This is a genomic window from Streptomyces sp. KMM 9044 (assembly GCF_024701375.2).
Taxonomy (GTDB): Bacteria; Actinomycetota; Actinomycetes; order Streptomycetales; family Streptomycetaceae; genus Streptomyces.
Window position 1 is genome coordinate 7,113,625 of record NZ_CP113910.1, and the last position, 114,185, is coordinate 7,227,809.

91 protein-coding genes and 19 pseudogenes (1 of these 110 running past the window's edge) are annotated in these 114,185 nt (G+C 71.5%); 63 read left to right on the forward strand and 47 right to left on the reverse strand.

Translation table 11 applies throughout. The features are described 5' to 3' along the window. From glgB to HUV60_RS32015, 5 genes and pseudogenes are all read right to left on the reverse strand, one after another. Positions 1-287, reverse strand: partial view of a 1,4-alpha-glucan branching enzyme gene (gene glgB, locus HUV60_RS31995; RefSeq protein WP_257853538.1) — the beginning only. 1,939 nt of this gene lie to the left of the window's left edge; only the first 287 of its 2,226 coding nucleotides appear in the window; the start codon lies at positions 285-287; its stop codon lies off the left edge, out of view. A 4-nt stretch (positions 288-291) separates the two neighbouring features. After that, positions 292-1,653: a maltokinase N-terminal cap-like domain-containing protein gene (locus HUV60_RS32000; RefSeq protein ID WP_257853540.1), complete on the reverse strand. Its 1,362-nt coding sequence runs from the start codon at positions 1,651-1,653 to the stop codon at positions 292-294. Positions 1,654-1,681: 28 nt separating this feature from the next. Then, the gene (gene treS / locus HUV60_RS32005; protein WP_257853541.1) at positions 1,682-3,400 is read right to left on the reverse strand and encodes a maltose alpha-D-glucosyltransferase; all 1,719 of its coding nucleotides are present in this window, start codon (positions 3,398-3,400) and stop codon (positions 1,682-1,684) included. After that, a pseudogene (locus HUV60_RS32010) lies at positions 3,397-5,393 on the reverse strand (alpha-1,4-glucan--maltose-1-phosphate maltosyltransferase). Before HUV60_RS32010 ends, treS begins: the two are co-directional and overlap by 4 nt. Before the next feature lie 73 nt (positions 5,394-5,466). Beyond that, entirely contained in the window at positions 5,467-5,790 is a 324-nt protein-coding gene (locus HUV60_RS32015) for a DUF5133 domain-containing protein (RefSeq protein ID WP_257853543.1), read from the reverse strand. Between the two features lie 369 nt (positions 5,791-6,159). Between HUV60_RS32015 and HUV60_RS32020 the strand changes: the two genes are divergently transcribed. Both HUV60_RS32020 and glgX read left to right on the forward strand, forming a co-directional pair. Further along, the gene (locus HUV60_RS32020) at positions 6,160-6,672 is read left to right on the forward strand and encodes a pep a2 (protein ID WP_257853545.1); all 513 of its coding nucleotides are present in this window, start codon (positions 6,160-6,162) and stop codon (positions 6,670-6,672) included. After that, the gene (gene glgX / locus HUV60_RS32025) at positions 6,669-8,813 is read left to right on the forward strand and encodes a glycogen debranching protein GlgX (RefSeq protein WP_257853546.1); all 2,145 of its coding nucleotides are present in this window, start codon (positions 6,669-6,671) and stop codon (positions 8,811-8,813) included. Before HUV60_RS32020 ends, glgX begins: the two co-directional genes overlap by 4 nt. Before the next feature lie 62 nt (positions 8,814-8,875). Here glgX and HUV60_RS32030 read toward each other — a convergent pair whose 3' ends face one another. Further along, positions 8,876-9,667 carry a VOC family protein gene (locus HUV60_RS32030; RefSeq protein WP_257853548.1) on the reverse strand — a complete coding sequence of 264 codons (792 nt, stop codon included), beginning with the start codon at positions 9,665-9,667 and terminating at the stop codon, positions 8,876-8,878. 267 nt (positions 9,668-9,934) lie between these two features. Between HUV60_RS32030 and HUV60_RS32035 the strand changes: the two genes are divergently transcribed. Then, positions 9,935-10,267: an ANTAR domain-containing protein gene (locus tag HUV60_RS32035; protein WP_443047472.1), complete on the forward strand. Its 333-nt coding sequence runs from the start codon at positions 9,935-9,937 to the stop codon at positions 10,265-10,267. Here the strand turns inward: HUV60_RS32035 and HUV60_RS32040 are convergent. Next, complete coding sequence (locus HUV60_RS32040; protein ID WP_257853551.1) at positions 10,215-11,009, reverse strand: SigB/SigF/SigG family RNA polymerase sigma factor; 795 nt, start codon at positions 11,007-11,009, stop codon at positions 10,215-10,217. The two genes, HUV60_RS32035 and HUV60_RS32040, sit on opposite strands and share 53 nt — an antisense overlap. 538 nt (positions 11,010-11,547) lie before the next feature. On the opposite strand from HUV60_RS32040, the gene HUV60_RS32045 reads away from it, so the two are divergent. Continuing rightward, positions 11,548-12,069, forward strand: coding sequence for a hypothetical protein (locus HUV60_RS32045; RefSeq protein WP_257853553.1), 522 nt, complete (start codon positions 11,548-11,550; stop codon positions 12,067-12,069). A gap of 7 nt (positions 12,070-12,076) precedes the next feature. On the opposite strand, the gene hemC is transcribed toward HUV60_RS32045, so the two are convergent. Both hemC and HUV60_RS32055 read right to left on the reverse strand, forming a co-directional pair. Next, positions 12,077-13,012, reverse strand: a complete 936-nt coding sequence (gene hemC, locus HUV60_RS32050; protein WP_257853555.1) for a hydroxymethylbilane synthase — start codon at positions 13,010-13,012, stop codon at positions 12,077-12,079. A gap of 143 nt (positions 13,013-13,155) precedes the next feature. Then, on the reverse strand, positions 13,156-13,932 hold the full coding sequence (locus tag HUV60_RS32055) for an NPP1 family protein (protein ID WP_257853556.1): 777 nt from the start codon (positions 13,930-13,932) through the stop codon (positions 13,156-13,158). Positions 13,933-14,234: 302 nt separating this feature from the next. On the opposite strand from HUV60_RS32055, the gene HUV60_RS32060 reads away from it, so the two are divergent. The 3 genes from HUV60_RS32060 (at position 14,235) to HUV60_RS32070 (ending at position 15,675) form a co-directional block, all read left to right on the forward strand. After that, entirely contained in the window at positions 14,235-14,756 is a 522-nt protein-coding gene (locus tag HUV60_RS32060) for a MarR family winged helix-turn-helix transcriptional regulator (RefSeq protein WP_257853557.1), read from the forward strand. A gap of 74 nt (positions 14,757-14,830) precedes the next feature. Next, on the forward strand, positions 14,831-15,211 hold the full coding sequence (locus tag HUV60_RS32065; RefSeq protein WP_257853558.1) for a DoxX family protein: 381 nt from the start codon (positions 14,831-14,833) through the stop codon (positions 15,209-15,211). Then, a complete protein-coding gene (locus HUV60_RS32070; RefSeq protein WP_257853560.1) occupies positions 15,208-15,675 on the forward strand; it encodes a peroxiredoxin in 468 nt (155 codons plus the stop codon). The genes HUV60_RS32065 and HUV60_RS32070 overlap by 4 nt, the downstream gene beginning before the upstream one ends. An 85-nt stretch (positions 15,676-15,760) precedes the next feature. Here HUV60_RS32070 and HUV60_RS32075 read toward each other — a convergent pair whose 3' ends face one another. Next, on the reverse strand, positions 15,761-16,591 hold the full coding sequence (locus tag HUV60_RS32075; RefSeq protein WP_257853562.1) for an aldo/keto reductase: 831 nt from the start codon (positions 16,589-16,591) through the stop codon (positions 15,761-15,763). Positions 16,592-16,738: 147 nt separating this feature from the next. Between HUV60_RS32075 and HUV60_RS32080 the strand changes: the two genes are divergently transcribed. Further along, positions 16,739-17,764 carry a TauD/TfdA dioxygenase family protein gene (locus HUV60_RS32080; RefSeq protein WP_257853565.1) on the forward strand — a complete coding sequence of 342 codons (1,026 nt, stop codon included), beginning with the start codon at positions 16,739-16,741 and terminating at the stop codon, positions 17,762-17,764. Between the two features lie 44 nt (positions 17,765-17,808). Here the strand turns inward: HUV60_RS32080 and HUV60_RS32085 are convergent, their stop codons facing one another. After that, positions 17,809-19,314 (reverse strand): metallophosphoesterase family protein, encoded by a 1,506-nt coding sequence (locus tag HUV60_RS32085; protein ID WP_257853567.1) that lies wholly within the window; start codon positions 19,312-19,314, stop codon positions 17,809-17,811. A 217-nt stretch (positions 19,315-19,531) separates the two neighbouring features. Then, entirely contained in the window at positions 19,532-20,152 is a 621-nt protein-coding gene (locus tag HUV60_RS32090; protein WP_257853569.1) for an L-threonylcarbamoyladenylate synthase, read from the reverse strand. A gap of 257 nt (positions 20,153-20,409) precedes the next feature. Here HUV60_RS32090 and HUV60_RS32095 point away from each other — a divergent pair. From HUV60_RS32095 to HUV60_RS32110, 4 genes and pseudogenes are all read left to right on the forward strand, one after another. Then, positions 20,410-22,027, forward strand: a pseudogene (locus HUV60_RS32095) (helix-turn-helix domain-containing protein). Positions 22,028-22,519: 492 nt separating this feature from the next. Next, positions 22,520-24,178: a catalase gene (locus HUV60_RS32100; protein WP_257853570.1), complete on the forward strand. Its 1,659-nt coding sequence runs from the start codon at positions 22,520-22,522 to the stop codon at positions 24,176-24,178. Positions 24,179-24,396: 218 nt separating this feature from the next. After that, positions 24,397-24,720 carry a hypothetical protein gene (locus HUV60_RS32105; RefSeq protein ID WP_257853571.1) on the forward strand — a complete coding sequence of 108 codons (324 nt, stop codon included), beginning with the start codon at positions 24,397-24,399 and terminating at the stop codon, positions 24,718-24,720. Between the two features lie 596 nt (positions 24,721-25,316). Beyond that, positions 25,317-25,922: an Rv1733c family protein gene (locus HUV60_RS32110; RefSeq protein WP_257853572.1), complete on the forward strand. Its 606-nt coding sequence runs from the start codon at positions 25,317-25,319 to the stop codon at positions 25,920-25,922. A 76-nt stretch (positions 25,923-25,998) separates the two neighbouring features. On the opposite strand, the gene HUV60_RS32115 is transcribed toward HUV60_RS32110, so the two are convergent. Continuing rightward, positions 25,999-26,658 carry a class I SAM-dependent methyltransferase gene (locus HUV60_RS32115; RefSeq protein WP_257853573.1) on the reverse strand — a complete coding sequence of 220 codons (660 nt, stop codon included), beginning with the start codon at positions 26,656-26,658 and terminating at the stop codon, positions 25,999-26,001. A 131-nt stretch (positions 26,659-26,789) separates the two neighbouring features. Between HUV60_RS32115 and HUV60_RS32120 the strand changes: the two genes are divergently transcribed. The 5 genes and pseudogenes from HUV60_RS32120 to HUV60_RS32140 all read left to right on the forward strand — a co-directional run bounded on the left by HUV60_RS32120 (position 26,790) and on the right by HUV60_RS32140 (position 31,544). Continuing rightward, positions 26,790-27,242 carry a flavodoxin family protein gene (locus tag HUV60_RS32120; RefSeq protein ID WP_257853574.1) on the forward strand — a complete coding sequence of 151 codons (453 nt, stop codon included), beginning with the start codon at positions 26,790-26,792 and terminating at the stop codon, positions 27,240-27,242. 106 nt (positions 27,243-27,348) lie between these two features. Next, positions 27,349-27,702: pseudogene (locus HUV60_RS32125) on the forward strand (GNAT family N-acetyltransferase); the annotation flags it as partial. Between the two features lie 273 nt (positions 27,703-27,975). Continuing rightward, positions 27,976-28,277: pseudogene (locus tag HUV60_RS32130) on the forward strand (GNAT family N-acetyltransferase); the annotation flags it as partial. Positions 28,278-28,527: 250 nt separating this feature from the next. Then, positions 28,528-29,205, forward strand: coding sequence for a lytic polysaccharide monooxygenase auxiliary activity family 9 protein (locus HUV60_RS32135; RefSeq protein ID WP_257853575.1), 678 nt, complete (start codon positions 28,528-28,530; stop codon positions 29,203-29,205). A 290-nt stretch (positions 29,206-29,495) separates the two neighbouring features. Next, positions 29,496-31,544 carry a DUF1996 domain-containing protein gene (locus HUV60_RS32140; protein ID WP_257853773.1) on the forward strand — a complete coding sequence of 683 codons (2,049 nt, stop codon included), beginning with the start codon at positions 29,496-29,498 and terminating at the stop codon, positions 31,542-31,544. A 497-nt stretch (positions 31,545-32,041) separates the two neighbouring features. Here HUV60_RS32140 and HUV60_RS32145 read toward each other — a convergent pair whose 3' ends face one another. Continuing rightward, positions 32,042-34,318 (reverse strand): MMPL family transporter, encoded by a 2,277-nt coding sequence (locus HUV60_RS32145; protein WP_257853576.1) that lies wholly within the window; start codon positions 34,316-34,318, stop codon positions 32,042-32,044. Positions 34,319-34,900: 582 nt separating this feature from the next. After that, positions 34,901-37,564: a SpoIIE family protein phosphatase gene (locus tag HUV60_RS32150; protein ID WP_257853577.1), complete on the reverse strand. Its 2,664-nt coding sequence runs from the start codon at positions 37,562-37,564 to the stop codon at positions 34,901-34,903. Positions 37,565-37,802: 238 nt separating this feature from the next. Between HUV60_RS32150 and HUV60_RS32155 the strand changes: the two genes are divergently transcribed. From HUV60_RS32155 to HUV60_RS33710, 4 genes and pseudogenes are all read left to right on the forward strand, one after another. Next, complete coding sequence (locus tag HUV60_RS32155) at positions 37,803-38,414, forward strand: AMIN-like domain-containing (lipo)protein (protein WP_443047562.1); 612 nt, start codon at positions 37,803-37,805, stop codon at positions 38,412-38,414. A 251-nt stretch (positions 38,415-38,665) separates the two neighbouring features. Beyond that, positions 38,666-38,932 carry a hypothetical protein gene (locus HUV60_RS32160; RefSeq protein WP_257853580.1) on the forward strand — a complete coding sequence of 89 codons (267 nt, stop codon included), beginning with the start codon at positions 38,666-38,668 and terminating at the stop codon, positions 38,930-38,932. Positions 38,933-39,108: 176 nt separating this feature from the next. Beyond that, positions 39,109-39,918 (forward strand): annotated as a pseudogene (locus tag HUV60_RS32165) (oxygenase MpaB family protein); the annotation flags it as partial. Between the two features lie 467 nt (positions 39,919-40,385). Beyond that, complete coding sequence (locus HUV60_RS33710; protein ID WP_331462060.1) at positions 40,386-40,589, forward strand: hypothetical protein; 204 nt, start codon at positions 40,386-40,388, stop codon at positions 40,587-40,589. A gap of 212 nt (positions 40,590-40,801) precedes the next feature. Here the strand turns inward: HUV60_RS33710 and HUV60_RS34145 are convergent. From HUV60_RS34145 to HUV60_RS32195, 6 genes and pseudogenes are all read right to left on the reverse strand, one after another. Next, a pseudogene (locus HUV60_RS34145) lies at positions 40,802-40,948 on the reverse strand (adenosylcobinamide amidohydrolase); the annotation flags it as partial. Then, positions 40,939-41,064: a hypothetical protein gene (locus HUV60_RS34150; protein WP_443047473.1), complete on the reverse strand. Its 126-nt coding sequence runs from the start codon at positions 41,062-41,064 to the stop codon at positions 40,939-40,941. The pseudogene HUV60_RS34145 and the gene HUV60_RS34150, both read right to left, overlap by 10 nt. Positions 41,065-41,141: 77 nt before the next feature. Further along, entirely contained in the window at positions 41,142-41,579 is a 438-nt protein-coding gene (locus HUV60_RS32180; protein ID WP_257853581.1) for an ATP-binding protein, read from the reverse strand. A gap of 75 nt (positions 41,580-41,654) precedes the next feature. Then, on the reverse strand, positions 41,655-41,804 hold the full coding sequence (locus tag HUV60_RS32185; protein ID WP_257853583.1) for a hypothetical protein: 150 nt from the start codon (positions 41,802-41,804) through the stop codon (positions 41,655-41,657). A gap of 156 nt (positions 41,805-41,960) precedes the next feature. After that, positions 41,961-43,046, reverse strand: coding sequence for a DUF6745 domain-containing protein (locus HUV60_RS32190; RefSeq protein ID WP_257853584.1), 1,086 nt, complete (start codon positions 43,044-43,046; stop codon positions 41,961-41,963). A gap of 90 nt (positions 43,047-43,136) precedes the next feature. Further along, the gene (locus HUV60_RS32195) at positions 43,137-43,463 is read right to left on the reverse strand and encodes a hypothetical protein (RefSeq protein ID WP_257853585.1); all 327 of its coding nucleotides are present in this window, start codon (positions 43,461-43,463) and stop codon (positions 43,137-43,139) included. 231 nt (positions 43,464-43,694) lie between these two features. Here HUV60_RS32195 and HUV60_RS32200 point away from each other — a divergent pair, with 231 nt between their 5' ends. From HUV60_RS32200 to pgm, 7 genes are all read left to right on the forward strand, one after another. Continuing rightward, positions 43,695-44,654, forward strand: a complete 960-nt coding sequence (locus tag HUV60_RS32200) for an STM4015 family protein (protein WP_257853586.1) — start codon at positions 43,695-43,697, stop codon at positions 44,652-44,654. A 10-nt stretch (positions 44,655-44,664) separates the two neighbouring features. Beyond that, positions 44,665-45,855 carry an STM4014 family protein gene (locus HUV60_RS32205; protein ID WP_257853587.1) on the forward strand — a complete coding sequence of 397 codons (1,191 nt, stop codon included), beginning with the start codon at positions 44,665-44,667 and terminating at the stop codon, positions 45,853-45,855. Positions 45,856-45,989: 134 nt separating this feature from the next. Continuing rightward, positions 45,990-46,811: an STM4013/SEN3800 family hydrolase gene (locus tag HUV60_RS32210; protein WP_257853774.1), complete on the forward strand. Its 822-nt coding sequence runs from the start codon at positions 45,990-45,992 to the stop codon at positions 46,809-46,811. Beyond that, positions 46,808-48,181 (forward strand): STM4012 family radical SAM protein, encoded by a 1,374-nt coding sequence (locus HUV60_RS32215; RefSeq protein ID WP_257853589.1) that lies wholly within the window; start codon positions 46,808-46,810, stop codon positions 48,179-48,181. Before HUV60_RS32210 ends, HUV60_RS32215 begins: the two co-directional genes overlap by 4 nt. A gap of 46 nt (positions 48,182-48,227) precedes the next feature. Then, positions 48,228-49,136 (forward strand): STM4011 family radical SAM protein, encoded by a 909-nt coding sequence (locus HUV60_RS32220; RefSeq protein WP_257853775.1) that lies wholly within the window; start codon positions 48,228-48,230, stop codon positions 49,134-49,136. Continuing rightward, a complete protein-coding gene (locus tag HUV60_RS32225; RefSeq protein ID WP_257853590.1) occupies positions 49,133-49,561 on the forward strand; it encodes a hypothetical protein in 429 nt (142 codons plus the stop codon). The genes HUV60_RS32220 and HUV60_RS32225 overlap by 4 nt, the downstream gene beginning before the upstream one ends. A 105-nt stretch (positions 49,562-49,666) precedes the next feature. Then, complete coding sequence (gene pgm / locus HUV60_RS32230) at positions 49,667-51,307, forward strand: phosphoglucomutase (alpha-D-glucose-1,6-bisphosphate-dependent) (protein ID WP_257853591.1); 1,641 nt, start codon at positions 49,667-49,669, stop codon at positions 51,305-51,307. 41 nt (positions 51,308-51,348) lie between these two features. Here the strand turns inward: pgm and HUV60_RS32235 are convergent, their stop codons facing one another. Continuing rightward, positions 51,349-51,858, reverse strand: coding sequence for a hypothetical protein (locus tag HUV60_RS32235; protein ID WP_257853592.1), 510 nt, complete (start codon positions 51,856-51,858; stop codon positions 51,349-51,351). 565 nt (positions 51,859-52,423) lie between these two features. On the opposite strand from HUV60_RS32235, the gene HUV60_RS32240 reads away from it, so the two are divergent. The 15 genes and pseudogenes from HUV60_RS32240 to HUV60_RS32310 all read left to right on the forward strand — a co-directional run bounded on the left by HUV60_RS32240 (position 52,424) and on the right by HUV60_RS32310 (position 69,853). Beyond that, a complete protein-coding gene (locus HUV60_RS32240; protein ID WP_257853593.1) occupies positions 52,424-52,987 on the forward strand; it encodes a MarR family winged helix-turn-helix transcriptional regulator in 564 nt (187 codons plus the stop codon). A gap of 124 nt (positions 52,988-53,111) precedes the next feature. Continuing rightward, the gene (locus tag HUV60_RS32245; protein WP_257853594.1) at positions 53,112-54,101 is read left to right on the forward strand and encodes an alpha/beta fold hydrolase; all 990 of its coding nucleotides are present in this window, start codon (positions 53,112-53,114) and stop codon (positions 54,099-54,101) included. Between the two features lie 95 nt (positions 54,102-54,196). Continuing rightward, a complete protein-coding gene (locus HUV60_RS32250) occupies positions 54,197-54,634 on the forward strand; it encodes a hypothetical protein (RefSeq protein WP_257853595.1) in 438 nt (145 codons plus the stop codon). A gap of 93 nt (positions 54,635-54,727) precedes the next feature. Further along, positions 54,728-55,993 (forward strand): glycosyltransferase family 4 protein, encoded by a 1,266-nt coding sequence (locus HUV60_RS32255; protein ID WP_257853596.1) that lies wholly within the window; start codon positions 54,728-54,730, stop codon positions 55,991-55,993. Beyond that, entirely contained in the window at positions 55,990-56,811 is an 822-nt protein-coding gene (locus HUV60_RS32260) for a transferase (RefSeq protein WP_257853597.1), read from the forward strand. Before HUV60_RS32255 ends, HUV60_RS32260 begins: the two co-directional genes overlap by 4 nt. A gap of 160 nt (positions 56,812-56,971) precedes the next feature. Further along, a complete protein-coding gene (locus tag HUV60_RS32265) occupies positions 56,972-58,105 on the forward strand; it encodes a substrate-binding domain-containing protein (protein ID WP_257853598.1) in 1,134 nt (377 codons plus the stop codon). A gap of 149 nt (positions 58,106-58,254) precedes the next feature. Further along, positions 58,255-59,587: pseudogene (locus HUV60_RS32270) on the forward strand (ABC transporter substrate-binding protein). Positions 59,588-59,616: 29 nt separating this feature from the next. Then, positions 59,617-60,576: a carbohydrate ABC transporter permease gene (locus tag HUV60_RS32275; RefSeq protein WP_257853599.1), complete on the forward strand. Its 960-nt coding sequence runs from the start codon at positions 59,617-59,619 to the stop codon at positions 60,574-60,576. Between the two features lie 36 nt (positions 60,577-60,612). Beyond that, positions 60,613-61,446, forward strand: a complete 834-nt coding sequence (locus HUV60_RS32280) for a carbohydrate ABC transporter permease (protein WP_257853601.1) — start codon at positions 60,613-60,615, stop codon at positions 61,444-61,446. A 29-nt stretch (positions 61,447-61,475) separates the two neighbouring features. After that, complete coding sequence (locus HUV60_RS32285) at positions 61,476-62,507, forward strand: hydroxyacid dehydrogenase (RefSeq protein WP_257853603.1); 1,032 nt, start codon at positions 61,476-61,478, stop codon at positions 62,505-62,507. Further along, positions 62,504-64,405: a DUF2264 domain-containing protein gene (locus HUV60_RS32290; RefSeq protein WP_257853604.1), complete on the forward strand. Its 1,902-nt coding sequence runs from the start codon at positions 62,504-62,506 to the stop codon at positions 64,403-64,405. The genes HUV60_RS32285 and HUV60_RS32290 overlap by 4 nt, the downstream gene beginning before the upstream one ends. A gap of 32 nt (positions 64,406-64,437) precedes the next feature. Then, a pseudogene (locus HUV60_RS32295) lies at positions 64,438-66,432 on the forward strand (CARDB domain-containing protein). A 234-nt stretch (positions 66,433-66,666) separates the two neighbouring features. Then, positions 66,667-68,391 (forward strand): aa3-type cytochrome oxidase subunit I, encoded by a 1,725-nt coding sequence (ctaD, locus tag HUV60_RS32300; protein ID WP_257853606.1) that lies wholly within the window; start codon positions 66,667-66,669, stop codon positions 68,389-68,391. 35 nt (positions 68,392-68,426) lie between these two features. Beyond that, the gene (locus HUV60_RS32305) at positions 68,427-68,768 is read left to right on the forward strand and encodes a hypothetical protein (protein ID WP_257853607.1); all 342 of its coding nucleotides are present in this window, start codon (positions 68,427-68,429) and stop codon (positions 68,766-68,768) included. 119 nt (positions 68,769-68,887) lie between these two features. After that, complete coding sequence (locus tag HUV60_RS32310) at positions 68,888-69,853, forward strand: hypothetical protein (protein WP_443047475.1); 966 nt, start codon at positions 68,888-68,890, stop codon at positions 69,851-69,853. On the opposite strand, the pseudogene HUV60_RS32315 reads toward HUV60_RS32310, so the two are convergent. Then, a pseudogene (locus tag HUV60_RS32315) lies at positions 69,839-70,547 on the reverse strand (PP2C family protein-serine/threonine phosphatase). The gene HUV60_RS32310 and the pseudogene HUV60_RS32315 sit on opposite strands and share 15 nt — an antisense overlap. Before the next feature lie 384 nt (positions 70,548-70,931). Here HUV60_RS32315 and HUV60_RS32320 point away from each other — a divergent pair. Both HUV60_RS32320 and HUV60_RS32325 read left to right on the forward strand, forming a co-directional pair. Continuing rightward, entirely contained in the window at positions 70,932-71,282 is a 351-nt protein-coding gene (locus HUV60_RS32320; protein ID WP_257853608.1) for a hypothetical protein, read from the forward strand. A 707-nt stretch (positions 71,283-71,989) separates the two neighbouring features. After that, positions 71,990-73,978 (forward strand): discoidin domain-containing protein, encoded by a 1,989-nt coding sequence (locus HUV60_RS32325; protein WP_257853777.1) that lies wholly within the window; start codon positions 71,990-71,992, stop codon positions 73,976-73,978. 42 nt (positions 73,979-74,020) lie between these two features. Here HUV60_RS32325 and HUV60_RS32330 read toward each other — a convergent pair whose 3' ends face one another. Next, positions 74,021-75,607: a glycerol-3-phosphate dehydrogenase/oxidase gene (locus HUV60_RS32330; RefSeq protein WP_257853610.1), complete on the reverse strand. Its 1,587-nt coding sequence runs from the start codon at positions 75,605-75,607 to the stop codon at positions 74,021-74,023. Next, on the reverse strand, positions 75,604-76,203 hold the full coding sequence (locus tag HUV60_RS32335; protein ID WP_257853612.1) for a TetR/AcrR family transcriptional regulator: 600 nt from the start codon (positions 76,201-76,203) through the stop codon (positions 75,604-75,606). Before HUV60_RS32335 ends, HUV60_RS32330 begins: the two co-directional genes overlap by 4 nt. Positions 76,204-76,274: 71 nt before the next feature. On the opposite strand from HUV60_RS32335, the gene HUV60_RS32340 reads away from it, so the two are divergent. From HUV60_RS32340 to HUV60_RS32365, 6 genes and pseudogenes are all read left to right on the forward strand, one after another. After that, positions 76,275-77,906: an FAD-binding oxidoreductase gene (locus HUV60_RS32340; RefSeq protein ID WP_257853613.1), complete on the forward strand. Its 1,632-nt coding sequence runs from the start codon at positions 76,275-76,277 to the stop codon at positions 77,904-77,906. Positions 77,907-78,007: 101 nt separating this feature from the next. Continuing rightward, positions 78,008-78,889, forward strand: coding sequence for a YegS/Rv2252/BmrU family lipid kinase (locus HUV60_RS32345; RefSeq protein WP_257853618.1), 882 nt, complete (start codon positions 78,008-78,010; stop codon positions 78,887-78,889). Positions 78,890-79,307: 418 nt separating this feature from the next. Further along, positions 79,308-79,640, forward strand: a pseudogene (locus HUV60_RS34155) (catalase/peroxidase HPI); the annotation flags it as partial. After that, complete coding sequence (locus HUV60_RS34160; RefSeq protein WP_443047564.1) at positions 79,641-79,907, forward strand: cytochrome P450; 267 nt, start codon at positions 79,641-79,643, stop codon at positions 79,905-79,907. A 184-nt stretch (positions 79,908-80,091) separates the two neighbouring features. Continuing rightward, positions 80,092-80,523 (forward strand): hypothetical protein, encoded by a 432-nt coding sequence (locus tag HUV60_RS32360; RefSeq protein WP_443047478.1) that lies wholly within the window; start codon positions 80,092-80,094, stop codon positions 80,521-80,523. Between the two features lie 790 nt (positions 80,524-81,313). Continuing rightward, positions 81,314-81,892 (forward strand): tellurite resistance TerB family protein, encoded by a 579-nt coding sequence (locus tag HUV60_RS32365; protein ID WP_257853619.1) that lies wholly within the window; start codon positions 81,314-81,316, stop codon positions 81,890-81,892. 92 nt (positions 81,893-81,984) lie between these two features. On the opposite strand, the gene HUV60_RS32370 is transcribed toward HUV60_RS32365, so the two are convergent. From HUV60_RS32370 to HUV60_RS32380, 3 genes are all read right to left on the reverse strand, one after another. Then, positions 81,985-82,200 (reverse strand): hypothetical protein, encoded by a 216-nt coding sequence (locus tag HUV60_RS32370; protein WP_257853621.1) that lies wholly within the window; start codon positions 82,198-82,200, stop codon positions 81,985-81,987. Next, a complete protein-coding gene (locus HUV60_RS32375; protein ID WP_257853622.1) occupies positions 82,167-82,988 on the reverse strand; it encodes a condensation domain-containing protein in 822 nt (273 codons plus the stop codon). Before HUV60_RS32375 ends, HUV60_RS32370 begins: the two co-directional genes overlap by 34 nt. A 117-nt stretch (positions 82,989-83,105) precedes the next feature. Next, positions 83,106-83,249: a hypothetical protein gene (locus tag HUV60_RS32380; RefSeq protein WP_257853624.1), complete on the reverse strand. Its 144-nt coding sequence runs from the start codon at positions 83,247-83,249 to the stop codon at positions 83,106-83,108. 125 nt (positions 83,250-83,374) lie between these two features. Here HUV60_RS32380 and HUV60_RS32385 point away from each other — a divergent pair, with 125 nt between their 5' ends. Further along, positions 83,375-84,673, forward strand: a complete 1,299-nt coding sequence (locus HUV60_RS32385) for an ISAs1 family transposase (RefSeq protein WP_269441097.1) — start codon at positions 83,375-83,377, stop codon at positions 84,671-84,673. Here the strand turns inward: HUV60_RS32385 and HUV60_RS32390 are convergent. The 5 genes and pseudogenes from HUV60_RS32390 to HUV60_RS34170 form a co-directional block, all read right to left on the reverse strand. After that, positions 84,661-86,235 carry an IS4 family transposase gene (locus HUV60_RS32390; protein WP_257853625.1) on the reverse strand — a complete coding sequence of 525 codons (1,575 nt, stop codon included), beginning with the start codon at positions 86,233-86,235 and terminating at the stop codon, positions 84,661-84,663. The genes HUV60_RS32385 and HUV60_RS32390 overlap by 13 nt on opposite strands. A gap of 66 nt (positions 86,236-86,301) precedes the next feature. After that, positions 86,302-86,907, reverse strand: a complete 606-nt coding sequence (locus tag HUV60_RS32395; RefSeq protein WP_257853627.1) for a phosphopantetheine-binding protein — start codon at positions 86,905-86,907, stop codon at positions 86,302-86,304. 98 nt (positions 86,908-87,005) lie between these two features. Continuing rightward, a complete protein-coding gene (locus tag HUV60_RS32400; RefSeq protein WP_257853628.1) occupies positions 87,006-87,263 on the reverse strand; it encodes a hypothetical protein in 258 nt (85 codons plus the stop codon). Positions 87,264-87,331: 68 nt separating this feature from the next. Then, positions 87,332-87,727 carry an acyl carrier protein gene (locus tag HUV60_RS34165; protein WP_443047565.1) on the reverse strand — a complete coding sequence of 132 codons (396 nt, stop codon included), beginning with the start codon at positions 87,725-87,727 and terminating at the stop codon, positions 87,332-87,334. A 42-nt stretch (positions 87,728-87,769) separates the two neighbouring features. Beyond that, positions 87,770-88,323: pseudogene (locus HUV60_RS34170) on the reverse strand (AMP-binding protein); the annotation flags it as partial. A 222-nt stretch (positions 88,324-88,545) separates the two neighbouring features. Here HUV60_RS34170 and HUV60_RS32410 point away from each other — a divergent pair. Together HUV60_RS32410 and HUV60_RS32415 are read left to right on the forward strand one after the other, a co-directional pair. Next, positions 88,546-89,995, forward strand: a pseudogene (locus tag HUV60_RS32410) (WGR domain-containing protein). A gap of 211 nt (positions 89,996-90,206) precedes the next feature. After that, the gene (locus tag HUV60_RS32415; protein WP_257853631.1) at positions 90,207-90,929 is read left to right on the forward strand and encodes an FAD binding domain-containing protein; all 723 of its coding nucleotides are present in this window, start codon (positions 90,207-90,209) and stop codon (positions 90,927-90,929) included. A 77-nt stretch (positions 90,930-91,006) separates the two neighbouring features. On the opposite strand, the gene HUV60_RS32420 is transcribed toward HUV60_RS32415, so the two are convergent. Next, the gene (locus HUV60_RS32420) at positions 91,007-91,465 is read right to left on the reverse strand and encodes a pyridoxamine 5'-phosphate oxidase family protein (RefSeq protein WP_331462034.1); all 459 of its coding nucleotides are present in this window, start codon (positions 91,463-91,465) and stop codon (positions 91,007-91,009) included. 303 nt (positions 91,466-91,768) lie between these two features. Further along, positions 91,769-93,247: a glutamate-cysteine ligase family protein gene (locus tag HUV60_RS32425; protein ID WP_257853634.1), complete on the reverse strand. Its 1,479-nt coding sequence runs from the start codon at positions 93,245-93,247 to the stop codon at positions 91,769-91,771. A gap of 551 nt (positions 93,248-93,798) precedes the next feature. Between HUV60_RS32425 and HUV60_RS32430 the strand changes: the two genes are divergently transcribed. After that, on the forward strand, positions 93,799-97,182 hold the full coding sequence (locus HUV60_RS32430) for a pyruvate carboxylase (protein ID WP_257853635.1): 3,384 nt from the start codon (positions 93,799-93,801) through the stop codon (positions 97,180-97,182). Positions 97,183-97,259: 77 nt separating this feature from the next. On the opposite strand, the pseudogene HUV60_RS32435 reads toward HUV60_RS32430, so the two are convergent. Then, positions 97,260-97,661, reverse strand: a pseudogene (locus HUV60_RS32435) (YceI family protein); the annotation flags it as partial. A gap of 237 nt (positions 97,662-97,898) precedes the next feature. On the opposite strand from HUV60_RS32435, the gene HUV60_RS32440 reads away from it, so the two are divergent. Next, positions 97,899-98,132 (forward strand): dihydrofolate reductase family protein, encoded by a 234-nt coding sequence (locus HUV60_RS32440; RefSeq protein WP_269441263.1) that lies wholly within the window; start codon positions 97,899-97,901, stop codon positions 98,130-98,132. Positions 98,133-98,382: 250 nt separating this feature from the next. On the opposite strand, the gene HUV60_RS32445 is transcribed toward HUV60_RS32440, so the two are convergent. Then, positions 98,383-98,637 carry an ASCH domain-containing protein gene (locus HUV60_RS32445; protein WP_331462035.1) on the reverse strand — a complete coding sequence of 85 codons (255 nt, stop codon included), beginning with the start codon at positions 98,635-98,637 and terminating at the stop codon, positions 98,383-98,385. Then, positions 98,621-98,782 carry a hypothetical protein gene (locus HUV60_RS33715; protein WP_331462036.1) on the reverse strand — a complete coding sequence of 54 codons (162 nt, stop codon included), beginning with the start codon at positions 98,780-98,782 and terminating at the stop codon, positions 98,621-98,623. The genes HUV60_RS32445 and HUV60_RS33715 overlap by 17 nt, the downstream gene beginning before the upstream one ends. A 145-nt stretch (positions 98,783-98,927) precedes the next feature. On the opposite strand from HUV60_RS33715, the gene HUV60_RS32450 reads away from it, so the two are divergent. The 3 genes from HUV60_RS32450 (at position 98,928) to HUV60_RS32460 (ending at position 100,984) form a co-directional block, all read left to right on the forward strand. After that, a complete protein-coding gene (locus tag HUV60_RS32450; protein ID WP_257853636.1) occupies positions 98,928-100,124 on the forward strand; it encodes a 4-hydroxybenzoate 3-monooxygenase in 1,197 nt (398 codons plus the stop codon). A 2-nt stretch (positions 100,125-100,126) separates the two neighbouring features. Beyond that, entirely contained in the window at positions 100,127-100,471 is a 345-nt protein-coding gene (locus HUV60_RS32455; protein WP_257853638.1) for a hypothetical protein, read from the forward strand. Positions 100,472-100,861: 390 nt separating this feature from the next. Next, positions 100,862-100,984 (forward strand): hypothetical protein, encoded by a 123-nt coding sequence (locus HUV60_RS32460; protein WP_257853640.1) that lies wholly within the window; start codon positions 100,862-100,864, stop codon positions 100,982-100,984. A 139-nt stretch (positions 100,985-101,123) separates the two neighbouring features. On the opposite strand, the gene HUV60_RS32465 is transcribed toward HUV60_RS32460, so the two are convergent. Then, on the reverse strand, positions 101,124-101,447 hold the full coding sequence (locus tag HUV60_RS32465) for a hypothetical protein (RefSeq protein WP_257853641.1): 324 nt from the start codon (positions 101,445-101,447) through the stop codon (positions 101,124-101,126). Between the two features lie 164 nt (positions 101,448-101,611). Beyond that, positions 101,612-102,211 (reverse strand): TetR/AcrR family transcriptional regulator, encoded by a 600-nt coding sequence (locus tag HUV60_RS32470; RefSeq protein ID WP_257853642.1) that lies wholly within the window; start codon positions 102,209-102,211, stop codon positions 101,612-101,614. Positions 102,212-103,084: 873 nt separating this feature from the next. Between HUV60_RS32470 and HUV60_RS32475 the strand changes: the two genes are divergently transcribed. After that, a complete protein-coding gene (locus tag HUV60_RS32475) occupies positions 103,085-103,813 on the forward strand; it encodes an AraC family transcriptional regulator (RefSeq protein WP_257853780.1) in 729 nt (242 codons plus the stop codon). A gap of 315 nt (positions 103,814-104,128) precedes the next feature. Beyond that, entirely contained in the window at positions 104,129-105,445 is a 1,317-nt protein-coding gene (locus tag HUV60_RS32480) for an MFS transporter (protein ID WP_257853643.1), read from the forward strand. Positions 105,446-105,492: 47 nt separating this feature from the next. Here HUV60_RS32480 and HUV60_RS32485 read toward each other — a convergent pair. From HUV60_RS32485 to HUV60_RS32510, 5 genes and pseudogenes are all read right to left on the reverse strand, one after another. Continuing rightward, a pseudogene (locus tag HUV60_RS32485) lies at positions 105,493-106,547 on the reverse strand (family 16 glycoside hydrolase); the annotation flags it as partial. Between the two features lie 311 nt (positions 106,548-106,858). Beyond that, entirely contained in the window at positions 106,859-108,070 is a 1,212-nt protein-coding gene (locus tag HUV60_RS32495; protein ID WP_257853644.1) for a cysteine desulfurase-like protein, read from the reverse strand. 44 nt (positions 108,071-108,114) lie between these two features. Then, positions 108,115-109,212 (reverse strand): AI-2E family transporter, encoded by a 1,098-nt coding sequence (locus HUV60_RS32500; RefSeq protein WP_257853646.1) that lies wholly within the window; start codon positions 109,210-109,212, stop codon positions 108,115-108,117. A gap of 126 nt (positions 109,213-109,338) precedes the next feature. Beyond that, positions 109,339-109,704: pseudogene (locus tag HUV60_RS32505) on the reverse strand (beta-1,3-glucanase family protein); the annotation flags it as partial. 146 nt (positions 109,705-109,850) lie between these two features. Further along, a pseudogene (locus tag HUV60_RS32510) lies at positions 109,851-110,234 on the reverse strand (beta-1,3-glucanase family protein); the annotation flags it as partial. A 30-nt stretch (positions 110,235-110,264) separates the two neighbouring features. Between HUV60_RS32510 and HUV60_RS34175 the strand changes: the two are divergent. Further along, positions 110,265-110,402: pseudogene (locus HUV60_RS34175) on the forward strand (hypothetical protein); the annotation flags it as partial. 247 nt (positions 110,403-110,649) lie between these two features. Here HUV60_RS34175 and HUV60_RS32520 read toward each other — a convergent pair. After that, positions 110,650-111,601 (reverse strand): annotated as a pseudogene (locus tag HUV60_RS32520) (DMT family transporter). A 61-nt stretch (positions 111,602-111,662) separates the two neighbouring features. After that, on the reverse strand, positions 111,663-112,853 hold the full coding sequence (locus HUV60_RS32525) for an MFS transporter (protein ID WP_257853647.1): 1,191 nt from the start codon (positions 112,851-112,853) through the stop codon (positions 111,663-111,665). A gap of 202 nt (positions 112,854-113,055) precedes the next feature. Here HUV60_RS32525 and HUV60_RS32530 point away from each other — a divergent pair. After that, positions 113,056-113,723: pseudogene (locus HUV60_RS32530) on the forward strand (lysophospholipid acyltransferase family protein). Positions 113,724-114,185: the final 462 nt, after the last annotated feature.

The window sequence follows — 114,185 nt, forward strand, 5'->3', positions numbered from 1 at the left end:
GCGTCCAGCGGCAGCACCCCGGAGAAGAGACCGTCTCCCTCCGAGGCGAGCGGGGTGTGCCGGCCGCCGGTGACCACACTCACCGTGCGCGCGAACGGCCGCAGTGCCCGGAAGGCGATGCCGCCCGGCACCGGGTGGGCACCGAGCAGCACGTGCGGATCGTGGTGGGCGCCCGCCAGCAGGCGCCCCCGGTCGTCGGGATCGAGGGCAGGGGCGGTTCCGAGTGTCCTCGGGGCGGACGGGACGGACCCGGCCGACTCGGGCAGCGGGGTGTCATGCAGGGCCACGGCTTCAGTCTCCTCTCACGGCGAGGCGCTCGATCGCCGCCATGGGTACGGGCAGCCAGTCGGGTCGGTGCCGGGCCTCGTACAGCACCTCGTACACGGCCCGGTCCGTCTCATAGGCGCGGAGCAGACCGTGCTTCTTGCGCGGGTCCCAGCCGGCGCGGGCCGCGTAGCCCGCGCAGTAGGCCTCGCGACAGCGGCGCGCCCACTCCGGGCGCCAGGGACGGCGCTGGCGGGCGGCGTAGTCGAACGAGCGCAGCATCCCGGCGATGTCCCGCAGGGGGGAGTGGGTGCTGCGCCGTTCGGAGAGCGGCCGGGACGGTTCGCCCTCGAAGTCGATGACGAACCAGTCGCGTCCGGCCCGCAGCACCTGCCCGAGGTGCAGGTCGCCGTGGATGCGCTGGGCGGGGGGCCCGGGATCACAGGTCGCGAACGCGGCGAACGCCGCCTTCAGACCGGGCACGTACGGCTGGAGCACGGGTACGGAGTGCACGGCGGCCGTCAGACGCTCGGTCATCCCCTCCGACGTCAGCCCGCTCTCCCCGGGTCTGCCGACGAGAAAAGCCGAGGCGAGCGCCAGGTGCACATCCGCCGTGGCCCGGCCGAGGGCGTGCGACTGCGCGGTGAAGTCGTCACCGGCGGCCAGCGCCTCCAGGGCCAGCGTCCAGCCGTCGGAGGCGTCGCGCAGGAACGGCTGGAGTACACCGAGCGTCGCCTTGAACGGATGCGTGGTGCGCAGCCAGGCCACCGGAGCGGGCACCCGGTGGCAGCCCTGCCGGGCCAGCGCGCCCGGCACCTCCAGATCCGGGTTGACCCCGGGCTGGATCCGCCGGAAGAGCTTCAGGATGAACTCGTCGCCGTACACCAGAGAGGAGTTGGACTGCTCGGCATCCAGCAGCCGCGGCACCAGCCCGGCCGGCACCCGCTGGGCCGCGTCGCCCTCGAACCGCAGCGGGCCCACCACTTGGGGGTGCCGCAGCCGTTCCAGCAGCAGCTGCGCCGACCGCGGGTCGTGGAGCGCGTCGTGGACCGTGCGCCCGGCCAGCGGTCCGCCCTCCCGCACCCTGCCGATGACCGCCCGGCCCAGGTGCGGCGACGGGTGCTCCCGTACGCCGAGGAGGAGCTGATAGCAGTCACCGGCCCAGGGCGTGTTCCCGGGGGAGGGCACGCCGCCGTGGCCGGCGTGGACCAGCAGATGGAGACAACCCGGGAACAGCTCCGTCATCGACAGCACATGGAGGTCGGTGACAGGTCGGTCCTTGCCGGCGAACCAGCGCTGCTCCGGCAGCCACTCGCGCAGCAGTCCGGCGAACGACTCCGTGGGTTTGACGGTCGCGCTTCGCGGGCGCAGGAATGCGGTCTTCGTCATGTGGACGCCTCCTCTCGTCGGCGCACGGTCACAGTCGGCGGCCGGTGCGGGATGCGGCTCGGATGAGCCGGAACCAGTAGAAGCCGTGCCCTCCGAGGGTGAGCAGATACGGCAGTGCTCCCACGGCCGGGAAGCGCACCCCGCCGGACAGTTCGACCGGATGGCGGCCCTCGAAGGCGCTCAGGTCGAGTTCGGTGGGCTGTGCGAAGCGGGAGAAGTTGTTGACGCAGAGGACCAGGTCGTCCTCGTACTCCCGGAGGAAGGCGAGGACGGCGGGGTTGGAGGAGGGGAGTTCGGTGTAGGTGCCGAGGCCGAAGGCGGGGTTCTGCTTGCGGATCTCGATCATCCGGCGGGTCCAGTGCAGCAGTGAGGACGGCGACGCCATGGATGCCTCGACGTTGGTGACCTGGTAGCCGTAGACCGGGTCCATGATGGTGGGCAGGAACAGGCGGCCGGGGTCGCAGGAGGAGAAGCCGGCGTTGCGGTCGGGGGTCCACTGCATGGGGGTGCGGACGGCGTCGCGGTCGCCGAGCCAGATGTTGTCGCCCATGCCGATCTCGTCGCCGTAGTAGAGGATCGGCGAGCCGGGCAGGGACAGCAGCAGGGCGTTGAAGAGTTCGATCTGGTTGCGGTCGTTGTCCAGGAGCGGGGCGAGGCGGCGGCGGATGCCGATGTTGGCGCGCATGCGGGGGTCCTTGGCGTACTCGGCCCACATGTAGTCGCGTTCCTCGTCGGTGACCATTTCCAGGGTCAGCTCGTCGTGGTTGCGCAGGAAGATGCCCCACTGGCAGCCGGAGGGGATGGCGGGGGTCTTGGCGAGGATCTCGGAGACGGGGTGGCGGGACTCGCGGCGTACGGCCATGAAGATGCGGGGCATGAGCGGGAAGTGGAAGGCCATGTGGCATTCGTCGCCGCCGACGGCGTAGTCGCCGAAGTAGTCGACCACGTCTTCCGGCCACTGGTTCGCCTCGGCGAGGACCACGGTGTCCGGATAGTGGGCGTCGATCTCCTTGCGTACCTGCCTGAGGAAGGTGTGTGTGGCCGGCAGGTTCTCGCAGTTGGTGCCTTCCTCCTGGTAGAGGTACGGCACCGCGTCCAGCCGGAAACCGTCGATGCCCAGGTCCAGCCAGAATTTCAGCGCGGAGATCATCTCTTCCTGCACGGCCGGGTTGTCGTAGTTGAGGTCCGGCTGGTGCGAGAAGAAGCGGTGCCAGTAGTACTGTCCGCGGACCTGGTCGTACGTCCAGTTGGAGGCCTCGGTGTCGACGAAGATGATCCGCGCGTCCTGGTACTGTCTGTCGTCTTCCGCCCACACGTAGTAGTCGCCGTAGGGGCCGTCCGGGTTCCGGCGGGACTCCTGGAACCACGGGTGCTGGTCGCTGGTGTGGTTCATGACGAAGTCGATGATCACGCGCATGCCCCGCTGGTGGGCGGCGTCCACGAACTCCACGAAGTCGGCGAGGTCGCCGAAGTCGGGCAGGACGGCGGTGTAGTCGGCGACGTCGTAACCGCCGTCGCGCAGCGGCGACTTGAAGAAGGGAGGCAGCCAGAGGCAGTCGACGCCGAGCCACTGCAGATAGTCGAGCTTGGCGGTCAGCCCCTTCAGGTCGCCGATGCCGTCGCCGTTGCTGTCCTGGAAGGAGCGGACGAGGACCTCGTAGAAGACGGCTCGTTTGAACCAGTCCGGGTCGCGGTCCTGCGCCGGGGTGTCCTCGAAGGTGTCCGGTACGGGTTCGTTGACAGTCATGACGCTCCTGACCCTCCGGTTCGCTGTGCGGCGGGCGGTCGCTGGACGTGCAGGACATGCGCGGGAGCCCGCCCCGGCTCCAGGCGTACGTAGTTGGCCCTGCCCCAGTGATGGGTCTCGCCGGTGAGCTCGTCGCGCACCGGTACCGACTCGTGCCAGTCCAGGCCGAGTTGCGGCATGTCCAACGAGACCGTGGCCTCCTGGGTGTGGTGGGGGTCGAGATTGACGACCACCAGCACGGCATCCGGTCCTCTGCGTTTGCTGTACGCGATGACCGCGTCGTTGTCGGTGTGGTGGAAGCGGAGGTTTCGCAGCGCCCGCAGTGAGGGGTGCTCCCGCCGGATGGTGTTGAGGCGGGTGATGAGGGGGTGATGGTGCGGCCCGTCTGTTCGGCGGTGTCCCAGTCGCGGGGGGTGAGCTGGTACTTCTCGGAGTGGAGGTATTCCTCGCTGCCGTCGTGCAGGGGGGTGTTCTCGCAGAGTTCGTAGCCGCTGTAGATGCCCCAGGCGGGGGAGAGGGTGGCGGCGAGGACGGCGCGGGCCTCGAAGGCGGGCCGGCCGCCGTGCTGGAGGTAGGCGTGCAGGATGTCGGGGGTGTTGGTGAAGAAGTTGGGCCGCATGTAGGAGGCGGCGTCCTGCGAGAGTTCGGTGAGGTAGTCGGTCAGTTCCTGTTTGGTGGTGCGCCAGGTGAAGTAGGTGTAGGACTGCTGGAAGCCGATGGCGGCGAGGGTGTGCATCATCGCGGGGCGGGTGAAGGCCTCGGCCAGGAAGATGACGTCGGGGTCGGTGCGGTTGACGTCGGCGATGACCCGTTCCCAGAACACCACCGGTTTGGTGTGCGGGTTGTCGACGCGGAAGATCCGCACCCCTGCTGCCATCCAGTGCCGCAGCACCCGGCAGGTTTCGGTGATCAGGCCGTCCATGTCCGCGTCGAAGGCGACCGGGTAGATGTCCTGGTACTTCTTCGGCGGGTTCTCCGCGTGGGCGATGGTGCCGTCGGGGCGGTGGTGGAACCACTGGGGGTGTTTGTGGACCCAGGGGTGGTCGGGGGAGCACTGGAGGGCGAAGTCCAGGGCGATCTCGAGTCCGTGGCGGGCCGCCTGTCCGACGAACCAGGTGAAGTCCTCGAGGGTGCCCAGCCGGGGGTGGACGCTGTCGTGGCCGCCCTCGGGGGAGCCGATGGCCCAGGGGACACCGACGTCCCCGGGGCCGGCGTCGAGGGTGTTGTCGGGGCCCTTGCGGAAGGTGGTGCCGATGGGATGGATCGGGGGGAGGTAGACGACGTCGAAGCCCATCGCGGCGATCGCGGGCAGCCGGCGGGCTGCGGTGCGGAAGGTGCCGTGCGGTTCGTCCGCGGTGCCCTCGGAGCGGGGGAAGAACTCGTACCAGGAGCCGAACAGGGCGCGCTCGCGCTCCACCAGCAGCGGCAGTGGCTCACTGCCGGTGACCAGCTCCCGCAGCGGGTGGCGGGCCAGCACCGCGTCCACCTCCGGCGTCAACCCCGCCGCCAGCCGGGACGACGCCGGACGCCGCTCGTCGCGCAGCGCGTCCACGGCGGCGAGGAGCACGGCACGGCGGTCCGGTTCCGGGACCCCGGCCGCCGCCTTCTCGTACAGCCGGGCGCCCTCCTCCAGCACCAGACCGGTGTCCATACCCGCCGGAATCTTGATCCGCGCGTGGTGCCGCCAGGTGGCGACCGGATCGCTCCACGCCTCCACGGTGTACGTCCAGTGCCCCGTCCCCCCTGCGGTGACGGTCGCCCCCCACCGGTCGGTGCCGGGTGCCAGCTCCCGCATCGGCGTGAACGGCCCCCGCCGGCCCCCGGGGTCGGTCAGGACGACACTGGCGGCCACCGCGTCGTGCCCCTCGCGGAACACGGTCGCCGACACCTCGAACGACTCCCCGACGACCGCCTTCGCCGGCCGTCTGCCGCATTCGACGGCCGGCCGGACATCCCGCACGGGGATGCGTCCGGTGGCCCTGGTCGCCTTCATGGGTCTGTACCTCCGCCGTGCTCGACGCCGGGCCGGGCCCGCTCGTGGGACGAAATGGAGGCGGGAAGGTCCTTTACCCTTCCGCCGGGGACCGCCGCTCGACCGTCGGCGGACCACGCCTGACCGCGGTGGCCGGGCGAGGCCGGTCGCCCGTCACCGGACGGGGCCGGTCGTTCCGTTCCTGCAGGTAAGTGGGGAGACCGGTGCGCAGGTACCGTTCGGCAGCGTCGGCCGCCTCCCGTGCGCAGCGCTTGCCCGTCAGCACACAGAGGGTGTAGCCCGAGTCCTCGAACGTCGCCCGTACCGTGCGGTCGGTGGGGGCGGCGAGCATCACGCGTTCCCAGGCCCGGTAGCGACGCAACCGCTGGGCGACTTCGGCTCTGGCGGGTAGCAGCATGACGCCGTTCACCTTTCCGTGGCTCGTTGGGGAGACGTTCCTTCCGGAGGCCGGGCGGCGGCCGTGCGCGCGGAGGGCGCGGTCCCGCGACGGCGGTCGAGGGGTCTTCACACATGGTGCATGATCAGTAACCGTGCGTCCTGTTGGGCCTTGGTCCGGTGGGCCGGGCCGGATGGTGTCCGCGGCCGGTGCGAACTGCGCCCATCCGGTACATCGGTCGCCCCGGTCATGCGCTCGTGTTGCACGGATGGACCAACCCGGTCACGCTGATGGTGACCCAGAAGCGCCAACCGCTCACATTTCGTGTTCGGGGCTCGTCCCGCAAGGGCGAGGGGAAATCGGGAGCTTCGCGGTGAGGAGCCAACGACGATGAAGACCGCAGTGCCCTGCTACTACCACCTCGACGTGGAAGTCGGCCCGGAGCGCGTGGAACAGGTCAGTCGCATTCTGGCCGCCCACCTCCGGCACTGGGACCTGGAGAACCTGATGGAACCCGTCTGCCGCGGCACGGAGATGCTGCTGCGCGCCATCGACGAGCACGCCACCGACAAGAGCACGTCGATCGAGATGTGGTGGAACGGCCAGCACCTCATCACCGCCGTTGGGGAGTACGACCGTGCTCTGCGCCCCGACCAGGAACTGCGCGGCTGCCTGGAGCACATCGCCGCCAGCAGCGACGGCTGGGGCTGCTGCGCCACCGCGACCGGCAGCAAGGTCATCTGGTTCTCGCAGCGGGCCCGCGCCGATGAACGCGTCCCGCTCGTGCCGACCGCGCCGGACCCGAGGGCGAGCGAGGGCCTGGACCTGCCCCGCGTGGTCACCGTCGCCCAGGTGGCCGGCCTGGTGCGTACTCCCGCAGGCCTCCTGGAGGCAGCCCGGTGACCCGGAGGAACAACAGGCAAGGGGCGCCCGCGTGGAGCGGGCGCCCCTATCCGCTGGGTGCGGTCCACGACGGCGAGGGCACCAACTTCGCGCTGTTCAGCGAGGTCGCCGAAGGCGTCGAACTCGTCCTGGTGGACGACTTCGGCCGCCACACCGCCGTCCCGCTGACCGAGGCCGACGGCTTCGTGTGGCACGGCTACCTGCCCGGCGTCGGCCCGGGCCAGCGCTACGGCTACCGGGTGCACGGGCCGTGGGCACCGGCCGCAGGGCACCGCTGCAACCCGGCGAAGCTGCTCCTCGACCCGTATGCCACGGCCGTCGACGGGCAGATCGACAACGACCCCTCGCTCTACGAGCGCCGGTCCGACGGCCCCGACCCGGCCGACAGCGCCGGACACACCATGCTGGGCGTGGTGACCGACCCGGCGTTCGACTGGGGCGACGACAACCGCCCCGGCCGTCCGTACGCCGACACGGTGATCTACGAGGCCCACGTCAAGGGCATGACCCGCACCCACCCGGACGTCCCGGCCGAACTGCGCGGCACCTACGCCGGACTGGCGCACCCGGCGGTGGTCGACCATCTGACCTCGCTGGGCGTCACCGCGGTGGAGCTGATGCCGGTGCACCAGTTCGTCCAGGACGGTGTGCTGCAGAGCCGGGGCCTGGCCAACTACTGGGGCTACAACACCATCGGCTACTTCGCCCCGCACAACGCCTACGCCGCACACGGCACCCGCGGACAGCAGGTCACCGAGTTCAGGACAATGGTCCGGAGCCTGCACGCGGCGGGGCTCGAGGTCATCCTGGACGTCGTCTACAACCACACCGCCGAGGGCAACGAGAAGGGCCCCACCCTCTCCTTCCGCGGCATCGACAACTCCGCGTACTACCGGCTGGTGGACGGCGACTGGTCGCACTACTACGACACCACCGGTACCGGCAACAGCCTGCTGATGCGCCACCCCTACGTACTCCAGCTGATCATGGACTCGCTGCGGTACTGGGTCACCGAGATGCATGTCGACGGCTTCCGCTTCGACCTCGCGGCCACACTGGCCCGGCAGTTCCACGAAGTGGACCGGCTCTCCGCGTTCTTCGACCTCATTCAGCAGGACCCCGTGATCAGCCGCGTCAAACTCATCGCCGAACCGTGGGACGTCGGCGAGGGCGGCTACCAGGTGGGCAACTTCCCGCAGCTGTGGTCGGAGTGGAACGGCAAGTACCGGGATGCGGTACGGGACTTCTGGCGCACCGAGCCGCACACGCTCGGTGAGTTCGCCTCCCGCCTCACCGGTTCCTCCGACCTGTACGCGCACAGCAGGCGACGGCCCCGTGCCAGCGTCAACTTCGTCACCGCGCACGACGGTTTCACCCTGCGCGACCTCGTCTCGTACAACGACAAGCACAACACGGCCAACGGCGAGGGCAACCGGGACGGTGAGAGCCACAACCGGTCCTGGAACAGCGGGGCGGAGGGCGACACCGACGACCCGTCCGTGCTCGAACTGCGGGCCCGCCGACAGCGGAACTTCCTTGCCACGCTGCTCCTTTCCCAGGGCATCCCGATGCTCTCGCACGGCGACGAAGTAGGCCGCAGCCAGCACGGCAACAACAACGCCTACTGCCAGGACAACGAGATCTCCTGGATAGACTGGAAGCTGACCGAGGAGCAGCGCGCCCTGCTGCACTTCACCCGGCGGGTCATCTCCCTGCGGATCGCCCACCCCGTGCTGCGGCGCCGTCGCTTCTTCCACGGCGAGCCGGCCTCCCGCGCGGGCCGAGGCCTGCCCGACCTGGTGTGGCTGCTGCCGGACGCCGAGGAGATGACCGACGCCGACTGGCGGCGCTCGGACGCGCACAGCGTCGGTGTCTTCCTCAACGGCGACGCCATCGCCGAACCGGACCCGCGGGGCCGGCGCCTGGTTGACGACTCCTTCCTGCTGCTACTCAACAGCCATTGGGAGCCGGTGGACTTCCGCCTTCCGGCCACTGCCTACGGCGAGCGCTGGACGGCGCTGATCGACACCGCCGACCCGGCCGGCGTCCCCGACGAATCGGAGTACAAGGCCGGTGCGGGGCTGACCGTGGGCTCGCGCAGCCTGGTGCTGCTGTCCCGGCCGTCGCGGACCGGTAAGTGAGGGACCCGCGGTCCTCCCGGGGAGGGGCACCCGGGAGGACCGCGGACGTCCGGCCGCGAGGGTCAGCGGCCGCGGCGGGCGGTCACCGTGAACAGGGCGCCCTCGTTGTCACACAGCACGGCCTCGTCGTCGCGCAGGGCCACCACACTGCCCCCGTGCCGTTCGGCGGCGTCGGCACAGACGTCGACGTCCGTCACGGTGAAGTGCACCTGCCAGTGCGGCCGGATCGTGGGATCGGGCGCCGATCCCAGCGCTCCCGACCGGATGCAGGCGAGTACCTGCTCGTCCCCGCGCAGCACCACCTCGTCGCCCTCGTAGACGACCTCCGTGCGGCTCTCCCCCGTCGCACCCCAGTCGAAGACCTCGCCGTAGAAGATGGCGGCGTCCAGGGCGTCCCGGGTGTGCAGCCTGATGAAGGAGGGCTGGGAGCGCTGCCAGCTGAGCCAGCCGGTGGACAGCTCGCCCTCCCACACCCCGAAGGTCGCACCGTCCCGGTCGGCCAGCAGCGCCGCGCGCCCGGGGGGCAGCGAGATCGGGCCGACCGCCAGCGTGCCGCCGCGTTCCTGCACCCGCGACACCGCCTCGTCCGCACTGCGCGCGGCGAAGTACGGGGTCCAGGCCACGGCCATCCGCCACATGTCGGCGACCGCGGCGACGCCCGCCACCGGCGTGCCGTCCTTCAGGGCGAGCCGGAACCGCTCGCCCAGCCGGGCCGGGCGCCACCGCCAGCCGAGGACGGCTCCGTAGAACTCCTCGGTCGTGCCGAGGTCGCGGCTGGTCAGACTCACCCAGCAGGGCGTCCCGTACACGGAGCGCGTCGAGAAGACGTCCGTCGCACCGGAGGGGGAGGGCATGTCGTGGTTCGTCACAGTCGCGTCCCGATCGCTGATCTCGTCGGCCTGGCAGGCACCCGTGGACTCCAGTGTCCGGCCTGTAGTGCTCCGGGCGCCTGCCGAGTACCCCGGCGGTGGTACCCGGACCCACGTGGAGGCGGCCCGCGGACACCCCCGGTGGCACAGGACGGGACGAGTGACGACGATGGAGGAGCCGGACACCCGCCGAAGGCCCCAGGACACGGGTGCGGGCGGAGCGGGAGAGGTACACCGGACCCGGAGGTGACCATGCCCACGGACGGGGAAGCGGACCGGATTCTTCAGCTGGAGGAAGAGGTGCAGCAGTTGAAGGAGGCGGTCGTCTCGCACGCGGTGGTGGACCAGGCGATCGGTGTGATCGTCGTCCTCGGGAGGGTGTCGCCCGACCAGGGGTGGACGGTACTGAGGGAGGTCTCCCAGCACACCAACGTCAAGCTCCGCGACATCGCCGGGACGATCGTGGCCTGGGGACGCACCGGTGTGCTGCCGCCTGGAATCCGGGTGGAGCTGGAGAGGACCCTGGACCGGTTCAGCCGGACTCCGTCCGCAGTTCCTCGCGCACCTGGGCGAAACAACTGCTGAGCAGCCGGGACACATGCATCTGCGAGATACCGAGCAGTTCCGCGATGCTGCTCTGCGTCATGCCCCGGAAGAACCGCAGGTAGAGGATGAGCCGCTCGCGCTCCGGAAGCGCCTCGAGGCAGGGACGGACCGCCACCCGGTCGACGACCGTGTCGTAGGCGGGGTCCGGGCCGCCGAGCGAGTCCCCGAGCGCGTACCCGTCCGTGCCCGGCATCTCCGCCTCCAGCGACAGCGCGGTGAAGCACTCCAGGGCCTCCGTACCGGTGCGCACCTCGTCCTCGGTGAGCTGCGCGTACGCGGCGATCTCGGCGGTCGTCGGGGCCCGGCCGGGAGCGGTCTGCGCCAGTTCCTTGGCGGCGTGCCGCACCCGGTTGCGCAGGTCCTGGACCCGGCGCGGCACGTGCAGGGTCCACATGTGGTCACGGAAGTGGCGCTTGACCTCCCCGGTGACGGTCGGTACAGCGTACGCCTCGAAGGCGGTGCCGCGCGCCGGATCGTAGTGGTCGACGGCCTTGACCAGGCCCAGGGCCGCCACCTGGTACAGATCCTCCAGCGCCTCACCGCGCCCGCGGAAGCGGACGGCGATCCGCTCGGCCATGGGCAGCCAGGAACGGACGAGCCCGTCCCGCAGTGCCTTGCGCTCGGGGCCCTCCGGGAGCCGGGCGAGGCGGACGAAGTCCTGGGCGGTGTCCGGGGCGTCGTGGTGGGGATGCGGCTTCGTGGTGCTGCCGGCGATACGCATGTCGCGCACCTCCCTGAGCAGGTGCCGGGTGGACGGGCACCGTGGGAGCGCGGACTCGGACCACACGGAGGAGACCCGGGGCGGCGAGCCGGTTCCCACGGTCGTGCCTCCGGTCCGAAGCACTGAATCTCCCATTCCCCCGCGCCGACACGATGAAACGGTTTCCCGAATTCTGCGCGGGGAGCGGTCCCGGGATTCCAGGAATCGCATGTTGTGGAATCGAGGGAATTCGGTGCGTGAAATTCCGGAGGGCGGCCGGGAACATGGCGCCGGTGGGAACGCGCCGCGGAGCGGCGGTACGGGCCGCGCCCGCTTCGGCCCGGTGATCGCCGGGCCGGGCGCGGCGATCACCGTGGACGACGTGATGTGCGGCACGCCGCCGCGCGGCCCGGTGCGGCAGGTCCGGCGGATCGTGCCAGCGCAGCGCTTGATCGGCGGCTGCCGGGGACGAAGTGCCTGACCACGGCGTATTCCGCTCATTTGACAGCGCGCAGAGCCCACAGATAGGAAGCAGCGACAGAAGTCGAGAGGGTGCACCGTGTACGAGCCGAACGTGGTCGGGGACTGGCAGGAGTACGACGAACATGCCGGCCTGCGGGTTCGCGTCCACCGTCTGGAATCGGGAGAGCCGCCCCGGGGACGGGACGACGCCGCTGGAGGGCTGGCGTACTTCAGCGTTCGCGTGACCGTGGAGAACCGCGGCGAGCGGAACATCGGAATTCATCTCGAGGACGGCCAGATCGACGTACGGATCGGTCCTGAGGGGGAGAGCGCCTTCCTCGACTGGCGCAACTCGCAGTTCATCGAGGGATTCGACGTCTATCCGCTGCGCCGCGCCACCGCCGTGCTCTACGCGGCCGCCCCCGAGGCGTCCCTGAGCCATGTCGACGTGCAGGTGCAGCTGCGGGTCGACGAGGAGTGGACCGGCCGTCGCCTGTGGTCCGGCGGCATCGGCGCGCACGAGGGGGCCGCCGGGACCCCGTCGGGCGGGGTCCGGGAAGGCCTCGCGCAGCAGATCGGCGTGTTCCTCCAGGAGCAGGCCGAGGAGGGCAGCGCCTGAACCGGCGTCAGTGTGGGATGCCGTCGATGATCTCGCGGGCGCCCTGACGCAGCAGGGCAACGGCGACCGAGGTGCCGAGTGTCGCCGGGTCCAGCCGGCCGGCCCACTCGTGGGCGTTCAGCCGCACCTTGCCGTCCGGGGTGAAGACACAGGCCCGCAGAGACAGTTCGCCGCTCCGGTCGGTCTGCGCGTACCCGGCGATCGGGCTGTTGCAGTGTCCCTGCAGCACATGCAGGAACATGCGCTCGGCGGTGGCCTCCCGATGCGTGCCCGGATGGCCGAGGACGCTGACCGCGTCGATGAGGGACGTGTCGTCCTGGCGGCACTGGAGCGCGAGGATGCCCGCGCCGACGGGCGGCATCATCGTCTCGGGGGAGAGGACCTCGCTGATCACGTCGCGGCGGTCGATGCGCTCCAGACCGGAGACCGCGAGCAGTAGCGCGTCCGCCTCACCGGCGGCGAGCTTCGCCAGCCGCCGGTTGGCATTGCCGCGGAACGGGACGCACTCGAGGTGCGGATGGGAGGTGGCCAGCTGCGCGACGCGGCGCACCGAGGAGGTGCCGATCCTGGCCCCCGCCGGCAACTCGTCCAGGGTGAGTCCGTCCAGGTGCACGAGGGCGTCACGGACGTCGTCCCGCTCCAGGAACGCGGCGAACACGGTGCCCGCGGGGAGCGGGCGGTCGGCGGGCACGTCCTTGACGCAGTGCACCGCGAGGTCCGCCTCGCCGGCCAGCAGCGCGGCGTCGACCTCCTTGGTGAACGCTCCCTTGCCCTCCACCTGCGACAGATCGCCCAGCCACTTGTCGCCGGTGGTCCGCACGGGGACGACCTCGGTGCGCACACCGGGCAGGGCGTCGGTCAACTCGGCCCGGACACGCTCCACCTGGGCGAGCGCCATGGGTGAGTCGCGGGAGACGACACGGATCAGTTCGGGGACGGACATGGCGACACGATAGACCCTCTGGCGCGGATGCCGGCGCGGGGCGGGCCGGTTCGGGAGCCCGGGCCGCGGATGCGGCCGGACTCCCTTCGTCACATGGCCAGGTGATGCTCGGTCAAGTATTCGGAACCGGAGAGGGGCCGGAATCAGGCGTTCGGGTCGAACGGGATGCCCGAAGGCTTCGCCGCGGCGAGGTGGGAGGCGAAACTCCCGTCCTTGAGACCGAAGTTGGCGCTGCCGAAGTTGTGCTGGACGAGCTTGTCGCGCAGCCCGGCCGGATAGCCGTTCCAGCCGACCAGCGGCGGGTACTGCCAGGTGCCCTTGTGGTTCTCCGGCGGTTCGTCACCCGCGCTCGCGAGCCGGAAGCAGTGCGTGCTGATGCCGTCCTTGTGGTACACGATCTTCGGGTGTGTTCCCTCGAAGCGGACCGCCGACCTGGCGTGGATCGAGAACGTGCCGTGGTTGGAGGTCGAGACGTACTGGGCCGTGTCGTTCTGCACCCACACCACGACATGTTCCCAGTCGTGGCGGTGGCCGCCGAGGCTGACGCCCGGCAGCGCCTGGTCCTTCTCGAAGTACAGGGCGTAGACGATGGCGCACCAGCCGTTGTTGCACTTCGAGCGCGAGTAGCCGTTGGTGCTGTCCAGGTCCGGGGCGTCACGGCAGTTGCCGTTGAGGGCACCCGTCGGGTTGAGACCGGGGTTGATCGCGCCGTCCGGGCCGATCGCGGGGGTGGGGTAGCATCCGTCGGTGTCGTAGTCGTAGGCGGGCTGGAACGTCCGGTCGAGGGAGTCGGCGCCGGCCGGCAGGGCCGGCGGCGGTGCGGCGAAGGCGGCGGCGGGAAAGGCGATGACGAAGGCGAAGGCGCCGGCGAGACCGGCCAGCCATCTCCTGCGATGTGTTCGGAACGTGCTCGACGACACTGCGTCCTCCTCGGAATGCGGGCGTATCCCAACGACTGCGGGGGCGAGGGGCGTTCAGCATCGCGGCTGGGCGCGTCCATGCCAAGACTGCATGGGCGTACTGATGGTGAAGCGCCGCCCAACACTCGTGAAGCCGTCGCCGGATCACTCCACGCCGTCCGGAATGCCGGTGCCCGTATGTTCCGGCGCGCGCCGTGCCCCGCGGTTTCACCCGAAAGGCGTCCGCCGGGGGCGGACGGAGCGGCATGCTCCGCGCGCCTGGGTATTGATTGAGTTACGCAACGAGGTGGTAAAGTGGGCGCATGCACGCATCCTCGATCCCCGACGTCCCCGCCTCACCGGAAGTGGCCGAGATCGAGCGGGCACTCATGCGCGTCACCTATCTGGGCTCCCGCGCCCGCCGGCACGAACGTCTGATGGCCCTGGCGGGCGTCCCCCTGGACCGAGCCGCCGTCGCGCTGCTGCGGCAGGTGGCCGACACCGAACCGCTGCGGCCGGGCGAACTGGCCGCCCGCCTGGGCGTGGAGGCGTCGCACGTCACCCGCACCGTGCAGCAACTGCAGAAGTCCGGTCACGTCACCCGGGTCCCGGACCCCGACGACCGCCGCGCCCACCGCGTCCAACTCACCGAGGCGGGCCGGGAGGCCATCACCCGCATCCGTGTGGTCGGGGCGCGGGCCATGCAGAGGGCCCTGTCGGACTGGTCCCCGGCGGAACTGCGTCAGCTCGCCACGCTCTTCCACCGCATGGTCGACGACTTCCTCGCACACGCCGCCGAAGAAGAAGCGGAACCGCGCGGCGGCACCCCCGCCGGAGCCGTCTGACATACTCCCGCCCCGGCGACCCCTCGTACTTACCGTCCGGTAATGTCGCGTGGCAGGCCACTGGAGGAGGAACCGTGTCACGGTCCGATCGCTCACCCCTGCTGCTCGCCGGCCTGCTGGCCGCCGCGGGCACCGCGCATTTCGCCGCCCCGCGCCAGTTCGACCACATCGTGCCGCGCTCCCTGCCGGGCTCGCCCCGGACCTGGACTTATGTCAGCGGCGCCGCCGAACTCGCGCTGGCTGCCGGGGTGGCGCTGCCGCAGACCCGCAGGGCCGCCGCACTGGCCACGGCCGCCTTCTTCGTCGGGGTGTTCCCCGCCAACGTGAAGATGGCCGTCGACTGGCGCCGCCGCCCCGCCCCGCAGCGGGCAGCCGCCTGGGGGCGGCTGCCCCTCCAGCTGCCGCTGGTGCTGTGGGCGCGGGGCGTCGCCAGGGGCGCGGAGGGCATGTCGTGAGCGGGAGTCCGGGCAGGGGCGACACGGTTGAGGACTTCGCTCTGCCGGACGGGACGGGCGCCGTCCGCAAGCTGTCGGAACTGCTGGCCGGGGGACCCGTGGTGCTGTTCTTCTATCCGGCCGCACTGAGCGCCGGCTGCACCGCGCAGGCCTGCCGCTTCCGTGACCTGGCCGCCGAGTTCGCGGCGGCCGGCGCACGGCCGGTCGGCATCAGCGGTGACGCCGTGGAACGGCAGGCGGAGTTCGCCGGGCGGCACTCGCTCGGCATGCCCCTGTTGTCCGACGCCGACGGCGCCGTCCGTGAGCGGTTCGGGGTGAAGCGAGGCATCTCCCTGGCGCCGACCAAGCGTGTCACCTTCGTCATCGGGCAGGACCGCACCGTCCTCGAGATCGTGCGCAGCGAGCTGCGGATGAACGTGCACGCCGACCGCGCGCTCGCCGCACTCCGTGACCACCGGGCGTGATCCGCACCTGACGGGCGACGGGAGCACGGCCCACGGCCGGGCCCCGCGTGCGGTCGTGGGCCGTGCTCCCGTCGGGAGGCGGCGGTCAGAACTCCTCGTGCACCTCGGGGTCCCCGCCGATCCGCCGGTGCGCCCGGTCCGCGATGGTGCGCATCTGGGCGTCGTCCAGCGTGAAATCGAAGACGTCGAGGTTGGTGCGCTGCCGCCCGGGGTCGGCTGACTTGGGCACGGGCAGCACCCCGAGCTGGATGTGCCAGCGCAGCACCGCCTGGGCCGGGGCGACCCCGTGGGCCTCGGCGACGGCGGCCACGGCCAGGTCGTCCAGGAGCTGCGAACCCCGGCCCAGCGGACTCCAGCTCTCGACGAGCACACCCTTGTCCGCGTGGTGGGAGCGCAGTTCCTCCTGAGGGAGGAACGGGTGCAGCTCGACCTGATTGACCGAGGGCAGCACCCCGGTCTCCTTCTCCAGCCGCTCGATGTGGGCCGGTGTGAAGTTGGAGACGCCGATCGACCGTACGAGACCCTCTTCGCGCAACTTGATCATGGCTTTCCAGGAGTCGACGTACTTGTCGACCCGGGGGAGCGGCCAGTGGATCAGATACAGGTCGACGTACTCCAGGCCGAGACGCGTGCGGGACTCCTCGAAGGAGGCGAGGGTCTCCTCGTACCCGTGGTGGCGGCCGGGGAGCTTCGTCGTCACGACGACCTCCTCGCGCGGGACACCGGCGCGGGCCACGGCACGGCCGACACCCGTCTCGTTGCGGTAGTTCGTCGCCGTGTCGACAAGGCGGTAACCCATCTCCAGGGCTTCGGCCACGGACTGCTCGGCCTGCGCGTCGTCCATCGGCCAGGTGCCGAGACCGAGAGCGGGGATCGTCGTGCCGTCGTTGAGTGGGTGGTTCGGGATGCTGATCACGAGGGGACCTTCCCGTTTGACAGTGTCGTTCTCCTCCAGCCTCACCGACCGGGGGGTCAACGATCAACCCGACGGGCGGGCCGGACGGACGGCACGGACGTGTCCGAACCGGCGCAGGCCGGGGGCGGACCGACGAAGGGGGCACACATGACGACGGGCGGGAGCGACGTGGACGGCACGAAGGGCGCCGGGCAGGACACGGGCGGGGAGCGGCGCACGGGGGTGGCGCCCGACACGGGTACGGGCATCGAGGTGCGTCCGGTCGCCGGGCACATCGGCGCCGAGATCACCGGTGTCGACCTCGCCGCCGAGCCCACAGACGCCGTGATCGCCGTCGTCCGGGCGGCGGTGCTGCGCTGGAAGGTGGTGTTCTTCCGCGGGCAGCGCCTGGATCACGCCGGGCATGTGGCACTGGCCCGGCGGTTCGGCGAGCCGGTCGTCCTGCCCCGGCGGGGCAAGGCTTCACCCCCCGGCTTCCCGGAGATCGAGACGACCGCCGACCGGCTGGAGCTCGGCGGACGGTTCGGAATGGAGCACGACGAATGGCTGCGGCGGCGCCGCCACACCCTGCTGCGCGGCTGGCACTGCGACCACGGTGCCCGGATCGACCCGCCCGCCGCGACGATCCTGCGCGCGGAGGCCGCGCCGCCCTACGGCGGTGACACCACATGGTCGAACCTGGCCGCCGCCTACGCCGGACTGTCCGCCCCGGTAAAAGAGTTCGCCGACAGGCTGCGCGCCGAGCACCGGCTGGGGGTCGGCTACCAGCCCCGGCCCGGCGACGACGCCTACGTGCGTCACCTGCTGGACCACCAGACCGCCACAGAGCACCCCCTGGTGCGGGTCCACCCGGAGACGGGGGAGCGGGTGCTGTTCGTCAACGGCTACTACGTGGAGCAGATCACCGGACTGTCCCGGTCCGAGAGCCGGTCGGTCCTGGAGATGCTGCTCGAGCAGGCGACCCGGCCCGAGTACACGGTGCGTTTCCGGTGGGAGCCGGGCAGCGTGGCGTTCTGGGACAACCGCGCCACCATTCACCTCGCGCCCGGTGACACCGCCCACCTCGACCACCCGCGGATCATGCACCGGGTGATGCTCGCCGGCGGCGTACCGGTCGGGACCGACGGCCGCCTCTCGGAGCCGATCACCGGGTCCGTCCCCGGACGCTGGTGACCGGTCGGCCGGCCCCTGCCCGGTACCCCGCGCCTGAGAGCCGGTCACGTCAGAGGGATGGTCACCTCGTCCTCGACCGGCGGGGCGACTTCCTGAGCGAGGTTGCCGGTGGCGGCGTGGCAGCGCAACCGGATCGCGTCCGGGCCCACGTCCAGCCGCAGGAAGCACTTGAAGAACGGCGGCGTGTAGGTGGCCGAGCCGGGCGAGAGCAACTGCGTGTAGGCCGTGCGCACGGGCAGCCTGAACCGCTTGCCCCGCTCGGGCCGGCGGCCGGTCCCGAGCAGCCCGGCGACCAGCCGCACGCGCCGGGTGACCCGGGCCGGCGTGCTCGACAGGCGGGTGGGGCCGATGCCGAGACGCTCGGCGATCACGGCCGTCGCCTCGGCCTCGGTCAGGGTGAAGAAGCGGCGCAGCCGCGTCCGGCGCGCGTAGAGCGCGCCGTAGAAAGCGAGGGAGTCGCCGCGCAGCGGGTAGCAGCGGAAGTCCTGCTCGGTGACGCCGGCGACATCGACGCGCGGGATGGTGTGGGTGGCGTGCGTGAAGGCGCCGCCACCGCCCGCCACCACGTACTGGAGGGTGCGGCCGTCGTCCAGGTGGACCGGATAACGCTGGTAGTTGTGGATGTCACCGCCGATCGCGGCCACATAGTGGTGGGCCGGGTCCCGGACGATGTCGTCGACCGTTCCCCCGCCCTCGACGGGACAGGGACGGTGCGCGCCGTCCACGTACAGCGGCGAGCCGGTCACGAGGATCTTCGGGCGCGGCCCCCGGGACACCTCGCGCAGCCATGCTCCCTGCTCGGCGTCGAGGGTTCCCAGCAGACCGGTGTCGATGCCTATGATCCGCACCGGCCCCGCGTCGATCGCCCAGTACGGGCCCGGCTGCACCGCCTGCTGCTCCGGGTCGGACCGCAACTTCCCTGCTTCGGCAAGGCGCCGGCCGTCACCGGGGCGCGGCCGGTGCCACAGCAGGGAGCGAAGCCAGGCCCGGGTGAGGGGGCGCGGTGCGGGCTCGGGCGGCAGGGGAGGGGCGCCGTCGCAGAAGACGCGCATGAACCCGTCGAGATCCTCGTACCAGTCGTGGTTGCCGGGTATCGCGTAGATGGGCGCCCTGTAGTCCTGGTACGGGCGGAAGAACTTGTCGCCGTAGTCGTCGACGCTGCCCACGGGATAGATCACGTCGCTGGCCAGCACGGTGAACGCGGTGTCCCGGCCCTCCTTCAACAACCCCGGCACGACGGCGTACTGGGGCTCGCCGCCCTCGCCGGTGTCGCCGATGACGAGGAAGGAGAACCGGTCCGGGCCGTCGTGCCGGATCACCTTGTCGGCGGGTGCGCCGGCCGCCGTCCGCCGGGCCACCCACCGGCTGCGGGTGCGGCCCGTCGGGTCCCCGAGCCAGGAGGCGAGAACTCCGTTGCGGGCGGCCCACAGCATGCGCGGGTCGAACCAGGAGATCTTCTCGGCCTCGGACGGCAACAGCCGCCGGTACTCACCCCGTTGCGCCGGGCCCCAGCCGGCGCCCTCGGCCGTGTCGCGTGAAGAGTCTGACATCGGAGCACCGTAACAACGGTGCCGCGGGCGGCCGGGGAGCGGGTGCGGGCAACGGGTGCGGTCAGTGGCACGCCCCGGACCCGGCACTTCGGCCCTGTCCGGTTCAATACGGTGCAAGGAGGGATTCTTCGTGTCATCCTGCGCCCACCCCGGCACGTGCGTCACCGCTCCCGCGGATCCTCGCGGCCCGTATACGGGACAGCCCGCCGTGTCACCGTTACTCGAACCGCGAGGTGTCGCCCGCACCCCGCCGTACGATTTCGGCCTCGCCGCCCGAGAAGTCGATCACCGTGGTCGGCTCGGTGCCGCACTCCCCGGAGTCGAGCACCGCATCCACCACGTGGTCGAGCCGGTCCTTGATCTCCCAGCCCTGGGTCATCGGCTCGTCCTCGCCGGGCAGCAGCAGGGTGCTGGACAGCAGGGGCTCACCCAGCTCCGCGAGCAGTGCCTGGGTGACCACGTGCTCGGGGATGCGCACGCCGACGGTCTTCTTCTTCGGATGCTGGAGCATGCGGGGCACCTCCTTCGTCGCGGGCAGGATGAACGTGTAGCTGCCCGGCGTGGACGCCTTGACCGCGCGGAACACGTCGTTGTCGATGTGTACGAACTGGCCGAGCTGAGCGAAGTCCCGGCACACCAGGGTGAAGTGGTGCCGGTCGTCCAGCTTGCGGATGGTACGGATCCGGGTGATGCCCTCCCGGCTGCCGAGCCGGCAGCCGAGCGCGTAACAGGAGTCCGTGGGATACGCGATCAGGGCGTCGTCGCGGATGCTCGCGGCGACCTGGGAGATGATGCGCGGCTGCGGATTGTCGGGGTGAACGTCGAAGTACTTCGCCATTCACCGAGCTTATGCCGACCGCACGGCAGGACCCCACACGCCCGGCCGGGGCGGGGCCGTGCCCAGGGCACCTGCCGTGGCCGGGAGCGGCCCGGGTGTCGGCGGTGTGTCCGAGGTGTGCCGACACGGTGCAGGGTTTTCCCGTCACCCCGTCCGTCCGGGACGAGCTTGCCGCATCCGTGGGGTAACGTCCGGGACCGGGCCGAAGAGGCCAGGCGCACGAGGGGAAGACCGAGGGGGCAGCCCGTAAGGACGGAATCCCGGGGCCGGTGACGGCGGCCGGGTGGGCGCAGGAACTGCTGGAACATCTGCGGCCGGCGGGACGCGACGTCCGCAGGGTCGTCGACTGGCCCGCCGTCACCGTGCACGGGGCGGTGGCGCTCCGGGACGACACCGGCACGCTTGTCGCCGGGACCGGGCTGGTGCTGGACGAGGACCTGGTCTCCGACGTCACCTCCGGCCGGATCGCCTCCGCCGCCTGGGAGGACGCCGGGCGGCTACCTGCACCTGGTGAAGGTCGGGCACCCCGCCCGGACCTGGAGCCCGCCGATGAACAAGTGACCTGCTTACAGCGCCTTGTGGCGATCCGGCCAGCAATGTGACCTTGTGGAACACGCTACTTATTCTCCGCCGGCCCCCTGGGCACTGGCCGTCTCCCGGAACGCCCCGTTCGGCCGGAACGGCGCCGATGTCGTCACACACACTGTCCAGGTGATCGAGCTGCTGCTGACCGCGGGTGAGACCACCGCGGCCGGGCAGCGGCTGCGCCGCGCCAGCGCCGACCTGCGGCTGGCGATCCTCCAGCTGCTCATGGTCGAGGACACCGTCGCCGCCCGCAGGGTGGCCGCGAGGCTCCGGCCGGGCCTGCTCGAGGCCGCACCGCGTGTGTCTACGTCGCCGAGTCCGAGCCCGCCCGCCGCGACCGCCTCGCCGAGGAGTGCCTGGACACCACCGGGGAGAAGGCCCTGGTCGTGCGGTGCCCGGCGATGGACGGGTACGTGATCGTCGTCAGCCCTCGCGAGGCGACCGCCGGCGATCTGAAGTCCCTGGTCGAACGGCATCCGGATACCTTCCTCGGCGGCAGCGTCCGGCAGAGTCTCGCCCGGACCGCCACCGCGTACGGGCAGGCCGCCAGCGTCCTCGCCGTGGCGCACTTCCGCCCGGACAAGACGGCGGTGTACGCCGAACGCACCCGTCCCGAGCGGTTGATGGACCCGGCGGCGCTCCGTGGCTGGACGGCCCGGCTGCTGGGGGCCCCTGGACGCCGTGCCGCACCACACCCGTGCCGAGTTCCTCGCCACCACCCGCCTCGGCCCGGAGTTCACCGCCGTCAACACGGAGAAGATCCTCGGGGTGAGCCGCAACGTGGTGCGTGCCCGTATGGAATGCGTCGAGAACGTGCTGGGCACCGACTTCGACGACGTCACCGCCCGCGCCGTCGTGCATCTGGCGCTGCACGCCCAGTTCAACCTTCAGGACACACAGGCGGGCAGTGCTTCCGAGGTGTCGTCCGTCACCGGACTCGCACCCCTGGTGTCCGGACCCGCCGTCCGTGCCTGGGCGGGGGAACCGCTGGAACGTCTGGACCAGGACACCCGCCCCCTGCGCACCTGGATCGCCGCCGGCGGCAACGCCGAGCGGGCCGCGCAGCTCCTGGGTGTCCACACGCAGACCGTGCGTGAGCACGTGCGCAGCGCCGAGCCGGTCCTGGAGCGCCAGTTGCTGGCCGCAGGCACCGGTCTGTACGAGGTCGTGCTCGCCCACCCGGCCCTGGGAGACCTGGGGACACCGGTGTCCCCGGGGGGCCGTGTCCACGCACCCATCAGAGTGAACGACGGTCCGCCGCGCCTGTTGCGACCGGCTCGCGCGGGGTGAAACGGGTCGTACCGGACTCAGTTGTGCACGACTGAGTCCCGCAGCCGTCGCAGCGGGCACCGGTACTATGCACAGCCGCGTCGCCCTTCACATGGGTTCGTGGTGCCGCGGGAGCACGACCGGAACGGGGGACCGGTCGCGCTCCCGCGCGACGCGTACCCCCACGGCGCCTGCCGGGTCCACTCCGCCGCTTCGAGCCGCTGCTCCGAGTCGCCGGTCCGGGTGATGCACGGCAGCATGGCCCTCGTACGCATGCTGCGGCGGGAGGTGCGCGAGGCGCATGCTTCCGCCGTCCGGCGGCGGACGTTTCAGTGAGCGGGCCACCGACGTGTGAACGACCGCGTGGTTTCCGCGACACCGGGGACACCGGGATGGGGCCACGGGCTGCCGGGACGCCGGAGCACCGCGCCGTCCACGGTGACCGGCCCGTGGCCGCGCGCCACCGTGCCCCGGCCCGCCACCAGTCATGAGCAGCCGAAGGAGTCCACGATCATGACGGACGTTCCGAACCGGGGTTCCGCTCCGGGCGACGACCGCAAGGTACTCACCAACCGGCAGGGTCATCCGGTCCACGACAACCAGAACCAGCGCACGGTCGGCGCCCGCGGGCCCGCCACGCTGGAGAACTACCAGTTCCTGGAGAAGATCAGCCACTTCGACCGGGAACGTATTCCCGAGCGCGTGGTGCACGCACGCGGGGTGACTGCGTTCGGCTACTTCGAGGCGTACGGGACCTGGGGCGACGAACCGGTCAGCCGCTACACCCGCGCCAAGCTGTTCCAGGAGCGCGGCAAACGCACGGACCTGGCTGTCCGGTTCTCCACCGTCATCGGCGGCCGCGACTCCGCCGAAACGGCCCGCGACCCGCGCGGCTTCGCCGTGAAGTTCTACACCGAGGAGGGCAACTGGGACCTCGTCGGCAACAACCTGGGTGTCTTCTTCATCCGGGACGCGATCAAGTTCCCGGACGTCATCCACGCACTCAAGCCCGACCCGGTCACCTTCGAGCAGCAGCCGCGGCGCATCTTCGACTTCATGTCGCAGACGCCCGAAAGCATGCACATGCTGATCAACCTGTTCAGTCCGCGTGGAATCCCCGCGGACTACCGGCACATGCAGGGCTTCGGCGTGAACACGTACAAGTGGGTCAACGCCGGGGGCGAGACCAAGCTGGTCAAGTACCACTGGATGCCGAAACCGGGCGTCCGCTCCATGACCGAGGAGGACGCCGCGAACGTCCAGGCCGCCTCCCTCGGCCACGCCACCAAGGACCTCTACGAGGCGGTGGGGCGCGGCGAGCACCCCGAGTGGGAGCTGCTCGTCCAGATGATGGACGACCACGACCACCCGGAGCTGGACTTCGACCCGCTCGACGACACCAAGACCTGGCCCGAGCAGGACTTCCCGCCGAAGCCGGTCGGCAAGATGGTGCTCGACCGGATGCCGGAGAACTACTTCGCCGAGAACGAACAGATCTCCTTCGGCACCGGTGTCCTCGTCGACGGCCTGGACTTCTCCGACGACAAGATGCTCGTCGGCCGGACCTTCTCCTACAGCGACACACAGCGCCACCGCGTGGGTCCGAACTACCTCCAGTTGCCCGTCAACCAGGCCAAGGCCGCCGAGGTACGCACCAACCAGCGGGACGGTCAGATGACCTACCGCGTGGACGCGGCCGGAGAGAACCCCGAGGTCACCTACGAACCGTCGATCACCGGCGGCCTGCGCGAGGCCCTGGAGCCGTCGCACGACGAGCAGGGACCGGAGATCCGGGGCTGGCTCACCCGCAAGCGGATTCCGCGTGCCAACGACTACCAGCAGGCGGGCCAGCGCTATCTGCTCCTCGAGGACTGGGAGCGCGACGACCTGGTCAAGAACTTCGTCAACCTGATCTCCCAGTGCGACCGGGCGGTGCAGGAGCGCATGGTGTGGCATTTCCTGCTCGTCGAGAACGACCTCGGCCGCAGGGTCGGCGACGGGCTCGGCATCGCCCCGAACGATGTCGCGGGCCTGGAACCCCTCGCGGGCCAGGACCTGACCGACGAGGACCGCAAGCGGCTCGCCAACCTGGGCGACAACCCGCCGCGCGACGTGCGGGGACTCACCATGACCCACTGTGTCCCCAACGAACGGCATGTGGTGAACCGCTGAGCGTTCCCCGGATCAGGCGGTACTGCGGTACGGCGTGCACCAGTGACGGAATCCGCTGGTGCACGCCGGCGTGTTCGCGGCTGCCGCCGGTGAGGCCTCGTGGCGGTGTCCCGGTTTGCTCCCCCAAGGCCCGACATTTGCCCCGGCTCGTCACGCGGGACGGTGAAAACGTCCCGCCCACCGATCGAAAGGGCTGGTGGCGGGGGACCACTCGGGTCATGACCAGTGCATCGTTCTCCAGAACCCTCACCCTGCCGGCCTCCGTGTGCGACCAGGCCGCACAGCACCTGGAGCTGGCCGCCAAACGGACCGTCGACGGGGCCGGAATCCCGTTGAAGGCGTTCCGCGCGGCGGCCGACAGCGACTACACTTTCCCCGTCGCCGTGGTGGAACAGGCCGCCGCCTGCCTGCTCGTCCTGGCCACCGAAACGGCGCAGACGGTACGGCCCTCGGCGCTGCGCGCCACCATCAGCGTTGCCCTGAGCCTGCGCGACGCCGCCCAGGCGGTGCACCGCCCCGCGCTCACCACTCGGCTCTGGTGAGGCCGCCGGGCCCGTACGGCGCCCGCCGCGGCACGGGGCCGCCGCCGACGCCGGACGGGTGACGCGGAGCAGGGTGTCAGAGGCGCTGTCACAGGACCGGCGTACCGGCGGGCGTCGTCGAGTGGCCGGTGGCCCTGACCTGCGCTGCCGTGGCCTGGCTCACCCCGCCACGCCCCGGCGGTCACCCGGCCACCGCGACACCGAACGGTGGCGCCCCGGCCGACGGGAACGAACAGCACCGCACACGTGCCGGGGCCGCGACCGGCGACGACCGCGGCCCCGTGGCCGAGCCCTCCGCGGACCGGGGACCCGGCGACCGGCTGAACCCCTCCCGTCACCGGCCCGAACCGGCGGGCTCCCCGCACGCGAACAGCCCGCCAAGGTGGGCGCCACCGAGACGGTGTCCGCGCTCAGGCAGGTCGCCGAGGCCACCGCGCACCGGCGTACGAGACCTGACGGCCGACGTCGGAGGGTGGGCCCGGCCGGCCGCCGTGGTCCTGGGCCGTCCTGGACTCCCGGCCGGGACCGTTCGGCCCGTGCGCCGGGCGGCCGGGTGGCGGACCCTGGAGAGGTGGCGCGCGAGGAGGTGAGATCCCATGGGGAGGACGGGTGGTGCACGACCCCGCAGGGTGTGGCTGTGGCGCTGGCGGAGCAACCCGCTGCGGCGCCGCAGCGATCTGATCGAAGCCTGGCTGCTGCTCGCCACCCTCTTTCTCACCCTGTTCGCCGGGGCGGTCACCGGTCTGGCGACGGCGGGGACGGTGGACCGGTCCCTCGCGGAGCGCAGAGCCCAGTCCCGCGCCGTCCCCGCCGTGCTCGTCGAGGACGCGGCCGACACGCTGCCCTCGCCGGTGACCGAGGACGGCAGCGGGGACGACCGCGTATGGGTGAAGGTGCGGTGGGCTGCCCCCGAGGGCACCAGCCGCACGGGCCGGGCCGAGGCCGAACCCGGGGCCAAGGCGGGCAGCGTGGTCACCGTGTGGACGAACGACGCGGGACGCCTCGTCTCCGAGCCGCCCGGTGGAGCGGACGCGCGGTTCCAGACCGTCATGGCCGGCCTCACGGCCGCCGCGGCCACCGGGGGAGTGGTCGTGCTCGGCGGATGGTTCGTCCGGTCCCGGACACGGCAGCGGCGCTCGCAGGAGTGGGAGGCCGAGTGGCGGCTGGTCGAGCCGACGTGGCGCAAGCGGATGACGGGATGACGGGATGACGGCCGGCGGGCGAGGCGCGCTGTCGTACGGTCGGCGGAGGGCGGACGTCGGCCCACCGGGGCCGTTCCTACGGAGCCTCGGGATCCTCGCCGTGCTCGCGCCTGCAGTGCAGGAAGAGGTGGGGTTCCGGTGCGGCGTCGGGGTGGGCCGGGGTGAACATCACGCTCCTCTCGGCCAGTACCGTCAGCCCCGCATTACGCACCAGGCCGGTCACGTCCTGGGCCGCGAAGCTGGTGACCCGCACGTTCTGCCCCATGAAGACACCGTCGAAGCTCTCCACGTCCAGGGGCACGGTCGCCAGCGTGAACAGGCCCCCCGGCCGCAGCAGCCGGGGCAGCCGCTGCAGCAGGTCGGACTGCTCGGCACGCGACATCTGGAGGAGGGAGAAATACAGGCATACTCCGTCGAACGAGCCCTCCTCGATCGGCATTTCGCGGATGTCACCGCAGCGGAACTCGGCGTCGGGCACCTGCCGGGCCGCGATCTCCACCATCACCGGCGACACGTCGACCCCCAGCACCCGGTGACCGGCCGCGGCGAGCGTCGAGGCCGTGGGCCGACCCGTCCCGCTGCCCACGTCCAGTACCCGGCCGGCGGGCGGGAGCCGTTCCAGCAGCCACTCCAGGGAGGCCCTGTGCGCCTCGGAGGCGGCGAACGCCTTCTCGTAGTCGCTGCCCAGCGCGTCGAACACCGCTGCTGCTGGTGACCTGCGGTTCTCGTCGGCCAAGACGCACCCCTGTCTCCGTGTACCGATGCCGCGTATCGTGCCATTCCCGGCGGGCCCCCACAACCGTCCGCTGCTCCCCGGTACGTCGGACCGGCTTGCGGCGGTGCCGGCCCGCACGGCAGGGTCGGGGTGTGCCGACTCTGCTGATCATTCATCACACACCCTCTCCCCACTGCCAGGCGATGTTCGAAGCGGTTCTCTCCGGTGCCACGGCCCCGGAGATCGAGGACGTCCGCGTGGTGCGGCGGGCAGCCCTGTCCGCCACCGCCGGCGACGTCCTGGAAGCCGACGGTTATCTTCTCGGCACCCCGGCGAACCTCGGCTACATGTCGGGGGCGCTCAAGCACTTCTTCGACCAGGTCTACTACCCGTGCCTGGACACCACCCGGGGCCGGCCCTTCGGCTACTACGTGCACGGCGGCAACGACGTCACCGGGGCGGTGCGGGGCATCGAAGCCGTCGCGAAGGGCCTGGGCTGGCAGCGCGCCGCCGACGCCGTGACCGTCACGGGCCAGCCCGACAAGGCCGCCGTCGCACGGTGCTGGGAACTGGGTGCCACCCTTGCCGCCGGCCTCATGGACTGACGTCCGGACCGCGCCGGGGCTCCCCGCCCCGCATACTGCGCACGGAGTGGCCGGGGAGCGGCGACAGAGTTGCGGGAGCGCTCCCATGTAATGCAGGACACCAGGCATGACCTCGCCTCCCTCGATTCGCCCGTACCGCTCCGAGGGCCGGCCGGCCCTCGACGGCATCTGTGTCCGCACCGCGCACAACGGGCAGGACAGCCGCCCCTTCTATTGGGACCCGAGCATTCTCCCGGCCCTTTTCGCCGCCCCCTACGTGCGTCTGGAGCCCGGGCTGGCCTTCGTCCTGGACGGCGGCCAGGGGCGTGCGGTCGGCTACGTCCTCGGGGTCGCCGACACGGAGCGCTTCGCCCGGGAGTTCCGGACCGAGTGGCTGCCCCTGGTCGCCGACCGCTACCCCGAGCCGTCCGGGCCTCCGGCCGCTTTGGACGAGGAGACGGCTCTGCTGCGCAATTACCCGGCGTGATGACGCCGTGCCGATACGGCCTTCAGGGCGCGTCGCAGATGCAGACAGGCAGGCCGGGCGCGGCCGAGCCCTGAAAGCACGGCACGTGATCGCTCGCCGAATTGAGCAGCAGAGTCGGAGATGACTCTGTTGCTCCATTGCGGAGAGGGACGCCGGCCCGTCGACGGGGCGCAGGGAACGGGCCTCGCGAGGAGGCGGTCCGGCCCCGGCCGGCCCCTCTCGGACGCGGTGCGTGACCCTCCCCCGAATTGAGCAGCAGAGTCGGAGATGGCCTGGCTCCTGTATTACCCCGAGCGGATGCCGGTCCCCGAACCGGTCTCCTGTCCGGCCCATCTCCACATCGACCTGCTCCCCGACCGGCAGGGTCCCGGTCACGGCCGGGAGCTGATGCGGACGCCCCTCGAGGTGCTGGACGGCCGCGGGGTGCCGGCGGTCCACCTCGTCATGGCGAAGGCCAGCAAGCCCGCCGGGGCGTTCTGCAGCCGGATGGGCTTCCACGGGAGCGAGCACGCGTCGACGACTCCGTCAGCTGCCTCGGACGCTCCACCCGGGCCTGCGGCCAGCTGTGACGCACGGGGTGCAGCCGGCTCCGGGGGGCCGCGCCCCGCTCCGCACGTCGTATGGCGTCGAACACGCCATGACCGGTACGGAAGTGGCGCAAACGGGTGTTGCCGCTCCGTTTCATGAGGCGCAGCCTATGGTTCTGGGAGCGCTCCCATGGATGTTTCCGTATCCGCTTCGGCGCGTACGCCCCAGTGCATCCAAAGCTCCGCACACGGCACTTCGACGTCCGTACCCCCCACCCGGAAGAAGGAGATCATGAAATGGCATGATCATGACCTGTGTGTACGTATCGCATCGCGTCCCTCGCTCGTCCTGAGTGTTCTCGTCGCCACGCTGCTGTGCCTGGTCCCCTGGAGCGGCACCGCGGCCGCGCACGGCTCGGTCGTCGATCCGGCGTCCCGCAACTACGGGTGCTGGCTGCGCTGGGGAAGCGACTTCCAGAATCCGGCCATGGCGGACGAGGACCCCATGTGCTGGCAGGCGTGGCAGGACAACCCCAACGCCATGTGGAACTGGAACGGCCTCTACCGTGACGGCTCCGCCGGTGACTTCGAAGCCGTGATCCCGGACGGTCAGCTGTGCAGCGGCGGACGCACCGAGGGCGGCCGCTACCACTCCATGGACACGGTGGGCGACTGGCAGGCCGGCAATGTGGACAGCGACTTCACCGTCCAGTTGTACGACCAGGCGAGCCACGGAGCGGACTACTTCCTTGTCTATGTCACCCGGCAGGGCTTCGACCCCATCACCCAGCCGCTGACCTGGGACGACCTCGAACTGGTGTCCTCCACCGGCTCGTACGGCCCGAGCCAGAACTACTCGATCCCGGTGAGTACTTCCGGCTACAGCGGCCGCCATGTCGTCTACACGATCTGGCAGGCCTCGCACATGGATCAGACGTACTTCCTGTGCAGTGACGTGAACTTCGGCTGACCAGCCGTTCCTCGAGATGTCCGGCCCCCGGATGCCCCGCCGTGCACGCCGAGCCGGGCGGGATCCGGGGGCTCGGGCGCGCCTGAGGATTCCTGAGATTCTTCGAAGAAACCGTGAGGCGCTTGAACACACCGCGAAGCACCTACGTATGAGGCGTGGGAATTTCATGCCCACCCCCGCGACTGAAGCGTAGGAGTACTGCCTTGCCACGCAACACACGCAGACGCCCCCGAGGGCCACAGCGCGCGACCTTCGCGGCGGTCGCGCTGATCCTGGGCGGAGGGGGGTTGATGGCGGCCAATGTCTACGCCTCCGCGACGGAGGACGACACCGACGGAGCCGTTCGGGCGCGGGTTCTCGGTGGCGCCACCATCGACTGCCCCGATGTGGGGACCAACCTGACCACGGTCCCCGAGAAAGCGCGGCCGGCCGTCGACAAGGAACTCGCGGCGCTGGACGAGCAGGTCGCCCAGGCCTACCAGCGCCTGGCGGAGTCCGCCCCGGCCATTCGGCAGGATCCCGGCGTCGCCGACGAGAAGGTGGTGGGGCCGCTCGAGGCGGAGCGCACCGCGACCCTCGGCCGCATCTCGGTCGCCATGGAGCAGGAGGGCGACCGCCCCGAGGGCCTCGGTGAACTCGCCGACTGCTCCGTGGTCGACTCCGGCAACGCCTCCGCCCAGCCCGGTGAGGACCAGGACGGGAACGGTCAGGAGGGCGGACAGGGAGAAGAGGGCGCGGAAGACGAACAGGGCGGCGGAAACGGTGGTCAGGCGGGCAACGGGCCCGTCGTCGCGGACTTCGTGGACATCCAGAGCGTCCAGCCCAACGCGGCCAAGCCCGCCGACTCGGCCGACGCCTCGAAGGGCACCTTCGTCAGTAGTTGCGGCGTCAACGAGAACGGCCTGTTCAACTCGGACAACGTGATCGCCGCCCCGGGTGTCACCAACGGCGCACACCACTTCCACGACTACATCGGCAACCAGGCCACCAACGCCTTCTCCAGCGACGAGGAACTGGCGGCGGCCGACACCACCTGCGAGAACCAGGGCGACAAGTCGTCGTACTACTGGCCCGTGCTGCGACTGCAGAACGGCACCGAGGAACAGGACGCCAATTCCCCCGGCGGCGGCATCGAGGGCAACGTCGGTGAGATCGTGACCCCCAAGGAGGTCACGCTGACCTTCGTCGGCAACCCGCAGGGCGAGGTCACGGCCATGCCGAGGCTGCTGCGCATCATCACCGGTGACGCCAAGTCCTTCGTCAACGGCCCCGCCAACGCCAACGCGTCCTGGAGCTGCACCGGCTTCGAGGACCGACAGCTGGCGGACAAGTACCCGCTGTGTCCCCAGGGCAGTGACGTGGTCCGCACCTTCGACTTCCAGAGCTGCTGGGACGGCCGCAACATCGACAGCGCCAACCACCGCACGCACATGGCGTTCGTGGACCCCCAGGGCAACTGCCCCTCCGGCTTCACGCCCGTGCCGCAACTGGTCCAGCGCATCGTCTACGACGTCGACGCGCCGAGCCTGGACGACGGCGGCGCGACCACCCCGCTGTTCGCCGTGGACTCCTTCCCGGAGCAACTGCACAAGCCGGGCACCGACCACGGCGACTTCATCAACGTCTTCGAAGAGGACCTGATGCAGGAGATGGTCGACTGCATCAACAGCGGTCGCACCTGTGGTGCCGGCGTCGGCGACGGTGAGCAGCCGGGTGAGAATCCGGAGGAGGAGCCCACCGAGGCGCCCGAGGCCCCCGACGAGGGCGGTAACGACAACGGAGGCAACGGCAACGGCGGCGACGACGGTGCCGGGCAACCGGGTGACAACGGCGGCAACGGCGACGATGGTGCCGGGCAACCGGGTGACAACGGCGGCAACGGCGACGACGGTGCCGGGCAACCGGGTGACAACGGCGGCAATGGCAACGACGGTGCCGGGCAACCGGGTGACAACGGCGGCAACGGCGACAACGGCAACGGTGACGACCAGCAGGAGAACCCCTCGGAGCCCCTGGCCGACGCCCCGGCCACCGAGGAGCCCGCGGGTGACGAAGCCACCGCGCCGTCCGGTGACGAGCAGCCCGATGTCCGGGCCTCGGCCAACGCCGACGACGTGGCAGGCGCTGGTCAGAACGACGACGGAGCCGGCCAGACGACGCCGGGTGTCGGCACGGCGACCGACGACGGCGGACAGCAGGCCGCTGCCGCGGACTCCACCGAACCGCAGGCCGTGAACGGCGGTCTGGCCGACACCGGAGCCCAGCTCTGGCCGGCGGCGGTGGGTGCGCTCCTGCTCGTCGCGGGCGTCGTGCTCCTGCGTCGCGTGCGACGCACCTGAGCACCCACACCGGGGCTCGGCCGATCCGGCACGGCAGGGCTGAACCCGGACGTCCCGCAGGGTGAGCTGCGGGTGCGGTGCGGCGGCGGCAGGTCCTCGGGGACCTGCCGCCGCCGCACGCCCGGGTACCCCGGCGTCCGTGCCACCCGGGCCCACCCGCTAGCTCCGTCCTCCGCAGGTCACCCGTTCGGGAAGATCAACTGATCACAGCTGGTCAGCCACCGATCAGCGCAGCGGTCCGCGGTGCAGAACCCGCCGAAGCACGATCGCTTCAGGACCGTGATCCAGTCCGGAGGCTGTGCAAAAGAGTGACCCGCGGAGGATGGAGCTAGCTCCGTCTCCCGCAGGTCACCCGTTCGGGAAGATCAACTGATCACAGCTGGTCAGCCACCGATCAGCGCAGCGGTCCGCGGTGCAGAACCCGCCGAAGCACGATCGCTTCAGGACCGTGATCCAGTCCGGAGGCTGTGCAAAAGAGTGACCCGCGGAGGATGGAGCTAGCCGGGCGTCCGGGACCGCGTCGGCGCGTACCCGCCTTCCGTGTCGATGTGCGGCAGGATCCGGTCCAGCCACCGGGGTGTCCACCAGGCATGGCTCCCGAGCAGCGTCATGACTGCCGGGACCAGCAGCAGGCGTACGACGGTGGCGTCGATGAGCACGCTGACGGCGAGCCCCAGACCGAGCATCTTGACCACGATGTTGTCGCTCACGACGAACGCCGCGAACACGCTCACCATGATCAGCGCGGCGCAGGTGATGACCCGCGCGGTGATCTCCAGGGCGTGGGCGACCGAGGCCCTGGCGTCGCCGGTGCGCAGCCAGGCCTCGTGGACGCGGGAGAGCAGGAAGATCTCGTAGTCCATGCTGAGGCCGAAGATGATCGCGAACATCATCATCGGCACGTAGCTCTCGATCGGCACCCTGCCGGACACGCCCAGCGCCGGCCCGCCCCAGCCCCACTGGAAGACGGCGACGACGACGCCGTAGGAGGCGGTGATGGACAGGACGTTGAGGACAGCCGCCTTGAAGGCGACGAGCAGTCCGCGGAACACGGCCAGGATGATCAGGAAGGCCAGCACGACCACCACACCGATGATCAGCGGCAGCCGCTCGGCGACGATGTCACGGAAGTCGATCTGCGCCGCCGTCGTGCCGGTGACGTACGTGTCCGCGTCCGTGCCCCGCACGGCGTCCGGCAAGGTGTCGCGCACCAGGCGGTCGGTCAGGTCCGTCGTCGTGGCGCTCTGCGGGGAGGTGGCCGAGTACACCGTGCCGACCAGCACGTCACCGTCCTGCGTGGCCGTCAGCGGCGTGACCGCCGCCGTGTCACCGACTCCGTCCAGGGCCTTCTGGGCCTGCGAGGCGAGGTCGGACCGGTCGGCGTCCGGCACCGAGGTCTGGTCGATGACAACGGTGAGCGGGCCGTTGGAGCCGGGCCCGAAGGCGTCGGTCATCAGGTCGTAGGCCCGACGGTCGGTGAAGGAGGTGGGGTCGGCGCCGTCACCGATGTGGCCCAGCTGGATCGAGAACACCGGGACCGCGAGGACGGCGATCGTGGCGGCACCCGCGGCCAGGAACCACCAGGGACGGCGCTCCACCCGCCGTGCGTACCGATGCCAGACGCCCTGCGGTTCGGCGCCCGGCCCGGCGTCGGTCTCGGCCAAGGGACGGCGCACCCGGTAGCGGTCGATCCGCCGGCCGATCAGCCCCAGCAGAGCGGGCACCAGGGTCAGGGCGCCGACGACGGCGGAGACGACCGTGACGGCCGCGGCGAGCCCCAGCTTCGAGATGAAGGAGACACCCGACGCGGACAGGCCGGCGAGCGCGATGATCACCGTGCAGCCGGAGACGACGACGGCCCGTCCACTGGTGGAGGTGGCGCGGCCGGCGGCCGACACCGGATCCCGGCCGTCCATGACATCCTGCCGGTAACGGGTGATCAGGAAGAGCGCGTAGTCGATGCCCACGCCGAGGCCGATCATCGTGGCCAGGGTCGGTGAGACCGTGGCGAAGGTGAACGCCGCCGCCAGCAGGCCGAGGAGGGCGAGACCGCCGACGACCGCGAGCAACGCGGTCAGCAGGGGAACGACCGCGGCGATCACGCTGCCGAAACCGATCAGCAGGACGACGATCGCCACGGCGAAGCCGATCAGTTCGCTCAGGCGGTCGTTGGGCGCCGGCCTGGCCAGCTCACCGAGCGGCCCGCCGTACTCGACCTGCGCCCCGGCCGTCCGCAGCGGCTGCACGGCGTCGTCCACCCCGTCGAGGTAGCCGTCGCCCAGGGTGGAGGGCTGGACGTCGAAACGGACCGTGATGTACCCCGTCTTCCCGTCGGAGGACAGTGGGCCCACATCCGGCTGTGAGGAGCCGGACCCCGTGGCCGAGGAGGACGCCCCGGTGGTTGACAGCGGGTTCTGTGCCGACAGCACGTGCGGCAGCTTCTCCAGATCGGCCACCGCGGTGGACATCTGCGAGCCGTAGGCGGTCAGTTGCTGCTGCCCGTCGTGCAGCACGATCTGGCTGCTGTAGCCACCGGCCTGGGGATCATGCCGCTGGAGGACCTCGACGCCCTGCTGGGACTGGGAGTCCGGCAGCGTGAAGTTGTCCGAGTACGTGCCGCCGACGGAGCGGCTCGCCACCTGGAGTGCTACCAGGGCCACCAGCCAGGCCACGACGACGATCACGAAGTGCCGGGCGCACCACTCGCCCAGCCGCCGCAGCACCCCCGCTCTCCGCCCGCCCGTCCCCTCGTCCCCGCCGTGATTCGAAGGCATGGACGTGATCTCCTTCGCCCCGGTCATCCACCGAGGCCGAGCCGTTCCCGGCCTCGCCTCCATTACATGCGGGATGGATCACCCAGGCATCCCGGAGCCGAGAGCGGTGGGCCGGGGCGAGCGGACTCAGGGATGGGCGGGCAGGCCGGGGAAGGTGGGGACGGAGGGCGGGGCCCGCCGCCGGGGTTCGTACGGGAGGTGCCGGGGCGTACCGGCACCGCGCCCGGTCGCTGCCGTGCCGGCCGTCCGGCACCCCGTGCATCGAACGGCTGCCCGAGATGCAGTGCCTCTCGACATCGAGGGCCGGACCGCCTTCCTCACCACCACCGCGGTCCGCCTGCGGGGCCGCCGTCCCGAACAGCTCGTCGGCACGCGGTCCTGGCAGGCACCGCCCCGGCTGGACGACCCGGTCCACGAGGACGGCTGTTGCACGGCCGTGACCAGACGCCTGCCCGTGACCGCGGTGTGTGCCGCCAGGACCTGCCCCGACTCACCGACCGCCTCCTCCACACGACGGACCAGGACCCTGAGCCCTCCCCGGAGGAGAGGGCGCGAACAGCCGGGACTCCGGCGCAGGAGAGGTCAGTCCCCCGGCGCCCGGCGGTATGCCGTGAGGAGCAGCGCCACGTCGTCCGGCCGGTCATCGGCCCTGCGGGCCGTCCTGACCAACTGGTCGGCGAGCTCCTCCACCGAGTCCGCACCGCTGTACGCGAGCGTGCGGCGAACCGCCTCGATCCCGGTCTCGATATCGCTGCCGGGCTGCTCGACCAGCCCGTCGGTGTACAGGGCGAGGGTACTGCCGGGTGCCAGGGTGAGCGCCGTGATCGGGTAGAAGGCGTCCGCCTCGACGCCCAGCATCACGCCACCGACGAGATCCAGGATCTCGGTATGGCCGTCGGGGTGGCGCAACAGCGGCGGCGGATGGCCGGCCCGGACGGCGAAAGCACGGCCGGTGTCCGGATCGAGTTCGACGTAGCAGCAGGTGGCGAAGGCGTCCGCCTCCAGATCGGCCAGCAGCCGGTTGGTGTGCGTGATGACCTCCTGCGGCGGGTGCCCGCTGGCCGCGAAGGCGTGCACGGCGCTGCGCAGCTGCCCCATGACGGCCGCGGCCTGGACGCTGTGCCCCTCCACGTCCCCGATCACCAGCGCCACCCCGCGCTCGGTCCTGAACACGTCGTACCAGTCGCCGCCGATGGCCAGGCCCTGGGTTCCCGGAAGATAGCGGCCGGTACTGACCAGCCCTTCGATCGCGGGCAGCCGGTGCGGTAGCAGCCCTTCCTGCAGGCCCCGCGCGACGGCTGACTCGGCATCGTACAGCCGGGCCCGCTCCAGCGCCTGGGCGGCCAGTCCGCTCAGCGCGATCAGCGCGGAACGCTCGTCGGGAGTGAACCGGTGGGGGGCCTCCCAGCCGAGGATGCAGGAGCCGACCGGACGGCCCGACGCGATCAGCGGCAGGAACGCCCAGGCGCGCATCTGGTCCAGGGCGATCCCCGGATACGCGCTGCTCAGTTCCTTCGGTGACTCGTAGAACAGCGGGAACCGAGTGGTCAGCGCGTGCACGCCGGGCAGCTCCGAGTCCAGAGGGGTGCCCTCGAACGGGGCGAGGAAGCCCTCCGGATAACCGGACTCCCACAGCAGGTACATCCGCTCGTCGCGGACCGCGTAGAGGGCCAGTTCGCGTGCACCGAACGCGGGCAGCAACTGTTCGGACACCGCCCGGCACACGTCCATGACGGTGGCGGCCTCAGTGAGCGCACTGGCTATCTGTACGACGTGGTACAGCGCTCCCGCGCGGGGGGCGGCGACCTCCGCCGGCGGTGGCACGGCGGGCTCCGCGCCGCGCGGGACGGCCCCCGCCCTGCCGGCGCCGAGGACCGTCCCCGGGGCTGTTCCGGGCGCCGCTCCGGCCTCGGACACCGGTCCGGCCACGACTCCGGCGGGCGGGCCGGTGCGGAAGACACGGCCGGTCAGACCGTGCACACCGGGGTAGAGCACGAAGCCCAGCCAGGCGCCGTTCGGGCCCCGTACCGGATAGGACACCGGCTCCTGCGACAGCATCGCCGCGCGGTAACGGTCCTCGTAGTCCGGATCGTGCAGCCAGGTGATCACCTGCCAGGGAGAGTGGCCGAGCAACTCGTCCCGCCCGCAGCCCAGCAGCTCCGCACAGCGCTGGTTGGCGTAGGTGACCCGGCCGTCCTGGTCGAGCGAGAACAGCCCGTCGGGCAGCCGCTCGGCGGCCTCCGATGCGGTGACCCCGCCCACCGCATCGACGAGCGCCCCCACCAGGAGCCTGCCCGCCGACCCCGCCCGTACGACATGTCCCCACAGTTCCACCGGCCGGTAGCGGAGCCGGCCGTCCTCCGCGCTCTCGTCCAGCGCCCGGAAGTGCCGGGACCCGATCCGCAGACCCGCCCTCGCCTCGCTCCGGCAGGCCCGCAGCTCGTACACGTCGTCCGGGGACACCCGGGCCTCGATGTCCGCCAGGGTGCCGCCGAAGTCCTTGCGGGCTAGCCCGAGCAGCGACAGTGCCTCGTCGTCCGCCCACCATCGGTCACTGTCCAGATCCCACTCGACCATGCCGAGCCGCAGGGTGTGGGCCGGCGGGGTGGGCAGTCGCACGCTGACCGGCTGGCCGTCGTACCCGGTCCGGTACGCCACGGCTTCCGCGGCCGCCGACGTACCGCCGTCCGTGGCCGTCGGGGCAGGGGAGGGGGCACGCCGGACGAACCCCGTCAGGCGCTCCTCCATGCTCCGCCCCGCGTCGTGCAGCACGCGCGCCACCGCCGCCCCCATCGGTTCCCGCGGCGCCGACCGCAGCACGACCAGGACTCCGACGGTCTCCCCGCCCACCGCCACCGGCTGGTAGGCGGAGGCGAACGAATAGGGCAGCGCGGCGGTGAACTGCGGGAAGCGCAGCATCGTCGCCCGCTCGTCCGGCAGCCACAGTCGCCTGCCCGAGCGGTACGCCTCGGCCATCGGCAGCGCGCCGCCCACCGGCACCCGCCACCACGGTTTCAGCAGAGACCGCGGCACTCCGGTCACCACGCACAACATCAGCGAACGCCGGTCGCGCGACCGCAGGTACACCAGGCCGCCATACCCGCCGAGGGCCTCGACCGCCGCCACCACGGGCCGCGCGAGCACGTCCTCGATCCGCTCCGCGTCGTCGGCCCCGCCCGGCGCCGGGCCGGTGCCGGGCCGGTCTCCCGGCCGCTCTCCGGCCGGTACGGCGGCTGCCTCTTCCATCTCGCGTCCTCCCGGTGCGGACGCACGGGACATCATTCGCTTCCCACCAGGATGTGCCATGGCCGGTGCTCCGGCGCGGCGGGAACGGCCCCGGTCCGTCCCAAGGACGCCCGGCACGAACCGGACCCGCTGTGGACGCGTCCCGGGCGTGAACGGGATCTGCCCACAAGAGCGCAACCTTTGGGTGAACCCGGCTGTCTCACCAGATATCGGCAGGAGCAACCCCTAGGAGCATAAAATAATGCAAACCAGAACCGTCTACGTGACCCTGGCGCTCGTGGGCGCCGCCCTGAGTACGGCGGCGGTCCCCGCCGTCGCCGCCCAGGCCGCAGCCCGGGCGGCGACGGTCTCGTCCGCGGTGTGCCCCACCGGCTGGGGCAGCCAGGCCAAGAGCGACACGGCCGGCACCGCCCCGACCACACCGGTGCGCGATGTCAGGACCGGCCGCCACGACTGCTACGACCGGATGGTCGTCGATCTGCCGGGCGCGGGCGGCAGTGGCAGCGCCGGCGCCGTCGGGTACACGGTCCGGTACGTCGACCGGCTGTACCAGGACGGCTCCGGCGTCCACGTCCCCGTCGCAGGCGGCGCCGTCCTCGAAGTGCGGGTGGCCGCACCGTCCTACGACCCCGAGACCGGTGATCCCACCTATCCGGCCCGCGCGGGAAAGCCGCTGCCAGACGTGGATCCGAGTGGGTACCGCACCTTCAGGGACGCCCGGTTCGGCGCCAGCTTCGAGGGTGACACCCAGATCGGGCTCGGTGTACGCGCCCGGCTGCCGTTCCGGGTGCTGCAACTCCAGGACCGTCTCGTCATCGACGTCGCCCACAACTGGACGGGCGCCCGCTGAGTTCGCGCACCGCCCGGCCGGAGCGGACGCACGGCAGGACCGCAAGCCATGCCTTTGCTCCGGTGCGGGACTCTGCTGCTCGATTCGGGGGAGGGTCACGCACCGCATCCGGGAGGGGCCGGCCGGGGCCGGACCGCCTCCTCGCGAGACCCGTTCCCTGCGCCCCGCCGACAGGCCGGCGTCCCTCTCCGCAATGGAGCAACAGAGTCGTGCGGGCGGCGATTGTCAGTGGGGGATGCCACCCTGCGGGTATGGACGAGCTGGAGTTCATGCGCGGCAGGGTCTACGGGGCGGACCACGACGATCCGGGACCGCGCGACGGGCGGTTGTACGTGGAACTGGCCGGCGGGCCTCTGGACGGTCTGCTGCTGGACGTCACCGACCGTCTGGAGACGGAACTGCGCGGCGGTGTCGGGCTGCCCACCGAGATGGGCCGATACGGCGCGGGCGGTCGCGCCCTGTACGTGCCCCGCGCCGGTGACGGGAGTGTGTTCGATTGGAGGGGGGACCTTCCGTGAGGCCCGAGGCACGGAGGGAAAACAGGAGGTGCACGCCGTAACGCCGCGGCTCGTGGGTACTGGATGGTGAGCGAGGCCGGCGACGTCGTGGAGCGCCGCCCGGCCGTGCGCCGGTCGGCCCTCGCGGGCGCAGGGAGGCGATGCGGGCATGAGGGCTCCTCTCGGACAACGGCCGTGTGCTGCGCGACCGGATCGGTGATGTGATCTTCTCCCGGGTGGCGGGACCGGACGGGCCCGAGAACCAGGCCCGCATCCACGGCACGCCCGGCCCGCGCTGGTTCGGTCCCGAGCGTCCGGTCCGGCAGGTGCACGGGGACGCCCCGATGTTCACCGGTGGGCTGTCGGCGCTGCTGCTCCAGTCGCTCCATCCCCTGGCCATGGCCGCCGTCGCCGGGCACTCGGGGTTCCGCGGCGACCCCTGGGGGCGCCTCCAGCGGACCAGCACCCTCCTCGCCATGACCACCTACGGTCCGGCCGACAGTGCCCAGCGAGCCGTCGACCGGGTACGTGCCGTGCACGGCACCACCTCCGACGGCCAGGAGTACCGTGCCGCCGACCCCCATCTGCTGTGCTGGGTGCACATCGCGGAGATCGATTCCTTTCCCCGTGCCCACCAGCGCCTCGGCGCCCGGCCGCTGGACGCCGCCGACTGCGACGGGTACGTCGAGGACATGGCGCGCATCGCCATCGCGCTCGGTGTGCCCGACCCACCGACGAACCGCGCCGAGCTCACCGACCGGCTCGCCGCCTACCGGAGCGAACTGCGCGCGACCCCCGCGGCACGCAGTACGGCGCGTTTCCTGTTGCTCGACCCACCCGTGCCCGTCCTCGCGCAGTTGCCCTACGGCGCCCTCGCAGCCGGCGCGGTGTCCCTGCTGCCGGTCTGGGCCTTGCGCGCGCTGTGGCTGCCCCGGGTACCGCCCGCCGAGGACGTGTTCGTCCGCCCGCTCGGCGCCGCCGTGACCGCCGGCATTCGCTGGGCCATGGCGTCCGGCGAGCGCGCACGGCGCGGGCAGGAGGACCGACTGCCGGGGCCGGGGCGGGGCGCCGCCGGTTTACGTGCCCGGCCGTGGGCACTTGGTGCCGACCGGTGCGAGGAGGGCTCACGCGTCCGGCGCACTCGTGTGGGTCTGGCCCCAGGAGGTCGTCGTGGCGGTTTGTCATCGTCTGATCAGAACGCCTGCGCGGACCGTCCGGGAGGTCCTCGCGGACGGCAGTCGTCATGCGGACTGGGTGGTGGGAACCTCGTTGTCCGAGCCCGTGCGGGGGCAGTGGCCCCCAGCTCGGGTCCGCAATCCGTTACGAGACCTGGATCGGGCCCCTCCGCCTGGCAGGCGAGACGGTCGTCCGGCGCTGCGAGCGGGGCGAGGCTCTGGAACTCGAAGCAGGGGAGGGCCCACTCGGCACGGCGCGGATCGCCGTACGGCTGCGGCCCTGGGGGAAGGAGTGCCTGGTGACCGTCGACGAGCACCCCCTGCGGGGCGCCGACCGCCGACTGCGCCGTTCGGCCGCGAAGGCGTTGGTCCAGCTCCGCCACGGCGCCATGCTCGCCAGGCTGGCGGAGGTCTGTGAGACCGACGCCGCCGAGTGGGAACGCCGCCGCGCGCTCGGCCAGGTCGCCGCGCCCGAGCCCGGTCGCAACGGCACCCGTGCCTGAGCCCGGGACGCCTCTCGACGTACGAGGCTGGGCCACGACGATGTTGATCGTGCCGGGCACGTACGCGTGCGCCGTCCGTGCCGTCCTTCCTGGCCCAGGGGGCCGCGGCCCCGCCACGTACGTCGACGCCCGACGTGACGATCGGCCTCCGCACCCCCGTCGTGCACGTGGGCATACGAGGCGATGTCGGCGGCCGTCATCGGACCGACCCCCGGACCGAGCGCGCCCGCACCGGTGGCGAGGTCGGCGAGGTGCCGGTCGGGGTCGGTGCGGCGGTAACCGTGGGAGACCTGCGCGTTGAGGACCCAGGACCGCTCGCCGATGCTGCCGCCCAGGACCGCGCTGCTGATCATCCGCATGCCCGGCCCGGGAATCCCCGCAGGGCGTGCAGCGGTTCGTCGTCCTCGACACGGGTCAGGCGGCGCGGGAGCAGCAGTCCGGCGGAGATGCGGGGCGGCGGGAGGACGGCGGTCACCGGGCGGAACTCCTCGGGAGGATCGGGGTCGGCCGATCGTATGCCGGGGGTGACCGCCTTGCCCACGGGAAGCCCGGTCAGCGCTCCGCTTCCGTCTTTGGCGCGTCCTTCGGCCGCGGTCCCCGGAAGCAGGCGGTGACGGACTTGCCGTGCGGGCAGGGGCGGGTCTCCCACTCGTCGGCCAGGGCGTTGACGAGAAGCATGCCTCGTCCGCCGGTGCCCTCCGTCCCCGGGCTGCGACGGGCCGGCAGCTCTGCCGAGGTGTCGTGGACGGAGATGTGCAGACAACGGCCGTCGCGGGACAGGGTCAACTGGGCGTTGCTGTGGGCGTGCCGGTGAGCGTTGGTGACCAGTTCCGACACGGTCAGCAGCACGGCGTCCACCGTCTCGGGCACCGTGGTGGTCCAGCCCAGAGCGTCGAGGTAGTCGCGGGCCCAGTCGCGGGCCGCCTTCACCTCACCGCCCATCGGCAGGGTACGCGCCCAGCCCACTGCGCGCACCGACGATCCGTCCATGAGGGTCCTCTCTGATCACGCCTGCGGCCCGGACCTTCCCGGACACCGGGCCGCACCGAGGGGCGGCGGAGCCGGTCAGCGACGTCCGCCGCGGAACTTGCCCAGCAGCCGCTGGGCCTGCGCCCGGCGCCGGGGATCGGCCGCGGCACGCCGCGCCTGCTCGGTCGCGCGCCGCCCCTGAGGGCTCCTGGCGAACCGCTTGATGCGCTCCACGATGCCGGCCATGAGGGCTCCTTCCACGGGACCGCTCTCCGGCGGCCCGGTCGGCCGCCGAGAGGTCACTCGTCGGTCTCTTGCTCGTCTTCGTTCTTGGTCCTTGCCGGTTCCTTCCTTCACCTACCCCCTGGAGGCGGAGTCAGCCCTGCGGACGGCGGAAGGACCTCACGTCTGCTTCAGCGGCTCGTACACCTCGGGCGCGAGCCCGAACGTCCATGCCACTCCCTCCCGCGCGGTCCGCGTCGTCGGCGGCACCCTGAGCCAGTACGTACGGTGGGTGCCGTCGTGCTCCGGGGTGGAGTTGACGACCTCCACCATCACGACCGCTTCGTCGCCGTCGAGTTCGACCCGCCAGAGCGTGCCCGTCTCGTCCCGGTGGACGGGCTGCGCCCCGGAATCGGCCAGGTAGCGGTCGTAGCCGTAGTACTCGAGCATCACCCGGCGCAGCTCGGCGTTCTCCTCGGCCCGGACCCGCTCCGGCGTGAGGGCGCGCAGTTCCTCCAGGAAGGCACGCTTCACCGGCATGCCGCGCCAGGCGCACAGGGCGAACCCGTCAGGGAACTCCAGCGCCGGGCCATCCCCGTGGTTCAGCCGGCCCGCCTCGTCACGGTGCAGGGCGACCGGGCGCTCGCACACCACCGTCACCTTCTCGAACGGCCACCACCAGCCGGCGCTGCGGCACACCTGGGCCGGCCCGTCGAGCGGGGACGGGCCGTCGGCGTCCAGGGCGGCCAGCCACGGCGCGTCGTGCTGCCCGAGCAGCGCGTCCAGCAGGACCAGTCGTATCTCCGTACGGGCACCTGCGTCGCCGGCCGCGAGATCGTCGAGCACCCCGGCGCGGATCCGGTCCACCAGCACCTGCGTGGAGTCCCAGAGACCACCACCGGTCGCCCACCAGTGGCGTGCCCAGCCCGCCGCGCCCAACCGGGCGTGCAGGCGAGCGCGTTCGGCGGCCCAGGGCGCTGTGCGTACCGCCTCGCGCACGCTCGCCCCGAAGTCCGTGCCCTGCCGCACCAGCGTCGCGCCCTCGCGCGGCGAGCCGGCCCAGACCATCCGCTCCGGCTCCGGCAGCCCGGCCCGCCGGTAGGCCAGCCGGATGCCCTCCTCGGCGGTGGCCCGGTCGGCGCGCACCGTACTCGCGGCCCAGGCCCGCCAGTGCCCCGGGCCGCTCTCCACGCCGTCCCCGCCCGCCGCTGCTGCAAGGCCGCCGGTCACGGCCGACACCCCGTTCGTCCGCTCTGTCGTCGTCATTCCCAACGTCCTCTGTCCGTGCCGCTCGTTCGGGCCGTGCTTCTTGGTGCTTCTTGGTGCTGCGTGCCCGGTGCCTGAAGTCCGTGCGGCTCAGTCGGCGACGATCCGTACCGAACCGGGGACGTACTCGCGCTGCCGGATCACGCGGTACCACCCCTTCGGCAGTGAAATCGTCGCGTGCTCCTCGTGCACCACCCGGCCGCCCTCGGGCAGATGCAGCAGCAGCGGCCCGAAGGGGCCCGGCTCGCTCATCAGTTCGCCCTTGCCGACGACCGCGTGCGCATGCCCGGTGACCTCTCCCAGGGCCAGCACGAGCCGGCCCCGGACATCGCGCGGCTCCTTGGGCGCGTCCGGGACGTGGGCGGGCACCGCCTCGTCCGCGACGGGCACGATGAGTACGTCTCCCTGCCGGTACATGGATCTCCCCTCCCCTCCGGCGCACGGTGCTCCGGAGTCCATGCGAGGACCGTAGGAGCCACCACTGACAACGCACCTTCGCGAGGCCCGCCGCCGGGCGTTGTCAGTTGCTGTTGGTAGAACTGCTGCACGCACCGTCAAAGGGCCGCTCCCGACCCGGGGCCCGTGACGGCGCCGAACCTCGTACCACCACTCGTCCCTCACCCGCGTCACATGTCAGGAGCGCTTCGCATGACCATCGGTGACAACCTCGAGAAGCTGTACGGCCTACCCGCCTTCTCCTTCCCCGGACCGTCCGGGACGACGGCGGAGCTGCCCGAGCCCGAGGCCGTGGCCTGGCGGATCGCCACCAGCTCGTACGACGTCGAGGAGACGTGGGAGGAGGCCTTCGCCCGGTTCTGCGCCCAGGTCGACACGAGCGGGGTGCGGGCACTGATCGTCGGCCCCTGGGAGGACGCGTACGACTGGGCCCCGTCCGAGGTCATCCAGGCGCTGCTGGCCGCGCGTGACCGTCTGCCCGCCCTGCGGTCGGTCTTCCTCGGAGACATCACATGGGAGGAGTGCGAGATCTCCTGGATCAACCAGACCGACGTCACCCCCCTGCTGAACGGCTTCCCCGCCCTGGAGGAGTTCGGGGTGCGGGGAGGCCAGGGACTGGAGTTCCCCGCTCTGCGCCACGAGGCGCTGCGCTCGCTGACCATGGAGACCGGCGGTCTCCCGGCGGAGGTCGTCCGGGGCGTCGGGGCCAGCGAACTGCCCGCGTTGGAGCACCTCGATCTGTGGCTCGGCACCTCGTGGTACGGCGCGGACAGCGAGGCCGCCGACCTGGAGCCGATTCTGTCCGGTGACCGCCTCCCGCGCCTGCGCCACCTCGCGTTGCGCAACAGCGAGATCCAGGACGAGGTCGCCGCCGCCGTGGCGTCCGCCCCGGTGGTCGCACGCCTCGACGTGCTCGACCTGTCCATGGGCACCCTCAGCGACGACGGTGCCGTCGCTCTCCTCGGCGGTCAGCCGCTGACACATCTGGAGAAGCTCGACCTGCACCACAACTACCTCAGCGAGCCGCTCAGGCAGCGCCTGAGCGAGACCTTCGCCGCCGCGGGCGTCGAGGTCGACCTCGACCCGGACGCCGCCGAGGCGGGCGAGGACGACAACGGCACCGCCCGCCGCTACGTGTCCGTCGGGGAGTGACGACCGAGTGATGCAGGCCCAGCCGCCTGTCCCGGGGCCCGCCCGGGCCGGGGCGACTGCCTCGACGGCCGGTCCGCCCGCGCGCTTCGCCGTCGTGGGCAACCCGGAGAACCGCAGGGTCACCCTCTTCACCGAGGGCGTACGCGCGGCCGGCTTGCCCGCACCGCGCATCGTGGCCTGGGCCGACGTTTTGCGTGCGGGCGGGGCGGACTTCGCGGCCGACGAGATCGTCCGGCTCGACTCGCCAGGAGAGAACCCGGAGGTCGACCGGCTGCTGCGGGACATCCAGGACCCCACGAGGGTCGAGGGATCGGCACTCTGGTACGCGCGGTTCATGCGGGCGACGCGGGGGCTGCGGGGCGGCGTCCGCCTCGACGGCACCGACGACCTGGCCGTCCTGTTCGACAAGCGGCGCTGCCACGCGACCCTCGATGCGGCGGACGTCCCCGTGCCCCGGTCGCCCACCTCCGGAGGAGACGCGGCACCTGTCCGGGGCTGGGACGACGTCCGGGCACTCATGCGCGAGCACCGGATGCCGAGGCTCTTCGTCAAGCCGGCGCACGGCTCCTCGGCCTCCGGCGTTCTCGCCGTCGAGTCGTCGGCCGCCGGTCGCATCCGGGCCACCACCTCCGTCGAAATCGCGCCGGGCAAGGCCCTGTTCAACTCCCTCGAACTGCGCCGCTACGAACGGGAGCGGGACATCGCCACGATCGTCGACACGCTGGCACCCGAGGGACTGCATCTCGAACGCTGGCTGCCCAAGGCCTCACTGCGGGGCCGCGTCGCCGATCTGCGGATCGTGGTGGTGGCCGGCCGTGCGACCCACGCCGTGGTGCGCACCAGCACCTCACCACTGACCAACCTCCACCTCGGCGGAAGCCGCGGCGACCTGGATGCGGTCCGGGAGGCCGTACAAGCGGGAGGCGGCCGGTGGTCCGACGTCCTCGCCGTGTGCGAGCGGGCGGCGGCCTGCTTCCCCCGCACCCTGTGTGTGGGCGTCGACCTGCTCCCGGCCGTCGGCTGGCGCCGGTTCGCGGTCGGCGAGGTCAACGCCTTCGGCGATCTGCTGCCCCGCCTCACGGGTCTGCCGGGCAGCGGAGCGGAGGGCCTCGACACCTGCGCGGCACAGATCACCGCTGTTCTGCACCGCAGACGCCCCACAGCACCCGAGCCGTCGGCACCACGCGCAGCACCCGCATGATCCACACAGAACAGGAACCACCACCCATGCCCGCGCCTGACCCGACGCCCCCCACGCCCGCACCGCGCGACCCGCAGGCCACCGGCCCCGCCCCACCCCCGGAGCACCGCCAACCGGACCGGCACGAGCCCGACATGAGCCAGATCGTCGGCAGTCACGACATCCTGCTCGTCACGCTCGACACCCTCCGCCACGACGTCGCCGCCGAACTCGCCGCCACCGGCCGCACCCCGAACCTGGCCCGCCTGCTGCCCGGCGGCCGGTGGGAGGAGCGGCATGCACCGGGAAGCTTCACCTACGCCTCGCACCAGGCGATCTTCGCCGGCTTCCTGCCGACGCCGGCCACCCCCGGCCCGCACCCCCGTCTGTTCGCGGCACGCTTCGCAGGCAGCGAGACCACGGCCGACGGCACCTTCGTGTACGACACCCCGAACCTGGTGTCGGGCCTGGCGAAGGAGGGCTACCGCACGGTGTGCATCGGCGGAGTCGGTTTCTTCAACCGGCAGGGTTCCCTCGGGTCGGTACTCCCCAAAATGTTCCAGGAGTCCCACTGGGAACCGGAGTTCGGCGTCGCCTCGCCCACCTCGTTCGAGGCCCAGGTGACCCGCGCGGAAGAAGTCGTACGCGAACTGCCCGACGAGCAAAGCCTGTTCCTCTTCGTCAACGTCGCCGCCCTGCACCAGCCGAACTGGTTCCACCTGCCCGGCGCCACCCGGGCCGACGGCGACACGCGCGCGACGCACGCCGCCGCCCTGGAGTACGTCGACCGGCACATCGGCCGCCTCTTCGCCGCCGCGAGCAGCAGGCGCCCCTGCTTCGCCGTCGTCTGCTCCGACCACGGCACCGCGTACGGCGACGACGGCTACACCGGCCACCGCATCGGGCACCCGTCCGTGTGGACCGTGCCCTACGCCCACTTCCTCCTGGACCACACCCCCGCCGAGGCCGCCCGATGACCACCGTCACCAGCCCCCACCCCCGCACCGGCGGCACGCGCCCGGCGAGCCCCTACCAGAACTACGTCTACGCCTACCCGCACAAGACCGCCTACCGTCGGCTCCCCGACCGCCCGCTCCTGCGCGACCTGTGGGCCGCCGAACCCAAGGACGCACTCTCCCTCTACCTGCACATCCCGTTCTGCGAGGTCCGCTGCGGCTTCTGCAACCTCTTCACCCGTATCGGCGCCCCCGACGGCCTCACCGATGCCTACCTGGACGCCCTGGACCGGCAGGCGACCGCAGCGCGCGAGGCCCTGGGCGAGCGGAACGACGTGCGGTTCGCCACCGCGGCCTTCGGCGGCGGCACTCCCACCTTCCTCACCGCCGCCGAACTCGAGCGGCTCTGCGACATCGCCGAACACCGCATGGGCGCCGACCTGCGCGCAGTCCCCCTCTCCGTGGAGGCCTCGCCCGCCACGGCCACCGCCGACCGGCTCGCGGTCCTCGCAGCGCGCGGCACCACCCGGCTGAGCCTCGGTGTCCAGAGCTTCGACGACACCGAGGCCCGCGCCGCCGTACGACCGCAGCGCCGCGCCGACGTCGAGGCGGCCCTCGGCCGCGTCCGCGGCGCCCGCATCCCCGTCCTCAACATCGACCTGATCTACGGCATCGACGGCCAGACCGAGCGGACCTGGCTGCGTTCCCTGGACGCCGCCCTGGCCTGGCAGCCCGAGGAGCTCTATCTCTACCCGCTCTACATACGCCCCCTGACCGGCCTCGGCCGTCGCGCACCGGACACCGACCCGGCCTGGGACGAGCAGCGGCTGCGCCTGTACCGGCTGGGCCGCGACCACCTTCTGGCCCGCGGCTACACCCAGCAGTCCATGCGCATGTTCCGCCGCGCCGACGCCCCGCCGCAGGGGGCCGACGACTACGCCTGCCAGACCGACGGCATGATCGGCCTCGGCTGCGGCGCCCGCTCGTACACCGCCGGCCTGCACTACTCCTTCGACTACGCCGTCGGCATGCACGAGATCCGCGGCATCATCGACGACTACGTCCGGCGTCCGGCCGCAGACCTGGCCCGAGCCGAGTACGGCCGGGTGATCGGCACCGACGAGGCCCGCCGCCGCCACCTCATCCAGTCACTGCTCCAGGCGGACGGCCTCGACACCGCCGACTACCGGGCCCGGTTCGACAGCACGCCCCAGGACGACTTCGGCACCGAACTGTCCCGGTTCGCCGACCGCGGCTGGCTGGCGGACGACGGCCCGCGCGCCCCAGTGCTGCGGCTGACCCCGGAAGGGCTCGCCCACTCCGACGCCATCGGACCGGAACTGTTCTCCCCGGCCGTCCGGGCAGCCATGGCAGCCTACGAGCGGAAGTGAGACCCGCCCCGTGAACCGCTCCGTGACCAGCCCCCCGAACGGCCCCATGGACCTGACCGTGCTCTACCGTGGCCCACTCGCCTCGTGCGACTACGACTGCCCGTACTGCCCCTTCGCCAAGCGGCGCGACAGCCGGGAGCAACTGCGCGCAGACCGCGCCGCCCTGGAACGGTTCACCCACTGGGCCACCACGCAGACCGGTGACCGCCTCTCCCTCCTCTTCACCCCCTGGGGCGAGGGTCTGGTCCGCTCCTGGTACCGGCGTGCCCTGACCGAACTTTCCCACCGGCCGCACATCCGCCGGGTCGTCATCCAGACCAACCTAAGCTGCCGAACCGACTGGCTCGCCGACGCCGACCTCGACACCCTCGCCCTGTGGTGCACCTATCACCCGGGGCAGACCCCGCACGACCGCTTCCTGGCCAGGAGCCACGAGCTGGCCCGCCTCGGCGTCCGGTTCAGCGTCGGCGTCGTCGGCCTGCCCGAACACCTGGAGCCGGCCCGGCGGCTGCGCGCCGAACTGCCGGACCAGGTGTACCTGTGGGTCAACGCAGCAGAGGGCCGCACGTACGACGACACCGAAGCGGACATGTGGACGGCACTGGATCCACTGTTCGGCTACAGCCGTCGCCCGCACGCCAGCGCGGGCCTGCCCTGCCGTACCGGAGAGTCCGTGATCTCCGTCGACGGCGAGGGCACGGTCCGCCGCTGCCACTTCGTCCGCACCGAACTGGGCAACCTCTACGACGGCAGCTACCGGCAGGCCCTGACCCCACGCCCCTGCCCCCTCACTAGCTGCGACTGTCATATCGGCTACGTCCACCTCGAGACGCTGCCGCTGTACGACGTGTTCGCGGGCGGTGTCCTGGAACGCGTCCCGGCGACGCCCGCGCGACGTGGGTCGGACGACGGGATGGGTTTGCCGCAGGATTCAGCGGCAAGTCGGTGTCCATGAGTGAACAGAACAAGAGCCAGAACCAGAAGACCACCTCCTCCCGGAACGCCGTGGCCCAGGCCCAGAACGCCACGGAGAAGGCGACCGCTCCCGCCGCGTGGGCGGCAGGCGGCGCCGCCACCAAGGCGGGTGACGCTGCGTCAGCGGCCAAGTCGGGCGCCGAGCGCGCGGCCGGAGCGGCGAACGGCGCCGTGCAGAGCGCCGCCAAGGGCGTCGAGGCGGGCCGTAAGGCGGTCGTCGCCACCTCGGGTCAGGTCGCCGCCACGGCGGTGACCGCCTGGACGGTCCTCTCGAACCGCAAGCTCGTCGCCGCCGGTGTCGGAGCCGGCCTGACCGTACTGAGCGCCGCATCCTACGCGGTGGGCCGCCGTGCGGAACGCCACGCCCACGGTCCTCTCACACGGATGACCGGCGGACGCATCTGACCCGTGGGGGGGGGCGGGACGGGCGGTTCCATTCGCGCGGTGCAGCCTCGAAGAGGAAGGATGGGTCCACAAGCGCAGAATCAACCCCTGCCAAGGAGTGGGCACATGCAGCACGAGCGAGCGGGCGGTCCGGCCGGTCCCGAGGATCTCGTCGACGTCGCCCGGCTGGTCACGGCGTACTACGCGGTGCATCCGGACCCGAAGGATGCGGGACAGCGTGTCGCGTTCGGGACGTCCGGGCACCGCGGCTCGTCCCTGGCGGGCGCGTTCAACGAGGACCACATCGCCGCGACCAGCCAGGCCATCTGCGAGTACCGCGCCGAACAGGGCACCGACGGTCCGCTCTACCTGGGCGCCGACACCCACGCGCTCTCCGAGCCGGCCAGGGTGACCGCCCTGGAGGTGTTCGCGGCCAACGGCGTCACGGTGCTCATCGACAGTGCCGACGGCTACACACCGACCCCCGCGGTCTCGCACGCGATCCTCACGCACAACCGTGGCCGCACCACCGGCCTCGCGGACGGCGTCGTCGTCACTCCGTCCCACAACCCGCCCGCCGACGGCGGCTTCAAGTACAACCCGCCCAGCGGCGGTCCCGCCGGTTCCGAGGCGACCACCTGGATCCAGGACCGGGCGAACACCCTGATCCGTGACGGTCTCAAGGGTGTCCGGCGCGTTTCCCACGCCCGTGCCCTCGCCGCCCCCGGCACCGGCCGTCACGACTTCCTCGGGACCTACGTCGCCGACCTGCCGACGGTGCTGGACCTGGACGCGATCCGGACCGCCGGCATCCGCATCGGGGCCGACCCGCTGGGCGGGGCGTCCGTCGCCTACTGGGGCCGTATCGCCGAGCAGCACGGCATCGACCTCACCGTGGTCAACCCCCTCACGGATCCCACCTGGCGGTTCATGACCCTGGACTGGGACGGCAGGATCCGCATGGACTGCTCGTCGCCGCACGCCATGGCCTCCCTCATCGCGCAGCGGGACCGCTTCGACCTCGCCACCGGCAACGACGCGGACGCCGACCGGCACGGCATCGTCACCCCGGACGCCGGCCTGATGAACCCCAACCACTACCTCGCCACAGCCATCCAGTACCTTTACGCGCACCGCGAGCAGTGGCCGGCCGGGGCCGGCGTGGGCAAAACACTGGTGTCGTCCGCGATGATCGACCGGGTCGCCGCCGACCTGAAGCGCGAACTGGTCGAGGTGCCCGTCGGCTTCAAGTGGTTCGTCGACGGACTGGCGGGCGGCACCCTCGGCTTCGGTGGTGAGGAGTCGGCCGGCGCCTCCTTCCTGCGCCGCGACGGCTCGGTGTGGACCACCGACAAGGACGGCATCCTCCTCGCGCTGCTCGCTTCCGAGATCACCGCGGTCACCGGGAAGACACCCTCCGAGCACTACGCCGCGCTCACCGCCCGCTTCGGCGAGCCCGCCTACGAACGGATCGACGCCCCGGCGACCCGGGAGGAGAAGGCCCGCCTGGCCAAGCTCTCGCCCGCGCAGGTCACCGCCGACACCCTCGCCGGGGGGGCGGTCACCGCGGTGCTCACCGAGGCTCCCGGCAACGGCGCGTCCATCGGCGGAATCAAGGTGACCACGGCCAACGCATGGTTCGCGGCCCGTCCTTCGGGCACAGAGGACGTGTACAAGATCTATGCCGAGTCCTTCCAGGGACCCGGCCACCTCCGCCGGGTGCAGGAGGAGGCCAAGGCGGTGGTGCTGTCGGCACTGGGCGGCTGAGGGGTCTCGCGCCGCGCGGTGTGCGGGAGCCGGGCGGCGCGTCAGCCGGCCCGTACCGCCGACGTGGTCGGGGACGGGGAGGCGAGGCCGGAGGGAACGGACGTCGCCGTGGGCAACTCCGCGGGGACGTCCTCCGACTGCTGCAGCACCGTGTCGCCGGGTCCCTGGTCCGGGGTGCCCGCGCCGGTGGACAGCTGGGACCACGTGCCCAGAACCAGCGCGATCGCGGCGGCCGTACCGAGCACCCGGCAGACGCGGCGTGCTCTGGCCCGCCTGTCCAGGTTCCGCCACGACGGTCCCTCCCACGGGTCGTCGGGGTACCAGAGGTCACCGACAGCGCCCGTACCGTCGGCCCCCGGCCCCGCCGTGCGTCCGCGGGCCGGCCGCGGCTGCCACCCCGACGCCCTCTGCAGGGCGGAGGGCTCGACGAGGGCAGTGGCGCGGATGGCGCGTTCGTTGTCCGTGAGGAACCGGTGCCAGACCTCGTCCGGCACCGACGGCGTCCCGTCCCTGCTCTCCGGTTTCTCGCCGTCAGGTCGCTGCGCGGTCACGTCCGTTCGTTCCTCTCCGGTGCGGGAGCCCGATGACGACACCACAGCTCACCCGTACCAGGATCCCGGGCAGGATCATCCCACAGCGCGAAATCGTCGGGCCAGGGGCCCGGCACCCCGGGCACGGGTCGTCCGGACCGGTGGGACCCGACGGCACAAAGATCGGGGTGGGGGCCGGAACGCGGCTCGACACCGCTGGAGCAGATCATGGCCGACGAGCCGGACCGCGTCGGCCCGCATGCCGGGCGTGCGCGGGTCTGCTGCCGCTGGTGGCGGTCGGCCCCGCTGTCGCAGGACTCGTCGGTGGCCGGCGCCGTGCCGGGGCGACCGGCGTACTGGCCCTGCTGCTCCGCCGGGCGAGCGCACGCATCCGCCGAAGGCCCCGGGGTCCCGGCGCACCGCGCCCCGAGGCCCTCTCTCGAGGACCTGGTCAGGCATGCCGGCGTGCCGCCCGGCGACGACGCCGCGAGACACCGCCCCGCCGGGCGGGGGCGGGTGCCCGTCGCCGTGTCGGTGGCGCAGCCGGAGGGGTACGGGCCGGGCGGGGGCGAGGTACAAAGGACCCATGCCGGAACGTGAGGTTCCCGCCGGGACGGGTGACGACGTCGACGCCGTCACCCGTGCGGTCCTGACCGCCTCACGGCTGCTCGTGGAGGTCTCCGCGCGGTCCCTGGGCGCGGCCGGGGACCGGGTGACCCTGCCGCAGTTCCGCATGCTGGTGATGCTGTCCACCCGCGGCGACACCACACTGGTCGCCCTCGCGGAGCTGCTCCACGTCGCCCCGTCCACCGCGATGCGCATGGTCGACCGGCTGATCGCGGCCGGACTCGTCGTACGGCGGACCAATCCGGCCAACCGCCGCGAGACGCTGCTGCGGCTGACCGACGAGGGCCTGCGGATCGTCGCGGACGTCACCGCGCGGCGCCGCGCCGAGATCGCCGCGATCGTCGGACGGCTCGCCCCCGAGGAACGGGTGGCGCTGGTCGGGGCACTCACCGCGTTCAACGAGGCGGGCGGCGAGCCACCTGCTCCGGACAGCTCCGGGGGTCCGGGGCGGCAGCTCCCGGACGCCCTGTGGTTCCGCCCGCCGGGCCCGTCTGCCGAGGACGGAGGCGCGCCGCGGGAGTGATCAGGCCGACGAGGAGGGAGCGTTGTTGCCGCTTCGGCAACAACGCTCCCTCCTCGTCGGCCCTTCCCCCCATTCTCGGAGCACGGTCCCGGCACGGGACGGATCCAGAGTCACGGGAGCACGCATGCCACCGCAGCAGCCCACGCACCACCTCACCCACCGGCTGGTCCCCTCCCCCGCGGGCCGTGTCCATCTGGTGGAGCAGGGCACCGGCCCGCTGGTCCTGCTCGTGCACGGGTTCCCCGAGTCCTGGTACTCCTGGCGCCACCAACTGCCCGCTCTGGCGGCGGCCGGATACCGCGCGGTGGCCATCGACGTCCGCGGTTACGGCCGCTCCTCCCGGCCGGACGCCCCGGACGCCTACCGCATGACGGAGCTGGTGGCGGACAACGTCGCGGTCGTGCACGCCCTGGGGGAGCGGTCCGCCGTGATCGTCGGACACGACTGGGGATCGACGATCGCCGCCGACTCCGCCCTGCTCAGGCCGGACGTCTTCCGCGCGGTGGGCCTCCTCGCCGTGCCCTACTCCCCGCCCGGCGGCCCGAGACCGAGCACCGTCTTCGCCTCGATGGGCGGCGACGAGGAGTTCTACGTCTCCTACTTTCAGGAGCCCGGCCGTGCCGAGGCCGAGATCGAACCGGACGTACGCGGCTGGCTGGCCGGTTTCTACGCGGCGCTGTCCGCCGACACCATGCCCGCTCCGGAAGCTCCGGGACCGTACTTCGTCGGTCCGGGTGGCGCCCTGCGCGACCGGTTCCCCACCGGCCCGCGGCCCGCCTGGCTCGGCGAGGCAGACCTCGACGTCTACGCCGAGGAGTTCGAACGCACCGGGATGAGCGGAGCCCTGGCCCGCTACCGGAACATGGATCGCGACTGGGAGGACCTCGCCGGCCGCACCGGCGCACCGCTCACCCAGCCCTCCCTGTTCGTCGGTGGTGGTCTGGACGCGTCCATGACCTGGATGGGTGACGCCATCAAGGCCTTCCCCGTCACGCTCCCCGGGCTGCGGTCCTCCCGCATCCTCGACGGCTGCGGCCACTGGGTCCAGCAGGAACGGCCCGAGGAGACCAACGCGATCCTCACGGACTGGCTCGCGGCGCTGTCGGCGGCTTGAGCGTGCGGGAGCGGACGGCCGGGCTTCAAATATGCATGCTAAGTTCCCATTTGAGAGGCTCTCGCGCACGGAGACGTACAGGACGGTGACACCCGATGACGGCAGGCGGCGGCGATCCCACCCCCGAGTACGGTGACGACGGCCCGCTGCCCCGGATGCTGTGCGACACAGCCGCGCTGACGGCCATCGAGGACGTGCCGGCCGGTGCCCTGTGGCGGCTCGCGGAGGCCGGCCGGCAACTCGACGCCAACGTCGTGCGTATTCCGCCCGGCCGGCAGGTCGACACGCACCGGGAGCCCGACCTCGACGTCCTTCTCCTCGTCCTGGCCGGCGAAGGCTCGCTGACCGCACCCGACGGCACGCAGCCCTTGCGTGCGGGCACCCTGACCTGGCTCCCGCACGGCTCCACGCGTGCGCTCGCCGCCGGGATCCAGGGGCTGACCTACCTGACCGTGCACCGCCGCCGCCCCGGAATGGGGATCAAGCCGTCCGGCACGGAGGCACCTTCGGCCGGCCGGCCCCGACGGCAGTGACTGGATGCAATCTTTCGTCCAGAGGGTGTAACCCGAACCAACAAAGTGATAACAGAAGACAACTTTTGAACGCTTTAAGCGGTCTGGTCCGCCATGAAGATCTCTTTCCTGATCCACAACGCCTATGGCATCGGAGGCACGATCACCACCACGTTCAACCTTGCCGCCGCGCTGGCCGAACGGCACGATGTGGAGATCGTCTCCGTGCTGCGGCACCGGGAGAACCCGAACCTCACCCCGCACCCCGCCGTGAGGCTCCGGCACCTGGTGGATCTCAGGCAGGAGAAGGACGACCCCCGGCACCGGAGACCGGCCAAGGTGTTCCCCTCGGCCGAGTACCGCTACCACCAGTACAGCGAGCTGACGGACCAGCGGATCGCCGCGTGCCTGGAGTCCGTCGACGCCGACGTGGTCATCGGGACCCGGCCGGGTCTGAACGTGCACCTCGCGTTCCAGGCTCCGGAGCATGTCGCACGGGTCGGCCAGGAGCACCTCACCCTGGACAACCACCCGCCCCGGCTGCGCACCGCGCTGCGCCGCGCCTACCGCCGTCTGGACGTGCTCACCACCGTCACGGAGGCGGACGCCGAATCCTACCGGCGCAGGATGTCGCTGCCCGGTGTACGGGTGGAGGCACTGCCGAACAGCGTCCCCGACCCCGTACTGCCCGCCGCCGACGGCACCGCCAAGGTGGTCGTCGCGGCCGGCCGGCTGGTCCCCGTCAAGCGCTACGACCTGATCGTCCGGGCGTTCGCCCGGGTCGCCGCCGCCCACCCGGACTGGCAGCTGCGCATCTACGGCAAGGGGGAGGAACAGGCCGCGCTACGCCGCCTGATCGACTCGCTGGGCCTGTGGAACAACGTCTTCCTCATGGGCGCGGCGACCCCGATGGAGGCCGAGTGGGTCAAGGGCTCCATCGGCGTGGCCGCCTCCCACTTCGAGCCGTTCGGCATGACCATCGTCGAGGCGATGCGCTGCGGACTGCCCGTCGTGAGCACCGACTGCCCCTACGGGCCAGGAGAGATCATCAAGGACGGAGTCGACGGCCGGCTCGTACCCGTCGGTGACGCCGACGCCCTCGGCGCGGCCCTGCTGGAGCTCGTCGGCGACGACGAACGGCGTCGCCGCATGGGCAGGGCAGCCCTCGACAACGCCCGCCGGTACGCCCCCGGACCCGTCGTCGCGCAGGCGGAACGCCTCGCCGGGGAGGCCGTGGAGGCCAGAAGCACCGGCCGGCGCCCCGCACGGGAAGAGGGCCGGGCCCACCGGCCCCTGTCCGGCCGGGGCCACGCCGTCGCCGACCTCGCCCTCGCCGCCGCCTCCGAGGCGCTGCGCACCCTACGGAAGGGACACCGATGAGTACCGCCGCACAGGACACGGGCGCACCGCGCGCCCGCTGCACGGTCGAAGCCGACGGCCGGACCACCTTCCGTGTCGCGCTCCGCTCGGCCGGACGCCCCCGGCTGGCCCTGGTGCCGAGACCGAAGAAGAACGCGCCCGAACCGCCGGCGCACCTCCTCGACCTCGAACCCCACGGCGGCGACGAAAGCGGCCTCCGCGCGGTGCTGGAACCGCTGCCGGCCCTCGCCGAGGGCCGCTGGGACGTGTATCTGACGAGGGAACCGGACGCGGTGAGGGAACGGCTGCGCCCCGGCCTGCGGGACCTGCGCGCCCTCGTCGACGGAAGCCTGCGCGAGCGGCCGTCCCCGGTGGCCGTCCGGGTGCCCTATGCCACGAAGGACGGCTTCCTCGCGGTCCGGTCCTGGCTGCGCACCGCCCACGCCGAGGCAGGCCGCCTCGACCTTACGGACGGTGCGATGACGGTCCACGCGTGCCTGCACGGTGCCGAACTCTCCGACAGCGCGAACGCGTTGCTCCGGCTGCGCAGCGACAAGGGCACCACGCGCTCCTTCCCGGCGCGGACCGAGGGCAGCGCCTTCTCCTTCACCGCGCCTTTCGGGGAACTGACCGGCGGGGCGCCAGGCGACCAGATCTGGGACGCCTTTCTCCGGCCCGCCACCGACGCCCCACTGGTCCGCATCGGCCGGCTGCTCGACGACATGGCCGACCGCAAGGCGGTGTACGTGTACCCGGCGCTCAGCGTCGGCGAAGCCGCCGCGCGCCCGTACTACACCGTCGACAACGACCTCGCCGTCGAGGTGACCGCCGTGCACTGAACCGGCCCCGTTTCGGGGTGTGTCGGGCCGCACACGGGGGCAGGTTACGTGTTCCACCTCCCGCCCGCCCCGGCAGCCCGGCAGAGCAGTCCCCCGCGTTCCGAGCGATCGTTATGATGGCCGGTATCGTTCAAACGAACATTTGGGCTCGGGAGGTCTCATGCGGGAGCCGGTCGATCTGCGCAGGCGGCGGATCCTCGCGGCGATCGAGGCCAGGGGGTCCGCCCGGGTGACCGACCTGGCCTCCGAACTCCAGGTGTCGGTGGTGACGGTCCGGCGGGACGCCGAGGAACTGGCACGCGAGGGCCGGCTGCGCCGGGGCCACGGCGTCGTCCGGTCCGCGTTGCCGCCCCAGGAGTTCCCGGCCCGGAACCTGCCGGGAGGCGAGTTTTCCCCGCCGAGTCCGCCGGACGGGCAGACGGTGGCCGTGGTGGTCCCGGAGCGGCACTCGTACCTGTACGAGGCCCTGCACGGCGCCCGCAGCGCGCTCGAGGCGGCCGGCCGGCGCATCGCGTTGCACATCGCCCCCCATGTGGCAGGCGTTGAAAGGTCGTTGGTGGAGCGGGCGCTCACAGACGGCGCCGCCGGCCTCCTCCTGGCCCCGCGCTGGCGGACGCGCGCCGACGAGGAGGCGGACCAGGACTGGCTGGCCGCACTGGACGTGCCCGCGGTACTGATGGAACGGCGACCGTGGCCGGGCAGTGCCCTGCACGCGATGGACTCGGTCTGCTCCGACCACGACTACGGTGCCCGTCTCGCCGTGGAGCACCTGGTGGGCCTCGGTCACCGACGGTTCGTGTTCGCCACCCGGGAGGACAGCCCCACCGCGCGCACCCTGCGGTCCGCCTTCGCCCGGATCGCCGAGGAGCATCCGCTGGTAGAGGCCGGGGCCTGGACGCTGAGCACCCCGGACGCCGGTCCGGGCGGGCCCTGCCCGGCCGCAACACCCAAAGATCTGTACGTGCGGCTGCGCGCGGTGGGGGCCACGGCCGCGGTGCTGCACGGCGACGTGGACGCGCTGATGCTCGTGCACCAGCTGGCGGACAACGGAGTGCGGGTGCCCGAGGACTGCTCTGTCGTGGCGTACGACGACGTGGTGGCCGGACTCGGCACCACACCCCTGACCGCGGTCGCTCCGCCCAAGGCGGAGGTGGGCCGGGCCGCGGCCGAGCTGCTGCTCCAACGGCTCGGCGCGCCGCGCGGCGCGCCGGCACCGGTGGTCCGGCGCACCGAACTCCTGCCGACGCTGACCGTCCGCGGTTCGACCCGCGCCCTCACGGTGAACCCGGACTGACCGAGCGGGCGTTACGAGCCGAACCCGATGAACGTTTGACCGCTTTGTTTTCTTCTGATCGATCTATTGACCGTTTGGTGGGCGGTCGTTGACGATTCCCGTGTCCCGAACAGTCGTGTCCTCGACACGCAGGAGTCGCGGGAGGCACCATGACCGATCGACACCGCCGTCGATCCGTGCTCGCCGCGATGGCCGCCGCACCACTGACAGGAGCCCTGAGCGCCTGCAGCGGGGGAGCAGCGGACACCCCGACGCGCAGCAGCACAGCGAAGAGCGGCAAGGCCACGCACATCACCTTCTGGTCCGCCCTGCGCGGCAGCCAGGAAGTCGTCGACGCGTTCAACCGCACCCATGACACCGTCCAGGTCGACTTCCAGCAGATCCCCACCGGCGGGCAGGGCGGCTACGCCAAACTGAGCAACGCCGCACGGGCCGGCAACGCCCCCGACGTGACCACCATCGAGTACCCGCAGGTGCCGGGCTTCGCCATCGACGGCGTCGCCCTCGTCGGTGACACGCTGCGCGACAGACTGCCGCCCCAGACGTTCGACCTGACCACATTCCAGGGACGGACGTTCAGTGTCCCGCTCGACGTGGAGCCGATGGTCATGCTCTACCGCGCAGACCTGTTCGACCACTACGGATTCGAGGTCCCGCGCACCTGGGAGGAGTTCGCCGCCCTGTCCGGCGAGGTACGCCGCAGAACGGGTGACCGGCGGCTCTCCCTCTTCCCCACCGACGGGGCGACGCAGTTCGCCGCCTACTCCTGGCAGGCGGGCGCCCAGTGGTTCGACACCCGCGACGGAGCCTGGAACGTCTCCCTCGCCGACGCCCCGACCCGCCGCATGGCCGCCTACGGGCAGGGTCTCATCGACCGCGACGAGGTCTACGCGAACGCCTCCGAGAGCCGGCAGTTCGACGCGCAGATCGCACAGGGCCTGATCCTCACCCGGCTCCACGGCGCCTGGGACGGCGGCGCCCAGATGAACGCACGCCCCGGACAGCGGGGCCAGTGGCGGATCGCCCCACTACCGCAGTGGGATCCCGACCGCCCGGCCGTCGGCACCCACGGCGGCTCCACGTTCGCCGTCACCAAGGACAGCCGCCACCCCCGAGGCCGCCATGGAGTTCATCGCCTGGCAGGTCTCCCACCCCGACGCGCTGCGCGCCAGGCTCTCCAGCGGCGCCAGCAGCCAGTACCCTGCCGCCACTGCCCTCGTCGGCGCCGGCCGGGAGGCCTTCGACCGGTCGCACTACGGCGGCCAGGACATCTACACCCTCTTCCGCCAGGAGGCGGAGAAGATCCGCGACGGCTGGGTCTGAGGGCCGCGGATGACCGCCACCGGCAAGGTGATGCAGGACTCGTTCGCCAGGGTCGCCGGTGGACGCGGCTCGCTCGTCGACTCGGTGCGCGCCGCCCAGTGCGGCACCATGCCCGACCTGAGGACGCTCGGTCTGTCCACCACCCGGCACAGCACCTGAGCCGCCCGAAAGGCAGGTGACCCACTCTCATGACCGTGCTCACCGAGCAACCCGTGCGGGCTCCCGCACCCCCCGCCGGCCACGCCCGCAGGACTGCCCGGCGCCGCCGGCTGGAAGCCTGCGGCGTGCTGATGACGTCCTTCCTCGCCCTGCTGCTCGTCGTCTTCCTGCTCCCCGTCGGCACCGCCGTCCACCTCAGTTTCTCCAGCGACGACCAGCCCGGCCTCGGCTTCGGTCCCGAACGCACCGTCTTCGTCGGGCTGCGCAGTTACGCCGCCGTGCTGACCGCCCCGACCTTCCTCGGCGGACTCGGCACCGTTGCCCTGTACTGCCTGATCTACCTCCCGCTGATGGTGGCCGGAGCTCTCCTCCTCGCCCTGCTGCTCGACTCCGGGGTGGTCCGGCTGCGAGCCTGGGCCCAGCTCGGCCTGTTCCTGCCGCACGCGGTGCCCGGCATCATCGCGGCCCTGATCTGGCTGTACCTCTACACCCCCGGCATCAGCCCGGTCGTCGACCTGCTCGCCCGCGCCGACATCACCATCGACTTCCCGGGCATGCACACCGTTCTGCCGTCCATCGTGAACATCGCACTGTGGAGCAATCTCGGCTACAACATGGTGATCTTCTACGCCGCCCTCCGGGCCGTACCCCGCGAGGTGATCGAGGCGTCCGTCGTCGACGGCGCGGGCCCCGTGCGCACCGCCCTCCAGGTCAAGGCACCCCTGATCCGGGCCTCCATCGTGATGGTCGCCATGGTCACCCTGATCTGGGCACTGCGGCTGTTCACCGAACCGGTCCTGCTCAGCCAGTCCTCACCGATGATCGACTCCCGGTTCTCGCCGAGCATGTACATCTACGACGCCGCGTTCAACCACAACAACTACCGCCTCGCGGCCGCCGCCTCGGTCGTCCTGCTGGTCTGCACCCTGGCCCTGTCCTACGGGATCACCCGTATCACCGGCCGCCACACCGGCGAGGAGGCCCGATGAGCGCCACCGACAGCACCCTGCTGCGCCCCCCGGCTGGTGGGTCGGGCCACGGCCAGAGCCGTCGTCGGCCTGTCCGTCCTCTACACCGTGCTGCCCGTGCTGCCCGTGCTGTGGCTGGTGCTGGCCGCCGCCAAGGAGCGCGACGCGCTGTTCGGCAGCGACCTGCTGTCCCTGACCGGCTTCGCGTTCCTGGACAACCTCAGCGGCCTGTTCGCCCTGGAGGGCGGCCAGTACGGACGCTGGTACGTCAACAGCCTCCTGCACGCGGTGCTGGGCGCGGCCGTCGGCGCGCTGGTGAGCGTCGCCTGCGGCTACGCCTTCGACAAGTACCGCTTCCGCCACAAGGAGAAACTGTTCGGGCTGGCCCTCGCCGCCGTCATGGTGCCGCAGACGGTACTCGTCCTGCCCCTGTACCTGGTGGCGTCCGAGGTCGGCGTCGTCAACACCTTCTGGGCCGTGTTCATCCCCGTCCTGTTCAACCCGTTCGGCGTCTACCTCGGCCGCATCCTCAGCCAGGGACATGCGCCCGACGAGGTGCTGGAGGCCGCCCGCATCGACGGCGTGGGCGCACTGACCACCTACTTCAGGGTGGCGCTGCGGATGCTGGGCCCCGGCCCGGTCACCGTGTTCCTCTTCCAGCTCACCGCGATCTGGAACAACTTCTTCCTGCCCATGGTGATGCTGTCCGACCAGAACCTCTACCCCATCAGCCTCGGCCTCTACACATGGAACAGTTCCGCGTCCGTCTCGCCCGAGTACTACCCCGTGGTCGTCATGGGCTCGCTCCTGGCCGTCGTCCCCCTCATCCTCGTCTTCGCGCTGCTCCAGCGCTTCTGGCGCAGCGGTCTGACCGCCGGCGCCGTGAAGTGACCGCTCACAGAAGGAGTTCGGCCCCCACCATGACTGAGCACACGCCCGGCCCCGCCCTCCGGCCCCGTGCCGCACTGGCCATGCACCCCGACGTCGCCTCCGCCGTCCTGGACGCCGAGTCGCACGCGGCCTTCGCCGCGCTCTGCGATCCAACGCCCCTCCCCGTGCTGGACGACTTCACCACACCCGGGGCACGCGCCGTGCTCGCCGGCATCGACCTGCTGGTCACCGGCTGGGGCTGCCCGCCTCTGGACGCCGAGGTCCTGCGGGCGGCACCCCGCCTGCGCGCCGTCGTGCACGCCGCGGGCAGCGTACGCGCCCATGTCACCGACGCCTGCTGGGAGCGCGGCATCGAGGTCTCCTCCGCCGCCGCGGCCAACGCCGTACCGGTCGCCGAGTACACCCTCGCCATGATCCTGCTCACCGGCAAGCGGGTCCTGGAGAGCGCACGCGACTACCACACCGCCCGCACCCGGCCCGACTGGCTGCGCCCCGACCCCTCCACCGGCAACCACCGGCGCACCGTGGGCATCCTGTCCGCCTCCCTCATAGGCCGCCGCGTCATCGAACTGCTGCGCCCGCACGACGTCGACGTCCTCCTCCACGACCCGTACGTCGACCACCGGGAGGCTTCTGAACTCGGCGTGCGCCGAGTGGGGCTGGCAGAACTCTTCCGGCACTGCGACACGGTCAGCGTCCACACCCCGCTGCTGCCCGAGACCCGGGGCCTGGTCGGCCGCGAACTGATCGACTCCATGCGGCCCGACGCCGTGCTCGTCAACACGGCCCGCGGCGCCGTCGTCGATCAGGAAGCGCTCACCGACGCGGCACTGGCCGGCCGTATCCGTGCCGTGCTCGACGTCACCGAACCCGAAGTCCTGCCGCCCGACCACCCCCTGTGGAGTTGCGAGAACGTCCTGCTCACCCCCCACCTCGCCGGCTCCCAGGGCAACGAGCTGCGCCGACTGGCCGATCTCGCACTCGACGAGATCGTCCGCTGGACCACCGGCGACGGCTTTCTCCACCCCGTACGACGCGAAAGGCTGGCTTTCCTCGCATGAGCATCCCCTTCGAACTGCCCCCGGAGAACCGTGACCTGAGCCCGCACACCGGTTACACCCGCGCCCACTGGGAGGCCGTCGCGGACGGGCTCCTCACCGCGGCCCAGCACTGGAGCACCCCCGGCCACGCCCTGCTGGACCTGCCGGGACGGTCCTCCTGCTCGGGCGTGCGCTCCGACGGCCTCGAGGGGTACGCGAGGACGTTCCTCGCCGCAGCCTTCCGTGTGGCCGGCGCGGACGGGGACGACCCCCACGGGTGGCTCGAGCGCTACGCGGCCGGACTCGCCGCCGGCACCCGTACCCCGGGCCGTGACGACACGGAGTCCTGGCCGCTGATCCTCGACTTCACGGTGCAGGGCCAGCCCATGGTCGAGTCGGCGTCGGTCGCCCTCGGGCTGCGTCTGACCGCCCCCTGGCTGTGGAACAACCTCGACCCCGGTGTGCAGGACCGCGCCGAGGAGTGGCTGCGGGGTGCTCTGCGGCACACCCCCGCGCCCAACAACTGGTACCTCTTCCCGTACACCGTCGCCGGGTTCCTGGAGTCCGTCGGCCGCGGTGACAGCGAGACGGCAGCGGCCCGGCGGCGCGCGGTGGGCCTTCTCGAGAGCTGGTACCAGGGTGACGGCTGGTACACCGACGGGGACGCGCGGGCCTTCGACCACTACAACGGCTGGGCCCTGCACCTCTACCCGGTCCTCGACGCCCATCTCTCCGGCGACGCGGACGCCCTGGCCCACTACGGCTCCCGGCTGCGCACCCATCTCGAGGGATTCACCCTGATGTTCGGCACGGACGGGGCTCCGATGCACTACGGGCGGTCGCTCACCTACCGCTTCGCGGCCGCCTCGGCCGTCGCGCTGGGCGCCATGACCGGACACAGTCCGCTGACCCCGGGGGCCTCGCGCCGTATCGCCGACGGCAGCCTGCGCCATTTCCTGGACCGGGGCGCGCTGACCGGCGACGGACTGCTGAGTCTCGGCTGGCACGGCCCGCACGACGCCGTGCTGCAGATCTACTCGGGCCCTGCGTCCCCGTACTGGGCGTCGAAGGCGTTCCTCGCGCTGCTCGCTCCCGCCGGCCACGCCCTCTGGACGGACCGCGAGGAGCCCGCGCCTGTGGAGGAGGCCGACCGGGTGCTCGCCCTCCCCGCACCAGGACTGCTTCTCCAGACGACCCGTGCCGACGGAATCGCCCGCCTGCACAACCACGGCAGCCACCATGTGGGCCCGCACCGGGCGGAATCGGCGGCCGAGGACGACCCGCACTACGGGCGCCAGGCCTACTCGACCCGCACCGGCCCGACCGCGACCGGCAACATCGCCGACAACCACCTGTCCGTGGTGGTCGGCGGCCGGCCCAGCGTGCGCTGCCGCGTCCACCCGCTGGGTGCCGGACAGGGAGACGGGTGGGGCTGGGCGGCCTCCTGGCACCGGCCGGTGTTCGCCGACGGCCCGCCGATGGTGCCGGGCCTGCGGGTGGAGAGCGTCACGGTGGCCCAGGGCCGACACGAACTGCGGGTGCACCGGGTGGTGAGGGCGCCGGCGGATTCCCTCGTCACGCACACAGGCTGGGCCACCGGCCCCGACGAACCGCTGCTCTCGTCCCTGCACGGTCTGCACGGCTGGGACGCTCCCGCCGCGGACTCCATCCGCGCCCCCCAGGGCACGGCCTTCACCCGCTGGGCCCTGGTGCCCCGGCTCACGGGCCGGTCCGACGGCACGTCCGTGCATGTCAGCCTGGCGAGTCTGACCGCCGAACCCGGCCCGCGGCCCCTGGCGGAGGCGGTCCGGGGGGTCAGGGTGGACGAGGGGGACGCGGTCGAGGTCGTGTGGGCCGGCAGCGGAGCACGCACCCGGATCTCTTTCGACCCGGTGGAGGTCAGCCACGCCGAGCAGTGACCGGAGGCGGGCTTCGGGCCCGTGCCGAATCGATGCAGGGCAGGGGCGTCGTCCATGAGGACGGCGCCCCTGCCGCGTCCGGTCTGGTCGCCGTCGGTCTCCACCCCGCACCGGCCACCGCCGCGGCACCGGCCGTCCGCCGGCCCGACCTGGCGCTCGGCAAGAGCGTCACAGCCGGTGGCTCCCACCCCGGCTGTCCCGTCACCAACATGACCGACGGAAGCCGACAGACCTACTGGGAGGGCCCGGCGTGGTCCCTCCCGCAGCCCGTGCGCGTCGGCCTCGACGGCACCGTCGAGGCCGACCGGGTGGTTCTGGAACTGCCCACAGGCTGGGAGGCGCGGACCCAGACGCTCACCGTCGAGGGCAGCACCGACGGCACCTCCTTCACCGCCCGTGGCTTCGACCCCACCGACGGCAACACGGTCACCGTGGACTTCGCTGCCCGGGAGCTGGGCCACATCCGCATGCGGGTGACCGCCAACACCGGTTGGAAAGCTGCCCAGTTGTCCGAGATCGAGGTCTACGACAGCGACGCGGGCACCGACCCCGAACGGCCACCGGCCGACGGAACCGACCTCGCGCTGAACAAGCCCGTCCAGACCTCCTCCACCGTGCACCAGTTCGCGGCGAGGAACGCCAACAACGGCCAGACGGAAACCTATTGGGAGTCAGCAGGCCATCCCGCGACATTCACGGGCCAGTTGGGTGCGAACGCCGACCTGACCGGCGTCCTCGTGAAGCTCGCACCCGACACGGTCTGGGAGACCCGGACACAGAGCATCGAAATCCTCGGGCTCGAGCAGGCCGCGAGCTGCTTCACCTCGATCAAGGCCCCGCGCCGACTACACGTTCAACCCCGCCTCGGGCAGCAACACGGTCACCATCCCGGTCACCGGGCGCCACGCCGACGTGCAACTGAGGTTCACCCGCGACTCCGGCGGACGCAGCGCCCAGATCGCCGAGTTGGAGGTCATGGGCGCCGCCGCCCCCAACCCCGATCTCGTCACCGGCCTCACCTGGACGCCCGCGTCCCCCACCGAGTCCGACGCCGTCACGGTCCGCACGACCGTACGCAACGCCGGCACCGCCCTGTCACCCGCCTCCACCCTGGACGTCGGACTCGAGGGTGCAGTCGCCGGCAGTGCCCCGGTCGGCGCACTCGCCGCCGGCGCCCCCACGACCGTCTCCGTGGACGTGGGCCGACGGGACCGGGGTGCCTACACGGTGTCCGCCGTGGTCGATCCCACGGACACCGTCCCCGAGCAGGACGACACCAACAACAGCCGCACCGTGACGGACAGACTGACCGTGGCCCGAACTCCCGGGCCCGGCCTGGAGGTCCGCTCGATCGCCACCGACCCTGCGAGCACCGCCACCGGTGCCGCCGTCTCCTTCACGGTCACCGTGCACAACCGGGGCACCTAGGCCGTGCCCGCCGGCACCGTCACCCGGCTGGAGGTGGGCGACCGTACCCTCGACGGCACGCCCCGGACGGTCGCCGCAGGCGCGAGCGTCCCGGTCGCCGTCGAGGGCACCTGGACCGCCACCGGCGGGTCGAGCATCCTCACCGCGACCGCGGTCTGTGGCGGCCACGGCAACACCATCGAGAACAATCTGATCCACGACACGATGAACTACCCGGGCATCATGCCGGCGACCGACCACGACCCGCTGCCCTTCTCCGGAGAGACCCTCATCGCCAACAACGCGCTGCACCGTACCGGCGGAGCCTTCTGGAAGGAGGAGCAGAAGTTCGGCGCCATCACCCTGTTCGCGCAGGGGCCGGACATCCCGGGAGTGGTGGTCCGAGACACCGACATCCACGACTCGACGTACGACGGCCTCCGGTCAAGACCGGAGGCGGCGCCATGCCGGACGTCCGGATCAGCAACGTCACGATCGACAGATCCAACAACGGGTCCGGCATCCTTGCCATGGGCGGCGCCCGCGGCAGTGCCACTCCGGCGGACGTCACCATCACCGGTTCGGCCGAGGGCGACGCGCTGATCGAACCCGGTTCGTGATCAACCGGTAGCCCCCCGCCCGGGCGACGAGCCCGTACCCCTGGGGTACGGGCCCCGGTACGTCCGGACGGACCCGCCGGAACGCGCGAGCCCTCACCTGTTGCGTCACAATATGCGACGAAATGAATGCTTACCGTGACACGCCGGGCGGGGTCCGGGTCGCACACGGGCGGGCGCATTTACGAGATCCTCCCCGAGGGTGGAGATCCGGCCCGCAGTAAGGAGAGCGGAACAGTGGTGGTTCACAGTGCCTCGGACTCGGTGGAGTCGGGCTCCTACGAGGACGAGCTGCCGGTCCGGCGCAGGCGCCCCGGCAAAGTCGTCGTCTCATGGCTGACCACGACCGATCACAAGACCATCGGCACGCTGTATCTCACGACATCGTTCGCGTTCTTCATCCTCGGTGGCATCCTCGCGCTGGTCATGCGCGCCGAACTGGCCCGTCCCGGTATCCAGATCGTGTCGAACGAGCAGTACAACCAGGCGTTCACCATGCACGGCACGCTCATGCTGCTGATGTTCGCGACCCCGCTGTTCATCGGCTTCGCGAACTGGATCATGCCGCTCCAGATCGGCGCGCCCGACGTCGCCTTCCCGCGGCTGAACATGTTCTCCTACTGGCTGTTCCTGTTCGGCTCACTGATCGTGATCAGTGGTTTCCTCACCCCGGACGGGGTCGCCAGCTTCGGCTGGACCGCCTACACCCCGCTGTCGGACTCGGCCCGCACGCCCGGGCTCGGCAGCGATCTGTGGGTCATGGGCCTGGCGTTCTCCGGCTTCGGCACGATCCTCGGCTCGGTCAACTTTCTCACCACGATCATCTGCATGCGCGCCCCCGGCATGACGATGTTCCGTATGCCGATCTTCACCTGGAACGTGCTGCTGACCGGTGTGCTGGTCCTGCTCGCCTTCCCGGTGCTCGCGGCGGCGTTGCTGGCCCTGGAGGTGGACCGCAAGTTCGGGGCGCACATCTTCGACGCGGCCAACGGCGGGCCGCTGCTCTGGCAGCACCTGTTCTGGTTCTTCGGCCACCCGGAGGTGTACATCATCGCGCTGCCGTTCTTCGGCATCGTCTCCGAGATCATCCCGGTCTTCTCCCGCAAGCCGATCTTCGGCTACATGGGTCTGATCGGCGCGACCATCGCGATCGCGGGCCTGTCGGCGACGGTGTGGGCGCACCACATGTACGCCACCGGAGGCGTGCTGCTGCCGTTCTTCTCCTTCATGACCTTCCTGATCGCGATCCCCACAGGTGTGAAGTTCTTCAACTGGCTGGGCACCATGTGGAAGGGGTCACTGAGCTTCGAGACACCGATGCTCTGGGCCGCCGGATTTTTGGTGACCTTCCTCTTCGGCGGTCTGACCGGTGTCGTCCTGGCCTCCCCGCCGCTGGACTTCCACGTCACCGACTCGTACTTCGTGGTGGCGCACTTCCACTACGTGGTGTTCGGCACGGTCGTCTTCGCGATGTTCGCCGGCTTCCACTTCTGGTGGCCGAAGTTCACCGGCAAGATGCTCGACGAACGCCTCGGAAAGATCACCTTCTGGACGCTGTTCGCCGGCTTCCACGGCACGTTCCTGGTCCAGCACTGGCTCGGAGCCGAGGGCATGCCCCGCCGGTATGTGGACTACCTCGCGGCCGACGGCTTCACCGCGCTGAACACGGTCTCGACCATCGCGTCGTTCCTGCTCGGCATGTCGATGCTGCCGTTCCTCTACAACATCTGGAAGACGGCCAAGTACGGCAGGAAGGTCGAGGTCGACGACCCGTGGGGCTACGGCCGTTCGCTCGAATGGGCGACGTCGTGCCCGCCGCCGCGGCACAACTTCCTCACCCTGCCGCGGATCCGCAGCGAATCCCCGGCGTTCGACCTGCACCACCCGGCGGTCGCGGCGTACGACAGGGAGGCCAACCGCCCCGAGCGGTCCGTGGTCCAGGCTCCCGGGGACCAGGCCTGACCGGTGCGACCCCGCAGCCCAGCGTGGAGGAACATGTGAATCCGAGCCAGGACAGCGCCCGCGGCCTCGACCAGCTTGAGGGGTACCTGCTGTGGGCGGCCGAAGTCGAGGACGCGCGACGACAGGCAGGCCGGTTCGCCGAGCAGTTGCCGTGGCTGACGACCGCACAGCGCGAGGACGTGGAACGCGTCTACACCGCCGACCGCATCGAGGTCTCCCGCGTGACACTGGCCCGGATCTGCGAGCGGGCGGCCGAGCTCCGCGGCGCGTACGAACACCGCTACCGGCAACTCCGGGCGCGGTGTGTGGCGGCCGCGGTCGTGGGCGTCGCGAGCGGGGCGGGCGCAGTCGTCCTGGCGTTCCTCGTCGGGGAGTGACGGTCCGCCGCCCCACTGGGGCCACCGGACGCCGTTGCCCCGGCGGGCAGATGGGGGACGTTGGACGGACTCGCGCAGGGAGCGCGGCGTTTTGGCGAAGTCGAAGCCAGGCTGGCCCCATGGCTTCATCGATCGAAGGCCCGCACCGTGGGCGTCACCGAGCTCCGTCCCCGGGCGACCGGCGGTCCACCGCCCCGGTCCGGGGCCGCGGCCGGCTGCCGATGCCGGCCCTCGCCCTCCTGATGGCGGTGCTCCTCACCGGCTGCGGTGCGAACACCGGCAGCACGGCACGGGATGCGTCCACCCCCGCGGCCCCCCACACAGCGGTCACTCCCATGGCCGCCGCCCCGCCGGCCGACGAGGCGGCGGAAGCCGGAGCGCCGGGGAACGCGGCGGCGGGCAACCGAGCGGCAGGGGACGCGGTGCCGGGTACCGGAGCACCCGGCGTGGGGAGTACCGCCCAGGGCCGGACCGGCACCGGGACCCACCCCGACACCCCCGTCCCGCTCGGCGGCCTCGGTCCCCGGACACTGGCGCTGGTCCCCGAGAACGCCCGCCAGGCCGTCGTCGTCACCGGCAGGGGCCCGGACGCGAACCGCTCCGAGGCCGTGCTGTACCGGCGTACGGCCTCGGGCTGGGAGGCGGGGAGGAGATGGCCCGCCCGCAACGCGCTCAACGGCTGGACCGACGATCACATGGCGGGCGATCTCCGCTCGCCCATCGGCGTGTTCACCCTCAGCGACGCGGGGGGCCTGCTGCCCGACCCGGGCACCCGGCTGCCCTACGACGAGTCGCCCGGATTCTCCATCGAGGGCACGGGCTTCGTGGGGGAGCCGCTCGCAGGGTCCTTCGATTACGTCGTGGCGATCGACTACAACCGCGTCCCGGGTACCTCTCCGCTTGACCGGACCCGCCCGCTCGGCGCCGACCGGGGTGGCGGCATCTGGCTGCACGTGGACCACGACGGGCCCACCCAGGGCTGCGTGAGCCTCGAGAAGGCGCACATGAGGCAACTCCTGCTGGCCCTCGACCCCGAGCAGCACCCGGTCGTCGTCATGGGAGACGCCGGGTCACTGAGCAGGTGAACGGGGCATGCGTCTTCGGAGCCGGCGGGCACCGGTGAGGACGTCCCGGCAGGCGGCCTCGTGCTCGACGAACGCGGTGGCGCCGGGGAGAGCGGTCCGGTGATCCGTAGCCCGTTCGGGTGGCGGGGCCAGCGCTGTCGCGAGGCCGCGATCGGTACTCTGCTGCTGCGGTTGAGCGTGACGGCGGCGCTGCTGCCCGCCGCCGCGGGTGTGCCCGGCGGCATCGGGCTCGATCACGCCGCTGGACGGGTCGAGCTGTATGAAGGTGCAGGTGGCGAAGAGGTCCGAGCCCAGGGACAGCAGCAGGTCATTGGTCATGGCGAGCGGTTCGCCCGGCTCACCGGTGATGGAGGCCAGTGCCCGCAGCCCCACTCTGACCTGCCCCATGAAGGCGGCCGCCTCGACGTTGTGCCCCTACGTCCCCGATGGACAGGCCGATGCGGCCGTCGGGCATCGTGAAGGCGTCGTACCAGTCGCCTCCCACATTGAGCCCCTGGTAGGCGGGTGCGTAACGCACGGCCAGCCGCACACCGCCGACGACGGGGAGATCCCGGGGCCGTATGCCGCGCTGCAGGGCGACGGCGAGTACCACCCGGGAACGCTGCACCTCGACCTGCGCGTGTGCCTGAGCCGTCAGCGCCCCGAGCCTGGCCAGCAGTTCGTCGCCGTCGTCCGGCGAGGCGGTAGGGGACATGGATCACTCACTCGGGCGAGGGCGGCAATGCTCGGTGGTCTCCCTTGGGAATTGAGATCTCATTGATTCCTGTATCGGGTGATAATCGGAAATCAAATGAGTGGGCCAGTTCCTGGGGGCGGCGGCGAAACGGCGGCCGGGGCGGCGGTGTGGCCTGCGCGAAGATGCTGTGAAACGCTGGCGCGGCAGCACTCGGAATGAAATCTGTTCCAGTGATGAGGCGGTGGGAAGGAAATGGTCGGACCTCTGTCTTTTCCGCATGCTGACGTTCATGCGGCGCCCCTCGGCAGAGACAGAGGGAACGGGTTCTACTGCCGTCCGCTGTCAGGTCACGACATGCCTGCAGGCGTCCAGGGTGCCGTCTCACCCGTTTAGGCTGTGCCCATGGAGCAGCGCGAGATCATGCAGCGGGGCGTCGGCATCCTCACCGAGGCCCTCGAGATGCGGCGGCAACTCCGGGAGAACCCGGACGCCGAGGTCACCAGGAGCGGAGCGGTCTCCGCGCTCCTCGAAGAGATGCTGCCGCACATTCAGTTGCCGCACGACGCCAGCCCCCGCGAGGTGGCGGAGATCGTCACCGAGAAGCTGGGGCCCGCCATCGTGCACATCACCTCCGCCCTCACCTTCGCCTTCGTGCAGCTCGCCGAGGTGCACGACGCCGGCCGCACCGACGTGTCCTCCTCGGACGTCCTGCGCTCCATCTCGCTGCGCTACGAACCCGGGGCGGAGCGGTAGGCGTTACCGGAGCGGAGCGGCTGACCCCGCGGGTCGGCGACGGAGGGGGCGGCGTCGACTCCGGCTGCACCGGCCGGGCGGGTGCCCTCGGGCCGGGGCGCCGCCGAAGCCGATCCCGTTCACGTCGGGATCGCGGTACGCGGCCGTGCGGACGCCGTTCGGACAGGTCTCCCGACGTACAGGCCGGAGTCTCGCGCGGTGATCCGGGCGACGCGGTCGTCGGTGAGGACGGTGTGCCGGGCGTGGTGGCATGCTCCGGCAGGTGCTCGACGGCCGCCGACCGGGGTGCTCCGCAGCCTTCCAGGGAGTCTCGGGGTCACTGGCCGCGCAGGTCGGAGGGGGCCCGGCAGCTGTTCGTGCCAGGTCGGCGCGGCCGCGTAGTCACTGACGGGGTACCGGCGAAGAGATCGAGGGCCATGCGGTCACGCCAAGGGCCTTCGCATCAGGGCAGGGGCCGTCCCGGGCCCGAGCGGCCGCAGGTCGTCCCGGACTCTTGACTCCTTACGCGTCCGTAGTCATCCTCGGCTCATATCTTGTGCCGGTCATGACAATCAGCCGGGCGGTCCGGGCCACCGGCCCGGACCGCCCGAGAGGGCCGACCGCGCCGTTTTGCCGACGGAGGGACATGGGCCGTGACCATCGCTCGACACAGGCACGGCAAAAGCCGCCATGCCGCCCTCGTGTCCCTGCTCCTGCTCCTGCTCGTCATGTCCCTCGGCCCGACGCCCAGTTCGGCGGCCGACGGCGACTGGTGGGAGCCGACAGCGCGGCCTGCCCCGGACTCCGGCATCGGCGTCACCGGCGAGCCCTTCACCGGCACCGACGCGCGCGGCGAGGTCCGCGGGTTCGTCGACGCGCACAACCACCTCATGTCCAACGAGGCTTTCGGCGGCCGGCTCATCTGCGGCAAGCCCTTCTCCGAGCAGGGGATCGCCGACGCACTCAAGGACTGCCCCGAGCACTACCCCGACGGCTCCCTCGCGATCTTCGACTTCATCACCAACGGCGGTGACGGCAGGCACGACCCGGACGGCTGGCCCACCTTCGTGGACTGGCCCGCCCACGACTCCCTGACCCACCAGCAGAACTACTACGCCTGGGTCGAGCGCGCCTGGCGCGGTGGGCAGCGGGTCCTGGTGAACGACCTCGTCACCAACGGAGTGATCTGCTCCGTGTACTTCTTCAAGGACCGCGGCTGTGACGAGATGACGTCCATCCGGCTGCAGGCGAAGCTGACATACGACATGCAGGCCTACATCGACAGGATGTACGGCGGCACGGGCAAGGGCTGGTTCCGCATCGTCACCGACAGCGGGCAGGCCCGGCAGGTCGTCGAACAGGGCAAAATGGCGGTCGTCCTGGGGGTCGAGACCTCCGAACCCTTCGGTTGCAAGCAGGTCCTGGACGTCGCCCAGTGCGACAAGGGCGACATCGACGCCGGACTGGACGAGCTGTACGACCTCGGCGTGCGCAGCATGTTCCTGTGCCACAAGTTCGACAACGCGCTGTGTGGAGTCCGCTTCGACGAGGGAGCGCTGGGCGCCGCCATCAACGTCGGGCAGTTCCTGTCGACCGGCACCTTCTGGCGGACGGAGCAGTGCACCGGCTCCCAGCACGACAACCCCATCGGCCTGGCCCCCGCGCCCGCCGCCGAGGAGGAACTCCCGGCCGGCGTCGAGGTCCCCGCATACGACGAGGACGCCCGGTGCAACGTCCGAGGGCTCACCGACCTCGGCGAGTACGCCGTACGCGGCATGATGGAACGCAACATGATGCTCGAGATCGACCACATGAGCGTCAAGGCCACCGGCAGGGTGCTCGACCTCTTCGAGGCCGAGTCCTACCCGGGCGTCATCTCCTCGCACAGCTGGATGGACATGGACTGGACCGAGCGGGTCTACGGTCTCGGCGGTTTCGTCGCCCAGTACATGCACGGCTCGGAACACTTCGTCGAGGAGGCGGAGCGCACCGAGGCGCTGCGGGACAAGTACGGCGTGGGTTACGGCTACGGCACCGACATGAACGGTGTCGGCGGCTGGCCCGCCCCGCGCGGCGCGGACGCGCCCGACCCCGTCACGTACCCCTTCCGCAGTGTGGACGGCGGGTCCGTCATCGACCGGCAGACCACCGGCGAGCGCACCTGGGACCTGAACACCGACGGAGCCGCGCACCACGGACTCGTCCCCGACTGGATCGAGGACATCGGGCGCGTCGGTGGCCAGGACGTGGTGGACGATCTCTTCCGGGGCGCCGAGACCTACCTCGGCACCTGGGGTGCCTCCGAACGGCACCGGCCTGCGGACAACCTCGCGAAGGGTGCCCCGGCGACGGCGAGTTCGGCCGAGTGGAACCCGTTCACGAGCTACGCGCCCGGCCGGGCGGTGGACGGCGACCGGGGCACCCGCTGGGCCAGTGACTGGAGCGACGAGCAGTGGCTGCGCATCGACCTCAAAGCCACGCGCGAGGTGGGGCGCGTCACCCTCGACTGGGAGCGCGCGTACGGGACCTCGTACCGCGTCGAGCTGTCCGCCGACGGTGCCGACTGGCGGACCGTCTGGTCCACCACGGCCGGCGACGGCGGGCTCGACACGGCCCGGTTCACCCCTCAGCGGGCCCGTCACGTGCGCGTGGTCTTCCTGGGCAGGGGGACGGAGTGGGGCTACTCCCTGCACGAGGTCGGCGTGCACGGCCGGTGACCGACCGGCGTGGGTCGGCTGAGCCGTGTCGACTGCGCTGCGTCAACTGTGCTGGGGCAAAATGCTGGTGAGGAGTTCACGGACCGCGTCCAGCGCTGCGGCGCGGTCCGCGGGGACGAGGCCGATCCGGGTGCGGCGGTCGAGCAGGTCGCCCTCGTCGAGCGCTCCCTCGTGACGCACCGCCCAGAGCAGTTCGGCGCCGGTCACCGGATGGCCGGGCAGTACGGGTTCGCTCAGCCGGGCATCGTGCGCGCCGAGGGCGTGCACGGCCGGTGCCTCCGTTCCGTAGCGCCGCACGAGGCGGCGGGGCCCCGGCAGGGCGGCGAGGACCTGCGGCGACGCGGCACCCACAAGCGGGAGGGACGTGGTGCGTGAGGGGCCGGCCGGCAGCCGTCGGACACGTACGGCGGTGTCCACGGCGTCCTCGGCCATGCGCCGGTACGTGGTGAGCTTGCCGCCGACGACGGTCACGACCCCCTCGGACGACGTCAGCACCGCGTGCCGCCGCGAGACGTCGGCGGTCCTCGGCGCCGGCCCGCTCGCCGAGGTGTCCAACAGGGGACGCAGGCCCGCGAAGGCCCCCACGACGTCGTCGCGGCGCAGCGGGACGTCGAGGACGGAGCACAGGACGTCGAGGAGGAAACCGATGTCCGTCTCGGGGGCCTCGGGGACCTCGGGGATGTCACCGTCCACGGGTTCGTCGGTGAGGCCGACGTAGACCCGGCCGTCGTCCTGGGGCAGGACGAGGACGAAGCGGTTGGTCTCCCCGGGGACCGGGATGTGCAGGCCGGCCGGAAGCGGGTCGAGGCTGTACGGGCGCAGCACGAGGTGGGTTCCGCGCGAAGGACGGATCCGGATGCCGTCGACGAGGCCGCCCGCCCAGACGCCGGACGCGTTGATCACCGCGCGGGCGCGGATCCGGCCCTCCTCGCCGGTGAGTTCGTCGCGGACCCGGGCACCGGAGGAGCTCAGGCCCAGGACCCGGACCCGGGTGAGGATCCGCGCCCCGTGTGCGGCGGCAGTGCGGGCGACGGCGGTCACCAGGCGGGCGTCGTCGGTCAGCCGACCGTCCCAGGACAGCAGTCCGCCGCGCAGCCCGCCGGCCCGTACGGCGGGGGCCAGATGACGGGTCTCGGTCGCCGGTATCCGGCGCGGCGCGGGCAGAGTCGCCCGCGAGGTCCGGGCGGTCAGCCGCAGGATGTCGCCGGCCTGGAAACCGGCCCGCGCCAGGGCGGACTGACGGTGGGAGACCAGAGGGGTGAGAGGCAGTACGAACGGCTGCGCGCGCACCAGATGGGGGGCGGTGCGCTCCATCAGCACCCCGCGCTCGACCGCGCTCTCGTGGGCGACGTCGAGCTGACCGGAGGCGAGATAGCGCAGCCCGCCGTGGATCAGCTTGCTGCTGAAGCGGGACGTGCCGTAGGCCAGGTCGTGGGCGTCGACGGCGACCACGCTCAGTCCGCGGGACGCCGCGTCCAGGGCGGCCCCTGCGCCTGTGGCACCGAGCCCGACGACGAGGACGTCGACGGCGTCGCCGCCCACGGCCGCGGTCAGGTCACGGACGCGACGACCGGCGGACAGGGACGAACCGGACGCAGCCGGCCCGGCGGGGGAGTTCGCGGAGGTCATGGGGTGAGGGTCCTCTCCAGGATGTCGCGCAGTTCCGCGAGGAGGGCTTCGTAGGTGAGGTCCGGGTCGTCCTCGTCGGTCATGGTCCGCAGGGACAGGGTGAAGGACTGGACGATCAACAGGACGGACCGCGCCTGCCGTTCGGGACGGCCGGCGCACACCGAACCGTCGGCGTGCCCCTCGCTCAGGGTCTCGGCCAGCAGCCTCAGCATGGCTTCCTGGCTGGCCCCGCGCCGGTCCAGCACGTAGGGCAGCAGCAGTTCGGGATCCACGCCGACGATCTTCTGGAAGAGCGGGTGCTCGCCGAACGCGCGCACCACCGCCACCAGCCCGTCCACCATCCGCTCCCGCGTGGTCACCCCCGGCCGGGCCTCGGGGGCGGCCGAGGTGGCGACGGCGATCCACTCCCGCGTCATGAGGTCCCCGACCAGCGTGCGCACATCGGGCCACCGCCGGTAGAGCGTCATGCGGGAGACCCCGGCACGGCGCGCCACGTCGGTGAGCGTGGTGCGGCGGACCCCGACAGCCAGGACACAGTCGCGCACCGCGTCGAGCACGGCGTCGTTGTCCGCTTGGTTGTGACGAATAGGCGTCATGTGTCACAGTGTAACGCCTGTGAGGCCGTCGGTGACGGCATCGCTCCCATCGACCGACGAGGACGACAGTCATGGACATGCTGTGGAGTGGCTGGGGTGACCCGGCCAGGGCGAAGCCGCTGCCCGACACCGTGATCGGACTGCTGCGCGACACGCTCGGTGTCAGGCAGCGCGGGGCCGCACCGGCCGTTCTCGGTGAAGTGGCCGTCCCCGAGCCCCGGCTGGAGCCCGCGGCGCGGCGTGCGCTGGCCGCAGCCCTGGGCGGTGCGAACGGCTCCGGGGACGAGGGTGCGGGCGTCGGAGAGGACCACGTACGCACCGACCCGGAGACCCGGATCCGGCACACCCGCGGCAAGTCCACCCCCGACCTGCTGCGCATCCGGGGCGGCGACGTCACCGACACCCCCGAGGCCGTCCTGTACCCCGCGAGCCACGACGAGGTGCTCGCCGTCCTGCGTGCCTGCACCGCACACGGCCTGGCCGTGGTGCCGTTCGGCGGCGGCACCTCTGTCGTCGGCGGACTCGCCCCCGGCCGGCCGCGCCCCTTCGTCGCCCTGGACCTGCGACGCATGGACGGCCTGCTCGCCCTGGACCCGCTCTCCCGCACCGCCACCCTGCAGCCCGGCCTGCGCGCCCCGCAGGCCGAAGCGCTGCTCGCCGAAAACGGCTTCACTCTCGGCCACTTTCCCCAGTCCTACGAGTGGGCCACCATCGGCGGCTTCGCCGCCACCCGCTCCAGCGGCCAGGCGTCCGCCGGCCACGGCCGCTTCGACGAGATGGTGCTCGCCCTCACCCTCGCCACCCCCGAAGGCACCCTCGATGCAGGCCGGGCCCCGCGCTCCGCGGCCGGCCCCGACCTGCGCCAGCTCGCCCTGGGATCCGAGGGTGCTTTCGGCGTCATCACGTCGGTGACCGTCCGGATCCGTCCCGTGCCCCGGACCCGCGTCTACGAGGGGTGGCGCTTCGACTCCTTCGAACAGGGGAGCGCCGCCCTGCGCCGTCTCGCCCAGGACGGGCCGCGCCCCACCGTGCTGCGCCTGTCCGACGAGACCGAGACGCTGATCGGCCTCGCCCGGCCCCAGGCGATCGGCTCCGGCACCGCGCAGCCCGCCGGATGCACGGCCGTCGCCGGCTACGAGGGAACGGAGGAGGACACCGCGTACCGCAGGCAGGGTGCCGCGGCCGTCCTGCGCGCGTGCGGCGGGATCCCGCTGGGCGAGGAGCCCGGCCGTAACTGGGCCCACGGCCGCTTCTCGGCCCCGTACCTGCGCGATTCCCTCCTCGATGCCGGGGCACTGGCCGAGACGCTGGAGACCGCGACGTTCTGGTCGGGCGTGCCCGCGCTGTACACCGCCGTCCGCGAGGCCCTCACCGGCACACTCACACAGGCCGGCACCCCGCCCCTGGTGATGTGCCACATCTCCCACATCTACGAGAACGGCGCCTCGCTGTACTTCACCGTGGTGTCGGCCCAGGGCGACGGCGACCCCGTGGCGCACTGGACGCGCGCCAAGCACGCCGCCAACGAGGCGATCCTCGCCGCCGGCGGCACGATCACCCACCACCACGCCGTCGGCACCGACCACCGGGACTGGTACGTCCGCGAGATCGGCCCGCTGGGCACCGACGCCCTGCGCGCCGTGAAGCAGCGCCTGGACCCGGCCGGAATCCTCAGCCCCGGCGTCCTCCTGCCCACGGACTGAACCGAGGCTCACCGGCCGTCGGCCCACGGGGCGACCGCCCCCGGGCCACGCCCTTCCCCCACCACCTTTCCCCATCACGTCGGCCCGCCCGGAGGCACCCGATGCGACAGTTCACCGCCGTCGTCAATCCCACCGCGGGCGGAGCCACCGGAGCGGCCGCGCTGCTCGCTCTCGCACGTCTGCTCCGGGAGGCCGGCGCCGACCTGCACACGGAATACAGCCGCAGCCTCGCCCACGCGCGGGAACTGGCCCGCGACGCCGGCCGGCGGGGCCGGGTGGTGCTGGCGGTCGGCGGAGACGGCATCGCCGGAGGCATCGGCGGCGCGCTGAGTGGCACCGGCGCGACCCTCGGCCTCGTGCCGGCGGGCCGCGGCAACGACTTCGCCCGTGCCCTGGACCTGCCCGCCGACCCCGCGGCCCTGGCCCGGATACTGCTGCACAACACACCGCGGCCGGTCGACACCATCGAGATCGAGTCAGCCGTGCACCACCGCACCGTCGTCCTCGGCAGCGTCTACGCCGGCGTGGACGCGCTGGCCAACCGCCACGCCAACCGGTCCCGGCTGCTGCGGGGTTCCGCCTCCTACTACGCAGGCGGCCTGCGCGCGGTCACCGGCTGGCGGGCGGCGCGCTACCGGGTCACGGTCGACGGTGAGGAGCACACCCACACCGGCTACACGGTGGTCGCCGCCAACTCCGGTTACTACGGTTCGGGCCGGGTCATCGCCCCCGACGCCCGCGTCGACGACGGCGTACTGGAGATCGTGATGATCGCGGACGCCCCGCGGCTGCTGTTCTTCCACCTGATGAACGATCTCAGGACAGGCGCCCACGTCCACCGGCCCCAGGTGCGGATCCTGCGCGGCAAGGAGGTCCGTATCCTTGCCGACCGGGACGTCCCCTACGGGGCGGACGGCGAGGTCGAGGCGGTTCTCCCGGTGACTCTCCGGGTCCTCCCCGGCGCACTCCACGTGCTCCGCTGACCGGCCCGGCAGCCTCCTGGGCCTACCCGGAACCGGACAGCGTGTGGCGCACGGGACTGGAACTGTTCAATCTCTGGAGCTGTTCCAGTCCCGGTTGTGGTTTCGGCCGCATGACCGCATCCCGGGCCACGAGGATCGCCCCCCCCGGGGGGGAGAGAGAGACGCGAGCGCATCGGGCACGTCTCCCCGCAAGCGGTGCACGACTCCCCGACCGCGCTCACCGGTGCCGGACTCGTCCGCCGCATCGAGCAGCCGGCAGCCCCGCCCGCTTCGAGGGGCGTGCCGGTGACGGCCGTCACCATCTCGTGCGCCGGTCCTGCGGTGCCGTCATCGACTCGGCTGCGCTCCCGGCGACCCGCCCTGCGCGAACACCCCACTCCGTTCGGACTTTTCCGGAAGGAATGTTTCCGATGGCCGAATCCTCTTCGGCTACGAGTGGGAACTGTTCGAGAGCCCCGCAGTCGCACACCAGTGGCGGCCCCGGAACGGCACCGGGGCGGGCAGCGCCCCTGATGCCCACGACCCGGCCGGGAGCCACGCCCCGACGATGCTGACCACGGACCTCGCCCTGCGGGCCGACCCCGCCTACGAGCAGATCTCGCCGCATTTCATGGAGGACTTCGACGCGTTCGCGGACGCGTTCGCCCGTGCCTGGTTCAAGCTCACCCACCGCGACATGGACCCGATCGTGCGCTACCTCGGGCCCGAGGTCCCCGCCGAGACCCTGGTGTGGCAGGACCTCCTGCCGGAGGTGAACCTGGACCGGCTCGTTTACGCCCGACGGGTCCTGCGGGAGGCGATTCGGAAGTACGGACGGGCCTGGACGGTGACGCGCACCGCCACCCGTGGCAGCGAACTCGGAGGCCGCCTCGTTCCCGAGGGCGTCGACGTCGTCTGGAGCTCTTGTCCGCACCAGCACGACCCGCGGGTCTTCCCCGAACCCGGTGTCTTCGACCCGGACCGGTGGGCACCCGCCCGCACCCCTGCCGCCACGCGGCTCCTTCCTCGCGTTCGGTGAGGAGAGGGGGAGAACGGCCACGAGGGACGAAGAACGGCCAGGTACGGCGAGGAAATTCCACCATCTGATCGTGCATGGCGGGTTAATGTCGGTGTCAAGGAGCACAATGATCATTGAAAGAGATCAACACCGGCGCCGCGCTGGGTAGACGGTCTCGAGACCCGGCTCCGGAAAGGCCCCAGCGATGCTCTTCACCGTCAACCAGACCCAGGACCGTTCGCGCGCCGGGCGGATGACCGCCGGGCTCCGGGCGGCCCCCGCGCCGTCGTTCACCCCGGCCGACGTCGACGTGCTGCGCATCATCTCCGACCCGCGCACCCCCACCTTCGTCACGGTGTACGCGAACGGCCGCCGCAGGTACAGCTACTGGCGGCCGCTCGACTCGACCACGGGCCAGGGCGGCTGCTACGTCGCCCTGCCCACCACCGACTGCGACGCGCTGCACGCGGCCGGGAAGATCGAGCTCGGGGATCCGGTCGTGGACCCGAACCGGACGACGTACCGGGTCAGCGCCTCCTCCACCCGGGTCGGTCCGCCCTCCCGGGCCCTGGCCGCGCAGATCCGCCAGGTGCAGGAGCGCCCCCGCCTGGTCCGGACCGCCGCCCGCGTCGCCTGAACGGCCGCGGGGCGCACTCCGCGGCCTGTGAGGAAGCGGGAGACGCGGCGCGGGGGAGGCGTGTACTACGTCCTGGCGGCGCTCGCCGACTGGCGGGTCCTCTCCCGGTGGATCGTGCCGTTCAGGCTGCTGAGGGGCGCGGTGTTCACGGTCGCCGTGATCAATGGGCGGGCGCCCGAGACGTTCGTCGGGTGTCGCCGTGCGGGGAGGGCCCCGGAGTGGCCACGACCGGTGCGGTGCTCCGGTGCGAACGGCGCGTCGGCATGCCGTGGGAGCGTCGGTGACCCCGCTGCGACCGGACCGGTGGTGAACAGTGGCGACGGGACGCAGACCGAGGCCGCGCGCCGCGTTCCTGGCTGCCACCGGCGACCGGGACCGTGATGCCGCGCCCTGCCCGTCTCCCCGGCCGTATCCCTGATCGGTGTCCTTCACCACGATCGCCGGCGGCTGAGCCGTCCGGGTGAAGTGCCGTCGCTGCGTGCCGGCCACACCGTGGGCAGCCACCGCCTCGCCCGGGGCGACTGCATGGTCCGCGACGACGACAACGCGCCCGACACCGCCGGCCTCTGCACCACGGGGCCGGGGCCGCCCTGGTCCGTGAACTCTGCCGTGTGCCCCGCGTGATCCGTGCACGGGGCGTGATTTGCAGGATGGCAAAGCGACGATAATTTTTTCCTTTTTGCCCTCGGGGAACATGGCCGCGATGGCGTCCGTTGACCAGGCGAACCGCACCCTCCGGGCCTGACGACCGGTACCGGAGAAGACAGCAGCAGAAGCCGAGGTGGCACCAGTGGCGATGTGGGACCGGGTCAAGGACCAGGCCAAGGCGCTCCAGCAGTCCCAGAGCGCGAGGTCGGGAGGAGGGCAGCACGGGAATCCCGGACCGGGACGGGCCGGCGGCCATTCCCGAGGCTCGTCCTCCGGGGGCTCCAGGGCCCAGCTGATGGGGCTGCTGAAGTCCCAGCTCGCGTCGGCGAAGACAGAACTCAAGAGCGGCGCCTACCGGGACGCGAGCATGGCGATGTGCGCGCTGGTCGCGGCCGCCGACGGGCACGTCGAGCCGGCGGAGCGGCAGCGCGTGGAGGAGCTGATCGTCTCCAATGAGGTCCTGCAGAACTTCCCGCCGGACCAGCTCCGCAAGCGGTTCAACGAGCACGTGGACCAGCTCGTGGCCAACTTCGAACTGGGTAAGGCGAGGGCCCTGCAGGATATCGCGAAGGCGTCGAAGAAGCCGGTCGAGGCACGCGCGGTCATCCAGACCGGCCTGGTCATCGCCGGTGCCGACGGCGGCTTCGAGGCGAGCGAGCAGTACGCCATCCGTGAGGCCTGCGCGGCCCTGGGCCTCTCGCCCACGGAGTTCGGAGTCTGAGAACCCCCCCGGGCCTCTCGGACCCTCGCACCGTTCCTGCCGCGGGCCCCGGAGAGGGCAAGCGGCAGGAGCGGCGGTGAGAGCGACCTCCTTCAGTTCCTGGCGGTCACCCCATCGATGAAAGCGGCATCGAGGGTATGGCCGAGCAGGTGCAGCGGGGCGGCCGACACCCCGGCCCGTTCCACCGCGTCCCAGTAGGCCAGAGTCACCCCGACGTCCACCAGGCCGTGCACCAGCGAGGAGAAGCCGAGGAAGGTGAAGAAGAACTGGGAGGTCAGGGGAAGTCCGTCGGCACGCCGTGGGACCACGTCCTCGTGGGCGCGTGCCTCCTCCGCCTCGGCGGCTGTGCGACGCAGGGCGCACTCGAAGTCCCATCCGCTGGTGGTGTGAGAGGCGTTGTCCTCGGCCGGACCGGCCGGACCGGCCGGACCGGCCGGACCGGCCGGACGGGAACGGCCGAGGCGAACGGGCCGAAGATCCGGTGTGCGCCGGGCAGCGCGTTGTCCCGGCCGCTCACCGCCAGCCCCACGATCAGGTCGGACTGGCGGGTCAGTGCCACGAGTTCCTGGTGGTAGGCGGTCATCAGGGGCGCGTACAGGGTGGTCCGCGCGTGGGACGCGGGCATACGCAACGCCTCCGTCAGGGAAGCGCCGAGCGTGAACTCCGAGGAGTGGAAAAGGACATCGCGCCGGGCGGCCCCGGCACGGGTGGTCGCGCCGCTGCCACCGGCCACCGCCGTGGTGCGCAGCACCGGCGGCCGGTACGGGGCGCACACCCGGGTCCGGCGTTCCGCCGCCGGCCCGGAGCCACCGGTTCCGTGGCCGGTCTCCGCCGACCACCGGACATGGTCACGGAAATCACTGCGCAGCAGCGGGAGACCAGGTGTGGTGCTGTCGCCGCCGTCTGCCAACCGGTCGTACACCTCGGTCAGTTCCTGCATGAGCAATGCCGCGCTGTACCCGTCGCCGATGACGTGATGGGCGTGCACCAGCAGGGTGTGCTCTTCTGGAGCGAGGCTGAGCACCTGAAGGCGCACCAGCGGCCAGGCCCAGGTCTCGAGGCGCCGTTCCGCCTCGGCCGCGGCTTGTTCGTCCACCTCGGCAGGGGACGTGACCGTCTCGAAGACGACCGGCAGACGCAGGGACGGCGGCAGTTCCTGCTGGACGGAGGGACGGGCTCCGGCGGGGAAGACGCAAGGCCGAGAAGTTAGCGGTCAGCTGGCCGGCGTGTAGGTCGCGGGGCGGGTCTTGGTGATCAGTCCCTGCTGGGACCATTGGGATATTTGTACGCAGAAGCTGTTCATGTTGGTGATGCCGAGCAGGCGGGCGATGTCGCGGGCGTGCCAGGGGCGGTCCACGGCCCCGGCGTAGTTCTCCCTTGAGTTGTTCTGCCCCGGTTTGATGTGGCTGGTTGCAGGACGAGCGCGACTTCTGATGATCTTTCAGGTCTCTACGCCAAAAGATCGTCACAGGAGTCGCGCTCGTGCCCGTATCTTCGCCGATCCCCCCTGCCGTTGGCCAACTCGCCGACCTCGCCCTGTGGGAGGCCGAGCTCGCCACCGGCCCTGCGGCAGTGGAGTCCAAGCTGGTCAGCAGGTTGCGGCAGGTCCCGGACCTGCGCGCGAAGCGTGGCCGACGCCACGCCCTCGCGGTGATCCTGACACTGACCGCGTGCGCGACGCTGGTGATCGGCGGCGACTCGATCGCCGCGATCTGGCAGTGGGCGACCCGTGCCCCGCAAGCGAAACTGGCCCGCATCGGCGCCCGGTACGACCCGCTGGCCGGCCGCTACCTCGTGCCGAGCGAGCGCACCTTCCGGCGAGTGCTCGCCCATCTGGACGCCGACGCCCTGGACGCCGTGACCTGCGAATACACCACAGACCTCGCGCGCGGCACCGTCCCCGCGCCCGAGATCCCCGCCACCCCGGGACCGGTGGAACGCGAACAGCGCCGCGCCGCTCAACGCTCAGCCGAGCACCCGGTGCCGGACGGGCTGCTGCCGACCGCCGCCCTGGACGGCAAGGCCCTGGCCGGCGCCCGCACCGAGAGCGGACGGGTCTTCCTGGTCGGCGCGATCGACCACACCAGCGGCGCGGTCCTGGGCCAGAGGCAGGTCCCCGACAAGCGCGGCGAGGGCGAGGCCGCACGGGCCCTGCTCACCCGACTCGACCTGCCCGGAAGGGTGTTCACCCTGGACGCGCTGCACACCACGAAGAAGACCGCCCGCCTGATCACAGGCCCTCTCCACAGCCACTACGTCCTGATCCTCAAGGGCAACCAGCCCCTCGCCCACGCCGCCGCCCAGGCGCTGCTGACCGGCGCGGACGCCGACTTCACCGAGACCACCGCGATCGACGACGACCGCGGCCACGGCCGCACCGAACGCCGCACCCTGCGCACCGCACCCGCCGACGACACCCTGTTCCCCGGCGCATCCCAGGTCTTCCGCCTCCGCCGCGACACCGGCAACCTCGACGACGAATGGACCAGCAAGGAGATCGTCTTCGGCGTCACCAGCCTGCCGCCCGACCTCGCCGGCCCCGCTCACCTCAACCACTACGAGAGAACCCACTGGACTGTGGAAAACAAGATCCACTGGGTGCGGGACGTCACCTTCCGAGAAGACAACTCCCAGGTCAGGACCGGTACAGCACCCCGAGCCCTGGCCGGCTTCCGCAACCTGGCGATCAGCACCATCCGCCTCGCCGGACGCGCCAACATCGCCCACGCCCGCCGCGACCTCCTCCGCCACGAAGACGCCTTCGCCGTCTACGGCATCTGACCAACCACCACGGGACCGGACATCACACAACTACGCCGGGGCCGTGAGGGGCGGTCGGGGCTGCTGTTCATGATGGCGAGGGCGAGCTGGAAGCGTCCGCCTGGGTCTTCGGCGGCCTGGCTGGTATCGGCGGGTGTCGGGTCGGGTTTGCAGGTCTCTGCCGGAGTCGGGTGGTTGGCGTTGTCCGGTGCTGTCCCGGCGGTGGCGTCGCTGCGGTCGTGCAACGTGATCTCGACGCTTTCGACCGGGGTGCTCGTGGTGGGGCGGGCCTGGCCGTGCCAGGAGTGGTAGCGCGAGATCGGCGACTTCACCTTCCGCGCGCTGATGCGGTGCCTGCGCGGGGGGAGGAGGTTGTCCGTGACCGCGGTGATGATTGCCTCGGGGGTGCCGGTGACGCCCTCGGCCAGGGTGATCTGGGCGCGGGCCGCGGTCAGGGCGTGGGTGAAGCTCGTGCGGTCGGGATCGGCCCCCGCCGAGACGGCGGCCTCGGTCATCGCCGTCCGCAGCACCTGGTAGGCGGTCAGTGCGGCCCACAGTTCCTGCTCGATGCCGAAGCGGTCGCGTGAGCGCAGGACCCGGCCCTTCATCAGGGTGGCGCGCAAAGCGAAATAGGCGGATTCGATTTCCCAGCGTTCCGTGTAAAGCCTGACCAGGCGTATCGCGGGGTCGGCGGCGGGGTCCAGGAGCGTGGTGGCCAGGCGGTAGCGGCCGCCGGCGGTGGTGCCGTCGGCCAGGCGCACGAGGAGGTCGGCCTCGATGATGCGGACGGTCAGGGTTCCCAGGCGGGCGAGGTAGGAGCCGTCGGCGAGCGGGCGGACCAGGGGTGGGCGGCGGGTGGACTTCAAGCGGGCAACGAACTGTGCGCCGGTGCCCGCGACGCCGGCCAGGAAGGCGTTGGAGTCGAAGCCCCGGTCCACCAGCACCAGGTGGGAGGTGTTCAGTAGCGGGAGGAGCCGGGTGGCGTAGGTGGTCTCGCCTGTGCTGGTGGGGCCGAAGCAGGCTCCGAGCAGGCCCCGGGTGCCGGTCTCCACGAGGGTCATCAGCATCACGGTCGGGTAGCCGGCCCAGGCGAGCCGGTAGCGGACCTTCCCGAGCCAGCCGCGGGCGCGTTCGCTGTCCGGCGCCTTGATCGAGGAGCAGCCGTCGAAGGCCACGGTGCGCCAGTGCCGGTAGGACACCCCGGGCGTCGTGGGTGGGGCCAGTGGCACGGCAAGTGTCTCGAACAGGGTCTTGAACGGGGCAGGGGTGAGGCGTCGGCGCAGGTGCCGCAGCGCGGTGCCGGAGACCTTCGGCGCCAACGGGCCTGTCGAAGCGGCCAGTTGCTGCCAGACCCCGATGCAGGACAACTCGGGGAAGAGGGCCAGGGCCAGGACGTAGTACACCCCGACGCGGGAGGGCAGCAGCCGCAGCCGTCGCTCGCCTCGTCCGGTCTCGTCGAGGATCGCGTCGACCAGTTCGAAGGGAATGAACTGTGTCAACCCGCCCAGATGGCCCGGGGCGAAGACCCCGGCGGCCACCGTGATGGTGCGCGTGATGCTGGTGATGGCAGAATGGAGACGCAACGAGACCCCGGATCAGTGGACATTTCTTCGCAGAAACCATGATCCAGCAGGGGTCTCGCTGTGCGTTCACCCACCCCGACGCCGCCTCGACACCCCGTCTGATCGGCTAACTTCTCGGCCTTGGGGGAAGACGGTGCGGAGCATGCCGTGCCGCTCCACCAGCATGTCGACCGCCGCCTGGAAGACGTCGGGATCCAGCGGTCCGGACAGCCGAATCCGGGCCAGCCAGGTCCCGGCACCCGGCGCGAGGGCCTCCGCGGGCAGGAACCCGCGCCGGCCGGACGTGACGGGGAACGGAGATGTCCGGTCGTCGCCGGCCGGAAGGGACCGCACGGCCGGGGACGTGGAGACGGAAGCCGAGGCTGCGGTGGCGGAGTGCGCTTCCGCCGCGGCGGCATCGATGGCCGTGGACAGCGTCGCAAGAGTGCGGTGACGGTAGATCACCGTCGGCCGGGGCAGCGGCAACCCGTGGTCCGTGAGCCGGGCGAACACCCGCAGGACGAGCAGCGAGTCACCACCCAGGTCGAAGAAGTCGTCCTCCCGGCAAAGCGATTCCACTTCCACCTGGAGCAGGTCCGACCAGACGGCCGCAACGCGTCGTTCGGTCGCAGTGGCCGGGGAGGACGTCTCCACGGCGTGCCGCCCGGCGGAGCCGGAGGGCGGAAGACTCACCACGTACCGTGCGAAGTCCGTTGCAGGGAACGCCTGTTGCGGGCGCCGTCCGTGGTACGGATCGGTGTACGTGCTCCACAGCTTCTCGGCGAGGATGTTCAGGCTGTGTAGCCGTCCGCCGCCGCGTGGTGCGTCACCAGCACCAGACGGGCGAGAGCCGGAGCCTGGCGGAGCAGCACGGCCCGGACCGGAGGCAGAGCCGCCAGGTCGAACGGCCGGTTGCAGAGGGCCGTCTCGGTGCCGGCCACCTCGTCGGCGGCGCAGTCGCGCACCGCGCACCAGTCCCGCAGCGGCACCGGAGACACCACGCGCTGCGCGGGGAGTCCGTCCGGGGCTTCCACCCGCAGCCGGAGCATGCCGTGCCGTTCGGCCAGCGCCGACAGCGCCCGGCCCGGCAGCCCGGTGTCGAGCGGGCCCCGGACGGTCAGTCGCAGGTGCCCCCGCGCCGGGACGTCCGGATGCAGTCTGCTGCTGGCGTACAGCGCCAGTTGTACGGGGGGCAGGGCGAAGGCCCGTCCGTCCTCACGGCCGGCCCCCGTCCGTCCTCGGGCTCATGACCCGGCACGTCTTCGAGTCTGCTCCCCGCACCCGCTCCCAGGTCCAGGAGGGCGGAGAGTTCACGCACCGTCCGGTGTTCGAAGAAGAGCGTGGTGGGCAGCTGCCGTACCAGCTCCCGCTCCAGTCGCTTGACGAGGCCGACGGCGCCCAACGAGTCCAGTCCGAGCCGCAGGAACGGCGTGTCGTCGTCGACGCCCGATGCCGGGATGCCGAGTGACCGGGCCAGCAGTTCCCGCAGGACGACAGTGGTGCCGGACGGCACCGTGGGCCGGTGGTGGTGCCGGTCGGCGTCAGGGGGCTCCGTGAGGGCGGAGGCCTCCGTCAGCTGCCGCAGGTTCGCCAGCACGGCCGCGTGGGTCAGCTCCACGCCCTTGGGCGCCCCGGTGCTGCCGGACGAGAACTGCAGGAAGGCCAGTCCGTCCGGATCCGGCGCGGCGGGGGAGTCCAGGGCCGGGCCCTCCCGCAGTACCTCCGTCCGCAGGACCCGGGCACTTGTCCGGGAGTTCGGCGGCCACCGGCGCACAGGCCGCGTCCACCACGACCGGGGGACGGCCGAGGTGCTCCCACACCGGCAGGACCCGCCGTACGTCCGGCGCCAGCGGCACGGGCACCAGACCGGCCGCGAGCGCGCCCCAGAACATGGGCTGGAAGTCGGCGCTGTTCTGCGAACACCGGCACGCAGGTGCCCGGCGCGACGCCCGCGGCACGCAGGCCGCCCGCGACGCGCAGCGACTCGGCCGCGAGCTCCCGGAAGGTGACGGCCCTCTCACCACTGTCGCCCCGGACATGGACGATCAGTCGGCCGGGGGACTGGCGGGCGGCGTCCAGCAGGACGTCCGGAAGGGGCGCGGTGTTCATGGGTCCGTTCGTCGTTCGTGGTGTGCCCGGAACCGGGGACGTGCGGCGGCGCAGAGGCAAGCGGTACAGCAGAGGCAAGCGATACATGGGACTCGCCGGAACCGGGACAGGTTGCTTCCGCGTATTGATCGCCGGTGGACCCATTGTCAGTGGCCTCGCCTACGGTTCGATCAGTGGGACCTGCCGGAACGGCCGGGGGCCCGCGCCGGGGAGGGTTCTGTCATGTCTGGCGGGTCGGTGTCGACGACGTATCTGGAGCTGTCGCAGGATGACGGCGCCGCGCACAAGTTCTACGAGGTGACCGTCGACGGCCTGGTGGTGACCGTTCGTTACGGACGGATCGGTGCCCCGGGGCAGACCCAGATCACCACCTTCCCCTCGGCGGACAAGGCGCGGGCCGCCGCCGCGAAGAAGGTCGGGGAGAAGGTCCGCAAGGGTTACGCCCCCGCCGTTCCCGGGCAGCGCGCGCCGCGTGCGGTGACCCGGCGTCAGGTGGCGTCCGCTCCCTCCACCGCGCGCGCCGTGGCTCCCGTGCTGTGGCGGTTCGGCACCGGCTCCGCGGCGTTCGGCATCCATGTCGACGATGAGCACTGCTGGGTCGGGAACCAGGCGGGTGACGTCTACACCCTGGGCCACGACGGTCAGGTGCTGGCCCGCTTCAATCTGCCGGACGGCGTGAAGTGCCTGGTGGCCGACGACTTCTGGATCTACGCGGGCTGTGACGACGGCAAGGTCTACGACCTGTCCTCCAAGCTGCCTTTCGCGGCGTACGACATCGCCGCGGACGTCGACATCTTCTGGCTGGACATCCACGAGGGTGTGCTGAACGTCTCGGACCGCGGCGGCAAGCTCACCGTCATCGACCACGAGGACGAGCACCAGTGGTCCCGACACAGCCAGGGCGACCACGCCTGGATGGTGCGCGCCGACGACCGGGCCGTCTACCACGGTCATCACAGTGGCGTCACCGCCTACGCGCCCGACGGCGGCCGCGAGTTGTGGCACACGCGCACCCGCGGCGGTGTGCTGTTCGGCTGGCAGGAGGACGACACCGTGTACGCGGGCACGGCGCACCGCGTGGTGCAGCGGCTGTCGAAGGCGAGCGGGAGCATCGAGGCCACCTACGCCTGCGACAGTGCCGTGTACTCGTGCGCCACCTCGCCCGGCGGCCGGTTCGTGTTCGCCGGTGACGCGGCGTCGTCCGTCTACTGCTTCGACCAGGACGGCACCCGGCTGTGGAAGCTCGGCACGGGGGGGCGGCTCGGCCCTGTCGATGCAGTACCGCAACGAGCGGCTGTACCTGGTCACCACCGACGGTTCGCTGGTCTGTGTCGACGCGAGCGAGGCGGCCGTCTCCGCCGCCCAGCAGGGCACGGTGCCGGTCGCGCGGGACGTCAAGCTCGCCGAGGCACTGCCGACCTACGCGCCGGCCACGACAGCGAGCGCGGTGACCGCGGTGGCCCAGGCCCCGACCGGGGCGATCGTCGTCCAATGTGTTCAGGACTCCGGCCGTCTGCGCGTGCACGTGGTGTCCGAGGGGTACGACTCGTCGTGGAACGTGCAGTTCCCGCGCGCGATACGAGAGCCCGGAGCCCGCTATGTCGTGGACGCCCTGCACCCGGCGGCCGGTGGCTTCTACCGGGTCCGCGGTGACATCCGACGGCTGCTCTGACGTGCCGGGGCCCCTTGCGGGCGGGAGAGGGGGCCCCGGAGAAGTTCCCGAGGGCCGGACAGCGGCCCCCGGGGCGTACGACAGGGCTCACACGGGATTCGTATGAGCCCTGTACGCGCCCCCTCGCCCGTGCGGAGAATGCAGTGTTCATGATCATTCAGTGGAATGGCCGGTTCCGTCGGCCGAAGCCCAGGAAGGCAGGTCGACCGTCGTGCACTTGCGTCTGCCCACATCCCTGACCGAAGCACAGAACTGCATGGCCGAGGGAGCGGTGCCCATCGGCGGAGCCACCCTCGTGTGGGCGCTCTGGCAGCGGGACGGCTTCCCCGAGCAGGCGATGTCCCTGCGCAGTCTGCCGGAGGCCAACGTGCTCGAGAGCGAGGCGCTGGGCGCTGCCGTTCTGCTGCACCGCATCGACGGCCGGGTACCGGAGGTCCTGCGCGGCGCGGCCTCCACCGTGGGCACCGGAGCGGTGCGCCGCACGGCGACGGTCGGCGGCAACATCGTGGGCAGCACCCTGCGATGTCTGCTGCCGGCGGCGCTCGTCCTGGACACACGCGCCACGGTGCTGGACCGGGACGGAGCCTTCGAGACCGATCTGGCCGAGGTGGTGGCCAAACGCCACCTGCTCCTCAGCCTGCGCTGGCGCACCCCGATAACCAGCGGGTATCACAAGGCACCCGCCGAAGCGGGCGGATCGCCGCCCCTCGTCGTCGCCACCGCCGTGCACGCGGAGGAGGACGGACGACGCAGGGTCCGCGTCGCGGTCCGTGACGGCTACGAGGTGATCGGCGGGAGCACGGACTGCGTGGCCGGTACGGACGAGACGCTGCGGGCCCTGAACACCTCGGACCTCGGTTCGCTCCCCCCGGAGACCGGCGACGTGATGCGCAGGGAGGTGTCCGGGGTCCTCGGCCGGGCCGCCGACGGCTGACCGGTACGACTGCCGTTCGTGCGGGCCGGCCGCCGCGACGGCCCTGACCGGCGAAGGCGTCACCGCCCGGGTACGGCTCAGCCGGCCGCCAGGGCGTGCCAGGTCGTGGGGTCCCGGACCCCGGACCGGCGCAGCGACTGCGGACAGTGCAGGCAGACCTCGTCGGCCTCCAGGAGTACGGCGAGCGCCGGGCGGCGGCCGTCGACGGTCATGTCGTCGAAGAACGGCGCGTTCGTCAGGAGGCGGGCATGTCCGTTGATGCGCAGCACTTCCCTGCCGCCGGGGACGAGGTGGAGGAGACCGGCCTGCGGGTTCTCGAGAGTGTTGCGGAAGCTGTCGCCCCGGCGGTTGCCCGGCCGGCCGGGCAGGGCGATGGTGCGCGGGCCGAGGACAGGGGCGGAACCGGGCCGCCCGCCGCGCGGCGACACGTCACGGGTGCCCCGGCGGCCGGACGTGGCCGGCAGACAGAAGGACGAGCGGGCCAGTATGCCGAGGTCGTCCTCGGCCAGTCCGGGGCGCGCCTTGTCGATGACCACGGGGTGCGGCTCCCCGGGCAGGTCCCGCGGCTCTGCCGACGACGTCAGCTCCACACATCCCCCGGCGAGAGCCCCCGGGCGCCGTGAACCGCCGCGTTTGTTGTCCCGGGCATGCCGACTCCCTTGTAGCGCGTGCGTGCATGCTGGCGTAGCGGACATCAGCCCCCAGGGGGTTACACCCCGTCCGACCAGGTCCGCCGGCCGCGGGAGGGGGTATCGGAACCGAACCGCCGTAACGGCGCCGGGCGGGGCCGGCGAACGGGAGGGGACAGGACCGGCAGCTGCTCCGGAAATCCGCCCGCGTCAGTCGACGGGCCAGGTGTGCACCGGGGCGTTGAGATGCATGTAGTCGATGTACTGCTGCGTCATCCGGCGCAGGGCCTCATGGCGGCCGCAGCGGGCCGTGGCGTCGATGTGGTGGAACATCTCCTTCTGCCACACCGCCCCGTTGCGCCCGGTGACACAGCGCTGCTCGATGATGCCGAGCAGCGGCTCCCGCCAGGCCTCGTCCATCCCCGACAGTTCCAGCCCGCGGTGCGCCAGGGGCAGCAGACGCCGCAGCACCAGCTCGGGCACCGGCACCTCGCCCATTCCGGGCCAGTACAGCCGGGCCTCGACGCCGTGCCGCGCCGCCGTGTGCAGGTTCTCCTCGGCTGCAGAGAAGGACATGCGGGACCACACCGGTCGTTCCTCCTCCACCAGGGCGCGGGTGAGCCCGTAGTAGAAGGCGCCGTTGGCCAGGGTGTCGGCGACGGTGGGGCCGGCCGGCAGCACCCGGTTCTCCACCCGGACATGCGGCTTGTCGTGCGCGATGGCGTAGACCGGGCGGTTCCAGCGGTAGATGGTGCCGTTGTGCAAGGTCAGTTCGCCCAGTTCGGGAATGTCGCCCCGGTCCAGCGTCTCGGCGGGATTCTCTTCGTCGCACAGCGGGAGCAGCGCCGGGAAGTACCGCAGGTTCTCCTCGAAAAGGTCGAAGACACTGTTGATCCACCGCTCCCCGAACCACACCCGGGGCCGTACCCCCTGCATCTTGATCTCCTGCGGGCGGGTGTCGGTGGCCTGTTCGAACAACGGGACGCGTGTCTCATGCCACAGTTCCTTGCCGAACAGGAACGGTGAGTTGGCGGCCAGGGCGATCTGGACCCCGGCGATCGACTGCGCCGCGTTCCAGTAGTCGGCGAACTGCTCCGGGAACAACTGGAGATGGAACTGGGTGCTGGTGCAGGCGGCCTCGGGAGTGATCGTGTCCGCGTAGGTACGCAGCCGGTCGACGCCGTCGACCTCGATGTGCAGGTCCTCCCCCCGGGCCGCGAAGATCTGGTCGTTGAGCAGCCGGTAGCGCGGGTTCTCCGACAGCGCCGACTCACCCACGTCCTCCTGCCGCAGCGTCGGCAGGATCCCGGTCATGATCAGATGCGTGCCGACCGACTTCGCGCGGTCCTCGGCATGGTTCAGCGCGGCACGGATCTCCGACTCCCACGAGTCGGGGCCGCCTGCCGTCAGCCGACGCGGCGGAACGTTGACCTCGAGGTTGAACCGGCCCAGTTCCGTGGACCATGCGGGGTCCGCGATCACTTCGAGCGCGTCGCTGTTGCGCATCGCGGGCTCCCCCCGGTCGTCGACCAGGTTCAGCTCGATCTCCAGCCCGACCTGGGGCCGCTCGGCCTCGAAGCGCGCATCCCGCAGCATCTGCGCGAACGTGTCGAGGCACTCCTGCATCTTGATCCGGTACCGGCGGCGGTCCTCACGGGTGAATACCAGCGCCGGGACATCACGTCCCATCGGATTCCCTCCCGGCCTCCCGTCCGCGGACACCTCTCCACCCCAGCGTCGCACCACCGGCCGACTCCGACCACGCGGGACGGGATCCACCGCGTGCCGCCGGTACCCCGTACCTGTACGGGGTACCGGCGGCCGGCGACGACGCCACCTGCCAGGCACGGCGCGGGTCCAGACAACTCGACCTCACACCCGCCGGGTAACGGCTCCTGAGCCACCTGCCGGCCAACGCCGAACGCGTGCCGTCGAAGGAGCAGATCAGCCGGCACGTGTGGGGCGAGTACCGGGCCGATCCGGCCATCGAGAAGCTCGTCTCCCGCCTGAGAGCCAAGGTCGACCAGGAACACCCCGCACGGATGGATCCGTACCCGCCGGGGCCTCGGCTACTGGCCCGGCCGCCCCGTCCGTCAGGACGCCACCCCCGCATGATGACGTGTCCATGGCGCCGAAGCGGATTCCCTGCCCGGCGCGGGACGAGTGGCCCGGCTCACATGGCGTACCGGGCCTGCCACCGACACGATGGTCTTCGTCACCGGCAGACCGAAGGGATCAACATGTTCCGCAAGGTGCTGGTAGCCAACCGTGGTGAGATCGCGATTCGGGCGTTCCGCGCGGGCTACGAGCTGGGTGCCCGAACGGTCGCGGTCTTCCCGCACGAGGACCGCAACTCGCTCCACCGGCTCAAGGCGGACGAGGCGTACCAGATCGGCCAGGTCGGGCATCCGGTGCGCGCCTATCTCTCGGTCGAGGAGATCGTCGGCGCGGCACGCCGGGCGGGCGCCGACGCCGTCTACCCGGGCTACGGATTCCTGTCCGAGAATCCCGAGCTGGCCCTGGCGTGCGAGGGGGCGGGCATCACCTTCGTCGGACCGAGTGCCCGCATCCTGGAGCTGACCGGGAACAAGGCGCGTGCCGTCGCCGCGGCCCGCGCGGCGGACGTGCCGGTGCTGGGCTCCTCGGAACCCTCCACCGACGTGGAGGAGCTGGTCCGCGCCGCCGACGGCATCGGCTTCCCGGTGTTCGTCAAGGCGGTGGCCGGCGGCGGCGGGCGCGGGATGCGGCGGGTCGAGGCCCCCGCCCAGCTGAGGGAGTCCATCGAGGCGGCCTCGCGGGAGGCCGCGTCCGCGTTCGGTGACCCCACGGTCTTCCTGGAGCGGGCCGTCGTCGATCCACGCCACATCGAGGTGCAGATACTCGCCGACGGCCAGGGCAACGTCATCCACCTGTTCGAGCGCGACTGCTCGGTACAGCGCCGCCACCAGAAGGTGATCGAACTCGCGCCCGCGCCGAACCTCGACCCCGGGCTGCGGGACCGCATCTGCGCCGACGCCGTGCGTTTCGCCCGCCAGATCGGCTACCGCAACGCCGGAACCGTGGAATTCCTTGTCGACCGCGACGGGAACCACGTCTTCATCGAGATGAACCCGCGCATCCAGGTCGAGCACACGGTGACCGAGGAGGTCACCGACGTCGACCTCGTTCAGGCGCAGCTGCGCATCGCCGCCGGTGAGACACTCGCCGATCTCGGACTCGCCCAGGAGAGCATCACCCTGCGCGGCGCCGCGCTGCAGTGCCGCATCACCACCGAGGACCCGGCGAACGGCTTCCGCCCCGACACCGGCCGGATCAGCGCCTACCGCTCGCCCGGCGGCTCCGGCATCCGCCTGGACGGCGGCACCACCCACGCCGGTACGGAGATCAGCGCGCACTTCGACTCCATGCTGGTCAAACTGACCTGCCGGGGCCGGGACTTCGCCACCGCCGTGGGCCGGGCCCGGCGCGCCGTGGCCGAGTTCCGCATCCGCGGCGTCTCCACCAACATCCCCTTCCTCCAGGCCGTGCTCGACGACCCGGCGTTCCGGGACGGACAGGTCACCACATCGTTCATCGAGCAGCGCCCCCACCTGCTCACCGCGCGCCACTCCGCCGACCGCGGCACGAAGCTGCTGACCTACCTCGCCGACGTCACGGTGAACAAGCCGCACGGCGAGCGCCCTGCCCTGGTCGACCCGACGACCAAGCTGTCCCACCTGTCCCAGCGGGCCCCCGCCGAACCACCCGCCGGATCCCGGCAGCGCCTCGCCGAACTCGGCCCCGAGGGATTCGCGAGCCGGCTGCGCGCGTCACCCACCATCGGGGTCACCGACACCACCTTCCGCGACGCCCACCAGTCGCTGCTCGCCACCCGGGTCCGCACCAAGGACCTGCTCGCCGTCGCTCCCGTGGTGGCGCGCACCCTGCCCGAGCTGCTCTCCCTGGAGTGCTGGGGCGGCGCCACCTACGACGTCGCCCTGCGCTTCCTCGCCGAGGATCCGTGGGAACGCCTGGCAGCCCTGCGGGAAGCCGTCCCCAATATCTGCCTGCAGATGCTGCTGAGGGGCCGCAACACCGTGGGCTACACGCCGTACCCGACCGAGGTGACCCACGCCTTCGTCGAGGAGGCGGCGGCCACCGGCATCGACATCTTCCGCATCTTCGACGCGCTGAACGACGTCGACCAGATGCGGCCCGCCATCGACGCCGTACGGGAGACCGGGACGGCCGTCGCAGAGGTCGCCCTGTGCTACACCTCCGACCTGTCCGACCCGTCCGAGCGGCTCTACACCCTTGACTACTACCTGCGCCTGGCCGAGCAGATCGTGGACGCCGGTGCGCACGTCCTGGCCGTCAAGGACATGGCCGGCCTGCTGAGGGCGCCCGCGGCGGCGACCCTGGTGTCCGCCCTGCGCCGGGAGTTCGACCTGCCGGTCCACCTGCACACCCACGACACCTCCGGCGGTCAGCTCGCCACCTACCTCGCCGCGATCCAGGCAGGAGCGGACGCGGTCGACGGAGCGGTGGCGTCCATGGCGGGTACCACCTCGCAGCCCAGCCTGTCGGCGATCGTCGCGGCGACCGACCACTCCGAGCGCCCCACCGGCCTCGACCTCCAGGCCGTCGGAGACCTGGAGCCGTACTGGGAGAGCGTCCGCAAGGTCTACGCACCCTTCGAAGCGGGCCTCGCCTCTCCCACCGGCCGCGTCTACCACCACGAGATCCCCGGCGGGCAGCTCTCCAACCTGCGCACCCAGGCCATCGCCCTCGGCCTCGGCGACCGCTTCGAGGACATCGAGGCGATGTACGCCGCCGCCGACCGGATCCTCGGCCGACTCGTCAAGGTCACCCCGTCCTCGAAGGTGGTCGGCGACCTGGCCCTGCACCTGGTGGGCGCCGGGGTGGCCCCCGACGACTTCGAGCAGGACCCCGGCCGGTTCGACATCCCCGACTCCGTCATCGGCTTCCTGCGCGGCGAGCTCGGCACCCCGCCCGGCGGCTGGCCCGAACCGTTCCGGACCAAGGCGCTGCGCGGCCGCGCCGAGGCCAAGCCCGTGCAGGAACTGACCGCCGACGACCGCGCCGGGCTGGCGAAGGACCGCCGAACCACGCTCAACCGCCTGCTGTTCCCCGGCCCGGCCCGCGCGTTCGAGACGCACCGGCAGACCTTCGGCGACACCGGCGTCCTGGACAGCAAGGCCTTCTTCTACGGGCTGTGCCCCGACAAGGAGTACACCGTCGACCTCGACCCCGGGGTGCGGCTGCTCATCGAACTCCAGGCCGTGGGCGACGCCGACGAGCGCGGCATGCGCACCGTGATGTCCACCCTGAACGGCCAGATGCGGCCGATCCAGGTCCGTGACCGGGCCGCCGCCTCCGACGTCCCGGTTACCGAGAAAGCCGACCGGAACGACCCCGGCCATGTCGCGGCGCCGTTCGCCGGGGTGGTGACCCTCGCGGTCGCCGAGGGCGACGAGGTGGCGGCCGGTGCCACGGTGGCCACCATCGAGGCGATGAAGATGGAGGCCGCGATCACCGCCCCGAAGTCCGGCACGGTGACCCGGCTGGCCATCAACCGCATCCAGCAGGTGGAAGGCGGCGACCTCCTCGTGGAACTCGCCTGAGCCGACCACTGCCGGCCGCCCGCCGTCCCGTCCCTGTTCCCCGTCGGCGGCAAGCGCCCGGCGTGACGGCGACGTCTCTACTGGGGCGGTGCCGGTGTGTCGTGGGTCCGGTACATGGCCTGTACGCCGAGCTCCAGCTGGACGGTGGGTTCCACCACGGCGATGCCGCGGGCGAGCATCGAGCGCCAGTCGAGGGTGAAGTCCCCGCGGTGCAGTTCGGCCTTCGTGAGAGCGGCGCAGCGCAGTTCCTGCTCGTAGCCGCCGTTCACGGTGCCGAGGTACTCGGTATCGAGGCCCGCGGAGCCGCTGGTGCCGTGCATGGCGAGGGTGCCGTGCACGGGCCACTTGGAGCCGCCGCGATAGGCGAACCGGGTACTGGCGAAGTCGACGTACGGGTAGTGCTCGACGTCGAGGAAGTCCGCGGACCGCAGACGGTTGCCCGGGGCGGCTGGTTCGTACCGTACCTGGACGCGGCTTTCGAACGGCTGGCCGCCACCTGGCTCGGTCAGGCGGACGCCCTGCTGCTGGGCCGCCACACGTACGTGAGCTTCGCACGGGACTGGCCGAAGACGACCGAACCGCCCTTCGGCTCCTCATGAACGGCCTGTCGAAGTACGTGGCCTCCCACACCCTGACCGAGGCCGGGTGGAGCCCGAGCACGATCCTCTCCGGCGACGTCCCCGCCCAGGCCGCCGACCTGAAGCGGCGGCCCGGCCGTGAACTGCAGTTCCACGGCAGCGCCCGTCCTCCTGGCCGCCGGTCTGATCGACGAACTGCGCCTCGTGATCGCCCCGGTGGTCGTCGGCACCGGCCGCCGTCTCTTCCCGGCGGGCGCCACCCCGGCCGGTCTGCGCCTCGTCCACCACGGGACGACACCGCGCGGCCTGGCCGTCCACACCTACGAAACGACGGGACAACCCGGGTACGGGACGTACGGCGCCGACGCATAGGGGGCGCGAGTCGGCAGTCCTGCGGGGCTGCTCGGCCCGTACGGCTACGGCAGAGAAGTCCTCGCTGCCGGGTGCCGGACCCGTTGGGGGCGTCGGCCGGGCAGGGCGGAAACGACTTCGTGTGCTCCTTGCCTGCCGACGGGCGGCACACCGTTCCCGGGTCTTCCGTACGGTGCGACCGGCCGGCCCCGGCCGGTCGCACCGTACGGAGGAACGGAGGTGTCCTCGGGGAGAGGGAATGCCAGGTGCGTCAGCCGGCCCGCACCACACGGAAGGTGAGGCATACGAGGGGGGTGCCGTCCTCGACCGGGGTGCCCTCGCGCTGCCAGAAGCGACGGTGGCCGGCCCGCCAGTCCTCCAGGGAGGCGTCGCCCTCACCCTCGGCGGCAGCGTGTCCCCACGTGACCTTCGCGAAGGACGTCGTTTCCACGTCGGTGATCTCGATCGTGGCGACAGCACGGCCGTCGTTGTCCAGGAGGGCCAGCCGCTCACCGGGGAACTCCACCCCTTTCGGTCTCCCTGACATAGTCGGCCAGCAGGTCGGTCGTGGCGGTCTTCCGTCCGGCCAGAACGAGAGAGTTCAGCTCGTCACGCAACCTGTCGGGGGTGCCGAGTTCCAGTGCGCGCATACCGCCGACTCGTGGCCACATGTGCCTCATCGCCTCACTCGATCAGCCCTGGGAAACGCGGATTGTCCTCGGTCGGCCATTATGGGCCGAACGCGCGGTCGATCCGTTTCCGCTGGACGGAAACGGTCCCTGGCCGGGTGGCCCGGACGGACGCAGAATGGCGGCCATGTCATCCTCGCGCGTCCGCAGCCGTACGCAGATCGGCATCGTCGGTGCCGGCCCCGCCGGGCTCATGCTCTCCCACCTGCTCGCCCGTGCCGGGATCGACTCCGTCACGGTCGACCTGCGCAGCCGTCGCGAGATCGCGGGGACCCATCGCGCCGGGATCCTCGAGCAGGACTCCGTCGACCTGCTGACCGGCACCGGCGTCGGTGACCGGGTGCACCGCGACGGCTATCGCCACGACGGGATGGAACTGGCCTTCGGCGGGGGCGCCCACCGGATCGACTTCCAGGGTCTGGTCGGCGCCTCGACCCAGCTCTACCCGCAGACGGACGTCTTCATCGACCTCGCCGACGCCCGTGAGCGCGACGGAGGCGACGTCCGGTTCGGCGTCACCGACGTGTCGGTCGACAGCCTCACCTCCAGTACCCCGGCCATGCGGTTCACCGACGCCTGCGGTACCGCCCACGAGATACGCGCCGACTTCCTGGTGGGTGCCGACGGGTCGCGCAGCCTGTGCCGCCGCGAGGTGCCGGGGGACCGGCGCACGCAGTACTTCCGCGAGTATCCGTTCACCTGGTTCGGCATCCTGGCCGAGGCGCCGCCCAGCGCTCCGGAACTGATCTACAACCACTCGCCGCGCGGCTTCGCGCTGATCAGCCGGCGCACCGAGACCCTTCAGCGGATGTACTTCCAGTGCGACCCCGCAGAAGATGCCGCCACCTGGTCCGACGACCGGATATGGGAGGAACTCCAGTCCCGTGTAGGGGCCAACGGGCATACGCTCGAGGAGGGGCCGATCACCTCCAGGACCGTGCTCCCGTTCCGCAGCTTCGTCCAGGAGCCGATGCACCACGGGCGGCTCGTGCTCGCCGGTGACGCCGCGCACACGGTGCCGCCGACCGGCGCCAAAGGCCTCAACCTGGCTCTCGCCGATGTACGGGTCCTGGCCGAGGAACTCGAGCGAGCCGTCGCGAGTGGCGACACCGCCCCACTGGAGAGCTACAGCGAGCGCGCGCTCGGCCGGGTCTGGAAGGCCCAGCACTTCTCGTACTGGATGACCACCATGCTGCACACCTTGCCGGAGGCCACCCCGTTCGACATACGGCGCCAGGAGGGCGAACTGGCGGCGGTGACCGGCTCGACCGCGGGCTCGACCTACCTCGCCGAGGCCTACACCGGCTGGCCGCAAGGGCGATGACCATGGCACTGTCCCGCCAGGAACCGAGCGTCGCCCGGCCCGGCCGGGGCGTCACCGGCTTCCTCCCCGATCAGGCGGGTGTACCCGGCATCGCAGGCTTCCGGCCGAGGGCGACGCCGGGTGGCGGCTGGCCGTCGACCACCTCCACATGCGCCCGACCCGGCTACGACGACATGTTCGTGGACGAGGTCCGCTTGGTCGTCGACGGGCACGGCACACACAAGGACGTGTACTCGCCGGAGGGCACGTTGGCCCGCGACGCCGGTCGGCTGTGCCCGTGCCGCGCGGGTGGGCCGGCGGGAAGCCGGGGTGGATACCGGCCCCAGGCCGCACAAGGAGTGAGGTGAAGGGGCGGATGGGGCAACAGGCTTTCCGCACAAGCTAGTTGACAACTGTTCGGTGCAGTCACAGGGGTGCTGATCAACGCTGGAACGCGGTGGAATGGAGGTACCGGGGAGGAAGGGGGCGCCTCGTGGAGCAGGCCTGTGGAGGAAACGAGCGCCGGTGCCCGGCACTCCGGCCCGCCGGACGAGCCGTGACATGCCCCGTCCCGTCCCGGATGACGACCACCTCCTGGGGGACCCGATGGCCTTTCCGCCACCGCCACCCGACCGGACGACGGCCCGTCCGCGCCGTCGAAGCCGACCGAACCGCCCGCGCCCTCGCACAGCGCACAGGCCCCACAGGATCCGCCCGCCCACGGTCCGCCGTGGCAGGGGCCGTCGTTCCAGGGCCCGGTGCGGCACGATCCACTGGCGGTCGCCCTCGGCAACGCGTCGCTCCTCGGCCCGGGCTATCTGCTGATGTGCCGCCCGGGACCGTTCTGGACCGCCGCGGTGATCACCTTCACGCTGGTCTGAACGGCGGTCGCGACCGCCGAGACCCGGAGCGAGGTACTGCTGCTGCTGTGGTGGACGGCGGTCGTGGCGCACGGGTGGCTGCTCGCCCGGCGTCGGCAGGGCGACCCGCGGACGGCACAGCGCCTGGTCGCTTTCGGCCTCACCGCCGCGGTGCTGCCCAGTCGGCCGCGGCGACCCGGGCGGGCTCCGCCAGCGGCAGAACCACCATGCTCATCCGGGCCACCGGCGATCCCTCCCCCTCACGGTGCCAGTAGAGGCCCGCACACACGGGGCACCGGGTCGGTCCGGAGGGCAGGTGGTCGTGCTGCCAACTGCCGAGCTCAGCCGTCCCGAACCAGGTGACCCGTTCCGCCAGAGCCAACTCCCCGGCGGAATCGAACCATTGCGGTCTCCGCATGCCGCAGCGATCGTGGATGTGGTCCGACCACCGTGACAGCAGTGCCTCCATGGCGTCGGTGTGCACGGCAGTGTCGTGTCCGGCCGCATCGTTGACCGATGTCGTGGCGCAGAGAATGGCAGAAGGGGCCGACAACGCCCCCGCCCGCAGCGCCGTCCGGCTCGCCGGCCAGTTCCTCGTGGGCCGGTCCGGCAGGCAGACGCAGCAGTGAAAGAGGCCACCCGCAGGCCTCAGCGCGGCTGACGCAGTCCGGTGAGGAGGAGGCCGACCAGCCGGCGTGCGTCATAGCGGGGATCGCTGTCCGCGCCGATGCAGAGGTTCCCGACGCCGCGCATGAGGGCATAGGCTTCCACATCGGTGCGGATCTCCCCGGACGCGGCCGCGGCGGCGAGGAGTTCGGCGCACACGGGCACGAGCCGGTCGAGGAAGTAGGAGTGCAGTGTCTCGAAGCCGGTGTTGTCGGACTGCAGGACACCGGCGAGTCCGTGCTTGGTGACCAGGAAGTCGACGAAGAGACTGATCCACTCCCGCAGCGCCGCGTACGGCGTCGCACTGCTCTCCAGCAGGGTCGGACCGGCCTCGGCGCAGGCCTCGACCTGGTGCCGGTAGACAGCGATGATGAGATCCGCCCGGGCCGGGAAGTGGCGGTAGATCGTGCCCACCCCGACACCGGCCTCGGCCGCGATGTCGCGCACCGGCGCGTCCACGCCCGACGTGACGAAGACGGTGGCCGCCGCGTCGAGCAGGGTCTTCTCGTTGCGCCGGGCGTCCGTCCGCTTGGGCCGGCCCGCGCGTACCGTGTTCCTGCCGCTGCCGTCGGTCTCGTGCACCGCGCCGCTCCCTCCACTGCCGGACCTGCCGCACGGGGCATGGGTCGTCGCCCTTGTTCCGGAGCGGAGTTCCGTTTGTTCCATGATGTCAGAACACGGTACCGGCGGCGACAGTCGGTCGGCGGATCCGAGGCCATGAGGGCCCGGAACGACCGTCCGGTCGACGTGACGGGTCGGTCGAATATGGCGCTTCAGGTGCCGCCGTTCACCGCCGGGCTGCACCCGGGCGCATTCGAGCCTTCGCCCTCTTCCGATGCCGGATTTCCCGGACACCGTCGGCAAGGGCAATCCGGGCGGCGCCCAGTACGGCGAGGACCGAGGAGAAGTCGCGCTGCCCTCCCTGTCACCGTGAGGTGCTCGACCGTATGAGCGCCCAGGCGATGTCCAGGGCCCCTTCACGCACCCGTCAGGACCATCGACCCGCCCCCGTGGTGCCGGTTCCTGACGGACGGCCGGCTGTGCGCGAAGTCTGGACAGCCGGCGAACGACGTGTTGTCACTCCGCCGCACAGTGAGTTTCCGACGTTGAAAGGATTCTGGTCGTCACGGCGTCGTGCCGGCGGGCGGACACGGGTGCCGTCACCATGAGCCGGACGCCGGACCGATGGTCTCGATTTTGCAACGTTATGCATCCGTGTCCGGGGCACTGGCAAGGCTACGAGCAGGGACGGGTGACGGGCGCCCGTACGCTGAGGAGACGCCGCCGCCGCGCCGTCCCGTCCACCGGTGCCCGGTCCTTCGCTGCCGGGCCCGCGGGCGTCCGGGCCCGGCAGGCCGACACGCCGGTACGCGGGCCGGCGGGAACGGCACGCCGGGGGGCGTGTGCGCGCCGGAGGTGCGCCTGCTGCCGGTGGTCCCCGCCTGCGCCTCGGTGATGCCGTTCCGGATGAAGGCGTACGACGAGGTCGTCGAGCGCGACACCGACTGGAGGAAGCACTCCCACCCGTTCCACGAGCTGCTGTGGAACGGGTCCGGCGCTTCGGCGACCGTCGTCGGCTCGAGGGTGTGGACGATCACCCCGTCGCTCGGACTGTGGATGCCCGCGGGCACGCTGCACTCGGGATCGGCGACCGCCGACACCTGGTTCCGGGCCACCTTCTTCGGTTTTCACACCACGCCCTCCCTCTCCGACACGCCGATGGTCGTCGAGATCACCCCGTTGCTGCGGCTGCTGCCGGAACGGCTGGGCGAGTCCGGCCTCTCCGTCATGTCGCGGGAGGTCACCGAAGCCATGGTGCTCGACGTGCTGAGGCCCTCTCCTCACGAGTTGCTGGTGCACCGGCCCGCCTCGGCCCTGCTGCGTCCGATAGCCGACGCGGTGACCGCCGCGCCGGGCGACCGGAGGACCCTCGCCGACCGGGCGGCGGAACTCGGCGTGAGCACGCGCACGATCAGCCGGGCGTTCGTCGCGGAGACCGGCACCAGCTTCGTACGCCGGGTCGCCTCGGTCTGCGCCCAGCACGCGATCGCCCTCCTGACACGGGGCCGGGAAGTGGAAGCGGTCGCCCTCGGGGTGAGGTACGGGTACGGGTCGGCGAGTGCCTTCGGTGCGGCCTTCCGGCGGACGACGGGACTCAACGCGGGAGCCCTCCGCGCTTCCTGAACCGCACCCCGAATGTCCTCCGCGCCCGCATCGCTGCGGCATCCGTCTTCCGATCGCTGTGTCAGGTCTCCCGAACGATCGATTGCGACCCCCGGGGCCGTTCGCCTACTGTGCTCAACGTAAAGGCAAGGCTTACCTAAATCTTTGCTTCTGGTGCGGTGCACACATTCCACGACGGCATCCCGTGCTCCGGGCGTGGGTGGACCGGCGTCTTCCCCATACGGAACCGTGGAGTTCGACCATGCGCTCAGCCCGCCTGCGACTGCTCGTCGCGGCCGCCGTGTCCTCCTGCGTGCCGGCGGCACGGAGCGGGATGTGACCTCCGGACTCTCCGCCGTCCTGCCCGACCTCTCTCCCTGGCGGTCCTCCCGCGACTTCCGGCTCCTGTGGGTGCAGGGGCTGGTCACGACCTTCGGCAGCTTCATGGCCCTGGTCGCCCTGCCGCTGCAGATCAAGGAGCTGACCGGATCACCCCTCGCCGTGGGCGCCATGGGCGCGGTCGAACTGGTGCCCCTGGTGGTCTTCGGGCTGTACGGCGGCGCACTCGCCGACGCCGCGGACCGGCGCAGGGTCATCCTGCTCACCGAGGCCGGACTGGGCGTGCTCGCGCTCGTCCTCCTGGTCAACGCGACGCTGCCGGAACCGATGCTGTGGCCGCTGTACGTGGTCGCGGCCGGGGTGGCGGCCCTGGTGGGGCTCCAACGGCCCGCGCTGGACTCGCTGATGGCCCGGATCGTGCCGCACGACCAGCTCCCGGCGGCGGCCGCCCTGAACGCGCTGCGCTGGCAGATCGGCGCCATCGCCGGACCTGCCCTGGCCGGCCTGGTCGTGACGTACGCGGGCAACGCTCCGGCCTACGCGACGACGGCGGCCGGCTTCGCCGTCTCGATCCTGCTGTGCCTGCGGCTCGCGCCCATGCCGGCGGCCGAGAACGCAGGGAAGCCGTCGCTGCGGGGCATCGCCGAGGGAGCACGGTACGCCTGGTCACGGCCGGTACTCCTTGGCACGTACGCGGTGGACATGGCGGCGATGTTCTTCGCCTTCCCGAACACGATCTTCCCGTTCCTCGCCGACGAACTGGACGCCGACTGGTCGCTGGGGCTGATGTACGCGGCGGGTTCCGTCGGCTCGGTGGCGGTGAGTCTGACCAGCGGCTGGGTCTCCCGGGTACGGCGGCACGGACTCCTGGTGGTGTGCGGCGCGACCGGCTGGGGCCTGGCCATCGCGGCGGCAGGCTGGTTGCCGGACCTCTGGCTGGTGCTGGTCTGTCTGGCACTGGCCGGGGCCGGCGACATGCTGAGCGGGCTGGGCCGCTCGACCATCTGGAACCAGACCATCCCCGATGAACTGCGCGGCCGGCTCGCGGGCATCGAGGTGCTGTCGTACAGCGTCGGCCCGCAGCTCGGACAGGTCAGGGCGGGCGCGATGGCCGGCTGGACCGGCACCCGTCCCGCCTTCTGGACCGGAGGCCTTGCCTGCGTGGCCTCGGTGGGCCTGCTGGCGGTCGCGCTGCCGAGACTGCTCACCTACGACGCGATGACGGACGAGGACGCCCTCCGCCGCCGCGCCGCCCACACCGCCGCGCCCGGCGGACCGGACCCGGCCGGAGCGGCCGGGAAGCCGGACCTGTGACGGCCGTGCCGGGCGGTCGCGAGGACTGCCCGGCACGACGGGGAGGATCACGTCAGGGGAGTGATCCGGATGTCGCGGAACCTCACCTTGTTCCCGTGGTCCTGCAGCCGGACCGCTTCCGCGGCAGGAGTCTCGGACCGGCCCGAGGCGGTCGGTCCGTCGAGGACGATGTCGTCGTGGGCCTTCTGCCCGTTTCGCACCACCGTGATCCGGGCGTCGGCGGTCTTGCGGCTGCTGTCGTCGAAGCGGGCCGCGCGGAAGTCGATGTCGTAGGTCTGCCATGTCTCGGGCGCCGTCGCCGCATTGGTGTCGGGCGCCCGCTTCAGATGGAAGGCCCCTGCCTCGTCGGTGTCGAGCGTGGTGTCACCGTAGGAGTCGAGGATCTGCAGCTCGTAGCGGTCCTGGAGGAAGACGCCGCTGTTCCCGCGGTCCTGTCCGGTGACCTCGGGGGGAAGCAGCGGGACCCGGAACTTCCCATGCAGTCTGAAGTCCTGGTGGGCGTCCTTGGTGCGGATGTCGCCGCAGCACACCTCCATCGACTTCTCGTCGCTCAGCGGCCATCGCAGGCTCCTGCCGTCTGTGTGCTGCCACTGCGCCTGCGAGGCGGCCGTACCGTCGAAGAGCGGGACCTGGGCTCCGTGCGGATGGACACTGAGCATGTCGAGATTGACATGACCGGTGTCGCCCGGGCCGAACCGGTAGGAGACCGTGTTGTTCCCGGCGCGCAGCGTCAGCCGCTCGGTCCGCGTCGACCAGGAGTCCCAGTCGCCGGTGGGCGGGAGCTGCGTCTTCCGCAGCTTCTTCCCGTTGACGTACAGGGACAGGGACAGGGACTTGGTGCCCCTGAACGGGTCCGGCCCGTTGGAGTAGCGCAGCCCCACGTCGTAGGCGCCCGACTTCGGGACCGTCACGTCGAACGTCGTGCCGGCCCTGCCCTCGATGGCGTACCGGTCCACGAAGCCGCTGCCGGAGTAGCCGGTGTGGTCGGTATGACGCCGGCCGTGCCTGTCAGGCGTGCCTCCTCGGCCTCGTACCGGGTCACGGGAGCCGGCTGCTTGCCGGGGATCCGGTCGAGGGTGTACCAGGCCTCGGTGTTCCACAACTGCATGTCCGCGGGAGCGGCGGCGGCCGGCGGCGCGAAGCACAGCCCGGAGGCCAGGGTCGAGATGCTCTTCACCCTCGTGGCACACGCACGCTGCTCGCCTGCCGGGTCCGCTGCGCCCCAGCACGCTCGTCTTCTGGGACAACCGCTGCGTACAGCACCACGCCATCTACGACTACTACCCGCACACCCGCTACGGTCGCCGGGTCGCGATCAACGGCGGCCCGCTGAAGAGCTGACCGGCTGCTGAGACCGCACACCCGGTCTTCGGGCCGGGTGCTCCACGCTGCCACGGCTCACCCGGCCGTCCTTCACACCCTCCGCTCCAGGAAGGCCGACAGGCCCGACAGGAGCCGGTCGACGTCCTCGTTGCCGGTGTAGGGGGCCAGCCCGATACGGAGTCCACCGGTGTCTTCGAGGCCGAGGCGGCGGGACGCCTCCAGTGCGTAGAAACTGCCGGAGGGTGCGTGGACGCCGCGGCCGGCCAGGAAGCGGTAGGCGTCCACGGTGCGGTGGCCGTCGAGGGTGACGAGCAGGGTCGGGGTACGCCGGGCCGCGCGGGACCGGACGGTGACCTGCTCGATGGCCGCCAGTCCTTTCTCGAGCCGGTGGCGCATCGTACCCTCGTGTTCCTCGATCGCCTCGAACGCCGAGCCGAGCCGTTCGCGGCGGCTGTCGGCCTTGTGCACGGCCAGTCCGGCCAGGAAGTCGACCGCCGCACGGGTGCCCGCGAGGAACTCGTAGGGCAGCGTGCCGAGCTCGAAGCGCTCGGGAACCACGTCCGTGGAGGGCAGCAGCTTGTCGGGGCGCAGCGTTTCGAGGAGTTCGGGCCGGGCGGCCAGGACGCCGTGGTGGGGGCCGAGGAACTTGTACGGGGAGCAGACGAAGAAGTCCGCGCCGAGTGCCTCGACGTCGACGAAGGCGTGGGCGGCGTAGTGCACTCCGTCGACGTACAGCAGGGCGCCCGCCTCATGCACGATCCGCGCGATCTCTCCGATCGGGGGGATCGTGCCGAGGAGGTTCGAGGCCCCGGTGACCGCCACCAGCCGGGTGCGTTCACTGAGCACGGCCCGGATGTCGTCGTCGGTCAGTTCACCGGTGGCCGGATCGAAGTCAGCCCAGCGGACGGTGCAGCCGGCCCGCTCGGCCGCCTGTATCCAGGGCCGGATGTTGGCGTCGTGGTCCAGCCGAGTGACGACCACCTCGTCGCCCGGTGACCAGGTTCCGGCGAGGGTGCGGGAGAAATCGTAGGTGAGCTGGGTGGCGCTGCGGCCGAAGACGATGCCCGCCGGGTCGACGCCCAGGAGATCGGCCATGGCGCGGCGGGTTTCGACGACGACGGTCTCGGCGTTGCGCTCGCCGGGCAGACCGTCACCCCGGATCGAGAGGGGCTGGGCCAGCGCGGCGCTGATCGCCTCGATGACGGGCAGCGGCATCTGGGTGCCGCCGGGGCCATCGAAGTGGGCGGTGCCGGTGGCGAGCGCGGGAACCTGTGCGCGCAGGGCGGTGAGATCGTACGTCATGTGGGGGCTTCCTGTCGGTGCGGCCTGGGGGCGCGGTGTACCGGTCAGAGGTGCGAGCCGCGGGTCAGCGGTTCCTGCGGCGGGTCGGAGAGCTGCTCGCGCAGATAGTTCCAGATGACGGCGATCAGCGCGGCGACCGGTACGGCGAGCAGGCTGCCGACGATGCCGACCAGACTCCCGCCCAGCGTCACCGCCAGCAGGACGACCGCCGCGTGCAGTCCGAGACCGCGGCTCTGGATCATGGGCTGGAACACGTTGCCCTCGAGCTGCTGCACCCCGACGATGATGGCCAGCACGATCAGCGCGTCCATCAGGCCGTTGGACACGAGCGCGATCAGCACCGCCACCAGACCGGCGAACAGGGCACCGACGATGGGCACGAAAGCCGACACGAAGGTCAGCACCGCCAGCGGGAGTACCAGCGGTACGCCCAGGATCCACAGGCCCAGGCCGATGAGCACGGCGTCGATCAGGCCGACGAGCGCCTGGGACCGGACGAACGATCCCAGGGTGGTCCAGCACCGCGCGGCCACGACCGGGACGTCGGTGGCGAGCCGGCCGGGGAGCTGCCGGCCGAGCCACGGCAGGAAGCGCGGGCCGTCCTTGAGGAAGAAGAACATCAGGAAGAGCCCCAGCACGGCGGTGACCACACCGTTGAAGACGGTGCTCACTCCTGTGGCGACCGTGGAGACGATGGTTCCGGCGCTGTCCTGGACCCGGGCGGTCGCGGTGTCGAAGGCACCGGCGATCCGCTCCTCCCCGATGTTCAGCGGGGGCCCGGCGGCCCACTCGCGCAGCCGCTGGATGCCTTCCACCACTCCGTCGGTCAGCTCTTCGGACTGCGACGTCACGGGCACCGCGATCAGCGCGACGGTGCCCGTGGCCACCAGCAGGAACAACACGGTGACCAGTGACGCGGCAAGCGCCGGAGCGAGGCCGCGTCGACGTAGGAAGCGGGTCGGGGGCCAGGTGAGCGTGGTGAGGAGGAGACCGACTATCAGGGGCCAGACGATCGGCCACATCCGGCCCAGAACCCACAGAACCACCGCGACGGCCACCAGGACCAGCAGCAGCTCACCGGAAATGCGCGCGGACGTGCGCAGCGCGGCGCGGGTTTTCCCCGCATTCAGCGTGGCAGACATGGAGGAACCTTATGGGGCCCGCCGGTTACGGCGATCACGGACCTCTCCGCCTCGCGTCTGTCACCGGTGGTGGCGGTGCGAGGCCCGCACGCCGCCACCGGCACGGTGTCCACCGCAAAGGAGCGATCAGCTGAAGGGGGCCAGGGTGATGTGGGCCCGGCGCGGGTCGCCGTCGTGGACGAGCGACTCGTGGTTGCCCACGTCGTCGAAGGCGAAGGCATAGGCCTTCCCGTCGGCCATCTGCGCGTGGATGGCGCGGGCGTAGTGGTTGGTGACGGCGTCCTGGTAGAAGCCTGCCGCGCCGGAGTCGGGCTGGTGGGGGTTGGTCAGGAGCGTGGAGCGGTGGAATCCGGCGCACAGAGTGCGTGAAACGGGGCCGCGCACCTGGTCGTTCGGCGCATCGAGTCGCCTGTGGCAGCCGAAGATGGAGGAGGCGTCCGGCTTCTGGAAGCTGGTGACGACGGCGCCCGCGCTGTTGGTGAAGTTCATGACGGCCCTGCTGCGCAATTACCCGGCGTGATGACGCCGTGCCGATACGGCCTTCAGAGCGCGTCGCAGATGCAGGCAGGCCGGGCGCGGCCGAGCTCTGAAAGCACGGCACGTGATCGCTCGCCGAATTGAGCAGCAGAGTCCATGACGTCACCAAAGACCCGTCCGTAGTACCTGACGCCGGGCTGGTGGGCGAAGGGCGTGACCGTCAGGGTCGGGGCGGTGTACGTCTGCCAGACGCGGTTGACGTAGTCCTCCATGACCGACGCCGGCAGGGCGCCCGTTTCCACCCCGTACAGCGGGGACAGGGCGCGCAGCACAGTGCCGTCGGAGCGGGTCTGGATCAGATTGGCCCAGCCTCCGGACTGTCCTCTGAGTGCGTTGAATAGCGCGTTGCGTCCACCGGACTTGAGCCGGCCGGTGCTCGCCGTGGTGCCGTCGGCGCGCTGCACCCCGACCGGGTAGGGCGTGGAGAACATGTCGACCTGCGTGCTGTTGAGCCACAGGCCCGAGTCGTTGAGGGTGTACTCCGAGTTGACTCACGAGCCGTCCTCGTGACGGCCGTGCAAGCACCGAAACAGCTAAGGAATTTCCGAGTCTTCCGGCCACGAGCCGCCCCGGGGCGAACCCCGCCCGGCTGCCTGTGGTTCGACCGGTCCCGCAGCCTCGCGGACCCGGCGGAGCGGGTCCCGGTCGAGGCCTTCCACGACGACGAGGCAGGGGCTGCCCACGTACAGTCGGCGCATTTCGGGGCCGTGCGGCGAACCCTGCTTCCCTGCCCGGCCGCGACGCCCTGCGTCGTGAACGCCACGGTTGCGCAGGACGACTGGTCTCCGCTGGGCGAGATGAGCGTCCCCGAGGAGAAGCGACGCACCCCCGTGAGGCCGCACGGTACCTGCCCCGCTCCGTCCGGCGTCCAGCGGCTCACGGCCGTCCATGGGCAACGCCTCATCGAGCATCGGCATCGGCATCGGGGCGGTTCTCGCTGTTCAGGGCATGGGCGAGCGGCAGTCTCGAGAGCGCCGGCGCGCCCGTCACGATCAGGGCGACGCCCAGTAGTCGGGGCAGGAGTTACCAGCCCGACCGCACGTACTCGGCGTAGACCGTGATACCGAGCGCCAGGCTCACGCCCGCGTCGCCGAGTGTGAGCGCGGGCTGGGACGCGACCAGTGGCCCCGCCTGCATCGCGTTCTCCAGAAGGAACAGCGCCGACGCGCCGAACAGGGCGAAGCCGTAGGTCTGCCAGGCCGTGAGGAACGCGGTGACACCGCCGTCGTCGAGTGCGTGCATCGATGCCTTCATCAGCGCCGCGGTCACCGCGTAGGCGACAGCGGTGGCCGGCCCGAAGCAGGCCGCACGGGTGCGGCCCTCGGGCCGGCGGAGCGCTGCGAGCACGAGGGAGGCAGACGATCGCCGTGGTACAGAGGGCAAGTGCCAGGACCCACCGGTCCAGCGGCACGTGTGTGCGGTTCCCCTCGGGCGACACGGCGGCCAGGGCGACGGCCAGCCCTGCCACCACGGCGAGGGCGGCCACCCAGCCGGAGCGGGACAGCCGTCCTCGCAGCACCACCGTGGCGATGGCCAGTGCGAGCGGCAGCTCGAGCACGAAGAGCGGCTGAACGACCGTCAGCGGCCCCGTCGCCAGGGCCGCAGCCTGGCAGAGCGCCGCCGTGATGACGGCGAGGATGCCGGCGAGCCAGACGGGGCGCCGCGGGAGATCGAGCATCAAGGCGGCCCGCAGCTTGTCGGTCCGGGGCACGCTCAGGGCCGTCTTGCGCTGGAGGACAGTCGCGAGAGCGTTGCTGGACGCGGCGCCCAGTGCGAACAGGACCGGCAGCAAGATGTCCGCGGTGCGGGAGTCCTCCAAAGTGACAAGACGGCCCACCCTCAGGCCTGCCATACTGATCCGCCTCCCTGTTCCTCGCGAACACGCGAGGGGTGTGTCGCGCCCGTCCCTGCGTTCACGTCCGTGCCGGTACCGGTCGCCGGAGGAGGTAGACGGCCGCGGTCACGACCAGGAGTGCCATACAGGCGATGAACACCAGGCCCGCTCCCTCCAGGCCGATCGGGCCCGTCAGTACTCCCACACCGATCACCGGCACCGAGATACCCGCGTAGGCCACGACGAACAGCGTCGAGATCACGGCCGCCCGCTCGCCCGCCGGAGATGCCCCGGCCACCGCGGTCAGCGCCCCGCGGAAGGCCAGCCCCTGCCCGGCGCCACCGACGAGCGCGCTCAGCACCACCAGCGAAAGCAGGTCCCAGTGCAACGCGCCCGCGAGCAGAGCCAGACCGGCGAAAAGCCCGGCGCATCCCCAGGGCAGCGACCGCGCCGGACCGATCCGGCCGACGGTCAGTTGGCCGGCCGTGGAGGCGAAGAAGGCCAGCGCGACGACCAGGCCGCTCACGGCCCGGTTGTGCACGTTCAGGAACTCGGCGAGGAACGCCGGACTGACCGACGTGAAGACCCCGAACAGCGCGAAGCCCACGAACGAGGCGATCGCCGCCGAACCGAACACCGCCCGCGTCTGAGGAGGCACTCCGGGCCGTCGCGGACGTGCGGTGCTCGGAGGCCGCCGCTCACGTACGGTCTCCGGAAGCCGGAGCAGGACAACGGCCGAGCAGGCCACCAGGGCCAGGTGCGCGGCGAACGGCAGGTGCAGCGGCCAGGGCGCGTACTGCGACAGCACTCCCGCGAGCAGCGGACCGCATCCCAGCCCGCCCATGTTGGCTGCGGTGGCGACGAACGTGGCACGAGAGGCGCCGCCGTAGGGTGCCAGTTCCATGACGTACGCGGTGGCGGCCCCGGTGAACAGGCCGGCGGACAGTCCCGACAGCAGCCGCCCCGTGTACAGCCATCCCAGGCCGGTGGCGCACAGGAAGCATAGGGCGCTCAGGGCCGCGAACCCCAGGCCCCACAGCAGCGCCGGGCGCCTGCCCACCGTGTCCGAGACGCTGCCCGCCAGCAGCAGGACACCGATGACGCCGAATGCGTACACGGCGTACACGACGGTGACGGTCAGCTCGGAGAACCCGAACTTTTCCTGGTAGAGGCCGTAGAGGGGGGTCGGCAGCGTGGTGCCGACCATGCATACGGCGAACAGCGCACCGCCGAGCACACACGCGCGCCACCTCTGGCGATCACCGCCCATGCCGCCGACGGTAACCCCGTCCGTGCCGCGGTTGCGCCCGGCACGCCAAGCGCCCGGCGGAAGCAGGGAAGCAACCGGGCGCTGCCCTCGCCCCGTGTCATGGGGGAAGCCACGCGGTACCCGCAGGTGCGGATACTCATGTGCCGGAAGGCCTCGGCACGTGAAGCTGGCGAGCAGGTATTCCCGTGTCGAAAGGCCGACCATGCTCAGCCGTGCTGCCGCTGCCCTGCTGCCCTTCTTCGGGCACCTCACCGTCACCCGCGAGGCGGACGGACCGTGCCCCGTGGGCAGTGCCTTCGTCGCCAACCACGACTCGTTGGCCGACCCGGCGGTCGTACTGACCGCCCTGCGGTCCGTGGGCGTGAGGCCGGCGGTCCTGGCCACGGCGGGTCTCTGGCGCGTACCGGTGCTGGGCCGGTCGTTGCCCAGGGAGGGGCACATTTCCGTCCACCGGGGATCGGCGCGGGCGGCGGAGGCCCTCGCAGCCGCGGCCGAGGTGCTCGGAGCGGGGCGTCACGTACTCATCTACGCCGAAGGTGGTCTCCCCCGGGCCAGGACGCGAAAAGTGCCGCGCCTCTGCCCTTCCGCACCGGTCTCGCGCGGCTCGTGGCCACGACCGGTGCGCCGGTGGTCCCCGCCGGTCAGGCGGGGGCCCGGCGTCTCTGTTCGGAAACGGCCGCGAAGCAACTGACCGGTGTGCTCACTGCCCCGGTGGGCCGCCCCCGATTCCACGTGCACATCGGTAGTCCGGTGCGTCTGCCGGCGAAGACGGCGCAAGGTACGTCTGTTGCGCATGGTGCGGTCAGTGCCGCCTGGCGGCGAGCGGCACACGCCGTCGGTGAAGCGTCCCACAGGCCCGGGAACCGTTGAGGGCGGCGGAGTCCCTCCGCGCGGAGCGCCGGCCCCGAAGTCCTCACGTGCGCGTACGCCCGTTGGGGGAAACCGGTTGCCGCGGCGGCGTCGGCCGCGATGTGCGGGACCACGGCACAGCGATCGTTCCACCGCCGGGCCGAGGCCCGGCGCACTGCGATCAGCTCCGGTAGCGATCGGGGATCTCGATGTGGCATCGCAGCTCACCGCACACCCAGGGCATCAGACGAACGCGGTGACGGTGCCGCGGGCGAGCGCGGCGGAGCCCGACAGCCGTTCTCCCGCCTCGTAGACCATGTGACGAGGGTGACTCTGTGGAACTTCGAGATGGGCAACCGGTCGAGCCGGTTGGCCGCGGGCGATCTCTTCCAGCAAACGTCGAAAGCGCCGCTCCTGGCGCCGTAGACAGAGTCGGCGGTCACCCAGGCGATCGGCAGCGGCGAGGCAAGTGCGCACACGTGG

What these genes read in the sequence shown, in the direction of transcription:
- HUV60_RS32000 (WP_257853540.1), bottom strand. Translation starts at nt 1,653, where the DNA reads ATGACGAAGACCGCATTCCTGCGCCCGCGAAGCGCGACCGTCAAACCC.
- treS (WP_257853541.1), bottom strand. Translation starts at nt 3,400, where the DNA reads ATGACTGTCAACGAACCCGTACCGGACACCTTCGAGGACACCCCGGCG.
- HUV60_RS32015 (WP_257853543.1), bottom strand. Translation starts at nt 5,790, where the DNA reads ATGCTGCTACCCGCCAGAGCCGAAGTCGCCCAGCGGTTGCGTCGCTAC.
- HUV60_RS32020 (WP_257853545.1), top strand. Translation starts at nt 6,160, where the DNA reads ATGAAGACCGCAGTGCCCTGCTACTACCACCTCGACGTGGAAGTCGGC.
- HUV60_RS32030 (WP_257853548.1), bottom strand. Translation starts at nt 9,667, where the DNA reads ATGCCCTCCCCCTCCGGTGCGACGGACGTCTTCTCGACGCGCTCCGTG.
- HUV60_RS32035 (WP_443047472.1), top strand. Translation starts at nt 9,935, where the DNA reads ATGCCCACGGACGGGGAAGCGGACCGGATTCTTCAGCTGGAGGAAGAG.
- HUV60_RS32040 (WP_257853551.1), bottom strand. Translation starts at nt 11,009, where the DNA reads ATGCGTATCGCCGGCAGCACCACGAAGCCGCATCCCCACCACGACGCC.
- hemC (WP_257853555.1), bottom strand. Translation starts at nt 13,012, where the DNA reads ATGTCCGTCCCCGAACTGATCCGTGTCGTCTCCCGCGACTCACCCATG.
- HUV60_RS32060 (WP_257853557.1), top strand. Translation starts at nt 14,235, where the DNA reads ATGCACGCATCCTCGATCCCCGACGTCCCCGCCTCACCGGAAGTGGCC.
- HUV60_RS32080 (WP_257853565.1), top strand. Translation starts at nt 16,739, where the DNA reads ATGACGACGGGCGGGAGCGACGTGGACGGCACGAAGGGCGCCGGGCAG.
- HUV60_RS32085 (WP_257853567.1), bottom strand. Translation starts at nt 19,314, where the DNA reads ATGTCAGACTCTTCACGCGACACGGCCGAGGGCGCCGGCTGGGGCCCG.
- HUV60_RS32090 (WP_257853569.1), bottom strand. Translation starts at nt 20,152, where the DNA reads ATGGCGAAGTACTTCGACGTTCACCCCGACAATCCGCAGCCGCGCATC.
- HUV60_RS32100 (WP_257853570.1), top strand. Translation starts at nt 22,520, where the DNA reads ATGACGGACGTTCCGAACCGGGGTTCCGCTCCGGGCGACGACCGCAAG.
- HUV60_RS32105 (WP_257853571.1), top strand. Translation starts at nt 24,397, where the DNA reads ATGACCAGTGCATCGTTCTCCAGAACCCTCACCCTGCCGGCCTCCGTG.
- HUV60_RS32110 (WP_257853572.1), top strand. Translation starts at nt 25,317, where the DNA reads ATGGGGAGGACGGGTGGTGCACGACCCCGCAGGGTGTGGCTGTGGCGC.
- HUV60_RS32135 (WP_257853575.1), top strand. Translation starts at nt 28,528, where the DNA reads ATGAAATGGCATGATCATGACCTGTGTGTACGTATCGCATCGCGTCCC.
- HUV60_RS32140 (WP_257853773.1), top strand. Translation starts at nt 29,496, where the DNA reads ATGGCGGCCAATGTCTACGCCTCCGCGACGGAGGACGACACCGACGGA.
- HUV60_RS32145 (WP_257853576.1), bottom strand. Translation starts at nt 34,318, where the DNA reads ATGCCTTCGAATCACGGCGGGGACGAGGGGACGGGCGGGCGGAGAGCG.
- HUV60_RS32150 (WP_257853577.1), bottom strand. Translation starts at nt 37,564, where the DNA reads ATGGAAGAGGCAGCCGCCGTACCGGCCGGAGAGCGGCCGGGAGACCGG.
- HUV60_RS32160 (WP_257853580.1), top strand. Translation starts at nt 38,666, where the DNA reads ATGGACGAGCTGGAGTTCATGCGCGGCAGGGTCTACGGGGCGGACCAC.
- HUV60_RS32180 (WP_257853581.1), bottom strand. Translation starts at nt 41,579, where the DNA reads ATGGACGGATCGTCGGTGCGCGCAGTGGGCTGGGCGCGTACCCTGCCG.
- HUV60_RS32185 (WP_257853583.1), bottom strand. Translation starts at nt 41,804, where the DNA reads ATGGCCGGCATCGTGGAGCGCATCAAGCGGTTCGCCAGGAGCCCTCAG.
- HUV60_RS32190 (WP_257853584.1), bottom strand. Translation starts at nt 43,046, where the DNA reads ATGACGACGACAGAGCGGACGAACGGGGTGTCGGCCGTGACCGGCGGC.
- HUV60_RS32195 (WP_257853585.1), bottom strand. Translation starts at nt 43,463, where the DNA reads ATGTACCGGCAGGGAGACGTACTCATCGTGCCCGTCGCGGACGAGGCG.
- HUV60_RS32200 (WP_257853586.1), top strand. Translation starts at nt 43,695, where the DNA reads ATGACCATCGGTGACAACCTCGAGAAGCTGTACGGCCTACCCGCCTTC.
- HUV60_RS32205 (WP_257853587.1), top strand. Translation starts at nt 44,665, where the DNA reads ATGCAGGCCCAGCCGCCTGTCCCGGGGCCCGCCCGGGCCGGGGCGACT.
- HUV60_RS32210 (WP_257853774.1), top strand. Translation starts at nt 45,990, where the DNA reads ATGAGCCAGATCGTCGGCAGTCACGACATCCTGCTCGTCACGCTCGAC.
- HUV60_RS32215 (WP_257853589.1), top strand. Translation starts at nt 46,808, where the DNA reads ATGACCACCGTCACCAGCCCCCACCCCCGCACCGGCGGCACGCGCCCG.
- HUV60_RS32220 (WP_257853775.1), top strand. Translation starts at nt 48,228, where the DNA reads ATGGACCTGACCGTGCTCTACCGTGGCCCACTCGCCTCGTGCGACTAC.
- HUV60_RS32225 (WP_257853590.1), top strand. Translation starts at nt 49,133, where the DNA reads ATGAGTGAACAGAACAAGAGCCAGAACCAGAAGACCACCTCCTCCCGG.
- pgm (WP_257853591.1), top strand. Translation starts at nt 49,667, where the DNA reads ATGCAGCACGAGCGAGCGGGCGGTCCGGCCGGTCCCGAGGATCTCGTC.
- HUV60_RS32240 (WP_257853593.1), top strand. Translation starts at nt 52,424, where the DNA reads ATGCCGGAACGTGAGGTTCCCGCCGGGACGGGTGACGACGTCGACGCC.
- HUV60_RS32245 (WP_257853594.1), top strand. Translation starts at nt 53,112, where the DNA reads ATGCCACCGCAGCAGCCCACGCACCACCTCACCCACCGGCTGGTCCCC.
- HUV60_RS32250 (WP_257853595.1), top strand. Translation starts at nt 54,197, where the DNA reads ATGACGGCAGGCGGCGGCGATCCCACCCCCGAGTACGGTGACGACGGC.
- HUV60_RS32255 (WP_257853596.1), top strand. Translation starts at nt 54,728, where the DNA reads ATGAAGATCTCTTTCCTGATCCACAACGCCTATGGCATCGGAGGCACG.
- HUV60_RS32260 (WP_257853597.1), top strand. Translation starts at nt 55,990, where the DNA reads ATGAGTACCGCCGCACAGGACACGGGCGCACCGCGCGCCCGCTGCACG.
- HUV60_RS32265 (WP_257853598.1), top strand. Translation starts at nt 56,972, where the DNA reads ATGCGGGAGCCGGTCGATCTGCGCAGGCGGCGGATCCTCGCGGCGATC.
- HUV60_RS32275 (WP_257853599.1), top strand. Translation starts at nt 59,617, where the DNA reads ATGACCGTGCTCACCGAGCAACCCGTGCGGGCTCCCGCACCCCCCGCC.
- HUV60_RS32285 (WP_257853603.1), top strand. Translation starts at nt 61,476, where the DNA reads ATGACTGAGCACACGCCCGGCCCCGCCCTCCGGCCCCGTGCCGCACTG.
- HUV60_RS32290 (WP_257853604.1), top strand. Translation starts at nt 62,504, where the DNA reads ATGAGCATCCCCTTCGAACTGCCCCCGGAGAACCGTGACCTGAGCCCG.
- HUV60_RS32310 (WP_443047475.1), top strand. Translation starts at nt 68,888, where the DNA reads ATGGCTTCATCGATCGAAGGCCCGCACCGTGGGCGTCACCGAGCTCCG.
- HUV60_RS32320 (WP_257853608.1), top strand. Translation starts at nt 70,932, where the DNA reads ATGGAGCAGCGCGAGATCATGCAGCGGGGCGTCGGCATCCTCACCGAG.
- HUV60_RS32325 (WP_257853777.1), top strand. Translation starts at nt 71,990, where the DNA reads ATGTCCCTCGGCCCGACGCCCAGTTCGGCGGCCGACGGCGACTGGTGG.
- HUV60_RS32330 (WP_257853610.1), bottom strand. Translation starts at nt 75,607, where the DNA reads ATGACCTCCGCGAACTCCCCCGCCGGGCCGGCTGCGTCCGGTTCGTCC.
- HUV60_RS32335 (WP_257853612.1), bottom strand. Translation starts at nt 76,203, where the DNA reads ATGACGCCTATTCGTCACAACCAAGCGGACAACGACGCCGTGCTCGAC.
- HUV60_RS32340 (WP_257853613.1), top strand. Translation starts at nt 76,275, where the DNA reads ATGGACATGCTGTGGAGTGGCTGGGGTGACCCGGCCAGGGCGAAGCCG.
- HUV60_RS32345 (WP_257853618.1), top strand. Translation starts at nt 78,008, where the DNA reads ATGCGACAGTTCACCGCCGTCGTCAATCCCACCGCGGGCGGAGCCACC.
- HUV60_RS32360 (WP_443047478.1), top strand. Translation starts at nt 80,092, where the DNA reads ATGCTCTTCACCGTCAACCAGACCCAGGACCGTTCGCGCGCCGGGCGG.
- HUV60_RS32400 (WP_257853628.1), bottom strand. Translation starts at nt 87,263, where the DNA reads ATGCTCCGGCTGCGGGTGGAAGCCCCGGACGGACTCCCCGCGCAGCGC.
- HUV60_RS32425 (WP_257853634.1), bottom strand. Translation starts at nt 93,247, where the DNA reads ATGGGACGTGATGTCCCGGCGCTGGTATTCACCCGTGAGGACCGCCGC.
- HUV60_RS32430 (WP_257853635.1), top strand. Translation starts at nt 93,799, where the DNA reads ATGTTCCGCAAGGTGCTGGTAGCCAACCGTGGTGAGATCGCGATTCGG.
- HUV60_RS33715 (WP_331462036.1), bottom strand. Translation starts at nt 98,782, where the DNA reads ATGTGGCCACGAGTCGGCGGTATGCGCGCACTGGAACTCGGCACCCCC.
- HUV60_RS32450 (WP_257853636.1), top strand. Translation starts at nt 98,928, where the DNA reads ATGTCATCCTCGCGCGTCCGCAGCCGTACGCAGATCGGCATCGTCGGT.
- HUV60_RS32455 (WP_257853638.1), top strand. Translation starts at nt 100,127, where the DNA reads ATGGCACTGTCCCGCCAGGAACCGAGCGTCGCCCGGCCCGGCCGGGGC.
- HUV60_RS32475 (WP_257853780.1), top strand. Translation starts at nt 103,085, where the DNA reads ATGCCGTTCCGGATGAAGGCGTACGACGAGGTCGTCGAGCGCGACACC.
- HUV60_RS32495 (WP_257853644.1), bottom strand. Translation starts at nt 108,070, where the DNA reads ATGACGTACGATCTCACCGCCCTGCGCGCACAGGTTCCCGCGCTCGCC.
- HUV60_RS32500 (WP_257853646.1), bottom strand. Translation starts at nt 109,212, where the DNA reads ATGTCTGCCACGCTGAATGCGGGGAAAACCCGCGCCGCGCTGCGCACG.
- HUV60_RS32525 (WP_257853647.1), bottom strand. Translation starts at nt 112,853, where the DNA reads ATGGGCGGTGATCGCCAGAGGTGGCGCGCGTGTGTGCTCGGCGGTGCG.